The 115343-nt window shown below is 55.6% G+C and carries 108 protein-coding genes and 1 tRNA gene (2 of these 109 running past the window's edge); 62 read left to right on the top strand and 47 right to left on the bottom strand.

Going from position 1 to position 115343, the window contains the following annotated elements; genetic code table 11:
- The 5 genes from LC093_RS01600 to ppsA form a co-directional block, all read right to left on the bottom strand.
- Positions 1-1676: the 5' portion of an acetyl-CoA hydrolase/transferase C-terminal domain-containing protein gene (locus LC093_RS01600; protein ID WP_226661315.1), read on the bottom strand. 544 nt of this gene lie to the left of the window's left edge; the window shows 1676 of its 2220 coding nt (coding positions 1-1676); the start codon lies at positions 1674-1676; the stop codon falls past the left edge of the window.
- A 76-nt stretch (positions 1677-1752) separates the two neighbouring features.
- Entirely contained in the window at positions 1753-3966 is a 2214-nt protein-coding gene (locus LC093_RS01595; protein ID WP_226661313.1) for an acyl-CoA dehydrogenase, read from the bottom strand.
- Positions 3967-4128: 162 nt separating this feature from the next.
- Positions 4129-4614, bottom strand: a complete 486-nt coding sequence (gene rraA, locus LC093_RS01590) for a ribonuclease E activity regulator RraA (protein WP_226661311.1) — start codon at positions 4612-4614, stop codon at positions 4129-4131.
- Between the two features lie 189 nt (positions 4615-4803).
- Positions 4804-5460 carry a L,D-transpeptidase family protein gene (locus LC093_RS01585; RefSeq protein ID WP_226661309.1) on the bottom strand — a complete coding sequence of 219 codons (657 nt, stop codon included), beginning with the start codon at positions 5458-5460 and terminating at the stop codon, positions 4804-4806.
- A gap of 420 nt (positions 5461-5880) precedes the next feature.
- Positions 5881-8244 (bottom strand): phosphoenolpyruvate synthase, encoded by a 2364-nt coding sequence (ppsA, locus tag LC093_RS01580; protein WP_226661307.1) that lies wholly within the window; start codon positions 8242-8244, stop codon positions 5881-5883.
- A 212-nt stretch (positions 8245-8456) separates the two neighbouring features.
- Here ppsA and LC093_RS01575 point away from each other — a divergent pair, with 212 nt between their 5' ends.
- The 3 genes from LC093_RS01575 (at position 8457) to LC093_RS01565 (ending at position 11322) form a co-directional block, all read left to right on the top strand.
- Complete coding sequence (locus LC093_RS01575; protein WP_226661306.1) at positions 8457-9296, top strand: pyruvate, water dikinase regulatory protein; 840 nt, start codon at positions 8457-8459, stop codon at positions 9294-9296.
- Positions 9297-9512: 216 nt separating this feature from the next.
- On the top strand, positions 9513-10850 hold the full coding sequence (gene pabB / locus LC093_RS01570) for an aminodeoxychorismate synthase component I (protein ID WP_226661303.1): 1338 nt from the start codon (positions 9513-9515) through the stop codon (positions 10848-10850).
- Between the two features lie 172 nt (positions 10851-11022).
- Complete coding sequence (locus tag LC093_RS01565) at positions 11023-11322, top strand: hypothetical protein (protein ID WP_226661302.1); 300 nt, start codon at positions 11023-11025, stop codon at positions 11320-11322.
- A gap of 62 nt (positions 11323-11384) precedes the next feature.
- On the opposite strand, the gene cysB is transcribed toward LC093_RS01565, so the two are convergent.
- The 5 genes from cysB to LC093_RS01540 form a co-directional block, all read right to left on the bottom strand.
- A complete protein-coding gene (gene cysB, locus LC093_RS01560; RefSeq protein ID WP_226661298.1) occupies positions 11385-12359 on the bottom strand; it encodes an HTH-type transcriptional regulator CysB in 975 nt (324 codons plus the stop codon).
- A gap of 172 nt (positions 12360-12531) precedes the next feature.
- Positions 12532-13440, bottom strand: a complete 909-nt coding sequence (locus tag LC093_RS01555; protein WP_226661289.1) for a 5'-nucleotidase — start codon at positions 13438-13440, stop codon at positions 12532-12534.
- Positions 13437-14117: a TetR/AcrR family transcriptional regulator gene (locus LC093_RS01550; protein ID WP_226661287.1), complete on the bottom strand. Its 681-nt coding sequence runs from the start codon at positions 14115-14117 to the stop codon at positions 13437-13439. The genes LC093_RS01555 and LC093_RS01550 overlap by 4 nt, the downstream gene beginning before the upstream one ends.
- A 105-nt stretch (positions 14118-14222) precedes the next feature.
- Positions 14223-16586: a TonB-dependent receptor gene (locus LC093_RS01545; protein WP_226661285.1), complete on the bottom strand. Its 2364-nt coding sequence runs from the start codon at positions 16584-16586 to the stop codon at positions 14223-14225.
- Between the two features lie 125 nt (positions 16587-16711).
- Positions 16712-18019 (bottom strand): NAD(P)/FAD-dependent oxidoreductase, encoded by a 1308-nt coding sequence (locus LC093_RS01540; protein WP_226661284.1) that lies wholly within the window; start codon positions 18017-18019, stop codon positions 16712-16714.
- A gap of 218 nt (positions 18020-18237) precedes the next feature.
- On the opposite strand from LC093_RS01540, the gene LC093_RS01535 reads away from it, so the two are divergent.
- Positions 18238-19572 (top strand): glutamine synthetase family protein, encoded by a 1335-nt coding sequence (locus LC093_RS01535; RefSeq protein WP_226661282.1) that lies wholly within the window; start codon positions 18238-18240, stop codon positions 19570-19572.
- A 95-nt stretch (positions 19573-19667) separates the two neighbouring features.
- Here the strand turns inward: LC093_RS01535 and LC093_RS01530 are convergent, their stop codons facing one another.
- The 6 genes from LC093_RS01530 to LC093_RS01505 form a co-directional block, all read right to left on the bottom strand.
- Positions 19668-21326, bottom strand: coding sequence for an alanine/glycine:cation symporter family protein (locus tag LC093_RS01530; RefSeq protein WP_226661280.1), 1659 nt, complete (start codon positions 21324-21326; stop codon positions 19668-19670).
- Positions 21327-21551: 225 nt separating this feature from the next.
- The gene (locus LC093_RS01525) at positions 21552-22571 is read right to left on the bottom strand and encodes a D-cysteine desulfhydrase family protein (RefSeq protein ID WP_226661278.1); all 1020 of its coding nucleotides are present in this window, start codon (positions 22569-22571) and stop codon (positions 21552-21554) included.
- Between the two features lie 111 nt (positions 22572-22682).
- Positions 22683-23015 (bottom strand): preprotein translocase subunit YajC, encoded by a 333-nt coding sequence (gene yajC, locus LC093_RS01520; RefSeq protein ID WP_226661276.1) that lies wholly within the window; start codon positions 23013-23015, stop codon positions 22683-22685.
- A 133-nt stretch (positions 23016-23148) separates the two neighbouring features.
- Entirely contained in the window at positions 23149-23595 is a 447-nt protein-coding gene (locus LC093_RS01515; RefSeq protein ID WP_043316188.1) for a helix-turn-helix domain-containing protein, read from the bottom strand.
- Positions 23596-23968: 373 nt separating this feature from the next.
- A complete protein-coding gene (gene bcp / locus LC093_RS01510) occupies positions 23969-24445 on the bottom strand; it encodes a thioredoxin-dependent thiol peroxidase (RefSeq protein ID WP_226662411.1) in 477 nt (158 codons plus the stop codon).
- A gap of 127 nt (positions 24446-24572) precedes the next feature.
- A complete protein-coding gene (locus LC093_RS01505; RefSeq protein WP_226661275.1) occupies positions 24573-25226 on the bottom strand; it encodes a DUF2244 domain-containing protein in 654 nt (217 codons plus the stop codon).
- A gap of 348 nt (positions 25227-25574) precedes the next feature.
- Between LC093_RS01505 and asnS the strand changes: the two genes are divergently transcribed.
- On the top strand, positions 25575-26975 hold the full coding sequence (asnS, locus tag LC093_RS01500) for an asparagine--tRNA ligase (RefSeq protein ID WP_226661274.1): 1401 nt from the start codon (positions 25575-25577) through the stop codon (positions 26973-26975).
- 107 nt (positions 26976-27082) lie between these two features.
- Here the strand turns inward: asnS and LC093_RS01495 are convergent, their stop codons facing one another.
- The 15 genes from LC093_RS01495 to LC093_RS01425 all read right to left on the bottom strand — a co-directional run bounded on the left by LC093_RS01495 (position 27083) and on the right by LC093_RS01425 (position 39287).
- Positions 27083-28063 (bottom strand): malate dehydrogenase, encoded by a 981-nt coding sequence (locus LC093_RS01495; protein WP_226661272.1) that lies wholly within the window; start codon positions 28061-28063, stop codon positions 27083-27085.
- Between the two features lie 88 nt (positions 28064-28151).
- Positions 28152-28781, bottom strand: a complete 630-nt coding sequence (locus LC093_RS01490) for a dUTP diphosphatase (RefSeq protein ID WP_226661270.1) — start codon at positions 28779-28781, stop codon at positions 28152-28154.
- A 37-nt stretch (positions 28782-28818) separates the two neighbouring features.
- Complete coding sequence (locus tag LC093_RS01485; protein WP_226661268.1) at positions 28819-29595, bottom strand: TatD family hydrolase; 777 nt, start codon at positions 29593-29595, stop codon at positions 28819-28821.
- A gap of 122 nt (positions 29596-29717) precedes the next feature.
- Entirely contained in the window at positions 29718-30071 is a 354-nt protein-coding gene (locus LC093_RS01480; RefSeq protein WP_226661266.1) for a PilZ domain-containing protein, read from the bottom strand.
- A gap of 73 nt (positions 30072-30144) precedes the next feature.
- Positions 30145-31176, bottom strand: coding sequence for a DNA polymerase III subunit delta' (locus LC093_RS01475; RefSeq protein ID WP_226661264.1), 1032 nt, complete (start codon positions 31174-31176; stop codon positions 30145-30147).
- The gene (tmk, locus tag LC093_RS01470) at positions 31173-31802 is read right to left on the bottom strand and encodes a dTMP kinase (RefSeq protein ID WP_226661262.1); all 630 of its coding nucleotides are present in this window, start codon (positions 31800-31802) and stop codon (positions 31173-31175) included. Before tmk ends, LC093_RS01475 begins: the two co-directional genes overlap by 4 nt.
- Positions 31803-31811: 9 nt before the next feature.
- Positions 31812-32837: an endolytic transglycosylase MltG gene (mltG, locus tag LC093_RS01465; RefSeq protein ID WP_226661260.1), complete on the bottom strand. Its 1026-nt coding sequence runs from the start codon at positions 32835-32837 to the stop codon at positions 31812-31814.
- Positions 32838-32903: 66 nt separating this feature from the next.
- Positions 32904-33698, bottom strand: coding sequence for an aminotransferase class IV (locus LC093_RS01460; RefSeq protein ID WP_226661259.1), 795 nt, complete (start codon positions 33696-33698; stop codon positions 32904-32906).
- Positions 33699-33758: 60 nt separating this feature from the next.
- Positions 33759-35000 carry a beta-ketoacyl-ACP synthase II gene (gene fabF / locus LC093_RS01455; RefSeq protein WP_226661257.1) on the bottom strand — a complete coding sequence of 414 codons (1242 nt, stop codon included), beginning with the start codon at positions 34998-35000 and terminating at the stop codon, positions 33759-33761.
- Between the two features lie 169 nt (positions 35001-35169).
- A complete protein-coding gene (acpP, locus tag LC093_RS01450; RefSeq protein ID WP_010130751.1) occupies positions 35170-35406 on the bottom strand; it encodes an acyl carrier protein in 237 nt (78 codons plus the stop codon).
- A 226-nt stretch (positions 35407-35632) separates the two neighbouring features.
- A complete protein-coding gene (fabG, locus tag LC093_RS01445) occupies positions 35633-36388 on the bottom strand; it encodes a 3-oxoacyl-ACP reductase FabG (protein WP_226661255.1) in 756 nt (251 codons plus the stop codon).
- A 66-nt stretch (positions 36389-36454) separates the two neighbouring features.
- A complete protein-coding gene (fabD, locus tag LC093_RS01440; RefSeq protein WP_226661254.1) occupies positions 36455-37396 on the bottom strand; it encodes an ACP S-malonyltransferase in 942 nt (313 codons plus the stop codon).
- 52 nt (positions 37397-37448) lie between these two features.
- A complete protein-coding gene (gene plsX, locus LC093_RS01435) occupies positions 37449-38459 on the bottom strand; it encodes a phosphate acyltransferase PlsX (protein WP_226662409.1) in 1011 nt (336 codons plus the stop codon).
- Between the two features lie 27 nt (positions 38460-38486).
- The gene (gene rpmF, locus LC093_RS01430; protein WP_226661251.1) at positions 38487-38681 is read right to left on the bottom strand and encodes a 50S ribosomal protein L32; all 195 of its coding nucleotides are present in this window, start codon (positions 38679-38681) and stop codon (positions 38487-38489) included.
- A gap of 78 nt (positions 38682-38759) precedes the next feature.
- A complete protein-coding gene (locus LC093_RS01425; protein WP_226661249.1) occupies positions 38760-39287 on the bottom strand; it encodes a YceD family protein in 528 nt (175 codons plus the stop codon).
- Between the two features lie 109 nt (positions 39288-39396).
- Here LC093_RS01425 and LC093_RS01420 point away from each other — a divergent pair, with 109 nt between their 5' ends.
- Positions 39397-40002, top strand: coding sequence for a Maf family protein (locus LC093_RS01420; RefSeq protein ID WP_319004896.1), 606 nt, complete (start codon positions 39397-39399; stop codon positions 40000-40002).
- A 27-nt stretch (positions 40003-40029) separates the two neighbouring features.
- On the opposite strand, the gene LC093_RS01415 is transcribed toward LC093_RS01420, so the two are convergent.
- Both LC093_RS01415 and rluC read right to left on the bottom strand, forming a co-directional pair.
- Positions 40030-40674: an HAD-IA family hydrolase gene (locus tag LC093_RS01415; RefSeq protein WP_226661247.1), complete on the bottom strand. Its 645-nt coding sequence runs from the start codon at positions 40672-40674 to the stop codon at positions 40030-40032.
- Positions 40675-40717: 43 nt separating this feature from the next.
- Positions 40718-41749, bottom strand: coding sequence for a 23S rRNA pseudouridine(955/2504/2580) synthase RluC (gene rluC / locus LC093_RS01410; RefSeq protein WP_413231485.1), 1032 nt, complete (start codon positions 41747-41749; stop codon positions 40718-40720).
- A 756-nt stretch (positions 41750-42505) separates the two neighbouring features.
- On the opposite strand from rluC, the gene rne reads away from it, so the two are divergent.
- From rne to LC093_RS01345, 13 genes are all read left to right on the top strand, one after another.
- Positions 42506-45553, top strand: a complete 3048-nt coding sequence (gene rne, locus LC093_RS01405; protein ID WP_226661242.1) for a ribonuclease E — start codon at positions 42506-42508, stop codon at positions 45551-45553.
- A 112-nt stretch (positions 45554-45665) separates the two neighbouring features.
- Positions 45666-45753: transfer RNA gene (locus tag LC093_RS01400), tRNA-Ser, on the top strand.
- A 522-nt stretch (positions 45754-46275) separates the two neighbouring features.
- Positions 46276-46857 (top strand): hypothetical protein, encoded by a 582-nt coding sequence (locus LC093_RS01395; protein ID WP_226661240.1) that lies wholly within the window; start codon positions 46276-46278, stop codon positions 46855-46857.
- A gap of 425 nt (positions 46858-47282) precedes the next feature.
- On the top strand, positions 47283-47906 hold the full coding sequence (gene ycaC / locus LC093_RS01390; RefSeq protein ID WP_226661238.1) for an isochorismate family cysteine hydrolase YcaC: 624 nt from the start codon (positions 47283-47285) through the stop codon (positions 47904-47906).
- A gap of 14 nt (positions 47907-47920) precedes the next feature.
- Entirely contained in the window at positions 47921-49936 is a 2016-nt protein-coding gene (locus LC093_RS01385; protein ID WP_226661237.1) for an amidohydrolase, read from the top strand.
- Positions 49861-51558, top strand: coding sequence for an MFS transporter (locus tag LC093_RS01380; protein ID WP_226661235.1), 1698 nt, complete (start codon positions 49861-49863; stop codon positions 51556-51558). The genes LC093_RS01385 and LC093_RS01380 overlap by 76 nt, the downstream gene beginning before the upstream one ends.
- Before the next feature lie 117 nt (positions 51559-51675).
- Positions 51676-52800 (top strand): alginate export family protein, encoded by a 1125-nt coding sequence (locus tag LC093_RS01375; protein WP_226661233.1) that lies wholly within the window; start codon positions 51676-51678, stop codon positions 52798-52800.
- A 26-nt stretch (positions 52801-52826) separates the two neighbouring features.
- Positions 52827-53060, top strand: coding sequence for a hypothetical protein (locus LC093_RS01370; protein ID WP_226661231.1), 234 nt, complete (start codon positions 52827-52829; stop codon positions 53058-53060).
- Positions 53061-53292: 232 nt separating this feature from the next.
- Complete coding sequence (locus tag LC093_RS01365; protein WP_226661230.1) at positions 53293-54582, top strand: MgtC/SapB family protein; 1290 nt, start codon at positions 53293-53295, stop codon at positions 54580-54582.
- Between the two features lie 199 nt (positions 54583-54781).
- On the top strand, positions 54782-55486 hold the full coding sequence (locus LC093_RS01360) for a TVP38/TMEM64 family protein (RefSeq protein ID WP_226661228.1): 705 nt from the start codon (positions 54782-54784) through the stop codon (positions 55484-55486).
- Positions 55486-57738 (top strand): hypothetical protein, encoded by a 2253-nt coding sequence (locus LC093_RS01355; RefSeq protein WP_226661226.1) that lies wholly within the window; start codon positions 55486-55488, stop codon positions 57736-57738. The genes LC093_RS01360 and LC093_RS01355 overlap by 1 nt, the downstream gene beginning before the upstream one ends.
- Positions 57735-59027, top strand: a complete 1293-nt coding sequence (locus LC093_RS01350) for a glycosyltransferase (protein WP_226661224.1) — start codon at positions 57735-57737, stop codon at positions 59025-59027. Before LC093_RS01355 ends, LC093_RS01350 begins: the two co-directional genes overlap by 4 nt.
- Before the next feature lie 47 nt (positions 59028-59074).
- A complete protein-coding gene (locus tag LC093_RS01345) occupies positions 59075-61585 on the top strand; it encodes an endonuclease/exonuclease/phosphatase family protein (RefSeq protein WP_226661221.1) in 2511 nt (836 codons plus the stop codon).
- A gap of 34 nt (positions 61586-61619) precedes the next feature.
- Here the strand turns inward: LC093_RS01345 and LC093_RS01340 are convergent, their stop codons facing one another.
- A complete protein-coding gene (locus LC093_RS01340; protein ID WP_226661218.1) occupies positions 61620-62174 on the bottom strand; it encodes a beta-lactamase hydrolase domain-containing protein in 555 nt (184 codons plus the stop codon).
- A 133-nt stretch (positions 62175-62307) separates the two neighbouring features.
- On the opposite strand from LC093_RS01340, the gene LC093_RS01335 reads away from it, so the two are divergent.
- The 6 genes from LC093_RS01335 to rimK all read left to right on the top strand — a co-directional run bounded on the left by LC093_RS01335 (position 62308) and on the right by rimK (position 65561).
- Positions 62308-62988 (top strand): Bax inhibitor-1/YccA family protein, encoded by a 681-nt coding sequence (locus LC093_RS01335; protein WP_226661216.1) that lies wholly within the window; start codon positions 62308-62310, stop codon positions 62986-62988.
- A 68-nt stretch (positions 62989-63056) separates the two neighbouring features.
- Complete coding sequence (tusD, locus tag LC093_RS01330; protein WP_226661214.1) at positions 63057-63449, top strand: sulfurtransferase complex subunit TusD; 393 nt, start codon at positions 63057-63059, stop codon at positions 63447-63449.
- Positions 63450-63454: 5 nt separating this feature from the next.
- A complete protein-coding gene (gene tusC / locus LC093_RS01325) occupies positions 63455-63814 on the top strand; it encodes a sulfurtransferase complex subunit TusC (protein WP_226661212.1) in 360 nt (119 codons plus the stop codon).
- Positions 63815-63835: 21 nt separating this feature from the next.
- The gene (gene tusB / locus LC093_RS01320) at positions 63836-64117 is read left to right on the top strand and encodes a sulfurtransferase complex subunit TusB (protein ID WP_226661211.1); all 282 of its coding nucleotides are present in this window, start codon (positions 63836-63838) and stop codon (positions 64115-64117) included.
- A 14-nt stretch (positions 64118-64131) separates the two neighbouring features.
- Positions 64132-64476: a TusE/DsrC/DsvC family sulfur relay protein gene (locus LC093_RS01315; protein ID WP_226661209.1), complete on the top strand. Its 345-nt coding sequence runs from the start codon at positions 64132-64134 to the stop codon at positions 64474-64476.
- Positions 64477-64643: 167 nt separating this feature from the next.
- Positions 64644-65561 carry a 30S ribosomal protein S6--L-glutamate ligase gene (gene rimK / locus LC093_RS01310; protein WP_226661207.1) on the top strand — a complete coding sequence of 306 codons (918 nt, stop codon included), beginning with the start codon at positions 64644-64646 and terminating at the stop codon, positions 65559-65561.
- A gap of 54 nt (positions 65562-65615) precedes the next feature.
- On the opposite strand, the gene LC093_RS01305 is transcribed toward rimK, so the two are convergent.
- Entirely contained in the window at positions 65616-66029 is a 414-nt protein-coding gene (locus LC093_RS01305) for a secondary thiamine-phosphate synthase enzyme YjbQ (RefSeq protein WP_226661206.1), read from the bottom strand.
- 106 nt (positions 66030-66135) lie between these two features.
- Here LC093_RS01305 and trmA point away from each other — a divergent pair, with 106 nt between their 5' ends.
- Positions 66136-67224 (top strand): tRNA (uridine(54)-C5)-methyltransferase TrmA, encoded by a 1089-nt coding sequence (trmA, locus tag LC093_RS01300; RefSeq protein ID WP_226661204.1) that lies wholly within the window; start codon positions 66136-66138, stop codon positions 67222-67224.
- A gap of 165 nt (positions 67225-67389) precedes the next feature.
- Here trmA and LC093_RS01295 read toward each other — a convergent pair whose 3' ends face one another.
- Genes LC093_RS01295 through rmuC form a run of 3 tightly spaced genes read right to left on the bottom strand, consistent with a single transcriptional unit; the run spans position 67390 to position 70190 of the window.
- Positions 67390-67854: a DUF2489 domain-containing protein gene (locus tag LC093_RS01295; protein WP_226661202.1), complete on the bottom strand. Its 465-nt coding sequence runs from the start codon at positions 67852-67854 to the stop codon at positions 67390-67392.
- The gene (locus LC093_RS01290; protein ID WP_226661200.1) at positions 67851-68783 is read right to left on the bottom strand and encodes an AEC family transporter; all 933 of its coding nucleotides are present in this window, start codon (positions 68781-68783) and stop codon (positions 67851-67853) included. Before LC093_RS01290 ends, LC093_RS01295 begins: the two co-directional genes overlap by 4 nt.
- Positions 68784-68786: 3 nt before the next feature.
- Positions 68787-70190 (bottom strand): DNA recombination protein RmuC, encoded by a 1404-nt coding sequence (rmuC, locus tag LC093_RS01285; protein WP_226661198.1) that lies wholly within the window; start codon positions 70188-70190, stop codon positions 68787-68789.
- A 159-nt stretch (positions 70191-70349) separates the two neighbouring features.
- Between rmuC and murI the strand changes: the two genes are divergently transcribed.
- From murI to LC093_RS01245, 8 genes are all read left to right on the top strand, one after another.
- Entirely contained in the window at positions 70350-71174 is an 825-nt protein-coding gene (gene murI / locus LC093_RS01280; RefSeq protein ID WP_226661197.1) for a glutamate racemase, read from the top strand.
- 128 nt (positions 71175-71302) lie between these two features.
- On the top strand, positions 71303-74008 hold the full coding sequence (locus LC093_RS01275; RefSeq protein ID WP_226661195.1) for a PD-(D/E)XK nuclease family protein: 2706 nt from the start codon (positions 71303-71305) through the stop codon (positions 74006-74008).
- 2 nt (positions 74009-74010) lie between these two features.
- The gene (locus LC093_RS01270; RefSeq protein WP_226661193.1) at positions 74011-77490 is read left to right on the top strand and encodes a UvrD-helicase domain-containing protein; all 3480 of its coding nucleotides are present in this window, start codon (positions 74011-74013) and stop codon (positions 77488-77490) included.
- 341 nt (positions 77491-77831) lie between these two features.
- Positions 77832-78899: a 3-deoxy-7-phosphoheptulonate synthase gene (locus LC093_RS01265; protein ID WP_226662403.1), complete on the top strand. Its 1068-nt coding sequence runs from the start codon at positions 77832-77834 to the stop codon at positions 78897-78899.
- Between the two features lie 120 nt (positions 78900-79019).
- Positions 79020-79499, top strand: coding sequence for a hypothetical protein (locus LC093_RS01260; RefSeq protein WP_226661192.1), 480 nt, complete (start codon positions 79020-79022; stop codon positions 79497-79499).
- Between the two features lie 53 nt (positions 79500-79552).
- Positions 79553-79951 carry a GFA family protein gene (locus LC093_RS01255; RefSeq protein ID WP_226661190.1) on the top strand — a complete coding sequence of 133 codons (399 nt, stop codon included), beginning with the start codon at positions 79553-79555 and terminating at the stop codon, positions 79949-79951.
- A 63-nt stretch (positions 79952-80014) separates the two neighbouring features.
- The gene (locus tag LC093_RS01250) at positions 80015-81184 is read left to right on the top strand and encodes a hypothetical protein (RefSeq protein WP_226661188.1); all 1170 of its coding nucleotides are present in this window, start codon (positions 80015-80017) and stop codon (positions 81182-81184) included.
- Between the two features lie 57 nt (positions 81185-81241).
- Positions 81242-81769: a GNAT family N-acetyltransferase gene (locus LC093_RS01245; RefSeq protein WP_226662399.1), complete on the top strand. Its 528-nt coding sequence runs from the start codon at positions 81242-81244 to the stop codon at positions 81767-81769.
- A 34-nt stretch (positions 81770-81803) separates the two neighbouring features.
- Here the strand turns inward: LC093_RS01245 and LC093_RS01240 are convergent, their stop codons facing one another.
- A complete protein-coding gene (locus tag LC093_RS01240; protein WP_226661186.1) occupies positions 81804-82508 on the bottom strand; it encodes a hypothetical protein in 705 nt (234 codons plus the stop codon).
- Between the two features lie 159 nt (positions 82509-82667).
- On the opposite strand from LC093_RS01240, the gene LC093_RS01235 reads away from it, so the two are divergent.
- From LC093_RS01235 to LC093_RS01215, 5 genes are all read left to right on the top strand, one after another.
- Entirely contained in the window at positions 82668-82820 is a 153-nt protein-coding gene (locus tag LC093_RS01235) for a DUF2986 domain-containing protein (protein WP_226661184.1), read from the top strand.
- 137 nt (positions 82821-82957) lie between these two features.
- On the top strand, positions 82958-83878 hold the full coding sequence (locus LC093_RS01230) for a hypothetical protein (protein ID WP_226661182.1): 921 nt from the start codon (positions 82958-82960) through the stop codon (positions 83876-83878).
- Positions 83879-84355: 477 nt separating this feature from the next.
- Positions 84356-84601: a hypothetical protein gene (locus tag LC093_RS01225; RefSeq protein ID WP_226661180.1), complete on the top strand. Its 246-nt coding sequence runs from the start codon at positions 84356-84358 to the stop codon at positions 84599-84601.
- 75 nt (positions 84602-84676) lie between these two features.
- Positions 84677-85102, top strand: a complete 426-nt coding sequence (locus LC093_RS01220) for a hypothetical protein (protein WP_226661178.1) — start codon at positions 84677-84679, stop codon at positions 85100-85102.
- Positions 85103-85177: 75 nt separating this feature from the next.
- Positions 85178-85765 carry a hypothetical protein gene (locus tag LC093_RS01215; RefSeq protein WP_226661176.1) on the top strand — a complete coding sequence of 196 codons (588 nt, stop codon included), beginning with the start codon at positions 85178-85180 and terminating at the stop codon, positions 85763-85765.
- Between the two features lie 19 nt (positions 85766-85784).
- Here the strand turns inward: LC093_RS01215 and LC093_RS01210 are convergent, their stop codons facing one another.
- Positions 85785-86228 (bottom strand): hypothetical protein, encoded by a 444-nt coding sequence (locus LC093_RS01210; RefSeq protein ID WP_226661174.1) that lies wholly within the window; start codon positions 86226-86228, stop codon positions 85785-85787.
- A gap of 129 nt (positions 86229-86357) precedes the next feature.
- Positions 86358-87041, bottom strand: coding sequence for a winged helix-turn-helix transcriptional regulator (locus LC093_RS01205; RefSeq protein ID WP_226661172.1), 684 nt, complete (start codon positions 87039-87041; stop codon positions 86358-86360).
- Positions 87042-87223: 182 nt separating this feature from the next.
- On the opposite strand from LC093_RS01205, the gene LC093_RS01200 reads away from it, so the two are divergent.
- The 13 genes from LC093_RS01200 (at position 87224) to LC093_RS01140 (ending at position 97158) form a co-directional block, all read left to right on the top strand.
- Complete coding sequence (locus LC093_RS01200; protein ID WP_226661170.1) at positions 87224-87448, top strand: tautomerase family protein; 225 nt, start codon at positions 87224-87226, stop codon at positions 87446-87448.
- 202 nt (positions 87449-87650) lie between these two features.
- Positions 87651-88202, top strand: coding sequence for a YdeI/OmpD-associated family protein (locus LC093_RS01195; protein ID WP_226661168.1), 552 nt, complete (start codon positions 87651-87653; stop codon positions 88200-88202).
- 239 nt (positions 88203-88441) lie between these two features.
- The gene (locus tag LC093_RS01190; protein WP_226661166.1) at positions 88442-90604 is read left to right on the top strand and encodes a PHB depolymerase family esterase; all 2163 of its coding nucleotides are present in this window, start codon (positions 88442-88444) and stop codon (positions 90602-90604) included.
- A 159-nt stretch (positions 90605-90763) separates the two neighbouring features.
- Positions 90764-90964 (top strand): hypothetical protein, encoded by a 201-nt coding sequence (locus LC093_RS01185; RefSeq protein ID WP_226661164.1) that lies wholly within the window; start codon positions 90764-90766, stop codon positions 90962-90964.
- Positions 90965-91044: 80 nt separating this feature from the next.
- A complete protein-coding gene (locus LC093_RS01180) occupies positions 91045-91629 on the top strand; it encodes a DJ-1/PfpI family protein (protein ID WP_226661163.1) in 585 nt (194 codons plus the stop codon).
- 21 nt (positions 91630-91650) lie between these two features.
- Complete coding sequence (locus LC093_RS01175; RefSeq protein ID WP_226661161.1) at positions 91651-92079, top strand: alpha/beta hydrolase; 429 nt, start codon at positions 91651-91653, stop codon at positions 92077-92079.
- Between the two features lie 159 nt (positions 92080-92238).
- Positions 92239-92574, top strand: coding sequence for a hypothetical protein (locus LC093_RS01170; protein WP_226661159.1), 336 nt, complete (start codon positions 92239-92241; stop codon positions 92572-92574).
- Positions 92575-93071: 497 nt separating this feature from the next.
- Positions 93072-93815, top strand: a complete 744-nt coding sequence (locus LC093_RS01165; RefSeq protein WP_226661157.1) for a carbonic anhydrase — start codon at positions 93072-93074, stop codon at positions 93813-93815.
- A gap of 177 nt (positions 93816-93992) precedes the next feature.
- A complete protein-coding gene (locus LC093_RS01160; protein WP_226661155.1) occupies positions 93993-94472 on the top strand; it encodes a DUF2269 family protein in 480 nt (159 codons plus the stop codon).
- A gap of 46 nt (positions 94473-94518) precedes the next feature.
- Complete coding sequence (locus tag LC093_RS01155) at positions 94519-94866, top strand: GFA family protein (protein WP_226661154.1); 348 nt, start codon at positions 94519-94521, stop codon at positions 94864-94866.
- Positions 94867-94909: 43 nt separating this feature from the next.
- The gene (trxC, locus tag LC093_RS01150) at positions 94910-95365 is read left to right on the top strand and encodes a thioredoxin TrxC (RefSeq protein ID WP_226661151.1); all 456 of its coding nucleotides are present in this window, start codon (positions 94910-94912) and stop codon (positions 95363-95365) included.
- A gap of 163 nt (positions 95366-95528) precedes the next feature.
- Positions 95529-96755, top strand: a complete 1227-nt coding sequence (locus LC093_RS01145; RefSeq protein WP_226661149.1) for an MFS transporter — start codon at positions 95529-95531, stop codon at positions 96753-96755.
- A gap of 82 nt (positions 96756-96837) precedes the next feature.
- On the top strand, positions 96838-97158 hold the full coding sequence (locus LC093_RS01140) for a DUF3175 domain-containing protein (RefSeq protein ID WP_226661147.1): 321 nt from the start codon (positions 96838-96840) through the stop codon (positions 97156-97158).
- A 32-nt stretch (positions 97159-97190) separates the two neighbouring features.
- Here the strand turns inward: LC093_RS01140 and LC093_RS01135 are convergent, their stop codons facing one another.
- The 3 genes from LC093_RS01135 to LC093_RS01125 are packed head-to-tail and all read right to left on the bottom strand — an operon-like array spanning position 97191 to position 99387.
- Positions 97191-97706: a nuclear transport factor 2 family protein gene (locus LC093_RS01135; protein ID WP_226661145.1), complete on the bottom strand. Its 516-nt coding sequence runs from the start codon at positions 97704-97706 to the stop codon at positions 97191-97193.
- Between the two features lie 50 nt (positions 97707-97756).
- Complete coding sequence (gene tmpT / locus LC093_RS01130) at positions 97757-98413, bottom strand: thiopurine S-methyltransferase (protein ID WP_226661143.1); 657 nt, start codon at positions 98411-98413, stop codon at positions 97757-97759.
- Positions 98414-98439: 26 nt separating this feature from the next.
- The gene (locus LC093_RS01125; protein WP_226661141.1) at positions 98440-99387 is read right to left on the bottom strand and encodes a hypothetical protein; all 948 of its coding nucleotides are present in this window, start codon (positions 99385-99387) and stop codon (positions 98440-98442) included.
- A 170-nt stretch (positions 99388-99557) separates the two neighbouring features.
- Here LC093_RS01125 and LC093_RS01120 point away from each other — a divergent pair, with 170 nt between their 5' ends.
- The 6 genes from LC093_RS01120 (at position 99558) to LC093_RS01095 (ending at position 106356) form a co-directional block, all read left to right on the top strand.
- Complete coding sequence (locus LC093_RS01120; RefSeq protein ID WP_413231479.1) at positions 99558-100475, top strand: DEAD/DEAH box helicase; 918 nt, start codon at positions 99558-99560, stop codon at positions 100473-100475.
- Between the two features lie 486 nt (positions 100476-100961).
- Positions 100962-101894, top strand: a complete 933-nt coding sequence (locus tag LC093_RS01115; RefSeq protein ID WP_226661138.1) for a hypothetical protein — start codon at positions 100962-100964, stop codon at positions 101892-101894.
- Between the two features lie 207 nt (positions 101895-102101).
- Entirely contained in the window at positions 102102-103646 is a 1545-nt protein-coding gene (locus LC093_RS01110) for a hypothetical protein (RefSeq protein ID WP_226661136.1), read from the top strand.
- Positions 103647-103864: 218 nt separating this feature from the next.
- Positions 103865-104173: a transposase gene (locus LC093_RS01105; RefSeq protein ID WP_226661134.1), complete on the top strand. Its 309-nt coding sequence runs from the start codon at positions 103865-103867 to the stop codon at positions 104171-104173.
- Positions 104170-105027 (top strand): IS3 family transposase, encoded by an 858-nt coding sequence (locus tag LC093_RS01100; protein WP_226661133.1) that lies wholly within the window; start codon positions 104170-104172, stop codon positions 105025-105027. The genes LC093_RS01105 and LC093_RS01100 overlap by 4 nt, the downstream gene beginning before the upstream one ends.
- Positions 105028-105201: 174 nt before the next feature.
- Positions 105202-106356 (top strand): IS256 family transposase, encoded by a 1155-nt coding sequence (locus LC093_RS01095; protein WP_226661131.1) that lies wholly within the window; start codon positions 105202-105204, stop codon positions 106354-106356.
- 45 nt (positions 106357-106401) lie between these two features.
- On the opposite strand, the gene LC093_RS01090 is transcribed toward LC093_RS01095, so the two are convergent.
- Positions 106402-106845 carry a recombinase family protein gene (locus LC093_RS01090; RefSeq protein ID WP_226661129.1) on the bottom strand — a complete coding sequence of 148 codons (444 nt, stop codon included), beginning with the start codon at positions 106843-106845 and terminating at the stop codon, positions 106402-106404.
- Positions 106846-106991: 146 nt separating this feature from the next.
- Here LC093_RS01090 and hrpB point away from each other — a divergent pair, with 146 nt between their 5' ends.
- Together hrpB and LC093_RS01080 are read left to right on the top strand one after the other, a co-directional pair.
- Positions 106992-108860, top strand: coding sequence for an ATP-dependent helicase HrpB (hrpB, locus tag LC093_RS01085; RefSeq protein ID WP_226661127.1), 1869 nt, complete (start codon positions 106992-106994; stop codon positions 108858-108860).
- Positions 108861-109171: 311 nt separating this feature from the next.
- A complete protein-coding gene (locus tag LC093_RS01080) occupies positions 109172-110692 on the top strand; it encodes a family 16 glycosylhydrolase (RefSeq protein WP_226661125.1) in 1521 nt (506 codons plus the stop codon).
- An 18-nt stretch (positions 110693-110710) separates the two neighbouring features.
- Here the strand turns inward: LC093_RS01080 and LC093_RS01075 are convergent, their stop codons facing one another.
- Entirely contained in the window at positions 110711-111637 is a 927-nt protein-coding gene (locus LC093_RS01075) for a LysR family transcriptional regulator (RefSeq protein ID WP_226661123.1), read from the bottom strand.
- Positions 111638-111761: 124 nt separating this feature from the next.
- Here LC093_RS01075 and LC093_RS01070 point away from each other — a divergent pair, with 124 nt between their 5' ends.
- Positions 111762-112508: an SDR family NAD(P)-dependent oxidoreductase gene (locus tag LC093_RS01070; protein ID WP_226661121.1), complete on the top strand. Its 747-nt coding sequence runs from the start codon at positions 111762-111764 to the stop codon at positions 112506-112508.
- A gap of 117 nt (positions 112509-112625) precedes the next feature.
- Here LC093_RS01070 and nfuA read toward each other — a convergent pair whose 3' ends face one another.
- Entirely contained in the window at positions 112626-113228 is a 603-nt protein-coding gene (nfuA, locus tag LC093_RS01065) for a Fe-S biogenesis protein NfuA (RefSeq protein ID WP_226661119.1), read from the bottom strand.
- Between the two features lie 302 nt (positions 113229-113530).
- On the opposite strand from nfuA, the gene metH reads away from it, so the two are divergent.
- Positions 113531-115343: the 5' portion of a methionine synthase gene (gene metH / locus LC093_RS01060; RefSeq protein WP_226661116.1), read on the top strand. Its footprint extends 1895 nt past the window's final position; 1813 of the gene's 3708 nt are visible here — the first part of the coding sequence; the start codon lies at positions 113531-113533; its stop codon lies off the right edge, out of view.

Genomic DNA, 115343 nt, shown 5'->3' with positions numbered 1-115343 from the left:
CGGGGAATGGTGCAGTACGGATATTCCCAGACGAGATTACTGCGGGTTTTCCCCTCGCTGACACGGGTGCTGGGCACAGCAATTATGGAGCGGGCATCCGGCAATTCGTGTGCCTGGGCAACAAAGTTGTACTGCCCTCCGACCCCGCTCACGACCTGGGCATCTGCGATGCCGTCGGAAACCACAGCGCCGGTGAGAGTGACCATCATCGCGGAGTTTACAAACCGGGCATGCTGGCGCTGGGCGACTTTCAGCGTGCGGTCTTTTTGCAACTCATTGATAAAGTCGATCGCCGTCATATTGAGGCCAGCCATTTCTTCGGCGGGCATTTCACGCAATGCCTGGTACATAGCCGTGGATCCCAGATAGAAACCGCCGTGCAACCAGATTGCGCCCGGCAATTTGCGGCCAAGACAGGCGCCGAGCAGCTTTTTACGGCCGACACTGCTATGCAGGTCGCACTCTTCCATCTCCCCATGGCTGTCCAGAAACCTGTGACCACGCCAACTGTAACTGGGATCCACGACACCGAGTTTCTGCAGGTAGTCCGTATCTGTTTTGGTCAGAGGACACTGGATCTGCCCGGTGTCATGCAGCGCAAGGAGCAGCTCTTCATCGACAAGCCCGGTGATCCGGCCTTCATTCATCAGTTGCTGTATCACCGCATCAGAAAATACCGTACGCCGGATCACCCCGGCCTTGCGCAGGTGCAGGAAGCCTTCTGGAACCATTTCACTGGCTCCGTAGAGCCCACGATGAAAGATCTCGAGCTCCGGCGACTGACGCCGCAGCTGATTATCCCGGTCGACATCCAGTGAGCCTAAAATTCCCCGATAGTCCTCATTGTTGCGGTGCCGCAGTATCAGGGCGTGTGTTATGGCATCACTCAGCGCACCGATGCCGATTTGCAGGGTGCCACCATCGCGCACCAGACCGGCAATATGAAATGCCAGCGCATAATCGGTAAAGCGTATCGGTGGGTTCGGCGCGGGAAACAGGGATTGCTGAACACCCTCCCCGCTGATCACGAAATCCAGAATATCGGCATCAATCTCGGCATCGCCCCCGATATACGGCAACTCCGGATTCACCTCGCCGACAAACAAAATCGAACGGTCTTCGCGCTCTCCAGCCAACTCAAGCAGGGGGAGTGTCAGATCAGGATTGCTGCTGAGACTGTAGGTCTCGCTGCCATCTGCCGCCGCGGAAACCATCTGCGCGATAACGTTGACGCCGCGATCCATTAAATCCCGTGGCACGTGGGTGTAATTCGCGCTGACATATTGCTGCTGTGCCGCGGGGTTGTGCAGAAAACTACCCGGCTGCAAATAGAATTCGCATACTTCGACATTGCTGGGCAACAGGTTCTTTCGGCGGGCTCGTGTATACGCAAGCTCCTGGTAGTCTGCGTACAGACGATCCAGCAGCGGCTGCACAAACCGCCGCTGGAGGTCATTTCCCGCTGGCGGCCGCTCAAGGGTGAGCGCGGTAAAAATGGTCAGCGAAATTTCCGGATCCTGCTGTGCGCGGGCAAACATCGCGTTGGCAAAGTGGTTCGCCTTACCCAACGCCAGTGGCAACCCGAGAACAATGCGTTTACCAACCTTCCGCAATACGGCGTCCACGCAGTCTTCCGCGGAACTGAATGCAACGGGCATTCTCTTGAGCTCTGCCATGACGTTCCCTGCTATCCCAGCTTGCCGTGCGACGAGCCCCGGCGCCCCTGGATCATTTCCACACCTTATTACTGGGCTACTTCAGCTTATCGAAGTGATCCACCTGTATCGCCCGATCCACCGCTGCCGCGGTACGCCGGATTTTTTCCGCCTCGTCTTCACTGATCAGATTCTGGGCAAGGGCTGTGGCAATTGTTTCTTCATCCAGGGCGCGCAAGCCGCCTTTTTTCATTTTTGCCCGAATAACAGCCGTGTCTTGGCTGAGTAAAAACGCCTGCTCAACGAGGTCTATCCCGTCACCTTCGTTGCCACTGAAAACACCCGCGGTAAGGCGATCCCGGGTTTTAGAGGGCTCCATGATAAGCTCCGCACAGACCCGCGCCTGACGGTCCGATGCCGTACGGATACTGTGCCCCCACGGCATGGTCAGGAATTGCATGAGCTGGCCTACAAACCGCATGGGGAAGTTGTGGAACACTTCCAGCAGGCTCACTTCGATATTGTGCATACCGGCGCGCATGGCAAATTCCAGCAGTGGCCGGTCGTCGTCAGGACTGCCATCATCGTAATAGCGCTTCAGCATGGCGCTCATAAGATAGAGCTCGCTAAGTACATCCCCCAGGCGCGATGAAATCAATTCCTTGCGTTTGAGTTCTCCCCCCAGCGCCATAAGCGAAATTTCGGTCACCAGGGTGAGAACCGCTGAGTAGCGATTCATTTGTCGATAGTACTTCGCCGCGTTGCCTACGCCTTTCGGACTGCTCGCAAACAGTCCACCAGTCCAGCCGTGGAAGACTGCACGGCAAAAGGTTTTCATTTGAAATAGGATGTGTTTTGGCACCAATGCATCCAGCTGCTGCAAGCCCTCTTCCCGGTCGGGATTGGTCGCCGCCTCCATTTCCTGAAGCAAATAGGGATGGCAGCGGATGGCGCCCTGTCCGAAGATCATCAGACTCCGCGTAAGGATATTGGCACCCTCGACCGTAATCGCGACAGGGACCGCTCGATACACATTACCGAGATAATTCAGGGGACCATCCATGATCGCCTTCCCCGCATGAATATCCATGGCGTCGTTTACTGCCTGACGTAAGCCATTGGTGGCGTGCGCCTTCATAATCGCGGACACCACGGCTGGTTTTCGCCCCTGGTCGAGGGCTCGGGTGGTTGTTTTGTGTGCGGAGTCCAGCACATAGGCAATGGACGCAATTTCAGCCAGGCGGCGCTGAACACCTTCGAACTTACCGATAGGTATCCCGAATTGCTCACGAATCGCAGCGTAGGCGCCTGTGGTCCGCGCCGCCATTTTGGCGCCGCCGGTGGACAGCGACGGCAGGGATATGCCCCGCCCCGCGGCCAGTGCGCTCATCAGCATATGCCAGCCATGACCGATATTCTCTTGCCCGCCAATGATCCACTCCATCGGGATAAAGACATCCTTGCCCCAGTTAGGCCCGTTCTGGAATGCCTGCATCGCCGGCAGGTGACGTTGGCCGATGGTGACCCCTGGCGTATCTGTAGGTACCAGTGCAACCGTAATCCCCAGCTCCTCTTCTTTACCCAGGATATGGTCCGGATCGTAAAGCTTGAACGCGAGTCCGAGAATCGTGGATACCGGCCCCAGGGTGATGTAGCGCTTGTGCCAGTTGACCCGCATGCCCAGTGTGCGCTCGCCGTTGTACTCCTCGTAGCAAACTACGCCCCGGTCCACCATGGATGCAGCATCGGAACCAGCTTCGGGACTTGTCAGACCGAAACAGGGAATTTCCCGGCCATCCGCCAGGCGCGGTAAATAGTAATTTTTCTGCTCTTCTGTGCCGTGGGCCATCAGCAACTCCCCCGGTCCGAGGGAGTTGGGCACCATTACCGTGACACCCACCGTGGTACTACGTGTCGAAATTTTGGTGACGATCTGCGCGTGCGCGGTGGGAGAAAAGCCGAGTCCGCCATAAGCGGTAGGAATGATAATGCCGAAAAAGCGATTCTTTTTGAGGAAGTCCCAGACTTCAGGGGGAATATCGTAATCTTCGTGGGTAATTTTCCAGTCGTCCACCATGCGACAGAGCTCTTCCACTGGCCCATCGATAAATGCCTGCTCTGCTTCGGTAAGTTCAGGCGGCCCCATCTCGAGTAACTGGCGCCAGTCCGGCTTGCCGGAAAGCAACTGGGCGTCCCACCAGACCTCCCCAGCCTCCATGGCCTCGCGTTCGGTATCCGAAATTGGCGGTAATACCTTGTTGATCCAGTTGAGTAGGGGCGCAGTAATCCATTTCTGGCGCAGGTGGCTCATTGCTTATCCTTTGATTTTTACACCGTGAGTGATTCAGCAGTGAATGCCCCCTCCCGAAACATCCGTGCAAGACGAGGCAAAGGCGTTCTATAGCCCATGGTTGCAACTATAGGCAATAACCACCCTAGCAATACCGACTTCCCCGTTTCAACCGGTGCCAACTCAAATCAGACGGTGCAGCGATACGATTACGCCATTGTTATCGGCATATACAAAGTGGCCAGGCTGGAACGTGACACCAGCGAACGTCACGCTAACGTCGCGCTCGCCTATCCCCTTTTTTTCCGTCTTCATGGGGTGACTGCCAAGGGCCTGCACGCCGAGATCCAGTTCGCCGATTTCATCTACGTCACGGATACAGCCATACATCAGGATTCCTTCCCAGCCGTTTTGGCAGGCGGTTTCCGCCAGCATGTCACCCAGGCAGGCGCGGCGCATTGACCCTCCCGCATCCACCACCAGTACTTTCCCGCGGCCATCTTCTGCAACCAGTGTGCGCACCAGCGAATTATCTTCGAAGCACTTTATCGTCACGATTTCCCCGCCAAATCGTTCACGGCCACCGTAATTGACAAACATCGGCTCCACAACGCTGATGCTATCGGCAAATTCATCACACAAATCTGGAGTGGATATGGTCTTATTCATGGGACCCCCTCGCTAATTATCCGTTTGAAGCAAATTTCATGTTCGTCCGGATATTAGCTCTGCAACCACTGGGATTCATCTGGCGGACAAAAATACCGGGTATTACCACGATGGATAATACCCGGCAGACAGGCACGCTAACTAAATCGATCAGAATTGAATTACTCGAAATTGCTGCGGTTCTTGACGCTAGTAGCTAACGGATACCGGCATACCAACGCGAGCGTACTGGAAGAACTTGCGTGCCATATGCGGTGGCATGCGCACGCAACCGTGTGAAGCGGGATAGCGCGGCACATGACCCGACGCATGCAAGCCTACTCCACCGTTAAACCGGATGTAGTAATTCATCTTTGCGCCACGGTAGTAGGTACCCGCGGGGCGACGATGGCGGCGTGTGTCTACATCGGCTTTCACCACTCTGCCAGTACTACGGTCCACATAACTACCATAGATACTTGAACGGTGATTCGGCCGCTTTGCCAACACCCGGAATTTCCCAGGGCTGGTGCTGAACCCTCTCTTCCCGGACGAAATAAAGGAGACACCTACAAGCCGGCTACCCTTGTAAAAGTAGGCCTTCTGCTCTGAAAGGTTGATGCGGATGGAAGGTGAACCTGAAGAGCTGGCCGCTGCCGCATCGTCGAACCAGTTCGCTCCCGAATTGGCAGCCGCGGGCAATGCCAACAGGAGACAGAGCAGCAGCAACAAACCTTTGATACATGACAGCCAGTAAGCTTCCGCCCCGACATCCACACGCTGCCCTGCTCCGCCCCCATAATCCGCGGTCGTTATCGATGGGTTACGGGCCGCCTCACGGCAGCGAAGCTCTACTCTGTTTTGCATGATGGCACCTCAATCAAGACTCCTGACAAACGTCCCCATACAGCTCGCGCGCAACGCTTATGTCTTGTGCCATCCACTGCATCAAGCGGCGGAAAGAAGGCACAGCGCGTGAACCTTTAATGGAGCTATTTCGATTCTATTGAGATGACCGTGCGCTTTTAGATTGAATCTCTATGGCGCGAGCGGATTTTATGGTGATAGGAAATCTACTTAGGCTGGGAGCTGTGTGGCGACAACAACAAAATGGCTTTGCGCAAACAACGCCATGACCTAACTGTGCCACAACATTGAAACTTTATTCCCTCCTCCGGCGATCAAAGTGCTTGATTCTGCAAATGCATAAGCGCGCTCAGGAAAAGAAATATAAAAAAGGCGGCTTTGATAGCCGCCTTTCTCATCAACAAACAGAGATTGCCGGGATCAGGCCGGCTGGTTCGCCAGGAACAGCCAGGTATCCACCGCGGTATCCGGGTTGAGGGAAACACTGTCGATGCCCTCTTCCATCAGCCACTGGGCGAAATCTTTGTGATCCGACGGTCCCTGGCCACAAATACCGACGTATTTCCCGGCCTTTTTACAGGCCTGGATCGCGCGCGACAGCAACATCTTCACGGCCGGGTCACGCTCGTCAAACAGCTCGGCCACAAGCCCGGAATCACGGTCCAGGCCCAGGGTGAGCTGAGTCAGGTCGTTGGAACCGATAGAGAAACCATCGAAATACTGCAGGAACTCCTCGGCCAACAGCGCATTGGATGGAAGCTCGCACATCATGATGACCTTCAGGCCGTTCTCGCCCCGCTTGAGGCCATTTTCCTCGAGCAGTTCAACAACCTGACGGGCTTCATCCGGGGTGCGTACGAACGGCACCATGATTTCCACATTGGTGAGCCCCATCTCGTCACGTACTTTTTTCAGCGCGCGACATTCAAGAGCGAAACACTGACGGAAATCCTTGGAGCGGTAGCGCGCAGCGCCACGGAAGCCCAGCATCGGGTTTTCTTCGCTCGGCTCGTACATCTGACCGCCGATCAAATGTGCATACTCATTGGACTTGAAGTCCGACAAACGCACGATGGTGCGATTGGGTGCGAAGGCTGCGGCCAGCGTTGAAATACCCTCAACCAGCTTTTCGACGATAAAGTCTTCAGGAGAAGCATACCCGCCAATGCGATTGCGGATCGTCTTCTGCAGATCCAGCGGCAGGCGGTCCATCTCCAGCAGTGCCTTGGGGTGAATCCCGATCATCCGATTCAGGATAAACTCGAGACGCGCCAGGCCAACACCCTGGTTGGGCAAATTGCTGAATGCAAACGCGCGGTCCGGATTGCCCACGTTGAGCATGATTTTGAAAGACAGGTCCGGCATATCACTGACTTCGGTCAATGAACGCTCGAAGTCCAGCTCCCCGGCCATCACAAAACCGGCGTCTCCTTCGGCACAGGTAACGGTAACCGGGGTGCCTGTAGTGAGCTTCTCGGTGGCATCACCACAGCCAACCACCGCAGGAATGCCCAGTTCACGCGCGATGATTGCCGCGTGACAGGTACGGCCGCCGCGGTTGGTCACAATCGCGCTGGCTTTTTTCAGTACCGGCTCCCAATCGGGATCGGTCATGTCGGTCACCAGGACTTCACCATCCTGCATCTTGGCCATGTCTTCCACGGACTCAAGGACGCGCACCTTGCCGGCGCCGATACGCTGGCCAATAGCGCGGCCTTCGCACAGCACATCGCTGCGCTCGTGCAGCTTGTAGCGTTCAATGCTGGTTCCGGTATCGCGGGAGCGGACGGTTTCCGGTCGCGCCTGGACGATAAACAGTTTGCCCGTATCACCGTCTTTGGCCCACTCGATATCCATGGGACGCTGATAGTGCTGTTCGATCTTCCGCGCCTGATTGGCCAGTTCTGTCAGTTCTTCGTCAGTGAGAGCAAAGCGCAGGCGGTCTGCTTCCGCAACCTGCACAGTCTTGACTGATCGGCCGCATTCACCGCTCTCGTCGTAAACCATCTTGATGGCCTTGCTACCACGGTTGCGGCGCAGAATGGCCGGTCGGCCAGCTTCCAGAGCGGGCTTATACAGATAAAATTCATCCGGGTTTACTGCGCCCTGAACAACAGTCTCACCGAGACCGTAAGCCGCAGTCACAAAGATCACATCGCGGAAGCCGCTTTCGGTATCCAGGGTGAACATCACACCCGACGCACCGGTCTCACTGCGCACCATATGCTGAATACCGGCAGACAGGGCAACACCCACATCCGCATAGCCGGTGTGTACACGGTAAGCAATGGCGCGATCGTTATACAGCGATGCGAATACTTCTTTCACCGCCTGCAAAACCGCCTCGATACCGCGGATATTGAGGAATGTTTCCTGCTGACCGGCGAATGACGCATCCGGCAGGTCTTCTGCGGTTGCGGAAGAGCGCACCGCTACGGCAGTTTCACCGCCGCCAAGCGATTCGTAGCCCGCGCGGATTTCTTGTTCCAGCTGTGCAGGAAACGGCGTATCAAGCAGCCACTGGCGAATTTCTTCACCGGCCGCTGCCAGCGCGGTAACGTCTTCTACGTCCAGGCTGGACAGGCGCTCTGCAATTCTCGTATCGAGCTGCGCTGCAGACAGGAACTCACGAAAAGCCTCTGCCGTGGTGGCGAAGCCCCCGGGAACGCTGACTCCGGCCCCGGAGAGTGAAGAAATCATCTCGCCGAGAGATGCGTTTTTGCCGCCAACCTGGTCGACATCCGCCATGCCGAGTTTGGCGAATTCGAGAGTGTAAGTGGTCAATGGAGTGCCCTCTGCAACTGCTATCTTGGCGGCAGATTATAAGGAAGGGTTTTGTAAATAATACCCCGCAAAGTTCCGTAAAAACGCCGTTTTTTGTTGTAATTTTTCTACAAAAACTCGGAAGTGCAGTACAAGCTGAACGTTAATTCACAATATCGACGCTGGTGATATACCATTGCGGTCGCTATGACGACCGCAGGAGAAGTGTGGCAATGAATGAAGTCAATCCGCAGCGCAAACGCACGGCATTTTTCATCTCCGATGGCACGGGACTTACCGTTGAGGGTATAGGCCACAGCTTGCTCGCGCAGTTCAAGGATCAGCAGGTAGAGCAAGTCACCCTGCCCTATGTCGACTCCGATGCGCGGGTCAACCAGGTGCTGCAACGCATCGAACAGGCAGCGACCGAATCCGGTCTGCAGCCAATCATCATTACCAGCATCGTTTCCGACCAGATCCGCAACCAGTTGCACCAGAGTTCCGCCTTGATGCTGGACGTATTCGAAAGCTACCTGGCGCCACTGGCCAATCTTTTCGGCACGGACCCGGCCCGTACTGTGGGCGTTTCCCATGGCATCGCAGACGACCGCCGCTACAGCGAACGGATCGACGCAGTGCATTTTGCAATGGATAACGACGATGGCCGCCGCACCCGGGAGTTCGAAAGTGCCGACGTGATTCTGGTTGGAGTTTCCCGCTGCGGTAAGACACCCACCTGCCTGTACCTCGCTTTGCAGTTCGGGTTGCGCGCGGCCAATTACCCGATCACCGAAGAGGATATGGATAGTACTGCGCTCCCCAAAATCCTGCGTCCCTACCGTCACAAGCTGTTCGGCCTGACGATCGACCCCAAGCGCCTGATGAGCATCCGCCAGGAACGTCGTGCCAACAGCCGCTACGCTTCACCGGAGCAGTGCGAGTTCGAAGTGCGCCAGGTGGAGCAAATGCTACGCCGCTCGCAGCTCCCCTTCCTGGATGCGACGAAGCTTTCCGTAGAGGAGCTGGCTACGCGCCTGATGTCACAGGCAGGGATCGAACGCAGAATCAGCTAGATTTAATAAGGGCAAATGAAAAGCCCAATCTAAGTCGCAAGTACAGGCACGGAATATTTCCCGCGCGATTGGCGAACTCCCAATGGGTTCCGCCCCATGACGGGAGGCGGGAATTCCATTGGAATATGGGGTAAAGTACCGCCGCCCGATGTGCGCCCTGTAGCACAGGTGGTGAAGAAGTCAGTAACCCGGCCAGGTATATCCTCAGGTATCGTTTTGCAAATCGTCTCCTTGCCATACTCCGCGAATACTTCGCAGGCTTTGTCTGCAATTTCCGATTTGCCGCAGCCGGTTTGGCTGGACTCCGGCCACCCCCGGGCACGGGGCGGACGCTACGATATCTTCAGTGCCGATCCGATTGCGCGTATTGCCCTCGATGCCGCCTGCCTCGACCCTTTTGTACAGCTAGGCGACCTGCTGTGTGAACTGGAACCGCAGGAGATGGATACCCAGCTGCCCTTTTGTGGCGGTGCTATTGGCTATGCCGGCTATGAAATCGGCAATCGCGGCAATTTTATCGCCCCTGACACAAGGGAAACCTTGCTGCCTGCAGCTTCGTTTGGCCTCTATACCTGGGCACTGATCATCGATCACCAATTGCGTGCCTCGCACCTTGTATTCCACCCCGCTTGCACGGCAATACAGCGCAATGAGCTCATCGCGCGCTTTCGTGAGCTTGACTGGTCCCAACCGCTGCGCCGCGAAGGCTTTAACCTCAAAGCACCGTTCAGACATGAATACAGTGAAACGCAGTACGCGGAGCGTGTGGAGCGCATTCTGGACTATATCCGTGCCGGTGATATCTACCAGGCTAATTTTACCCAGCGCTTTTTCAGCGAGTATGACGGTGACCCGCTCACGGCCTACCTGGCCCTACGCGAAGCCGCTGCCGGTCCGTTCTCCGCGTATATGTCGCTGCCTGAGGGGCAGATCCTGAGTCTATCGCCCGAGCGCTTCATACACGGTGATGGCGATCAACTACAGACAGAGCCCATCAAGGGAACCGCGCCTCGCCACCGCGACCCAGAGCAAGATTCCCTGGCCGCACAAATGCTGGCGGACAGCACCAAGGATCGTGCGGAAAACCTGATGATTGTGGATTTATTGCGCAATGATTTTGGTAAGGTCTGCCGGCGCGGAAGCGTTCGCGTACCCGAATTATTCGCCGTGCAAAGCTTCGCGAACGTGCACCACCTCGTCAGTACGATCACCGGCCAACTACCGCAAGGGGTGGAGTTTTCTGAAGTACTGGCCGCCTGCTTTCCCGGGGGTTCAATTACCGGCGCGCCAAAGCGCCGGGCAATGCAAGTGATCCGGGAACTGGAGCTAAGCCCGAGAGGGGTCTATTGCGGCTCCATCGGTTACATCAGTGTTTGCGGGCGTGCCGACACGAACATCGCAATTCGTACGCTGACGGCTAGCGGCGGCAAGCTCGAGTGTGCCGCCGGCGGAGGCATCGTGGCCGACTCCATCCCGGCCGCTGAACACCGGGAGTGCCTCGATAAAATCCGTATTCTGTTGAAAACCCTGGAGTCCGCCTTTAGTACTCACTGATCGGTCAACATAATTGTTCGCCGCGTCTCGATCGCAAAAGTTATAGGGATATCGCCGTTCGATATTTCCCCGAACCCCCACGCTCTGCTAGATTTCGCGCCAGACTGCACACACCTCGCAGTCCCCATACCTATTTGAAATGATTTCATCGGCCCCGATCAGCGGCGCCGCTGTGAAAGACAAGGCAGTACTGATGCGGATTACCCTGGTTAAAAAAGTGCTTGCAGACGGCTCACTCTGTGCGAAGTGCAAAGACGTAGAGCAGAAGCTGAAGGAAAACGATCAGGAGAAGTTTCTTGATCAGGTCCTGATCGCCGATGAGCGGGATCCTGAAAGCCCCGGCATGCAACTTGCGCAATCACTGCAGGTTCAGCGAGCGCCGTTTTTTGTTGTAGAAAAAGAAGGCGAAGCACCTCAGGTTTACACCGTGTACTTCAAATTTGCCAAGGAAGTGCTGAAAGGCCTGCAGTAGGCACCGATCCATGCCCGAGCGCTTGTCCGCTCTACTACCTGCCCTGCCGCGACCCGAGTGGATCAATACACCGGCAGTTCCAGATGGGAAAACAATTCATCGACTTCCGCGCGCGACGAGGCCTGAGCCGCCTGGTCTATCAGCTCGCGAGTCAGGTGCGGGGCAAATTGCTGGATAAATTCGTACATAAAGCCCCGCAGGAAAATACCCTTGCGGAAACCAATCTTGGTCACACTGGATTCAAACAGCTCACTGGCATCCAGTGCTACCAGGTCATCATCTTCATCCTCCACCGCTGCCATATCAGCAACGATGCCAATGCCCAGGCCCAGCCGAACATAGGTTTTGATGACGTCGGCATCTGCGGCAGTGAACACCACCTTGGGTGAAAGCCCCTTCTCCAAAAAGGCCTCGTCCAGCTTTGAGCGGCCGGTAAACCCGAATACGTAAGTAACAATCGGATGCTTGGCCACTTCCTCCAATGTGAGTTTGGAAAGCTGACATAACTCGTGATTTTTTGGCACCAGAATACAGCGGTTCCAGCGGTACACCGGCATCATCACCAGGTCACTGAACAGCTCCAGCGCCTCGGTGGCAATAGCGAAATCCGCCGTGCCATCAGCGGCCATTTCTGAGATCTGCATTGGCGTGCCCTGATGCATATGCAGGGCAACTTCCGGGTACCGAGCGATAAAGCTTTTAATGACTGTAGGCAGCGCATAGCGTGCCTGGGTGTGGGTAGTGGCAATGGCGAGGCTGCCGCGCTTGTCGTTACTGAACTCCTGCGCAACCTGTTTGATGTTTTCCACCTTGCGCATGATTTCGCCGGCGGTTTTCAAAATGGCTTCACCCGCCGGCGTTACCCGAGTCAGATGCTTACCGCTGCGAGCGAAGATTTCTACGCCCAACTCATCTTCCAGCAGACGGATCTGCTTGCTGATGCCGGGCTGGGAGGTATACAGGCTTTGCGCGGTAGCAGAAACATTGAGGTCGTGATGCGCGACTTCCCATATATAACGCAACTGCTGAAGCTTCATGGTCTCTCCCTGTCATTCGCCTGAATTTACGCCAGCCATTGGTTATAAAAAACCCCTGACTTTATGCGGGAAAAGCATAGCAGCGAATGGATAATTGAGCCAATAGCCAATCCGAACTACAGGAATGAAATGGGATCTGATGCCAAAAGCCGGAATAAAAACTGATGGTGTATCAGCTCTCGAGGTTGGCAATACCGTGCGGCACATGACCTGTCGCCACATGTTCCGCCGCGGAAGCGCAGTGCGCCGGCTGGTCATCGAAGAAAACATCCGCGCCAAAGGCACGCAAAAATTCGCCCTTGGGCAAGCCGCCCAAAAATACGGACTCGTCGATTCGTACATTCCATGCGCGCAATGTACGTATGACGCGCTCGTGCGCGGGTGCGGAACGCGCCGTAACCAGTGCGGTGCGAATCGGACAGTTTTCCGGGTGAAATTCGGCCTGCAACTTCTGGAGCGCCTCAAGAAATCCCTTGAACGGCCCTCCTCCCAACGGCTGTTTGGCAGAGGCGCGCTCCGCAGTGGTAAATGCCGCCAGCCCGTCGCGCTTGAAGATTTGTTCGGCTTCATCGGAAAAAATTACCGCATCGCCGTCAAAGGCAAACCGCAGGACGTCGTCACCCCGCTCCCGCGCACCTCCGGCAATAAGCGTCGCCGCAGCCACCCCCTGCTCCAGAGCTCGGCGAACATCACCGCCATCGGTAGACAGGAACAGATTGCAGCCAAAGGGACCGATATAGCGATACGGACTCTCGCCATTACAGAAAGCTGCCCGGGTAATATCCAGACCGTAGTGCTCAATGGAATTAAACACGCGTAAGCCCGTATCGGCACTGTTGCGTGAAAGAAGCACCACCTCTACACGAGCATCACCTTCCAGACGTTTGTTAATCTGGAGAAACTTCTCAACCAGTGCGAAGGCGTCTCCTTTTGGCAGGACGTCGTTCTCGCGCTCTATCTGGTAATCAGCAAAGGCCTCAACGCCCCGCTCTTCAAATACGCGATGACTCTCCCTGAGGTCGAACAGCGCTCGAGAGGAAATCGCGATAATAAGCTTGTTTGCCTGCGAGGTTTTGCTCAAGGAGCCTCCACATCATCCAGACCCGACGGGCGGGACTCATTCCGGTGCGGTTCCAGCAGCACCATCAACATATTCTGCAGGTCACTGCGGGTTCTCTGGGCGCGCACGCCCTGCTGATTGACGATTACCAGCAATATCGCGTGGCAGGTTTCCAGTGTCGCCCTCGCCAGGCGGTTGGCTTCATTGGGCGGACAAACAAAACCGAGACGCTCAAACATTGCCACCAGGTGGTTGATGACCAGTTCGTCATGCCGTTCGTCCAGCTCATGGAGTTCCGGGATACCCCACATGGCCTGGACCAGAGGCAGCAGGCCTCGCTGATCCTGGTAGACCGATAGCCAGAGATCGAGCAGTTCATTCAGGAAGGATTCCAGGCTCAGCTGCTCCAGCTCACTGGCTGCCAGCTCATCCAGACGCTCAGTGAGACTCGCCAGCCACTGTTCGCCCATGGCATAGAGGATCGCGTGTTTGTTGGGAAAATAGTGGTAAACGGAACCTACCGAAACCCCCAATTCCTTGGCGATCAGGATGGTCGTGAGATCATTGAGCCCCACCTGCTCCAATAACCGCCCCGTGGTATCCAGAATCTGCCGCGCGCGCTCCCGTGCGCGTGCCTGAACGGGCTCTCGCCGGGGGGCGAGCTGATTTTTACGACGTTTTTGCTCTGCTGTCGACACTTCGATTTCCTTTCACTTCAGGCCCCTTTTTTAACAAAAAAACCGGCGCAATGCGCCGGTTTTTTTGTCCATCCTGTGAGAATGAAAAAGATACAGCTATGTAGATCAGAACCGGTAGTCGAGATTTACCCCTACTACCCGACCGCGCGACGGATCGGTCTTGGTTGCCGGAAGGTTGTACAGCGCTTCCGCATAGCCCCAGTGGTAGTACTCCTCACCGGTCAGGTTCTCTGCATATACGCCGGCAGTCCAGCTTTCATCCTGAGAAGTCAGCGCAACCCGCAGATCAACGACATTGCGCGCCTGCAGTTTCACCGCCTCGGTGTTCTCCAGATCAGCCCACTGCTCACCGGTGTAGGTGTATTCCGCAGAGTAAGACAGCTCACCCAGACCGGTCGCCTGGGTATAGGTCAACACGGTAGCTGAAGAGAACTTCGGCGAAAATGCCATCTCGTTTCCGTTACAGGCATCGCAAAGCTCTTCCGGAGCGCCACTAAACTCGGTATCCAGCAATGCCGCACCGAAATAGAGATCCAGGTTATCGGTAATCAGCCAGCGCGCGTCCAGCTCCAGACCGCGACCTTCAGACTCACCAACATTGCGGGTAATGGCTGCAGCGCCTACCCAGAATGCCTGCTGCATATCCTCGTACGAGTACTGGAACGCCGCCGCATTCAGAGCCAGGCGATTGTCCAGCAGACGGGCTTTCACGCCCAACTCGTAGGACAGAACAGTTTCTTCATCAAAACGGCTGGGTTCTGCGTTGCTCGCACTGACCTCGTAGCCCTGCTCATCCAGCCACTCGTACTGACTGTCCTCATCGCTGCCGTACGCTGGATCAGTGATGTGGTACGAAAGGTAGTCGAAACCGCCGGACTTGTAGCCGGTGGCCACACTGGCGTATGTGGTCAACGTATCGCTGATGTCATGCGTCAGGGTCACGCGACCGGATACATTGTTCCAGGTGTGGTTGCCGCCGATGCCATCTTCGTCGGTATACATCGCCTGATAGTTCCAGCCACCGGTCCAGGTATCCGGCCAGGGGGAAACCACATCGTAGGTTTTTTCATCTTCGGTATAACGTACCCCGAACCCGAGCGTCGTTGCATCGGTCAGGTCAAAGGTGGTGTTCGCAAACACACCCCAGCCGGAATATTTGCCCACAGTATCCGCGGCCTCGATGGACAGAGCACCCGGCGCATACTCCCAGGACTCACCCTCGAAGCCGAAAGCTTCATCCAGAACATCTTGCGGCAGCGCGTCACAGGTTACGAAGCTATCCAGCCCCTCTTCCCATTCGTCCGCGTAGATCCCATCACAAATGAAATCTTCGGTGTCGATACCCGCGAAGAAGGCATTGAGTTCTTCTTTGTAATAAGAAGCCCCCAGCACATAGTTGAACGGACCGCTGCTATTGGAGGTAAAGCGGAACTCCTGACTGAAGAAATCGCCAGTCTGGTCGCGAACATAGGTGTCGATCGGCTGCGCGGTACCGTCAAAATCTTCCAGGTAGGTGTAGTTGTGTGTCTTGTAGCCGGTAATGGAGCTCAGGGTACTGCCACCCGCCAACTCATGCTCAACGGTAAGGATGACATCGGCGATTTCCGACTGGTCTGTACCCTCGACGTCGTTGTACACCTCATCGTAAGCACCTTCCGGGATTGCATAGTTATACCCGGCGCCGCTGTCGAAAGCCCGGTAGATGGTGCCGTCACTGATACGATCTTCATACTGGGCAAGCAGCGTTACGGTAGTGGAGTCGAACCCGTCGTAAACGGCGGTGATACGTCCTGCATTCACTTCACTGGCGCCCAGGTCCCGGCCACCAGCCAGGTTTTTCACGTGTCCATCTTGTTTGAAGTGCTTGCCGGCAATACGCACCGCGAGATCTTCGCTAACCGGCATATCGACAGCACTTTCAAACTGAGTACGACCATACTGGCCAGCACCAACCGAGATATCGCCAGCAAAGGTTTCACCTGGCTTTCGGGAGGTCATGGAAATGGCGCCGGACGCGGTGTTACGACCGAACAGGGTACCCTGCGGCCCCTTGACGACCTCCACACGCTCCACATCGTACATGCTCGGTGTAGCACCGGTACGGCTCTGGTAGACACCATCCAGGAATACACCCAGGGCCGGATCACTGCCAGAGCCAAAGCTGTTGTTGTTCACACCACGGACTGAAACGGCATCAAAAAACGAGTCTGACGTTTCCCCGGAGATCCCCGGGGTCATGGCGAACAGGTCCTTGAAGTCTGTGAGATTGGATTGCTTGATGGAGTCGCCGGTAAACGCACTTACGGACATCGGGACATCCTTGAGTGACTCCGCACGCATCTGCGCGGTAACCGTGACCTCTTCGATTTCCGCTGCGCTCGCGCCGGTGCTTACGGTCAACACAACCGCACCAATGGCGGAAGCCAGCAGGTTTTTATTGATACCAAATCGCTGGTCTGAAAATGTCATCGTTACTCCCCGTAGGTTATTTTTTTTCGGGTTTCTGCCCATTTACTACCACTCAGGACGTTACCCAGCGTTTTAATAGGTCGGTTCGTTATCCCACAAACCGAATTTTTGTTCAACTTTTTGATTCACCCGCCCAGCTTGTCCTTCAAGCTGTAATAGAGCATTCCCGCTACGAGGCCGGGCCAACGCAACAGCGTCCCGCCAGGGAAGCTGGGAGTCGGAATTTGCGCCAATATATCAAATCTTTCCTCGGTTCCGGCAACAACTTCTGCGAGTAATTTACCGGCGAATGTGGCCGTTGGAACACCGTGGCCAGAATAGCCCTGACTGTAGAAAACATTGGGCTCCAGGCGACCGACACAGGGCATCCGATTGAGGGTGATGGCAAGGGTCCCACCCCATCCGTAATCGATTCTTGTATCGGCGAGTTGTGGATAGACCCTCAGCATGTACTTGCGCACGAAGGCGCGAATATCCTGAGGGAAGCGCGAGGTATAGTTCTCCCCACCACCAAACACCAGACGGTTATCTCCGGAGAGCTTCCAATAGTTGATCACAAACAGCGTGTCTTGCAGCGCGTAGTCGTTCGCTATCAATTCTTGTGCCAAAGTATCTGGCAGCGGCTCGGTCGCCAGCACAAAGTTGTTGATGGGCATGATCTTGCCTGCCAGCCGCGGCTCCAGACCACCGAGATAGCCGTTACAGGCAAGGATCACCTTTTTCGCTCGCACTCTTCCCTTGGCAGTGTTGACGATACACGGGGAACCGCCGGAATAGCTGGTTACCCGACTGTGCTCAAAGAACTGAACCCCTGCTTTGGCGGCGGCTTCAGCAATACCGAGTGCAAAATTGAGCGGGTGCAGGTGCAGCGAGCCGCTATCCACCTGCCCACCATAGAAACAGTCTGAGCCCACGAGGGAGCGGATTTCGTCTTGTTCGGCATAGCGCATTTGGTCATAGCCGTAACGCTCCTGAAGCAGCTCAGCCTCTTCTTTCAACCAGGCGCTGTGGCTACGTTTAGCCGCCAGATGCATAATGCCCCTTTTCAGGTCACACTGAATTTGGTGCCGCTCCACCAGGTCTTCGACCAGTTGCACCGCCTCAAGGCCCAGATCCCAAAGTGCTTTTGCTGTTTCCAGGCCCAGCATCTTTTCCAGATCCTCCTGACCCTTGCGCTGTCCCACGCCGACGTGACCACCATTCCTGCCGGAAGCACCCCAGGCCACCCGCTCAGCCTCCAGCACAACGACCCTGTAGCCCCGCTCGGCCAGGTGCAGGGCCGAAGAAAGGCCTGTATATCCTGCACCAATAATGCACACATCCGCCTCAATCTCTTGATCGAGCGCCCGATATTGGGGCGCCGAATTTGCGCTCGCAGCGTAATAGGAATCAATGTGGCCCAGCAATTTGGTAACGGTTCCACTAGATGACATGAAAGCAACTCCGGAAAAGGTCGGCTAAAACCGAATTATCATTCAATATTTATTGAATAATAATTCGGGTTTTTGTCATAATCAAAGCCTGCAGTGTCCAATATTGAAATTTTCCGACAAACTGCAGCGCCCAACACGTCGCATTCTGGTCGCGGCGCGACGGGCTCTATACTAATAAACCCCATTCCGGGGACGACCATACACAATCAAGGTGTAACATGGACAAGATTACCCAGTGGCTCGCAGAACACTCTATTTCTGAGGTCGAGTGCCTGGTTCCGGATATGTCTGGCAATGCTCGGGGCAAATTCACCCCGACCGACAAATTCCTCACCGAAGACAGCCGTCTGCCCGAGAGTATTCTGGTGCAGACGGTAACCGGTGATTACGTTGACGAGCACAATGAGCTGGTGGACCCGGCAGATACCGACATGCTGCTGGTACCCGACCCCGACTCCATCCGCCTCAACCCCTGGGCCAATGAGCCCACTGCCCAGATTATCCACGATTGCTATACCCGCGATGGCAAGCCCCATCCGATCAGCACCCGGAATATTCTGAAGTTCGTTCTGGACAAATACGCCGAACAGGGCTGGAAACCAGTGGTTGCGCCCGAGGTCGAGTTTTATCTGGTAAAACGCAATCTCGATCCCGATGAAAAATTGCAGGCGCCCGTAGGGCGTTCCGGTCGCACGGAAAAAACCCGCCAGTCATATAGTATCGATGCCGCGAACGAGTACGAGCCGATCATCGAAGACATGTATGATTTTTGCGAGGCGCAAGGTCTGGATGTGGACACACTGATTCACGAATCCGGCACCGCACAAATGGAAATCAACTTCCTGCACGGGGACCCGCTGAAACTCGCCGACCAGGTTTTTACCTTCAAGCGCACAGTACGTGAAACAGCGTTGCGTCACGGTATTTACGCAACCTTCATGGCCAAGCCGATGGAGCACGAACCCGGCAGCGCCCTGCACCTGCACCAGAGCATTGTTGATATCGAGACCGGCAAAAACATTTTCATCGACGATGACGGCAATGAAAATGAACGCTTTTTGCACTTTATCGGCGGCATGCAGAAATATACCCCCGGTTTCATCACTTTCTTTGCGCCGAATGTAAACTCGTTCCGACGCTTTACCCCTGAAATGGCAGCGCCCACCAGCCTCCACTGGGGTTATGACAACCGCACCACCGGCCTCAGGGTCCCAGACAGCTCACCACAAGGCAAGCGCCTCGAGAACCGCTTCCCCGGTGCAGACTGTAATCCCTACCTGGCCATTGCGGCGTCTCTCGCCTGTGGTTACCTGGGCATGATGAACAAAGTAAAACCTAGCGAACCCTACAAGGGCGACTGCTCAAGTGAGCCGATTACCCTGCCCCGCACACAGGAACATGCTCTGAGCCTGCTGGCTGAATGTCCTGAAGCGGCGGATATGTTCGGGGAAAAATTTGTTAAGGCATGGGCCTGCATCAAGCGCGATGAGTACGAAGAGTTCAACCGCGTGATCAGCTCCTGGGAGCGCGAGTATCTACTACTGAACGTGTAATCACGTGCAGACCTCTCATCAAAGCAAATAAAAAACCCGGCTCATTAGCCGGGTTTTTTATTTCTGCCCGGAGCGCTCCCCGGGCGAAAGTCCTACTACTTGTGACTCGGATCTTTCCAGTAATCCTTTACGGTATCTTTCATTTCCTTCGCAAGAATGGAAATACCGAACAGGTTTGGCAGTGTCATCAACACGATGGCCACTGCGGAAAGGTTCCAGATAATGGTCGTATCCTCTACCGCAGCCCAGAAAAATGCCACTACATAGACAAGGCGGTACGGCATAACGGCTTTGGGACCAAACAGGTAGATCATTGAGCGGTCACCGTAATAGGACCACGCAATCGCCGTTGAGAATGCAAACAGCAGGATACCCAAAGTGACAATGTAACTACCGAACTCACCGAAGAATCCGCGCTGGAAGGCCCGATTCGTCAGTGCCACAGAGTGCAGCAGGGAGTTGCCCCACACATCCACGTTCTGATTGACAAAGCGCCCTTCAATTACGTTCAACTCGCCACTGTAGTTGTCATCGGCCACACGGAATTCAACGTCTTCCGCCACAGATCGCGCATTGATAATGGTGAACTCTTCCTGATTCAGCGGACGACCATCGGCAACAACAACATTACCGGTATATGGCTTCACTTCCGAATCCTTGCTGTTCAGATAGCCGAACAGCTGCCGCACGTCCGCCTCGTCCTTATCGGAGTAGCTACCGGCCAACACAATCATGTCCGCACGCTCGAAGCGGTTCATATGCTTCTCGGTCCAGACACCGGAAGAAAGAATCACCAGACCTGTCAGCGTACAGATAATCAGAGTGTCAATAAAAGGTTCAAGCAGCGACACCATTCCCTCGGAGACCGGTTCATCAGCGCGTGCCGCGGCGTGAGCAATCGGGGCCGAGCCCTGCCCTGCTTCGTTGGAGAACAGGCCACGGTTAACACCACGGTTGAAAGCGTAGGCAAAGGTCGCACCCAGGAAACCGCCAACCGCAGAGCTGCCATTAAATGCATCAGTGAACACCGCAGCGAAAGACGGGATGATGTTCTGATAGTTGTATAGGATCACCGCCAGTGCGCCAATCACATACAACACGGCCATTACCGGTACGATTGTGGAGGTCACCTTGGCGATACGGGTGATACCACCAATGATCACCAGGCCCAGCAAAATCGCCAGTACGCCGCCAGTGAGCATCTTGTCGATACCAAAGGTATCGTGCATGGCCTGAGCGATGTTATTGACCTGCGGCAGGCTGCCCGTACCAAAAGAGCTGATAACCGTGGCAATCGCAAAAATCACCGCCAGCCATTTCATATTCAGGCGGCGCTCCATATAGAACATGGGGCCACCAGCATAGAAGCCGTCAGCTGCCTTGATACGATACTTGTGAGAAAGGGTTACTTCGACAAATTTAGTGGTCATACCAAGAAAGGCGGTAACCCACATCCAGAACAGCGCCGCGGGCCCACCAAGAAAAATGGCCAGCCCCACACCACCGATATTACCCGTACCAACCGTTCCTGACAGCGCGGTGGACAGCGCCTGGAAGTGGGAGGTATCACCGGGATCACCGGGCTTATCGTATTTGCCCTGAACAATCTTGATCGCGTGCCCGAAGTAGCGAATTTGTGGGAACCCAAGATACAAGGTAAAGAAAAAACCTACCCCCAGGAGCACCCACGGAAACCAGGGCGCGGAGCCTAACAGGCCATCCAGGGATAACAACAGTTGATTGAAGGATTCCAAACTAACCCCCACTACATATTTATTGTGATTAATCTTTCGCCGCCAGAAAAGGCGCAATAACAAGCTGTTCGGCAGATTAGCAGCTAAAGGTGCGCGAGAACAGTAATCCGCCAAATATCAGCAAGATAGACTCTATTTCTGCCAAGATTTGATCAATCTGGCAATTAATTTATCAACTCTGCCGGGTCTGTCGCAAAATGTATTTACCAGGGCCCAAGCGCTTCTTCATGGCTGCGGGAAATGCGCGCGATGGGGGAATACCCCAAACTGGCCGCCGGTATGGACAAAAACCACGTCCTTGCAGCCCGCATAAGTACCGGCCTTAATTTCCTGCAGCAGACCATGGAAGGCCTTGCCGGTATAGACCGGGTCCAGCAATATTCCTTCCGTTTGCGCGAGCGTGGCGATCGTTTCGTATACCTCCTTGCCAGCAACGCCATAACCAGGACCGATATAGCGATCATTCACGGAAATATTCAGGCATCCCGGCGACAGCTTTTTATCGTATCGACGACACCAGTCTTCCACATCACCGGTTACTTTCTGAACGAAGTATTCGGTGTCATCACAAACCGCGTAACCGGTTACCTGGTAACCAGCCCCTATTAGATGGCCGCCAAGTGTCAATCCGGCCTGGGTGCCACCACTGCCCGTGGCGCATACGATATGTTCAGGTTCAATTTTGTGTCGATGGCAATCCTCCGCCAGTTCTTCGGCAGCCCGAATGTAGCCCCAGATCCCCAAACCATCACTGCCGCCCGTGGGGATACAGAGTGCCCGTCTGCCCAAGGCTTCATAGTGCTGTGCCCAATGTGCGAAAAGCTCTGGAAGCCCCTCCACGTACTGGCGCAACGGGTAGATCGAAACATTGGCGCCCGCAACATAATCCACCAGCAAATTACCGTCGGCCCCCTGCCCGTCAGACGGCTTGTTGCCCCCCCGAAGAATCAAGTGGGATTGCAACCCCATTTTTGCAGCCGCGAGAGCCGTGGCGCGGCAGTGGTTGGATTGCTCCCCACCACAAGTGATTAATGTGTCACAACCGGTGGACTGCGCTTCGGCGATGATAAACTCCAACTTGCGCAACTTGTTCCCCGACATTGCACTTTCGGTAAGGTCGTCCCGCTTTATCCATATACGCGGGCCGGCATAGGGTTGCGAATACAACTCGGTAATCCGGCCCAGTAACTGTAAAGGCGTTGGCAGATTCGCCAGGCTCACTCTGTTCGGGTAATCAATCGCCATTATTCACTCCTTCTCCCACACGCAATTTCAAGCACAAATAAAAAGCCCGGCGAAGCCGGGCTTTTTATCGTCAACGAATCTAAGGGGCGTTTACCTCTGAGCGAACGGGCATCAGATATTCTTGATGGTGCCTTTCGGCAAAATCGCGTGAACGGCGACTTTCTGGAACTTGAGCTTCATGTTATCAGCAACTTCGAGCACCAGATAATCATCGTCTACCTTTTCTACGCGGCCGAGCATGCCACTTGTCGTTACAACTTCATCACCCTTTTTCAGGGCGCCAACCAGTTCCTGATGCTCTTTTTGGCGCTTACGCTGCGGGCGAATAATAAACAGCCACATAAAAATGAACAGGCCGGCGAACATCAACAGGGTTACCAGCGGGTTACCCTGAGGAGCCGGTGCGGCTGCTTGAGCCATCGCTGCGGGAATAAAGAAATCCATGGTTCAAACCTCAGTAGAATTGGCAGAAAACAGCCGCCAACTCTAACGGCTTTATCAGACATAGGCAATCCAGAGAAGCTGCTTACACAGCTGCTCTGGATTACGTGATGCGAGGTTGGTCAATTTTTGATGATCAGAACCGCTGGCGGACCTGACGGCGATAACCTGTCGGAGACATGCCGGTCCAACGCTTGAACGCGCTGGTAAAACTGGTCCGATCAGAAAAGTCCAGAATACGGGAAATGCCATCGACACTGAGCGCAGTATCCTTGAGGAAATGCACCGCATGGCGAAAACGCACATGATCGCGAAGCGATGCAAAGCTCAGGTTATGCTCCTGCAAACGACGTTGAAGGGTTCGGGTAGACATACTGAGGTCAGATGCGACCGGACGAATTGCCAGTGATGCTTTACCAATCCGTTGTTCCAATACATCGATCACCCGTGCAGCGATGCCAAAACTGGTGGCTTCCGGCGGAGCCAACAGTTGATCCAGGATGTTGGGATCACCCGACAACCTGGCCTGCTGCAAAGGCTTGTCTTCTGAGAGCGAAGCTTGATCTGGCTGAATATGGTTCATTGAGCTGCTCCTTTAAGGGTTCCTTGAGCCGCGGTTATTGTTCTACGCCCGCTTCCTGCGAGTCCCTGAATACCACTGCCAGCGATGCTGACTACTACCTGGGTGCGGGGGCGCACCTGAAAACAGGCATTGAAGCCTTCCCGGAGTAGTGACTTCTTATACAACTTCCTCGCACCACACTCAATCGCTCCGGGTTAGACGGTTGGGCGGCGCTCCTTTACACAAGCCAGTATAGACCAAACTGAGACAAAGCAAGGGACGACAGCGAATTTTTTTCGACCTGTTCACGCTTGTTGTAACGCCTGCCAGGCCATTTGTGATCAAGTCGCCGCCTTCCCTTCTGATTTTTCCTGCCTTTTATGACTAACGCCGGTCACGCAATATTTTCGTCGATCCAGGCCAGCACATCGTCGTGATGGGTTTTGGTTTTCACTTTATCGATAATGTGACGGAGCTTGCCGTTCTTGTCGATGATAAAGGTCGTACGCAAGAGCCCCATGTACTCACGTCCCATAAATTTCTTGAGCCCCCAACAGCCATACTTGTCAGCGATCTTATGATCCTCATCGGCAAGCAGATCAAAATTCAGCTCGTGTTTATCGATAAACTTTTGCAGCTTTGCTTCCGGGTCCGGGCTGAGCCCCAAAACCACGGTATCGCGCTTTGCAAATTCTTTTGCGCTATCCCGGATGCCACAGGCCTGGGTAGTACAGCCCGGGGTAAGGGCCTTGGGGTAGAAATAGAGCACGACGTTCTTTTTATCGCGAAAGTCCTTCAGCGCGACTTTTTCACCCGCCTGATTTTTTAACGTGAACGCTGGTGCCAGATTACCGATTTTTGGAAATGCCATATTCCCCTCCCCTAAAATTGATTGCGCCATATTGCGGCGCCGGGCCGTCAAATTGGCGCGATTATAACCAATGCGGCCTGTATACACAGGCCGCATTCCACATCTATGAGATGCCAACAAAAAGGGGTCAGAATTCCCGCAGCTGGAACCCCTTCTCTTTACGTGCACAAATACCGCAGCAGCCCAGCTTGTCGACAAGCGCGGCTTTTTCCTCATCGGTTAAAAAATCTCCGACTTCGAGACACCCTTCCGGGCCGGTGAATGTCAGACTTGCCGGCTCCGATGGAATCTCACCCATCCGCACCAAAACTGACAGGCTGTCCCGGGAAAACTCGGCGTGGTACAGAGGTTTCCCCAGGTTGCCACGGCTCGAATCGAGCATTACGCGATCGTCACTGATTCGGATCACCTCCCGGCGCGTACCTTCCAGGTAAACATAACCAAACAGTACCGCCAGCAGGACGACTTCGAGCAGCGCAAAGGGTATGACCATCCAGGCGCCGATAAGCGCGAAGGCGATACTGATCCCGAGCGACACCGCTACCAGAGATATGAAGACCCAGAGGTTTCCGGAAAATGAGAGGGATTGATTAGGGGCAAGCAGAATACAGGCCCGGCGCCCACGGGCGTCACCGACTTCTTTTACCATGGCTATAACTTCCACCACTGTGACCATTCCAGTGTAGGACAGCCGCTTTTTGAACCAAGAGTCACCATCAAAGCGCAGACTCGCTTTCGTCAGGCCTTCACTGCATGACCTCTCATCTATAATCCCCTGCAAACCGGCCCCCAGGGACCGAAGTGCTGCTCTCATGACCTATAAGGTGGCGGTATCGCTACCGGGGGCGGTCTTGCGAGACACGTCGTGAACCCATCCATGGGGACTCTTCCGCGAGGTCCCTCTCGCGGAAGGTCTCGCAAGACCGCCCCCGGCACCGATACCTTCGCCCTCAACTCGCAGCTAAATTCCTTGAATTGCAATGCCCTCAGGGCTGGATTTTCCCCCGATGAGGCGGCAAGATGCCGGCGTCAACCAATTCGGGAACCCGTGGCCAAAAGCCACGGCAAGCTGCTCGGGCCGCCACTACCCTCGGCCGCGAGCAGGCCTAAACACAACAAGAGTCATCCTATGCAAGTTGAATCTATCGATACGCTACTGAAGTCCAGCCAGCGCGAAGGCGAATCCGTGCGCATTCAGGGCTGGATCCGCACCCGCCGGGACTCTAAAGCCGGCCTCTCCTTTCTCGCCGTACACGATGGAAGCTGCTTTGATCCGATCCAGGTGGTCGTAGAATCCAGCATCAATAACTACCAGTCCGAAGTGCTGCGACTGACCACGGGTTGCGCCGTCGATATTGAAGGCACCGTCAAAGCGTCCGAGGGCAAAGGCCAGGCTATCGAACTGCTGGCGAGCAGCGTAACCGTTGTCGGCTGGGTAGAAGACCCCGACACCTACCCTATGTCGCCCAAGCGCCACACCATGGAACACTTGCGTGAATACGCCCACCTTCGTCCGCGCACTAACGTAAGCGGCGCAGTGGCACGCGTGCGCAACTGTATTGCCCAGGCGATTCACCGCTTCTACCACGAGCGCGGTTTCAACTACATTCACACGCCGATCATCACCGCCTCCGACTGTGAAGGAGCCGGCGAAATGTTCCGCGTCAGCACACTGGACCAGACCAACCTGCCACTGACCGACAAAGGAGAGGTGGACTACAGCAAGGACTTCTTCGGCGAAGAAACCTTCCTCACGGTTTCTGGCCAGCTCAACGTGGAAAGCTACTGCCTGGCACTCTCAAAGGTATACACCTTCGGCCCGACGTTCCGTGCAGAAAACTCCAATACCACCCGCCACCTGGCAGAGTTCTGGATGGTGGAACCGGAAATCGCCTTTGCCGACCTCGCTGACTGCGCGAATCTCGCCGAAGAAATGCTGAAGTACGTGTTCCGCGCCGTGCTGGAAGAGCGTCAGGACGACATGGCGTTTTTTGCCCAGCGTATCGACAAGGATGCCATTTCACGCCTTGAGAACATCATTGATAACGACTTCGCGCGTATCAATTACTGTGAAGCCATTGAAATCCTTGAGAAATGCAACGAGAAGTTTGAGTTCCCCGTTACCTGGGGTATCGATCTGGCCTCCGAACACGAACGCTACCTGGCCGAGAAGCACTTCAAGAAGCCGGTCATCGTGCTGAACTACCCGAAGGACATCAAAGCCTTTTACATGCGTATGAACGACGACGGCAAAACCGTTGCCGCGATGGATGTTCTGGCACCAGGTATTGGCGAAATTATCGGCGGTGCGCAGCGTGAAGAACGCCTCGACAAGCTGGATGCACGCATGGACGAAATGGATGTACCCAAAGAGCACCTGGACTGGTACCGGGACCTGCGCCGTTACGGCACTGTACCCCACGCCGGCTTCGGACTCGGCTTCGACCGTATCGTTTCCTACGTGACGGGTATGGGCAACATTCGCGATGTAATTCCTTTCCCGCGTACGCCGCGTAACGCCAAGTTCTGATCTGCATCGGAAACCGGCCATAAAAAAACCCGCATCGAGATGCGGGTTTTTTTCGTCCTGATTACGGACAAGGTACTGACTTTACTCAGCTCCCTGTCCGTAGAGGATCAAGGCAGCAAGTGCGCTACGGCATCACGCTCTTCCGCCAGTTCCTGCTCGGTGGCAGTCATCTTTTCGCGGGAGAATTCGTTGATGTCGACACCCTGAACGATTTCCCAATCGCCATTCTTGCAGGTCACCGGGAAGGAGTAGATCAGGCCTTCCTGGATACCGTAAGAACCATCGCTGTATACGCCCATGCTGGTCCAGTCACCTTCAACGGTGCCCAGTGCCCAGTCGCGCATGTGGTCGATGGCCGCGTTTGCTGCAGACGCTGCAGAAGAAGCGCCACGGGCTTTGATGATCGCTGCGCCGCGCTGCTGAACAGTCGGGATGAAGTCGTTCTCGTACCACTCCTGTTCGATCTTATCCATCGCCGCACCACCGTTGACTTTCGCCTGGTGCAGATCCGGGTACTGGGTAGCCGAGTGGTTGCCCCAGATGGTCATGTGAGTGATGTCGTTTACGGTGGAATCAGTCTTGTTTGCCAGCTGAGTCAGCGCGCGGTTGTGGTCCAGACGGGTCATCGCAGTAAAGTTGCGCGGATCCAGGTCCGGAGCATTGCGCTGGGCAATCAGGGCGTTGGTGTTGGCCGGGTTGCCAACAACCAGTACTTTTACATTGCGCGCAGCAACGTCGTTCAGGGCTTTACCCTGGGCTGAGAAGATCGCAGCGTTGGCTTCCAGCAGGTCCTTACGTTCCATACCCGGACCACGCGGACGTGCGCCAACCAGCAGTGCGTATTCAGCGTCTTTAAAGGCAACGGTGGCGTCATCGCTCTGAACGATACCTGCCAGCAGCGGGAATGCACAATCTTCCAGCTCCATCGCCACGCCCTTCAGGGCTTCCAGTGCCGGGGTAATTTCCAGCAACTGGAGAATTACCGGCTGATCTTTGCCCAACATTTCGCCAGAGGCGATGCGAAACAGCAGCGAGTAGCTGATCTGGCCGGCAGCGCCGGTAACTGCAACACGAACAGGTGCTTTCACGATTAATCTCCGTTGTTTTCAGGCGCCCGCATTATAGGGCTTAGCAAATAAATTTCATCAGACATTAGTCGGTATCAGACCAAATTTGTCAGGCCAATGATGCCGCTGTTTCCTGATAGCGCGCTTCCAGAGCACGGTAAAGCTGTGCACTGTAGTCCGCCGCAGTGGTATCCAGGAGCTGTACGATGTCTGCAAGATGCTCATTATCTTCCCGACCCGCCCAGTTTTTACGGTAGCTACCGTCTTTGTAGCCATTATCCTGACGGAAACGGTTAAGGACATTCTTGCCGACATAACGACGATAGAGATCATCGAAAGACATATCGACATCGGTCAAAAGTTGAGCAAACCCGTTCAGGTCAAATAATTTTGAGGAAAGGGTGTTCAGCGTAAAAGCTTCCAGATCTTCCCGGAAATCTTTCGCAACGCGGTCGCTCTTGGCGAGCATTACCTGCATTTTTTCCGCAACTTGCGCAGGAGTACCCTGCTGCAACTCGAGGCTCAGCCCGAAGTGCCAGATGTCCACCAGCTCGAGCTTGACCTGCTCCATCTCGGGCTCTTGTTTTTTCCACCACTTCCAGCCGTAATGATCCAGCAGCTCGGCACTTTCCACCCAGATTGCCCGATACCAGGCAAAATCCTGCCCGCGCCAATCGCTGTTGACGAGGGTGTTGATCTCGTCCTGAAGCGACAACATTGTCTCTAGTTGCTGTTGCATCTGTGTAATTCCTGTATGTCTCGGGCCGTTTACTTTTTCAGACTGCCCGAGGGAAAAGTCGATAGAAATTTTCTGTGGTGCGCTCCGCCAGCTCTTCGTAGGTAACACCACGCAAGTCGGCGATAAATTCCGCTACTTCGCGTACATAGGCCGGGATATTGGGCTTGCCGCGGTAAGGTACCGGCGCCAGATAAGGGGAGTCGGTTTCGACCAGCAGACGGTCGAGAGGCACTTGCCTGGCAACTTCGCGCAACGCTTCGGCATTTTTGAAGGTGACAATACCGGAAAGAGAAATGCAGTAATTCAGGTCCAGCGCCGCCTTTGCCATTTCCCAGCTTTCGGTAAAGCAATGCAGCACGCCTGCATGCTCTCGGCTGCCGTGGTCCCGGATCAGATCGATAGTGTCTTCACGCGCGTCCCGCGTGTGCACGATTACCGGCAAACCCACCTGCTCCGCTGCCTGCAAATGGGCAATGAAGCTCTGTTGCTGTACTTCCCTTGTTTCAGTGCTGTAGTAATAATCCAGGCCGGTTTCACCCAGCGCGACGACGTTAGGCTTTGCCGCCAGCATCTTAAGCTTGTCGACATCGGCGAGCCCGGAATCGACATCCAGCGGGTGTACACCGACCGAGCAGACTACATCGTCGTACTCTGCTGCGAGAGCGACAACGCTGTCCACGTTGTCGAGACTAATCCCCACGCAGAGGAATTTTCCAACACCGCGCTCGCGCGCCAACTCCAGTACACGACTGAGATCACCATCAAATTGATCCAGTTTGAGTCGATCCAGATGGCAATGAGAGTCAACCAGCATGCAATTCAGCCTTGTCGATTGTATGAGTGAGCGGGGGATTATACAGATTCACACCGCCCAGGGGCGGTGTGTTAACAGCGTTGGTCAGACTGACCAGCCATCATGCTGGCAGCATGTAAACCTTACAGGGTATGAGTGGGCCTGCTCGATTCGAGAGAGCCGGCCAGCAGGGTTTCGATTTTGCCCTGAGCGGCATTTTCCTTGTCATTGAACTGGATACCGATACCGGGGGTGCGGTTGCCCTGGGCCCCGGAAGGGGTAATCCAGACTACCTTACCTGCCACAGGCAGCTTTTCCGGTTCGTCCATAAGGCTCAACAGGAGGAAAACCTCATCGCCGAGGTTGTACGACTTGTCAGTGTTGATGAACAGGCCACCATTCTTAACAAACGGCATATAGGCCGCATACAGCACCGACTTATCCTGAATCTTCAACGACAGGATGCCGTTTCGGGCGCCGCCACCCATTCCTTTCATATTGAACCCCTAAATTTTTCGTTATCCCGCTAAGGTACCCCGCCCGCTGCCAATATGTCTACTTTCCCGCCTCTCAACGGAAGACTTTGGCCCAGCGAATCAGCAGCTCTTCCATCAACAACCGTCGATTGGGGTTGCTGTTCCCAGTCAATAGCTGGCGGGCTTTAAGCAGATGGTCGTAGAAGTCAAACAGCGGTCTCAAACTCACCGGCCCACTGCCGGGCAAACGCTGCAACAGTGTCGCCACCTGCTGATCCCTGATTTCATCGGTACTGCGCGCTTTGAGCATCTGCGTAACCAGGTTCTGCCAAAACTGCAGTAGCAGGTTCAGGTCAACAGCGTCTCCCGGTACTTCCCAGCGTCCCGCCAGGGCTACGGCGCTATTTCCGGCCTGCGCCAGTGACGTGAGGTCGACAAAAAACTGATCTCGCACCTCCTGAACTTCCGGTTCCATCAGCGCTACAGCCAGCAAAGGCGCGCCACCCGCCAGGGAAAGCACACTCAGCGCAGCGGCGCCCTCCACGCCGCTCTCACCGAGCCACCGCAGCGCCGCCTGCTGCGGCGGCACGGGAAACGCCACTGCCTGGCAACGGCTGCGAATGGTCGGTAACAGCCCTGATGGGCTATCGGTGATCAGCAGAAATACTACTGAGCTGGAGGGCTCCTCCAGATTTTTCAACAGCGCATTGGCAGCGTTGACATTCATCGACTCGGCAGGCGAGAGCCACACAACCCGTGCACCTTCCCGGCCACTGGTGCGGCCGACGAAATCGCCCAGTTGGCGAATCTGCTCGACCTTCAAAGGCCCCTGCTCTTTTTCCGGCACAACCCGGACGAAATCCGGGTGGGAACCGGCAATCCGTAGCTGACAGCCGCGGCACTCTCCGCAAGCCAGGCCATCTCGCGGCTGGTCGCACAGCAAAAGTGCCGCGAATGCCTCCGCGAAACGCCGCTTGCCCAGCCCCGGCTGACCACTCATCAACAGGGCGTGCGGGCAACGCCCCGCTTTCCATTGCGCACCGAGGCGCTGCCACTGACTTAACTGCCAGGGCATTGGAGAAGGGATCGCTACACCGGTATCCGCTGGCAAGGTATCACTACTCACGGAAGCAGAGCCTCCATTTCCTCACGCAGATGCTGTTGAACCTGCGCCAGAGGGCGGGATGCATCAATAATCGCGTACCGCGCAGGCGCTTGCTCGGCCCGCTCACGGTAGGCATTGCGAACCTTGTGGAAGAAATCGAGCTGTTCGCTCTCGAAGCGGTCCGCCTCTCCGGTAGCCGCCGCACGTGTCAGGCCTACCGCCGGATCAAGGTCGAGCAACAACACCTTGTCGGGGCGCAATTCACCCTGCACGGTCTGCTCCAGCTGGGCGATCAGCTCTCGATCCAACCCACGGCCACCGCCCTGATACGCATAGGTAGCATCGGTAAAGCGGTCGCAAATAACCCACTTCCCGCTGTTTAGTGCAGGCAGAATGACCTGGCTGAGATGCTGCGCACGGGCCGCGAACACCATCATCAGCTCTGCGGTTGGATCTACGGGTTCATCGCGCTTTTGCAGTAAAAGTTCGCGCAATTGTTCCGCCAGCGGCGTGCCGCCCGGCTCCCGAGTTTGCACAAACTCGATCCCACGGTCAGTGAGCCAATCAATCAGGAACTTCAGGTTGGTCGACTTGCCGACCCCCTCCCCTCCTTCAAGGGTGATAAACATACCTCTGGGCGATTGCATTGTTGTCTCTTACTGTTGGTCCGCAGATTCCGACTGAACCGGGCTTGAACGGTAATTCGAACGCCGCTGCAACTGGTATTCGCGAACAGCTCGATTGTGCTCATTTAACGTGGAAGAAAAATGATGAGTACCGTCACCCTTGGCAACGAAGTAAAGCGTTTTGCCCGCTTTCGGGTGCAGCGCAGCGTGGATCGCCTCGCGACCGGGTAACGCGATCGGTGTAGGCGGCATACCGCTGATCATATAGGTGTTATAGGGCGTGGACTTGCGCAAGTCTGCGCGACGCAGGTTTCCGTCGTAATCGTCGCCCAGACCATAGATCACAGTGGGATCCGTTTGCAGGCGCATACCCTTTTCAAGGCGGCGAACAAAGACACCGGCAATTTCATCACGCTCCCAGGGAGCACCGGTTTCCTTTTCCACCATGGAGGCCATGATCAATGCGCTGTAGGCATCGCTATAGGGCAATCCGTCCGCTCTGTTCTGCCACTCAGCCTCCAGCACGCTCTGCATACGCTCAAATGCCTGCTGCAAAATGCCAATATCCGTCGTGCCGGAACGATACACATATGTATCAGGAAAGATCAGCCCCTCAGGGCTACCTTCAATGTTAAGGGCCTTGGTAGCGGCGGCCACCGTTGCGCCAGCTGGCGTAGATTCGATTCGCTGCGCCGCGCGTATTTGTTCCAGCGCCTGCCGAAAGGTCCACCCCTCCACGATGGTAACCCGATACCGGGTAACATCTCCGCGATGCAGACGCCCCACCAGGTCCATTGCGTTACTGCCGGCGGGAATAATGTATTCACCAGGATGGATACTGGTCTGCTCCTTGATACGCGCATACAGGCGAATCATGCGCGGAGAGTTCAGCACATTTTCAGACGCGAGACGATTGAGCACTCGGGACAGATTACTTCCCTTCTCAACCTCAATCCGCAACCCATCAGCGCCCACATCCAATGGTTCAATGAGCGCGACCTGGGCCTTCCATAACAAAAAACCACCAAGTGCCACAGCCAAAACAAGGCACAGCAAAACAGTCCCCAGAATGGGGCTACGCCGTCCAGTTTTTTTATTCTTGTTACTTTTTGCCAAATCAATTCACCACAATTCTTTTGCTATCAGCTGCTGCAAACGCGCTGTCGCCGGAGGAACTTCCGAACCATACTGCCATATCCGCTGCCCCTGCAATGAGATTACCGGAATCACGCCTCGCAGACTGTTACAGAGCACGACTTCTTCAGCCCTTTTTAGAACCTCGACATTCATGTGAGTTTCTTTAATTTCCAATTTTCCTTTCAGCCAGTCACGCATCACGCCGCGTACACCGTAGTAAGTGAGGTCGGGGGTAACCCACTCCCCACCACAGTACGCCAGAAGATTGCAGCGCAGCGTTTCTATCGGCTTGCCGGCGGGATCCAGAATCAGCCCTTCCGAGATACCGAGATTGGCACCCAGCTCTGCTGCCGCCCGCTCATAGACAGCCCTGTCCAGGCTTTTGCAGCCTGTAGCACGGTTTCTTGCGACGGGAAACGTGGCGACGCAGGGAACCAGCTCGACTCCTGCGGACCATTCAGTTAGCGGCAATAGCGGATGAGCAGATATATCCCAGCGAACGCCCCCACCAACAACACCATAACGTAACCGCAAACGTGTGGACACGCCCCAGCTGCTGCAGTGCTCGATAAGGGTGTAAAGCGCGGATTCAATTGTCGCGAGGGCATCACCGGCTGGCCTGGCACACCGCGCCAGACGCGCACGGTGCAGCGGCCATAGAGGAATAGCCTTCCGCTCAGCGCGCATGGTCTCGAGAACACCTGCCGAGAAAACAGAATCGTCTGGCAGCGACGCTACCCATCCGCAGTCAGAAAAAAACAGGGCTTTTGGTTGCGTCATATCTGAATGGTTACAGCACTGCCAAGACAGTTATTTACTGTCTCGACAGTGCCGTACAAGTTAGGCGCGACGGAAAACCAGTGAGCCGTTAGTGCCACCAAAACCGAAGGAATTGGAGAGCACCGCGTCAATTACCCGCTCCTGTGCGGTGTGAGGGACCAGGTTCACTCCGCCACAGTTTTCATCCACGTTATCCAGGTTAATGGTGGGTGGCGCCACCTGATCCTTCAGGGACATTACGGAGAAAATCGCTTCGATTGCCCCAGCCGCACCGAGAAGATGACCGGTCATGGATTTTGTAGAACTCACGGCCAACTGATCGAGAGCGCCGCCGAATACGGAACGTACCGCGGAAATTTCAGCCTTGTCCCCCAGCGGTGTGGAGGTTCCGTGCGCATTGATGTACTGAATAGCATCCGGTGCCATTTCTGCGTCATTCAACGCATTACGCATGGACAGTGCGGCGCCGGCGCCATCTTCGGGGGGCGACGTCATATGGTGCGCATCACCACTCATGCCGAAACCACACAGTTCCGCGTAAATCTTCGCTCCGCGGGCCTTCGCATGCTCATACTCTTCCAGTACCAGCACACCGGCACCTTCGCCCAATACAAAACCGTCACGATCACGATCCCACGGGCGGCTTGCCGCTTGCGGGTCGTCATTGCGAGTGGAGAGTGCGCGTGCGGCACAGAAACCGCCGAGCCCCACGGGCGTGGTCACCATCTCCGAACCGCCACATACCATGACGTCGGCATCACCGTACTGGATGGTGCGCAGGCCCAGGCCAACAGCGTGAGTACCAGTGGTACAGGCGGTTGTTGTAGAAAGGTTTGGCCCCTTCATGCCATATTTGATCGAAAGGTTACCGGCAACCATGTTGATAATGGCACCGGGAACGAAGAAAGGAGAAACCCGGCGAGGGCCTTTCTCTGCGATCAGCATCGCGTTGTTCTCGATAGCCGCAATACCACCCATTCCGGATCCGATACACGCACCGATACGAGAGGCATTGCTTTCGGTAATTTCCAGACCACTGTCTTCCATGGCCTGAATACCTGCACTGAGCCCGAACTGCAGGAAAATATCCATCTTGCGCGCTTCTTTCTGCGGCAAGTGCGGCTCGGGGTCAAAATTCTTTACGGTTGCAGCAAAGCGGGTTGAAAAAGCTGAAACATCAAATTTGTCGATATTCGCTGCGCCGCTCTGGCCTTTAAGCAAAGCACCCCAGGTATCTTCAAGGGTATTGCCCAGCGGGCTAACTGCGCCCATACCGGTAATGACTACTCTTCTCCGCGACACTCGTGCCTCCCCCGCAATACTAATTCACCGATGACAGCAATCGCGCCAGCGGTCACATTTCATGAACTCAAAAACACGGAGAGCCGCGCTATGCAACATAGAACGGCTCTCACAAATCGTGCGTAACGGGTAACAAATTTATCCGTTACTTAAACTACCCAGCTGGGAATCAACCAAGATTCTGGTTGATGTAATCGATTGCCAGCTGAACAGTTGTAATTTTTTCTGCTTCTTCATCAGGAATTTCAGTTTCGAATTCCTCTTCCAAAGCCATTACCAGCTCAACTGTGTCGAGGGAGTCAGCGCCGAGATCTTCAACAAAGGATGCTTCAGGCTTTACATCTTCTTCCTTAACACCCAGTTGTTCAGCAACGATCTTTTTTACGCGCTCTTCAATGCTGCTCATGATTCAATTTAACTCCTAGTGGATAAAAATCTGTTTTGGTCACTGGTCATAAAAACTCCGTTTTTTTAACGGTGGATCAGCAACCGATTAACACAGCTTATGGTTAATGCGAGGCGGCATTGTACCCTGATTTTTTCAGGATGTAATGCACCGCTCTCAACCATCCGCAGAATATGGAAAAAATATTTAAAAATCATGTACTTGGGTCAATTTTCTATAAAGAAAATCAGCCCATATACATGCCCCCATTCACTTGAATGGTCTCTCCGGTCACATAACCACCCGCGTCACTGGCCAAAAATGCAACAACACTGGCAATTTCTTCCGGTGCACCGAGACGACCCAAAGGAATCTTGCCCAGAAGCGCTTCACGCTGCGCATCCGGCAGCACCTTGGTCATATCGGTATCGATAAAACCCGGCGCCACAGTATTGACGGTGATGCCGCGGGAGCCCACTTCTGCAGCCAGCGCGCGCGCGAAACCCGCAACGCCTGCTTTGGTTGCAGCGTAGTTGCTCTGCCCCGCATTGCCCATACTGCCGACAACGGAACTGATATTGATAATGCGACCCCAGCGCGCCTTGGTCATGTCGCGCAGGCAGCTCTTGGTCACACGATATACCGCAGTCAAGTTGGTATTGATGACGGAATCCCACTCGTCGTCTTTCATGCGCATCAGCAGGTTGTCCTGCGTGATACCAGCATTGTTCACAAGAATGGTTGGCGCACCGTGCTCTGCTTTTACCGCCACCAGCAAAGCGGTAAGGCTTTCCGGGCTCGTAACATCAAGCTCCATACCCGCACCTTTAACACCCTTCTCAGCAAAGCGCGCCGAAATCTTTTCGGCGCCGGAAGCACTGGTTGCAGTACCGATAACCGTCGCGCCCTGCGCACCAAGAAGATCAGCAATCGCCGCGCCAATTCCGCGGCTGGCACCCGTTACCAGGGCGATCTTCCCTTCCAGTGAAGTGTTAAGTGACATAAATGCTCCCGATAGGCGGCCCCCAGGCTAGAAGCGAAGAGCCGCCGGTAAATGTAGTTAAAATTATTAAGCGGTAGCCGCAACGGCCTCAGTCAACTGTGCAGGCGTTTCAATATTGTGGCCGGTCAGACTGCGATCAATGCGCTTGGCCAGACCAGACAGCACTTTGCCAGGGCCGCACTCGACGAGAACACTCGCTCCTGCATTCGCCATTTCCTGAACACAGGCGGTCCAGCGAACCGGGCTATAGATCTGCTCAACCATCAGCGCCTTGATGGCAGCCGGGTCAGTTTCAGTTTTTGCATGCACGTTATGAATGACCGGGATTTCCGGTGCAAAAAATTCGGTTGCCTCAATCTGAGGTGCGAGCTTGTCTGCAGCCGGACGCATCAACTCTGTGTGGAAAGGCGCGCTGACAGGAAGTGGTAGCGCACGCTTGGCACCGGCAGCCTTGCACGCGTCAATCGCACGCTCGACGGCTGCACTGCTGCCCGCAATCACAACCTGACCCGGGGAGTTATAGTTAACCGCGGCAACCACGTCACCCTGTGATGCCTCGCGGCAAGCAGCCTCAACGTCGGCATCAGCGAGACCAATAACGGCCGCCATAGCGCCCTGCCCGGCCGGCACAGCCTCCTGCATCAGACGACCGCGCTCGCGCACCAGGCGAACCGCATCCTCAAATGCCAGTACACCGGCGCAAACCAGGGCAGACCATTCACCGAGACTGTGCCCACCCATCAGTGCGGGCTTTGCACCACCATTCGCCAGCCAGGCGCGATACAGTGCAACGCTGGCGGTGAGCAGGAGTGGCTGGGTTCGCTCAGTGAGATTGATATCTTCCTGCTGACCGTTCTGACTAAGATCCCAGAGATCGTAGCCGAGGACAGCGGAAGCTTGCTTGAAAGTTTCAGAAACTTCTGGGAATTCGGTCGCAGCCTCAGCCAGCATACCAATCTGCTGTGAGCCCTGACCGGGAAAAACGAACGCCAATGCTGAGTTGGTCATGGAACATCCTTTAACCAATTGAACTGAACTGGGGCCGTCTCCTTTGGGCGACTCAATCGCAGCCGGTCTGTTGCTGCGCCTGTAGAGCCATGGATTTGCCGAGGCGCTGGGCCAGATCGGCTATTGCGCATTCCCGCGCAGTTAGCAGCGCACGATAAAATGCCTCACTACTGGCACCACCGTGGCTCTTAATTACATTGCCTTCGAGCCCCAAAAAGCTGGCGCCATTATAGCGACCGGGCTCTAGCTGTGCGCGCCATTTTCGCAACAGTTTTATGGCTAATTGGCCAAAAAAACGCTTTATCGGCGCTTTTTTATCGATTGTGAAGGTCTTTTGACCAATAAGTCTTATAACACCTTCAGCAGACTTCATTGCCACGTTACCCATCAGGCCATTGCAGACAACAACATCGACAACACCGGCAAAGATATCGTGCCCCTCAACAAAGCCCACATAATTCATGGACGGGTCGCTACCGAGGAGCCTGCCCGCGCGACGAATTTCTTCCGTCCCTTTGTGCTCTTCAGCGCCGATATTCAATAACGCGACAGTAAGGCTCTCCCTTCCGGAAAACACTCGCTGCGCCTCAACACCCATGCGCGCGAACTGCACCAGATCTTCCGCGCTGCAATCGATATTCGCACCGAGATCCAGCAGGAAGCAGGAGCCATCCGCCGTCGGCAGTGACTTGCCCAGTGCCGGCCTACGCACCCCCTCCACTGTACCCAGAATACTGCGCCCTAATGCCAGTAGCGCGCCGGTATTCCCGGATGTAACCATCGCCGCGCAGGTGCCGTCACCGACAGACTGCAAAGCACGCGCCATTGATGACTCGCGCATATGGCGCAAGGCATGAACCGGATTGCAACTCTGGGAAATAACCTGCTCGCAATCAACAACTTCCATGCGCTCACGGAATGCCGGCGGCTGATTAATCAGTAGGGATTGAAGCTGCGAGCGCGGGCCAAAAAGCTGGAGCTCGGCTTGAGGAAAGCGGGTAAGGAATCTTACACAGGCCGGAACGACAGAGCGGGGACCTAAGTCCCCGCCCATCGCATCCACGGCCAATCGTAATTGGCTGGACAAGGCTTACTCTTCTTCGGAAGAAGCGCCGCCTACATTAACCACTTTGCGACCGCGATAGAAACCATCTTTGGTCACGTGGTGACGGTGATGCTTCTCACCGGTAGTCGGGTCTACAGACAGAGTCGGGCCACTCAGAGAGTCGTGGGAACGACGCATGCCGCGACGTGAACGGGTTTTCTTGTTCTGTTGAACAGCCATTTGGTGCTCCTAAACATAACTAACAGTTAACACCGGAACCGGGGCGCCTACCGGCGAGCCCAAACCCTTCAAACAACTTCAAGACTTGTTTGACGAACCCTTCAACTGTTCCAGTACTTTAAAGGGGTTTTCCTGCTGCCCTACCGCCTCCGTTGACTCATCTCCGCTTTGGAATTCGGCCCTGGGGACGCACTCCTCTTCGTGAAAAGCCACCATTGGCAGGTTGAGCAAAATCTCATCCTCCAACACCTGATACAGATCCAGCTCATCACCGTCCTGTATCACCGGGTCCAACGACTTGGGCAAAGATTTACCCTGTTCCTCAGACCACACAAAGCCCCAATTGAACTCTGCCTGAATCTCCTCTGAAACCGGCTGCAAGCAGCGCTGACAGAGCAGTTGAACCTCCAGCTGCAACCGGCCTTCGACCATCTGGTTACGCTGTAAATCCCTTCCAAACTCCAACTCGGCGACAACGTCACCGATAACCGACTCGACCGACGACATTAACCGAGGCAAAGATTCCTGCGGCACAATGCCTTTCAGTTGCTGCTCTCGCTGAACCAGCTTGCGAGCATCTATACGGCGCGGGAGCGCAGTTTTCATAGGGGGTGTCGACATAAGCGCGCAATTCTATGGACTCACCAGAGCCTTGTCAAAACAATTCCACCAGCGCAGTATCAGCGCTGAAACCACAAAAAATGACTAGCAATCCATGCAACCACAGGCCGCCCACAAAATGCGCACCCTGATCCTGGCTTCCAGCTCCAGCTACAGAAAAGCACTGCTCGAGCGCCTTCGAATTCCGTTCGATTGCCGGGCACCCCATATAAATGAAGAGGCACACCCTGGCGAAGGGGCAATCGAGCTAGCCTGTCGCCTTGCCACCGAAAAAGCCGCCGCACTCAGGAGCACCTGCCCCGATGCACTCATCATCGGCTCCGACCAGGTTGCCGAGTGCTCGGGCCGCCTGCTCGGCAAGCCCGGCAATATTGAGGCGGCCGAAGAGCAGCTGAGCTATTGCTCTGGCAAGCGCGTCAACTTCCACACCGGCATCAGCCTTCTCGATACCGGCAGCGGCAAGCAGCTGACCCACTGCGAAACCTACTCCGTCCACTTCCGCCATCTGACCGCCAATCAGATTTCCCGCTACGTCAGTATCGAAAAACCCCTGGATTGCGCGGGCTCATTTAAAGCGGAGGGATTTGGGATAGCTCTATTCGAAAAAATGGAAGGTTCGGACCCAAACAGCCTTATCGGCCTCCCACTAATTCGACTGGTTACCATGCTTGCCGAATTTGGGATATCCCCGCTCGACTAACCAACCTACCCGCGAAGCGGCCGCAACTTACGCCACAACAGGCGGGCCGTCCAGCAATTCGGAAAAATGATCAATCACTCTCAGCGGGCCACAGGCGTGCAGGCGGTCACGACTGTGCACACCGTAACTCACACCAATACCGGCCATATTAGCCGCGGCCGCCATCTTCAGGTCATATTCGGTATCGCCGACCATGACCGCCTGCTCTACCGGGCAGCCGGTCTCCTGCAAGAGCTCATGCAGCATCAGCGGGTGCGGCTTGGATGCCGTCTCGTCGGCGCAGCGGCTCGCCACAAACAGATTCCCAATACCGTGCTCCTCGAACTCCCGAGCCAGACCTCGACGACTTTTTCCGGTGGCCACAGCCAACTGATGCCCCTGCCCCAGCAACGTATCCAGGGTTGGCAGCACGCCGTCAAATAGCGCCAGTGGCTCCCCTCTGGCTGCGAGCCACTCTTCAGCGTAATAATCGCGAAGATCCTGCCGCTGCTCGCTATGCGCCTCCGGGAACAGGCTCGCTATTGCTTCCGGTAATCCGAGCCCAATAATGTTGCCAATCGCCTCGGGATGCAGCACCGGCAGCCCGGCCCGCTCTGACGCTCGCCGCATACAGGCCACAATGCGCGCTTCGGAATTACAAACCGTGCCATCCCAATCGAGAATCACAAGCATCCGACCACCTCACAATTAACCGGCACAACGGCAGCAAGCCGAGCTAGCCTTCGCTCCGCAAGCGCTGCAGCACCGACTCAAGCTCTTCCGGCAATGGCGCTGCGACGGACACCGAGCGCCCATCAGGCAATGTGCAGCGCACTTCTGCCGAGTGTAAGAAGAGACGTTTTAATCCCTTTTCCTTAAATGCACCATTTATATCGTCAGGCGTGTACTTCGGATCTCCAGCCAGGGGGCACCCCACAAACTGGGCATGCACGCGAATCTGGTGCGTCCGCCCGGTAATCGGCTCCGCGGCCACCAATGTCGCCCCCGTGAACCGCTCCATCACCTGGAAGCGGGTGCGCGATGGCTTGCCCTCGCCATCCACAACGACAATCCGCTCACCACTTTTCAGGGTGTTTTTGCGCAAAGGCGCCTCCACCAGCTTTTGACTCCGCGGCCATTTGCCACTTGCCAGCGCCAGATAAGACTTACCCATACGCCCCGCCCGCAGTTCCGCCTGTACATGCAGCAGAACCGAACGCTTGCGCGCCACCAGAATCGCGCCACTGGTATCCCGGTCCAGCCGGTGAACCAGCTCCATAAACGGGCTCTGGGGATACATCTGGCGCAAAGCCTCGATCAACCCAAGGCGAACACCGCTGCCACCATGCACCGCCAGCCCCGCCGGCTTGTTGACCACGAGCAGCCCACCCTCATCAAAGAGTATTGCAGATTCGAGAACGCGCCTGAGCTGCTCGCCCGCAACCGGCTTTTCCGGCGTCTCGGCCACCCGGATCGGCGGCACACGCACCACATCACCGCCTTTCAGGCGATATTCGGCCTTTACTCGCCCCTTATTTACCCGAACCTCACCCTTGCGCAGGATCCGGTAAATACGCGAGCGCGGCACACCCTTGAGGCGCGCCTGCAGGAAATTATCGATGCGCTGACCTGCCAGCTCATCGGGAACGGTAAGAAACTGTACGCCAGCACCACCAGAACCACCGGACTGGGCTTGCGCCGAATCAACGGTATGACTGGGAGTGGCGGATTTTTTGTTTGGGGGGGTACTTCGCATGAGGCGCATGATAGCGCCATGTGCGGGACAAATGAAACCATTGCATTGAAGCCGCAAAGAAACCCGTGATATATTCGGCAGGCCTGTATTGGGACTGGTTTTCGGCGGTGCACGGTTTTTCTGCTATACAAAAACCTCAGGTGCCGTTCTCGAGAAAATACCGTCGATCGGCAGGTGCGCGGAATGGCCGCGTCATCAACAAAACTTTGTCAGCGAGATCAATCCAGAGGCAACGCCCTGCCCTCAGCAGCGGCGCCCGACCAGAAAGTCTCTCGCCGACACTACCCCGCCAATGCGGGATTTTTGCGAAGGTAAGACGGGCTGACGCCCGCAGCGCTTGAAATAGACTCGAATAGTTACATCCCACTCTGCGAATGAGTTGCCAGCGACCGCACTGGCCCCCGGGGAGCATTTGCCAAGGCAAGCCCGGTAAATTACTAGACAGATGACAGGCCCAGCCACGAGCCGGCCCCAGAGTGATGAGAGGATGTAATCCATACCGCCCCAACATATTGGCGGTAGTCAGATTTGCGCCCAGGCCAATTTATTACGGCCACGCCGAACTGACAGGAAAAGGTGCCGCACTGATATATCGGCATCTTGAGTTACGGCAGAGTGACCAGCCGGTGACACCGACCCAGAATGGGCGGATGCACCCGGGTGGCACCCTGCGTCACCGAGGACCCAATGTGTCTCGGTCGCGACGACAACAAGCCTGCGAGCTTCAGCGTGTCCCACCTTTGCGCAACGCAAGGAATAGACATACGCATGAAGAGAATGCTCATCAATGCAACCCAGCCGGAAGAGCTGCGTGTTGCACTGGTCGATGGCCAATGGCTGTACGACCTCGATATTGAAAATCGCACCCGCGAACAGAAAAAAGCCAACATCTACAAGGGTAAAATCACCCGGGTAGAACCCTCCCTGGAAGCCGCTTTTGTCGACTATGGCGCAGAGCGTCATGGCTTCCTGCCGCTGAAAGAAATTTCCCGCGAATACTTCCTGAAACAGCCCAAAGAAATCGAAGGCCGCATCAAGATCAAGGATGTGGTCAAAGAAGGCATGGAAGTGATTGTCCAGGTGGACAAAGAAGAGCGTGGTAACAAAGGTGCGGCGCTCACCACCTTTATCAGTCTTGCTGGCCGCTATCTGGTACTGATGCCGAACAACCCGCGTGCTGGCGGCATCTCCCGTCGCATTGAAGGTGACGAGCGCAGTGAATTGCGCGACGCCCTCTCCAGCGTGGAAGTACCCTCCGGCATGGGCATCATCGTGCGCACCGCTGGCGTTGGCCGCAGCGGTGAAGAACTTCAGTGGGACCTGAACTACCTGCTGCAACTGTGGACCGCGATCAAGACAGAAGCCGACGATTCCAAAGCACCGCATTTCCTGTTCCAGGAAAGCAACGTCATCATCCGCGCAATCCGCGATTACATGCGCGACGACATCGGCGAAGTGATCGTAGACGACCAGGGCGCGTACCAGCTGGCAGCGGAATTTGCTCGCCAGGTAATGCCGAACTACGCCAACAAGGTTAAGTACTACGAAGACGCGATCCCCCTGTTCAATCGCTACCAGATTGAAAGCCAGATCGAGACCGCGTTTGAACGCGAAGTGAAGCTGCCCTCCGGTGGCTCCATCGTCATCGACGTAACCGAAGCCCTGATTTCGATTGACATCAACTCTTCGCGCGCAACCAAAGGTGGCGATATCGAGGAAACCGCGCGCACCATCAATCTGGAAGCAGCGGACGAAATTGCCCGCCAGCTGCGCCTGCGTGATATGGGCGGCCTGGTAGTCATCGACTTCATCGATATGCAGAGCAAATCCAACCAGCGCGAAGTTGAAAAGCGCATGGAAAAAGCGCTCGGCATGGATCGCGCACGCGTACAGGTCGGCCGTATTTCCCGCTTCGGTCTGCTCGAAATGTCCCGTCAGCGCCTGCGTCCCTCTCTGGGTGAGACCACTTTCCGCGTATGTCCCCGCTGTAGCGGTCAGGGCACCATTCGCGGCACCAAGTCTCTGGCCCTCTCCATTCTGCGACTGGTAGAAGAAGAGGCGAAGAAAGAACGCAGCGCCGAGATTCGTGCAATTACTCCGGTCAATGTGGCGACCTACCTGCTGAATGAAAAGCGCGGCGCAATCTCCAACATTGAATCCCGCAACAAGACCCGCGTGGTCATTGTTCCGAATGCCGACCTGGAAACGCCGCACTTCGAAGTGCAGCGACTGCGCGACGACGATTCCACAACCCTGGAAACCTCCTACAAGATTTCCGGCAGCATCGTTGAAGAATCCACAGCGAACAAAGAGGACGAACCTCTGCGCGCACCGGCACAACCGGCCGTACAGCAAATCAGCCATACTGCGCCTGCGCCAACGCCGGCCGCCAAACCCAAGAAAGCCGCTGAAAAGCGTGAGCCAGGCCTGTTCAGCCGCCTGATCAGCGCTATTGCAGCCCTGTTCACCAGCGAAGACGACAAATCAGCCAAGACGCACAAAAAGTCCAAAGGACGCGGTAAAAACTACCAGCAGCGCAATCGCAACCAGCGCGGCGGCCGTGGCCGCGGTCGCAACAACCGCAATCGTCGCGACGACCAGCGTCAGGAGCGTGGTGGCGAAGACAAGCGTGAAAAACGCGAGAAGCGCCAGGAAGAGACTCCGGAAGTCACTGCAGACCGCCGTAGCGAAGGCCAGCGGGACTCCCAACGAGAAGGTCAGCGCCGTAGCCGCCGCCGTCGCGGGGGGGAGCGTCGCGATCAGCAGGCTCAGACCAGCAATCAGGAACTTGAGTCTAAAAACACAGCAGTAGCTGCAGAAGTCCAGGACGAAACCGGTAGTGACGAGCAGCGCCCTGCCCGTCGCCCGAGCAATGTGCGCGCCCGTCCTCAACCGCGCCGTCGTGGTCGTCGCGGAGATGGCAATGCACCGGCTGCTGATGAAGATCAGAACCTGAACCAGGAAGTGGGCGAAGCTATCGAGGAAGCCGAGCGCGAAACCAAAAGTCGCCGCTCAAGAAACCGCTCTGAAAGCGCTCCGAAAAAGCAGCAGGCGGATGCGGACCGTGACGAAGCACCAGTAACTGAAGCTAAAGGCGAAAAAGCCGAGAAGCCAGCCAAAAAAGCAGAGCCAAAAGCAGAAGCGCCAGTTGAAGGTACTGCAGAAAGCAAACCCAAGGCCGAAGCAAAGCCAGCCTCCACCGAAGGTGAAGTGCGCAAGGAATCCATCCCTGCCCCTAAAGCTCCGGAAGTGAAAACTGAACAGGCGGTAAAAGCTGAAGTAGCTCCAGAAGCTGTGGTGGAAACCCAGAAGCCAACGGCCGAAACCGCACCAGCCACCGAAAGCAAGCCGGTAGCGCCCGTAGCCAAAGCCAAAGCGGAAGCTCAGGCACCGGTTACCGAGACTGCCGAAACTACAGAGCAGCCGGTAAAGGCGGAAGCTCAGGTAGAAGAAACCGTCGAAGCCCCTGCGGTAGCCGCGGACGCAACTGAAGTACCCGCTACTGAAGAAGCGAAAGCCGAGCCGGCTGCAGAGCCTGCACAACCAGTGGCAGAAGTTACCTCCAGCGACGACACAACTCGTCAGCCTGCACGTGCGAGCAACGATCCCCGGATCAACCCTCGCCCGCTGGAAAACCTGGAAGTAATTACCCAGCGCCGCGAACTCGGTGAACTGCGCCCGCTGGACACTGCCCAGCCTGCAGCCATCGAGCACAAACCGCGTCCGCTTCAGCGCCCGGCCAACGACCCGCGCGTTAACCGCGAACGCCAGCCGGCAACTGCGGAAAACGACACCGACTCCGCCGCTGCCAGCTGATGGAATTCAGTGGGTTAGCTGCTCAAAAATGCAGCTAACCCATTGAAGTTGTTAAAAAAATTCCAAATCCCCTTGTAAGGGAAAAAACTGCCGGTATAATGCCGGTCAAGTTGGTGGGGTGGCTGAGTGGTCGAAAGCGGCGGTCTTGAAAACCGTTGACTGTAACAGGTCCCAGGGTTCGAATCCCTGCCCCACCGCCATACAAAAGAGCCCGGCTTTATGCCGGGCTTTTTTGTATGGTGCTGGGACAGATTTGGATGGGAACCCCCATTCGAGCCGGAGCGCGCAAGCGCGGAGACCAGCGAGCGAAGCGAAGCTAATCCCTGCCCCCTCATCCCGTGAGAGCAAAGCCAAGTTAATTCCCACCTCCCACATCCACGCCAACACTCACGTGAAATACATCACGTTTTCGACGTACCTTTTTTCAAACCACTTGCCCTAAAAATAATTTCGCGCCAAAAATCTATTTCTTGGAACTTTGATCCAAAGTAGCCACGGGCACACACTGCCCCCCTGTCCCGTAAGAGATAGCAACCAGGGGTCTTCAAGCAGTGTGGTTTCGAGCGGGATACATTGGACACCTACGAACAAGCGTTTGGCGAGTTCCCCGGTGGAACCGTCTGACTGCCTCACGTGCAGAAACGCATACAGGCACTGACGGCCGACAGGGGCTGATCGCCCACTTTTCGCTTACCACCAATAACAACCACGGGGGAAAACTCTTGAAAAAAATAATTCTGGCAGTGGCCACGGCCGCGATGCTTACTGGCTGCAGCGCGCTGAACAAGGGCTACAACAAAATGATGGGGGTCGACTATGAAGATCCTAACCGCAGTCTGGCACTAATCCATATTCAGGTGGCCAACGGCCACCACACAGATGCCACGACCTTTACCGGTCACAGCAACGGGAAAGACGTATTCATGTTCAGCAGCAAGTCTGCACCGACGCGCCCCGGCTGCACCCTGTTGCTTTCGGTATTCGAGCCGGACCGTTATAGCATCAGTCACATCAATGACATCACGGCATCGGAAAAGACCGTATTCCAGTTCACGCCCGGAGACCCAGAGAACCTGACCTTTGATGCGGAAGCCGGCCAGGTACAGTATCTCGGGGGTTATTTTGTCGGCTTCAGCGGTGGTGGAGAATTCGATTTCCAGGCCACCGATGCTTGCGGTGGCGAAGCAACGGCACTAGGGGAATTCAAGGCATTGGTGGAGACCAACAACCTCACTTTTGGACCGCTGCTTCGAGATACCATCTGGCCGGGCCGGGTACAGGCTCGCCTGGGGGAAATCCGCTAGCGCATCATCTGCGCCCTGTGCTCGATGAACCAGGGCGCTAAACATCACCCGCTCCCCCTCTCCTGCCCTCTCCTCTAGGTGAGGCCATTTCGATCGTGCGATTCACAGTTTAAATGTATGGCCAACAGTACTGCTTCTCGGGTTTTCGCGCACCAACCACAACCCGTACACATAGAGCGAAACCGCCACTGATACCGTAATCGTCGCCAGACGAGAGATTCCATGGCCGGCACCCAACAGGGTGATGCCCCCATACGACACAACTGTCGCCAGCTCTAACCTTGGCCAAGTCATCCTGAAAATACCTGCTAGGCTCAGAATTCGGGCCGAACACCTGGCGCCCAACACTTCCATACTTTAACTGCAAATCTATTTGCCCCGGGCGCTTAAGTGTTGCGCACCAGGCCCAATATCAGGATGCGACGATGAGTAAGCCCTACGTAAAACTCGACAAGGAAAATGCTGCCGTACTTATGGTCGACCACCAGGCCGGCCTGATGTCACTGGTTCGCGACATAGGCCCGGACAAGTTCAAAAACAACATACTGGCACTGGCCGACCTGGCGAAATATTTCAAGCTACCCACCATTCTGACGACCAGTTTCGAAGACGGGCCGAATGGCCCCCTGATACCGGAGCTCAAGGAGATATTTCCCGACGCGCCATACATTGCTCGGCCTGGTCAGATTAACGCCTGGGACAACGAAGACTTCGTCAAAGCCGTCAAAGACACTGGTAAAAAGCAACTGTTGATTGCCGGAATCGTAACGGAAGTCTGCGTTGCATTTCCTGCGCTTTCTGCGCTTGAAGAAGGGTTTGACGTATTTGTGGTGGCGGATGCTTCCGGCACCTTTGACGCACTCACCAGAGATGCGGCATGGAACCGCATGACAGCGGCCGGCGCGCAGATGATGACTTGGTTCGGCGTGGCGTGCGAGCTGCATCGTGACTGGCGCAATGATGTAGAGGGACTGGGAAGCCTGCTGAATAACCACATCTCTGATTACCGCAACCTGATGACCAGCTACTCACAACTTACTTCCAGTTAATCACCAAATGTGCAATGAACAAACCTGAAAAGAAAACGGGCGATTTACCCCATAACGCGATAACCCGCCGTAAGGTCGTGAAAAACACCGCAGCACTCGGCATGTTCGCACTGCTTGGACCTTTTGCTGCAGGCAGCTCCCAGGGAGGGGAAAACCGCGTGGCAGATCTTGTATTGCATAACGCCAAAATCACTACCCAGGATCCGCAGAAGCCGGAAGTCACCGCGATCGCCATCCGCCAGGGCGTAGTACTGGCAACGGGCGGCGACAAAGATGTCATGCCGCTTGCGAACAGTACAACCCGCGTAATCAATCTGGACGGAAAACGGGTTATCCCCGGCCTGAACGACAGTCATACACACCTGATTCGTGGTGGCCTCAATTACAACATGGAATTGCGCTGGGAGAATGTCCCCTCCCTTGCCGATGCCTTGAAAATGTTGAAGCAGCAGGCAGCACGCACCCCGGCACCCCAGTGGGTTCGGGTAGTGGGAGGTTGGTCTGAATTCCAGTTTGCCGAGCGCCGCATGCCCACGCTGGAAGAAATCAATAAAGCCGCACCGGATACGCCGGTATTTATCCTGCATCTGTATTCCCATGCACTCCTTAATCGCGCGGCACTGAAAGCCGCCGGCATTGATCGCAATACCCCCAACCCTCCCGGCGGCGTCATCGAGAAGGACAAGCAAGGTAATCCAACCGGAATGCTGATCGCCAAACCCTCAGCGCTAATTCTCTATTCCACGCTGTCACAAGGCCCCAAGCTGCCCCTGCAGGATCAGATCAATTCCACCCGGCATTACATGCGCGAGATGAACCGCCTCGGTATCACTTCCGTGATCGATGCCGGCGGTGGCGGCCAGAACTATCCGGATGATTATGAGGTGGTACAAAAGCTGGACAATGACAAACAGCTAACCGTGCGTATTGCCTACAACCTGTTTGCGCAAAAAGCGGGATCGGAATTAAACGACTACGAGCGCTGGGTGGCGATGACCGAACCGGGCGCAGGCTCTGACATGTTGCGCATGAATGGCGGTGGCGAAAATCTCACCTGGTCTGCCGCCGACTTCGAAAATTTCCTCGAGCCGCGCCCGGATCTCGCGCCAACCATGGAGAAGGAGCTGGAGCCGATCGTCACACTGCTGGCAGAAAATGGCTGGCCGTTTCGCATTCACGCCACCTACGACGAATCGATCGACCGCTTTCTCACCCTGTTCGAGCGGGTTAATGGCAAAACACCCTTTAAGACGCGTTTCATCATCGATCATGCGGAAACCATCAGTGAGCGCAATATCGAACGGATCAAGGCACTCGGTGGCGGCATCGCCACACAACACCGAATGGCATTCCAGGGGGAGTATTTTGTCGATCGCTACGGTGCAGACGCGGCGAAGGCCACACCACCAATCGCAAAAATGTTGGCTATGGATCTTCCGGTAGGCGCTGGTACCGACGCCACTCGCGTAGCTTCATACGATCCCTGGACAGCGCTTTACTGGCTTGCCACCGGCAAGACCCTCGGCGGACTTTCGCTGTATGACCGTGACAATATTCTCGACCGGGCTACCGCCCTGCGCCTGTGGACACAGGGCTCGGCGTGGTTTTCTGGCGAGGAGACCGTCAAAGGCGCGCTCGCACCTGGCCAGTACGCGGATCTTGCCGTGTTGTCCGCAGACTATTTCAACGTTCCCGACGCAGCGATCCGGCAAATCGTTTCCGAGCTGACTATCGTTGGCGGCAAGATCGTTTACGCGGCAGGTCCATTCGCCAAGTTCGATCCTCCCCTGCCCCCGGCAAGCCCGGACTGGAGCCCGGTCAACAGCACACCCTCACCGGCCATGCGACAATCAGCGGCAACCGCGACCTCGTCGAGCCGCCGGCAACCAATGCGCGCCTGTACAGACGGGTGCGCCTCTGCGTGTGGCCTTCATGGCCACAATCATCAGATTGCGTGGAACTCCCCGATACCGGTGCGAAATCCTCGCCACTTCTGGGGCGTGCTTGGCTGTTCCTGTTTTGCGTTCTGAACCAGGGGATCGACCCGGTGACGACCGACGACAGCACTGACAGCCGCTCCCCCTGGGAACCGTTTCGCCACAGCGCTTTCGCGATCCTGTGGACGGCGACAGTGATATCCAATATTGGCACATGGATGCACGAAGTGGCCTCCGGCTGGCTAATGACCTCGCTCTCGCCATCACCCTTGATGGTTGCCTTGGTGCAGGCCGCAACCAGTGCACCCGTATTTCTGTTCGCCCTCGCGGCGGGTGCACTTGCGGATCTCATCAGCCGTCGCAAACTCCTGATCACCGTAACCGCACTGCTGTTTCTCAACACGCTGGTGCTTGCGGGGCTCGTTCTCTCCGAGCGGGCTACGCCTGCGATCCTATTGCTCTTTACCTTTCTCAATGGTGCTGGTGCAGCATTTGTAGCGCCAGCCTGGCAGGCAATCGTGCCTCAGCTGGTTCCTCGTCCTGAACTGCAATCCGCGATCGCGCTGAATGGTGTCGGCGTCAATATCAGCCGCGCTATAGGTCCAGCAGTGGCCGGTGCCATCATTGCGACCATCGGCATCGCCTGGCCCTACCTTGTCAACGCCGTCAGCTTTCTCGTTGTGCTAGCGGCTCTGTTTTGGTGGAACCCCCCAGCACCTCCACCAAGCGACCTGCCAGCAGAACGCTTTCTCAACGCCATGCGCGCCGGCCTGCGCTATGTTCATGCCAGCGCAGCAATGCGCGCAACCCTCGTGCGCGCGGTGGCCTTTTTTCTATTCGTAAGCGCCTTTTGGGCCCTGTTACCACTGGTTGCTCGTCAGGAACTGCAAGGTGGCCCACAACTGTACGGGCTCATTCTCGCTGCCGTAGGTGTTGGCGCGGTCATCGGCGCTCTCTTCCTGCCAAAATTGACCAAAAAATTTTCCGCCGATCAGCTGGCGGCACTGGGCACCCTCGGAACCGTACTTGTACTCGTTGTTCTGGCCCTCCTAAAACGCACCGATGCCGCCATTGCTGCAAGTCTGCTCGCCGGAATGTGCTGGATTACCGTGCTGTCCCGCCTGAACATCTCGGCCCAACTGGCACTCCCCGACTGGGTGCGGGCCAGAGGCCTGTCGATATATATCACCATATTCTTTGGCGCAATGATGCTGGGCAGCATCCTCTGGGGGCAGGTGGCATCCAAAATTGGCATACCCGGCGCACAACTAATCGCTGCGGCCGGTGCCACCCTCGCCACACTATTGACGTGGCGATTCAAATTGTTGCAAAGCGATCAGTTGAATCACGCCCCCAGTGGCTACTGGCCACAGCCGGTTGTGGCCAGTGAAGTTGCGCTGGACCGGGGGCCTGTGATGGTCACAGTGCAATACGATATCGCACCCTCAGACACCGATGCTTTTATCGAGGCCATGCTGCACCTGAAAGCGTCACGGGAACGACATGGCGCCTTCGCATGGGGATTGTTCGAGGATGTCGCGATTCCGGGCAGGATGCTTGAGTATTTTATCGAGGAATCATGGGTCGCCCATATGCGCCACCATCAGAGGACGTCGATCCTCGATGGGCAGATCCAGCAACAGGCACTCAAATACCAGCGCCCGGGCACAACGCCCGTTGTGACACACTTGCTCGCGCCGGATCGATCAAGGTAATCAACTGACAACATATCGGGCGCCTCTCCCGCAGACGATGGCACACTGCAATGAATACCCAGCTGTGGCAAGCCGAACGGGTTGCGATTCACATGCGATCGGCAAGCGGACGGCAATGTGAAATCGCTCAATAAAGTACCACTCTACGTTGGCGCGGTGTTAATCGCCGGCACAACACATGCGGATAATCTCCCAGCGTTAGAGAAATTGCGGTTTGAAGAAGACTATTCAGCCCTAGTTGAATCACCGTCATATTGCTGGCCTTACTGCTGGAAAGCGATTCCGCTGGCGAATCTAGATCGCGGGTATGTCTCTGTAGGTGGCGAAGTCCGGCAGCGCTACGAGTACACCAACAACCCGACCTTCGGGCAGGCGCCCCAGGACAAGCATGGCGCATGGTTTCAACGCTACGCCCTGCTCGCGGATCTGCGTTGGAACAAGCGATTCAGGCTATTCGGGCAGTTGACCAGCGCGCTGGAAACCGGGCGACGAGAGGGCCCGAGCCCCGTCGACGAAGATCAGCTCAGCTGGCAAAATCTGTTTACGGATATTTCCTTTGCAACCGGAGAAAATAAATTTCATACCCTTCGCGTGGGCCGTCAGGAAATTGTTCTCGGGTCTGGACGCCTGGTAGACGTCCGCGAAGGACCCAACGTTCGACGTACGTTTGATGGCGTTCGGATACTCGCGCCCACCGAGGCATGGCGACTGGATGTCCTGGCGACCCGTCCGCGACAAGATAATCCTGGCGTATTCGACGACGGAACCAGCGATCGCTTTGCGCTCTGGGGCGCCTACGCCACGGTGCCAGCGTTTGATTTTCCCGGCAAACTGGACGTTTACTACCTGGGCTATCAAGATGACGATGCACTGTTCGTACAGGGGGCTGGAAGTGAAAATCGGCACTCGTTCGGCGCTCGCGCCTGGGGCCGTCAGGGCAACTGGCACTGGAACTGGGAGACCCTGTACCAGACAGGAACCTTCAATGGTGGCGATATCCACGCCTGGACCCTCGCCACAGAAACCGCGTACCGCTGGAAGGATCATGCGTGGAATCCGGAACTGCGCCTGAGCATCAATATTGCAAGCGGTGACGACGATCCCGATGATTCGGACCTCGGCACCTTCAACCCCCTCTTTCCCCGGGGCAATTACTTCTCCGAAGCGGCGGTGTTCGGGCGCGAAACTTCTACAACCTTCACACCTTTATCAACCTGCAGCCTGCCGCGGCCTGGTCCCTGACCGCAGACCTGAACTTCTTCTGGCGATTGGAAACGGCCGATGGCCTCTACAGTCCCGCCGGACAAATCCTGCGCGCACCGAACGGCAGTACCCAGCACTTTGCCGCCACGACCTTATCTCTTACAGCCGAATACTCCTTCGGCCGCGGCCTGGTTTTTACCGCCATTCACACCATTGGTAAACCAGAGGCGTTTATGAATGAAACCGGCCCTGATGACGACCTGCACTTTACCGAGCTCACCGTTCAATACCGGTTCTAAACACGCAGCCGGCGAATGACAAAAAAACCAGGACAAAGGCGAAATCAACAATGATAAAAAACATGTCTTGAAGAGTTGCCTGGAGGCGCACTGCTGCGAATTTTGCTGCGGCGACACCGTTTTTTTGGCACACGCTTCGGTGGACCATGTCGCATAAGTTTCGGACACCTTACGCCAGATATGAGTGCACCATGTGGCAATGGCTGAATTTCCGGTAATACTGATTCAGGCAATGAATAACATTTCACCTTCCCCGGTAACTTTGCCGCCTCTGGTCGACACCGAGAGTATTGCGTCCTTTGCCATTGCACTGGGCCTTGGCTTACTCATCGGACTGCAGCGTGAGCGCACGACCGACCGAATTGGCGGCATCCGCACCTTCCCACTTATTGCATTATTGGGAGCGCTCACTGCGCACATCAGCCTGAATCAGGGGATGGGCTGGGTGCTACTCATCGGACTGTTGGCCGTAACGGTGCTGATCCTTCTCGGCAATGTCGAGCGATTACGAGGCAACGGAGAGCACATAGGGATTACGACTGAAGTGACCGCCCTGCTGGTGTTTATGCTGGGCGCCTACATTGTCCTTGGCGACAAGACCGTAGGCGTTGCGGTGGGTGGCACCATTGCCGTACTGCTGCACTTCAAACCAGGCATGCACGAGTTCGCACACAAGATCTCCGAGCAGGAATTGCGCTCGGTCATGCTATTTGCGGTTATTTCACTCATTATCCTTCCCGTCCTGCCGAATCGAAACTTTGGTCCCTATGGCGTACTCAACCCGTTCTCCATCTGGCTTCTGGTGGTGCTTATTGTCGGCATTGGCCTCGGGGGCTACGTCGCCTACAAGATGGTGGGCGCGCGTGCAGGCACCGTCCTCAGCGGTCTCATCGGCGGCCTTATTTCCTCTACCGCCACCACGGCTACCTATGCCCGGCAGGCGCGCAATGCGGAGAAAGCCACTGGTCTTGCCGCACTGGTGATACTGATCGCCTCCACCAGCATGTTTATTCGCATCTTCGTCGAGATCGCAGTGGTGGCACCGCGGATGCTTCCGAAGCTGGTACCGCCGCTACTGGTGCTGCTGGTGGTAAGCCTTTCGGTATGCCTGCTGGGTTACCGGTGGGTAAAAGATAAAGAGCACGCAATGCCGCCACCGGAAAACCCCGCGGCGCTCGGTCCTGCAATGTTGTTTGGTGCCATTTATGCGGTGGTTCTGGTGGCTATCGCAGCGGCCAAGGATTACTACGGCAATCAGGGGATCTACGGTGTCGCACTCATTTCCGGCACAACCGATGTGGATGCCATCACTCTATCTGCGGCCAACCTGGCGGAATCCGGTGCACTAGAGGCCGGAACGGCGTGGCGCGCGATCGTCGTTGCCTGCCTTTCCAACCTGGTTTTCAAAGCTGGAATCGCTGGTGTTCTCGGTGGCCGCAGGCTTTTCGGAAAGGTACTCGTATTTTTTGCGTTGCCGGTGATCGCAAGCCTTGCCGTCCTGTGGCTATGGCCACACAGCTGATGCACAACTCATGCGCAAATTTCATTACATACCGCGGAAACATTTCTATTGGAAATAACGAAGAATAAATACCGGTCACGATTATTCGGGATTGGCTAGTCTTCTGAAAGAACGCTGTAAAAATCAGGTGCTCACGTAACTGTCATGAACACCCCGATTCAACAGCACTGATACCGCAACCGGCGCAGATAGCAAAAGCGTGAAGTTTTCTCCCATCTGGCTCCTCGTAATCAGTACCGCTACGGTGGCAGCCGTACTCGCCACCCTGCACTATTTCGATCTGGATGATCGAATTCTCGATCTCATCCAGTGGCTGAATAGCCGCGGCTGGGAAGCGAGCCTGTGGTTTATTGCACTCATTGCGGTGGCGATCGTATTCATGATGCCCGGGGTGATATTCACCATGGGCGCAGGATTCGTGTTTGGGGTCATCAAAGGCACCATCTACGTTGTGCTGGGAACAGTGATTGGAGCGACCATCGCATTCCTCATTTCCCGCTACCTGTTTGGCAAACGGGCCTCAAACTGGATACTCTCCAGGATAAAGCCCGCGAACCTCGGCGAGGTGGTGCGCGATGAAGGCTGGCGAATGGTGATGCTCACACGGCTCGTTCCCCTGTTCCCATTCAAGCTGTCGAACTATTTCTTTGGCCTCACCCCGCTGCGCCTACGAGATTTTGTACTCGGTAATTTCCTTGGGGTTATTCCGATCACGGTGCACAACGTCTACGTGGGCTCCATCGCCGGGGACCTGGCCAGCATTGGGACGGCACGCGATTCCCGTACGCCCGTTGAGTGGGCGCTGTATGGGCTCGGCTTTTTACTGGCCGTCGTAGCTTTGGTTGGGCTGACCCGTATGGCGCGGCGTGCACTGAACCAGAAAATTGACGAAGGAGAACTCTGATGCCCTGGATGAAATGGCTTCCCTGGCGGTTCTTCGTACGCAAATTCGCCACTGCCCACGGTTTCCTCGACCCACTCGCAGTCATGGCGCGGATGCAGCGGTTTGCGGAACCGTCGGAGGTCAGTGAACCCATAGAATTGTTACGCGCAGGCGTGATTTTCCACGCCCGTGCCCTGATGAACAGTAAAGTCATCCAGCACAATCTCGACTGGGTCTGGCCGTACTGGATTGAGCGCCAGTTCGACCCGGCGGATGTTTCCTTTATTCCCCGCGCATTCTCGATCACCCACTGCAACCTGAGCCACCGGAACTGGACCGCCGTGGGTGTTCCGGGCAGCGAGGAAATGCCCATCGTCGACCCACGGGGACTGCTCACGCCCCACTATGATGGCTGGTCGATCGACAGCTGGATTATTGGCGACGATGGCGTCAACATTTATCCCTCGCAAATGCAGGACGTGGAACAACGACTGGAGATGGATCGCGGCGAAAAAGGCGTGGCGGTTGTGACCGAAGCTGCGACTGACAGTGCGAGCCTCACAAGTCGCGTTTGGGCGGAGCTCTCCGAGCAGCACAATAATTGCCTGCTACAACTTCGCGGCCAGCACGCCAAAGGTGGCTGGCTAGTGGTCTCACTGCGGCCATGTAACCCCGAAGGCGTGGCCCTGATCAACAAGGTGGTATTGGGCAACAGCCGCGACCAGTGGCTCGTGGATGGCACCGATAAAATTCACTTTGACCGCCCGGTAGATCGCCATCATGCGTCCGATTATCGTCGCGGTGATATCGCGCTCTACCTGCATGATGAGGCCAACGAAACCCACGCCGAGTGCGATGTAGGCATGGCAACGGCTGCCGCGCTCTTCCGCCTCGAACCGGGGCAGACGGTGGACACACTGGTAACCATCCCACAGCACTGCAAGCTGAACAGCCGCAATGCACCCTCCGGCTGGGCACACAACCTCAGCCAGCACTGTGCCATGTCGGTACCGGATCCGCAGATGCAGTTCCTTTACGACGCAGCAGTACGCTCACTCATTCTGCACTCCCCGCATGACGTTTACCCCGGGCCCTATACGTACAAGCGCTTCTGGTTCCGCGATGCCGCCTTTATGATCCAGTCCCTGCTGCACGCCGGATTGATCGAGCGGGCGGAACGTGCGCTCGAGCGGTTCCCGTCGCGGCAAAAGCGCAACGGCTATTTCCATTCCCAGGATGGAGAGTGGGACTCCAACGGCGAGGCACTCTGGATCATTGACCAGTACTGCCGCATTACCAACCGCAAGCTCAAGCAGGATTGGCTCGACCCGGTCTTACGCGGAGCGCAATGGATCGATGACAAGCGCCAGCCAAAAGACGGCAGCCTGACCGGTGGCCTGCTTCCTGCCGGCTTCAGTGCCGAGCACCTCGGCCCCAACGATTGCTACTACTGGGACGATTTCTGGGGTATTGCGGGCCAGCTTTCCGCAGTCGCCCTGTGCCGCCGTGAAGGCCTCGACAATGAAGCCGACCGCTTTCAGTCCCATGCCGATGATTTCATGCTCACCGTCGATGAGTCACTCAGCCAGGCGGCCACACGCCTGGGCAGGCCGGCCATGCCCGCGTCCCCCAAGCGCCGCCTCGACGCCGGCGCCATCGGTTCGATCGCGGCCGGCTACCCACTGCGCCTTTACCCGGAAGAAGATCCCCGCCTGCTAGACCTGGTGGAGTTTCTTCAGCAAGAGTGCTTTGTGGCCGGTGGTTTCTTCCAGGACATGATTCATTCCGGCATCAACGCCTACCTGACCATTCACGTAGCTCAGGTGCTTTTACGCGCCGGTGATCCGCGCTGTATCGACCTCATGCGCAATGTTGCGAAACTTGCGTCCCCCACCGGGCAGTGGCCCGAAGCCATACACCCGCATTCTTTTGGCGGCTGCATGGGTGACGGCCAGCACGCCTGGGCAGCAGCCGAATGGGTTACCATGCAGCGAAACTGTTTTGTTCGCGAAGAAGGCAACCGCCTGATCCTGATTTCAGGGTTGCCGCCGGAGTGGCTGAAAGATCAAACTGCGCAGAAGCCCATCCGGTTCGGGCCAGCACCCACCTACTTCGGGCGTATATCGCTCGAGATAACACCCGGGGTGCATCCACGGGTAACCTGGAGCGGTGATTGGCACACCGAGGCTCCAACGATTGAAATCCGTGCGTTTGGCTTCAAACCGGTAACCGTAACTGAAGGTGTAGAAATGGTGGAGCTGGATCCTCTGTGAATATCGTTATGCTGACCAACACCTACCTGCCCCACGTAGGAGGTGTCGCGCGCTCGGTGGATACTTTTGCCCGGGAGTATCGCCGAAGAGGCCACAACGTAATGATCGTGGCCCCGGAGTTCGCAGAGAAAATTCCGGAGGAAAAGGACGTGTTTCGGGTACCTGCCATCCAGAACTTTAACGGCAGCGATTTCTCCGTAGCCCTTCCGCTGTCAGGAGAACTCAGCCACCACCTGGATGTTTTCGAACCCGACATCGTCCACTCTCACCACCCCTTTCTCCTGGGCATGACTGCATTGCGCATAGCCCGCAGCCGCGAACTCCCACTGATTTTCACCCATCACACACTGTACGAGCGCTACACCCACTATGTACCAGCGGATTCCGAAGCGCTGAAACGCTTTGTGATTGAGCTCGCAACACGCTACGCAAACCTCGCCAGCATGGTGTTTGCGCCCAGCGAAAGTATCGCCGACCTGCTGCGCTCACGGGGCGTCACCACACCGCTTTCAGTGGTTCCCACTGGCGTACAGCTCAGCAACTACCGCGATGGCGACGGCCTCGCTGCGCGCCGGCAATACGGCATACCGGAATCCGCCTTCGTGGTGGGGCATCTCGGGCGCCTGGCCGCGGAAAAAAACCTCGATTTTCTCTCTGCCTCCACGCTCGAATTCATGCAGCGCAATGAAAATACCCACTTTATGGTGGTTGGCGCTGGCCCGATGCAGCAGCAAATCAAAAACCTGTTTGATTCCCGGGGGATGGGCAATCGCCTGCACCTGACCGGAACCTTGCAGGGAGAGGCCCAACGAGACGCCTACAGCGCAATGGATGTGTTCGCCTTCGCGTCCACCAGCGAAACCCAGGGTATGGTTTTAACTGAGGCCATGGCCGCCGGCGTACCGGTTGTCGCGCTGGATGCCAGCGGATGCCGCGAAGTCGTCGAAGACCAGATCAACGGGCGACTGGTTTTGAAGCACAGTGAGCGCGACATGATCGCCGCACTGCAATGGATACTCGACCAGCCCAGCGAGGTCCGCGCAAACCTCCGCATCGAAGCGTTGAAAACCGCAAACCGGTATTCACTGGAAAACTGCGCAAGTACCGCGCTCGAACACTACCAGTCACTGGTCCACCAGCACTGGCCACTGGATGATTCCCTCTACGCCCAATGGATGCGATTGCGCAATATGATCGGCGCGCAATGGGAAATCATCGAGGGCGTCACCAGTGCCGCCAGCGCGGCGCTCGATCAGGGTAATCACCTTTCCGATCACGGCAATCGCTGAAGCTACCGGTATTCACTCACGCTAACTGAAAAGGAAATCGCCAGTACATGATCACGCGTATAGAAAGCACACTCCGGCGTTGGCGGCGACGTATCAGCCGCAGCGAGTGGCTTGCGCGTATGCTGAAACTGCAGATCAATGAACGGGAACCCGACGCGCCAGCACTGGTATTGATCCAGATCGACGGCCTCGCCCGTCCCCAATTCGATAAGGCACTGGCAGAAGGCAAATTGCCCTTCCTGAAAAAACTGATCGAGAAAGAACACTACCACCTCGATCACATGTACTCCGGCGTTCCCGCCACCACCCCGGCAGTCCAGGCAGAAATTTTTTACGGTGTAAAAGCGGCCGTGCCCGCTTTTGGCTTTATGTCGCAGCAGTCGCAAAAAATGCGGCGTATGTACGAGTCCGAAGCCGCCAGTGAGGTGGAAAAGAGACTTACCGAAGAAGGCAACGAACCGCTGCTGAACCATGGCAGTTGCTATGTGAGCGTATTCCGGGCCGGAGCCGATAACGACGAGGCACATTTCTGCCCCGCATCAGAGGGCTGGGGCCGATCACTCAAGGAAGCCGGCCCCCTCGCGTTAATCGCACTGGTCCTCGCCAACCTTTGGAGCCTCGTGCGCACTGGCAGCCTGCTGATTCTGGAGCTTCTGCTTTCAGTGGTGGACTTTTTTCGCGGACTGACCAGTGGTCAGGATCTTATGCGCGAACTGATGTTCATTCCCACGCGCATCGCTATCACCATCATGCTTCGTGAGCTGTCCACGGTCGGCGTGAAAATTGATATCGCCCGCGGCCTGCCGGTGATCTACATCAACCTGCTGGGCTACGACGAACAGGCACACCGCCGCGGTCCCAGCTCCGCATTTGCCCACTGGACACTGAAAGGCATCGATGATGCCATCGCGCGAATCTGGCGTGCCGCCCACCGCTCCTCACGGCGCCACTACGATGTATGGATCTATTCCGACCACGGGCAGGAAGACAGCATTCCTTACGAGGCGCGCTATGGCCGGCCACTCGCAGATGCGATTGCCGAAGCGCTCAACGAGTTACCCCAAAGCCCCCAGGGTTATCGCGCCAGTGGCAACCAGGGTGTCCAACTGCAGCGTGTACGCCTGTTTGGCGGCCAGTGGATACAAAAACTATTTCCAATCGAAGATCCCGAGCGTCAGCGGCAGGGCGATGCCCCAATGGCGCTTTCCGCAATGGGGCCACTCGCCCTGCTCTATAACGTGGACTGCAATGGTATTTCCCGAAAGGAGATTGCCCGGCTTATCGTAGAGAAAACCCATGTACCCATGGTGCTCTACCAGGATACGGACGCACCCACGGAAGGCGATGGACCAACTAAAGTCTGCGGCTGGTGGCGCAATGGACCGATTGAGCTGCCGCGGGATCACCTTGCCGTATTCGGGAGCGAGCACCCTTTCCCGCAAGAAGCGGCGGAAGACCTGGCCAACCTGTGTCGCCATCCAGACGCGGGGGATTTCGTCATCAGCGGCTGGTGCGCCGGCAGTGACAGTATCAGCTTCGCGATAGAAAACGGCAGCCATGGCGGCGCCGGCCCAAATGAGACCCATGCGTTTGCACTCATGCCCGGGGACATCCATTTTCCAGACAACGGCCTCGAGCACTGGCGGCCAAAGGATATTCGCGACGCCGCTCTCAAATTTTTACGCGCGCAACCAGCAGAAAAACTGAAATCGCCTCCGCCCATCATCGCGCTGGGCCCGGAAGTGCCCTCCCCCCAAAAAACGCCCAAATCAAAATCTGCCGCAGCCCCATCCCGAGCTGCGACCACTAAAAGCCTGCGCGTGATGACCTACAACGTGCATATTTGCGACGGCATGGACGGCAAGATATCCCCCGAGCGCATCGCCCGAGTCATAGCCCGTTATGCGCCGGATGTGGTTGCACTGCAGGAAGTCGATGTCCGACGCGAACGCACCGGCGGGGTCGACCAGGCGCACCAGATCGCTCAGCTCCTCGCTATGGACTGCCACTTCCAGCCGGCAATGCACCTGGAAGACGAACTCTACGGCGACTGTATTCTTACCGAGCTGCCACTGCGTCTGGTGAAGAAGGACATTCTTCCCGGCCCGGCGGAAGACTCACGACATTTTGGCAACGCCGAGCCCCGCGGCGCCCTTTGGGTGGAAGTGGACTTCGAGGGTGTTCCCGTGCAGATTTTCAACACCCACCTGGGCTTGTCCAAGGGTGAACGGCTGCGGCAGATCGACGCCCTGCTAGGCAAAGAATGGATGGGCAGCGATCAGTGCGGTCGCCCGCGCATACTGCTCGGCGACTTCAACGCACTGCCCAGCTCAAAGGAAATCCGCAAGATTACCGCGGAACTGGACGACGCCCAGGTACAGCTTGCCGGCCACAAGCCCCAGGGCACCTTTTTCAGCCGGTTACCCAAAGCCCGTATTGACTACGTATTCGTGGACCGAAATATCGACGTGCGCGCGGTGCTTGTGCCCCGGAGTGAACTGACCCAGCTCGCATCCGATCACCTGCCCCTGATCGTGGACATTAGACTGCCACTTTAAGATCGCAAGGAAAGTCCCCGACAAGCACGGCGGCTTATTCCGAGAGTAACGCCCTCACCTGCTCTTCTCTTGAGTCGCGCATCCCGATTGTGCGGCCTTCTTCTATCGCAATATCCAGCGGCACGCCCGTCTTTGCTCGATAGATTGCCCAGGCGGTACCGACACGGTTGCCGGATCCACAATGAATCAGCACCAGGCCCGCATCAGGATCCTGTAGCACGGCTTCAATGCCTTTGATCACCTCTTCAGAAGGCGCCCCCTTTGAGACCGGCAGGTTCACGTAGCGCATTCCCGCCCCCTCCACAGCTGCTTTTTCCTCCGCAGTGCCCTCTTCCGGTGTACGCAGGTCGAGAACGGTACGGAACCCGTGACCGGCGATTTCCTTAATCTGGGCAAGATCTATACTGCCTCCAGTGGCAATATTTGGGCGCAGACGGTTGTAATTCTGTATTTCCGCCCCCACTTTATCCCCAAAGGGAACCTGGATTTCAGGTTTCTCGCTGTCTTCAGCACCGCTGGCACTACTGAATGGCGCCGCCAGCGCGAAGACGCAAACAGAAAGAAAGACCAATACTTTGGGCAATTTCATTTCGTGAACTCCATTAGGCGCGCGAATTTGCACCAAGATTGTAATTTCTGTAGAACCCTACGCCTACTTGATGGTCAAAGGCGCTGGCGATATGATTTCGACCAATTGAAACATCACTTAGCAGGAGACGCTAATGCAGCCGCAAGTTTACACTCAGTCCCGAGCACTGGATCGCTCGGAAGCCGCGAAAGTTCTGCGTAATACCTACGCGCTTCTGGCTATGACTGTCCTTTTCAGCGCAGTCACTGCTGGAATTTCCATGGCCATCGGCATGGGCCGCGGTATGAGCCTGCTGTGCTCCATTGCTGCCATTGTGCTGGTCTGGTTCGTTCTGCCGCGCACCGCCAACTCCGCTGCTGGCGTGGGTGTGGTATTCGCGTTTACCGGCCTGCTGGGCGCCTCCCTGGGCCCGATGCTGAACCATTACGTAGGTCTCGCCGGTGGCGGCCAGATCGTCATGCAGGCACTGGGCACCACCGCTCTGATCTTCTTCGCGCTGTCCGCCTACGTGCTGACGACCCGCAAAGATTTCAGCTTCATGGGCGGTTTCCTGTTCGTCGGCCTGATCGCGGTACTGGTATGTGCCCTGGCCCTGATGGTCGCCAGCTTCTTCGGCGTTTACATGCCGCTGGCCAGCGTTGCCCTGAGCGGTGTGATTGCCCTGCTGTTCTCCGGTTTCATCCTGTATGACACCAGCCGTATCGTGAACGGCGGTGAAACCAACTACATCATGGCCACCACCTCCCTGTACCTGAACATCCTGAACCTGTTCACCAGCCTGCTGCACATCTTCGGTTTCGCTTCCGACGACTGATACAGGCCGACAGCCGTTCACACAGCGCCCCGCATCGCGGGGCATTTTTATTTCCGGGCAACCTAAAAATGAAGTTCACTCTCGTTATCTACGGCGCACCCCATGCCTCCGAAGGTGCAGCCACCGCCCTGCGATTTGCACGCGCACTGCTTGAAGCCGGACATACCCTGTACCGGGTCTTCTTCTATGCCGACGGCATTCACAACGGCAGCGCGCTCGCCGCGCCACCCCAGGACGAGCAGGACCTTCTCGGCCAGTGGCAACAACTGCAGCAGGCTCACCAGCTGGACCTCGTGGTATGTATAGCCGCGGCCCAACGGCGCGGGCTCTTGAGCGAGAGCGAAGCAACCCGCCTGGAGAAGCCTGCCGCCAACCTGGCGGAAGGGTTTGAGCTGGCCGGGCTGGGGCAACTGGCCGAAGCCACGGCGGCAAGTGATCGTATCGTGACATTCGGAGGCTGATCACAATGAGCAAGAACACTCTCGCCCTGTGCCGCCAGGCCCCGTACGGCAACGCACTGGCCCGCGAAGGTCTTGAGGCTATACTGGCCGCCGCAGCCATGGATCAGGCCCCTGCCGTACTGTTTTTGGGTGACGGGGTTTTCCAGCTAGCAGGACAGAAGCCCGAAGCGATTGCCGAAAAGAATTTGCGCCGCAATATCCAGGCACTGCCGATGTTTGATGTGGAGACGCTCCACGTATGCAAATCTAGCCTGCTGCAGCGGGGTATCATGCCGGAAGCACTCCAGGTTCCCGGAGCTGACATTGAGCTTGTAGAAGACTGCGGCAGCTTTATCCGCAAGTTCGACCACGTTCTCAGTTTTTAACCAGCGAGCCCGACTAAAAGCATGACCCTACATATCGTAAGCAAATCGCCCTACTCTTCATCTGCGCTGACAGACTGCGCAAGCAGCTGTGCCGAAGGCGACGCTATCGTGCTGATTGAAGACGCCGTTTACGGCGCCGTGGAAACATATCCTGAGATTACCGAGCGCGCGCCGGTCTACTGCCTTCAATCAGACGCTGAAGCCCGTGGTATCGTTATTGGGAAAAATGTGGAAGGTATCGATGAGACGCGCTGGGTCACACTATGTACCGAACACAACCCTATCGTCAGCTGGTTCAAGTAACGGCGATCAGAAGTATGAACACCGAAAAAAACTTACACATCGCAGGCCGTGAAATCCCGATCGACAAAGAAGGGTTTTTGCGCGAGCTTTCCGACTGGACACCGGAAGTGGCCAGCGCGTTGGCACAGAGTGAAGGAATTGAACTGACCGACGCCCATTGGGAAGTATTGCAACTGCTGCAAGCGTTTTACCGCGAGTTCGAGCTATCGCCAGCCATGCGCCCATTGGTCAAATACATCACCCTGCACCTCGGGCCCGACAAAGGCCGCAGTATCTATTTGATGCAGCTGTTCCCACCGAGCCCAGCCAAGGTTGCCAGCAAAATTGCCGGCCTGCCAAAGCCCACCAACTGCCTTTAGCTACCCCAAATTGCCCGCGTGACTACATGCGCGCCCCATAGGGAATAAGTTTACGACTGTCGTTTCACGAAGGCCCGGAGCGAACTTGCGATGCGCTACTACGTAAGGTTTACTGGTACGCACACAACGAATGTATTCATGCCACAGCCGATGCAAAGAGATCACTTATGAAGATTTGCATTCTTTCAAGAAATCGAAAACTGTATTCAACACGTCGACTGATTGAGGCGGCAGAAGAACGGGGACACGAAGTCCGGGTCGTCGACGCACTCAAGTGCTACATGAACATTACGGCCAATGATCCAAACGTCTACTACCAGAAAAATGAAGGCGACGTAGAAGAGCTGCGTTTCGATGCGGTAATACCGCGCATTGGTGCCAGCATTACTTCATATGGGTGTGCTGTTCTCAGGCAATTTGAAGTGGCTAACGTTTACTCGATCAATGAATCCATAGCTATTACCCGCTCAAGGGACAAGCTACGAGCCCATCAGCTACTGGCTCGCAAAGGCATAGGTCAACCCGTTACAAGCTACGCGCATTCCGCCAAAGCAACCAACAGCATTATTGAGTCTGTGGGCGGTGCGCCGCTCATCGTGAAGTTAACCCAGAGCACACAGGGCAACGGGGTGTTGCTGGCAGAAACCAAAAAAGCCGCAGAAGCGCTGATCAATGCCTTCCACGGTATTGGCTCAGATTTTCTGGTACAGGAATTCATCAAAGAAGCCGGCGGCTCCGATATCCGCTGCTTTGTGGTGGGAGGCAAGGTGATCGCCGCAATGCAGCGTAAAGCGGCAAAAGGCGAGTACCGCTCCAATTTGCACCGCGGCGGCACCGCGGAAGTCATTAAGCTGACACCGGCCGAACGCAGGCTCGCACTCAATGCGGCCAAGGTTATGGGCCTTGATCTTGCCGGTGTCGACATTCTGCGGTCATCTCACGGCCCATTGGTTATCGAGGTGAACTCCTCGCCTGGCCTGGAGGGCATTGAAAATGCCACCGGAATTGATGTCGCCGGGAAAATTATTGAGTACATCGAAAAAGACTCAAAATTAGGCCCGAACAAACCGGTAGGCAAAGGCTGAGCCACCCTCTTGCGCTCAATTGGGTAGTGAGCGTGGCCGATTGAAACTGAAAGCTTAATTACAGGCCTGCACAATGACCCGCCGCTTCCCCTGGTGATGGCGGTGTTCCCAGAGGTAGATACCCTGCCAGGTACCCAGTAACAGGCGGCCGTTTTCCATCGGGATACTCAGTGAAGAAGCGGTGAGCGCGGCCTTGATATGCGCTGGCATATCGTCCGGCCCTTCCAGGGTGTGCGTGTACAGCGGGTCGTTTTCCGGCACCAGCCGGTTCAGCCAGTTCTCCAGGTCCACGCGCGCACTTGGATCCGCATTCTCCTGTATCAGCAGGCTCGCCGAGGTGTGTTGAATAAACAGGGTACAAAGCCCACTGCCAAACAGGTTCTGACTATCCAGCCAGCTGTTCACCTGTTCGGTAAATTCGTGCAGCCCCTGGCCCTGTACTACTATTTCCAGCTGGCCCAATGCCATGCGTGTATCTCCCCGGATTCCATCAAGTTCGTTCAACGCGCGGCCATATCCGCTATAATCCGCGCCCGTTTTACCACCAGTTTCCAAATTCCCGGCATTAGCATCTATGGCACTTCACCGCGTAAACACCGACGACTACCAGCAGCAACTTGACGAGAAAGTCGCCAGGCTGCAACAGGCCTATACGCCTTACACCCAGCTGGAGCCGGAAGTATTCCCCTCGCCCCCCAGCCATTACCGCCTGCGTGCGGAGTTCAAGATGTGGCAGGAAGGCGGCCGTGTAGACTACGCCATGTATCGCCAGGGCGAGTACAAGAAACCGTTCGTCATTACAGAGTTTACCGTCGGCTCCGAGCGGATCAACGAACTGATGCCACCACTGCTGGATGCCATCAACCAGAGCGAGCTGCTGCGCAAGCGCCTGTTCAGCGCCGAGTTCCTGACTACCCTGAGCGGCGATGCGCTGATCACCCTGATCTACCACAAGCCCCTCGATGAAGCCTGGGAGCAGGAAGCCCGCAAACTGCAGTCCGCCCTCGGCGTGCCGATCCTGGGCCGCTCACGCAAGCAGAAGCTGGTGCTTGAGCGCGATTACGTGATTGAAAAGCTCGATATCAAAGGCAAGGTTTACCAGTACAAACAGGTAGAGGGCAGCTTTACCCAGCCCAACGGCCATATCTGCCAGTCGATGATTCAGTGGGCGAAGGATTGCAGCAATGACGCCAGCGGGGATCTGCTCGAACTCTATTGCGGCAACGGCAATTTCACCATTCCGCTGGCGGAGCATTTCGACAAGGTGCTGGCGACGGAGATTTCCAAGGTTTCGGTGAATGCGGCGCAGGAAAATATTGCGGCCAACGGCGTGGAAAACCTGAACATTCTGCGGCTCTCCAGTGAAGAATTCACCCAGGCCATCGACAAGGTGCGCCCGTTCCGGCGCCTGAAAGATTTCGATCTCGACAGCTACGATTTCTCAACCGTACTCGTGGACCCACCGCGTGCCGGGCTGGATGTCGACACCTGCGCAATGATCGCGCGCTTCCCGCGCATCCTGTATATCTCCTGCAACCCGCAGACCCAGCTGGAGAATCTGGCGGAGCTCACCAAGACCCACAATGTCGAGCGCTTTGCGATTTTCGACCAGTTCCCTTATACGGATCACACCGAGTCCGCGGTGATGCTGGTCAGGAAGTAACTCCGTAGTGCTGGATCCCGGATCGAGTCCGGGATGACGGATTGGGGCTTCGTAGTAATGGATCCCGGATCAAGTCCGGGATGACGACACACCCAAGCACTCGTCATACCGGCGAAAGCCGGTATCCAGCCCCTCAGGACTTCCAGAGCACACTGTAAAGCCTATTTAGAAATTCCGTCCCAAAATCCGCTTCGCCGCATCCAGCGCGAAATCTCTGTATTCACCCTCCACCCGCGCCATTTCTTTTTCAAACGCGAATTTTTCCTTACGGGAAAGCTTTTTCCAGTCTTCAAGAATCGGGATATGACTGGTCTTGTCCGCAACGGTATAGAAAGCAACAAACTCCTCTTTCACTGCCTCATCTACTTGCAGAGAGTCCATCAATACGCGAATTCGCAGAGAAGCTTCGGTCAGGCCCACGCCCTCATCCAACAGGGTTTTCGCAATGATCTGGATACTGGTGTTTACCCTGTCCCGTTGCGCTTCTGCGGCCGCTTCCAGCTCAACCAGTTGCTGTTTCTGCCGCTTTTGCGCCTTGCGCAATTCAAGGCAGTAATAGGTCGCAATGGCAGACAGGGTGACAATAACAAGCCCAGCGATAACCAGAATCCAGGCAGGAACAACAGTCATGGAACATACACCTTCAACAACGCCAGCCCGATGCTGGCGGTAATAATAGAAAACAAAGTACTCAGGGCAATGATATTGGCCGCCAGCTGGCTGTTGCCGCCGAGGGCACGGGCCATGATAAACGAGGCGGAGGCCGTGGGTGCCGCGGCCAGCAAGAACAGTATTGCCATTGATTGCGTGTCGAGCCCGAACGCCCACCCCACGGCCACCAGCACTACCGGCACCACCAGCAATTTGAATCCGCTCGCGGCGAATGCCCCAAACGAACTGCGGCGCAGCATGCTCAGGTCAAGGCTGGCACCGATACACAGCAGCGCCAGGGGCAAGGTAACCGAAGCCAGGTAATCCCCGGTCTGCACGATCATCTGCGGCAGCACCAGCCCTACCCCTTTCGCCACCAGCGCCAGCACAATCGCTAGAATCAGCGGATTGGTCACCACATCCCTTGCCAGCTTCACCCAGCTGAACTTCGCCTTCTGGCTATACACCGCGAACAGCGCCACCGCTGCCACGTTGTAAAAGATCGTGATCACCGCCATCAACAGTGCCGCTTGCGCCAGGCCCGCAGGGCCGTAGGCGTTGGCCGCCCAGGCCAGCCCGATAATACCGAGGTTGCCGCGAAACGCCCCCTGGATAAACGCACTGCGGTCGCCATATTCCAGCGGTCGCGCCACCACCCAGGCCAGCGGTACCGTCAGTACGGTGCCAATCAGGCCGGCGGCCAACAGCGGCAACTCTTCACCGAGCTGCGCATCTGAACCGAAAATATTGAAGAACAACAGCGCCGGCAAGGTAACCAGAAACACCAGGCGCGAAGCGTCATCCACAAAGGATTCACTCAGCAACCCGACCCGCGCAAGACCGTAACCCACCAGCAATGTCAAAAAGATCGGCGCTGTTACAGAGAGCGCGAAAGAAAATGTTTCCAAGAGTTATTCCACCGTTTCCTCAGCCAGAAGATCCGATTCCTCTGCCTCATCGAGCTGCTCTGCCGCCGGCAACTGGTGACTGGTCTCCGCCTTGTCACGCAGATCAGAAGCAATCTGTTTGCGGGTTTTGGCCCCGAGCTTGCGCAGGCTGTCGATGCGTTTGACCGCATTACCACGGCCTGTGGAAAGACGCTTGCAGGTTTCCTGATAGGCTTCATCTGCCTGGCGCAGGCGACTGCCCAGCGCATCCAGAGATTCCAGCACCAGCACAAACTGGTCGTGTAGCTTGCCCGCTTCCGCGGCAATTTTTTCCGCGTTCTTGTTCTGCTTTTCGTAGCGCCAGATATTTTCCACGGTTCGCAGCGTGGCCATCAGGCTGGTGGGGCTGACCAGGACAATCTGGCGCTCGTAGGCAAAGCGGAACAGCTCCGGGTCAGCCTGCATCGCCAGCATGTAGGCGGCTTCAATGGGTACGAAGATAAAGACGAAGTCGAGAGTGCGCACACCTTCCAGGTCTTCGTAGGCTTTTTTGTTCAGGCCGGTAATGTGCGCGCGCAATGAGTTCACGTGCTGCTTGAGCGCCTGCGTGCGTTCTTCTTCGGTTTCCGCGGAGTTGTAGCGCTCGTAGTCCACCAGCGACACCTTGGAATCGATGATGAGGTCCTTGCCTTCCGGCAGGCGCACGATCACGTCCGGCTGGCGGCGGCGGCCGTCGCTGGTGATGGTCACCTGGGTTTCATACTCCCGCCCCTTTTGCAGGCCGGACTCCTCGAGCAGACGCTCGAGTACCACTTCACCCCAGTTGCCCTGGATTTTGCGGTCACCCTTCAGGGCCGAGGTCAGGTTCAGCGCTTCATCGCTGATACGCTGGGTCTGTTCACGCAGCGCCTTGATCTGCCCGAGCAGGCTGTTGCGTTCCGCATTTTCGCGGTCGTACACATGCTCCACGCGTTTGCGGAAATCCCCCAGCTGGCGCTCGAGAGGGTCGAGGCTTTTGCGCAGACTGTCTTCGCTGCGGCGTACAAACGCCTGCTGCTTTTCCTCGAAAATGCGGTTGGCCAGGTTTTCAAACTGCTGGGCCATGGCCGCGCGGGTCTGCTCCAGCTGCTGGCGCTGCTCAGCCAGCGCGGCCTCGCCCTTTTCTACCAGCACCTGGTAGCGGGCCAGCTGGGTGGACTTACCTTCCAGCTCGGTACGCAAATGCTGGATATCCAGGCCATTCTGGGTTTCGCGCTCGCGGCTGCTGGCCAGCTGTGCCGCCACCACCTGGTGCTCGGCCTGCAACGCCTGCAGCTGCCGCACAACCCGGGAACGCCCGAGCCATACCGCCAGCACAACCAGCAATAGAGCCAGAACCGCAGCCAATACGGATTGCTCTAGTGTGACCTGGAGAGGAAACGCGATCATAGAAAACTCTTAAACTTATTGGGATCGGCTCGAAAACAGCCGGCGATTCAGTCGAGGGCAAAATGACCTGCCAGTCCCACCGCCGATTGCGGTATTCTTGGCCCCGTTCATAGGCCCCACGACTTATTCAGCGGGATTGAGGGAAGCAGGTTTTTGGTTATGCCCAATGCAAGCGGCCATTCTAACAAGGCCCCCAGCGCATTGATATTCGATTCCGGTGTCGGCGCCATCAGTATTGCGCGGGAGATTCGCCAGCAGATTCCCGCACTCACGCTGCACTTTGGGGTGGACAACGGTTTTTACCCCTACGGCACCAAGAGCGAAGACGTGCTGCGCCCGCGAATTGTCGAACAGGCCAGTGCCATGATGGCCGCCTCCGGCGCTGACATTTTGGTGGTGGGCTGCAATACCGCCAGCACCCTGGCCCTGCCGCAGCTGCGCGATGCGTTGCAGAAGCCCGTGGTGGGCGTAGTACCCGCCGTGAAGCCCGCGGCCGAAGAAACCCGCACCGGTACCATTGCTCTGATCGCTACCGAAGGCACCGTCAACCGGCGCTACACCCGCGAGCTGATCGAGGAATTTGCCAATGGCCGCCAGGTGATCAACGTGCCCGCCCCCGAACTGGTGCGACTTGCAGAAGCCAAACTGCGCGGTGAAACGATCTCAGCCAAAGATCTGGAACCCGTCCTGCAGCGGATATTCCATAGTACAGGCGGCGACAAAGTGGATATCGCGGTACTCGCCTGCACCCACTTCCCCCTGCTGCGTGACGAGCTTGCACACTACGCACCGCGCAGCATCCGCTGGCTGGACTCCGGCGCCGCCATCGCCCGCCGCGTGCAGTGGTGGCTGGATGAACTGAATCTCACGTTACCGCCCAAGCCCGAAACCAGCCGGCTGTTTACCAGTGCCGCAGATCCCGAACAGCTGATCGCACAGGCATTTACGGAATTCACACCGGAAGCCAGCGCCCTGGCCGAATAGCACTATCGAGTAATCTGTCGCCGCCCGGCGACAGCGCCATGAAAGGCAGTTGACACCATCGCGACAAAACGCGACGGTAACCCATTAAAATTATTCCTGTTTTTTATCTGATCTGGGCTCACCAACGTATGCTGCAACCGGCATTTCCTGCACTAGAAATACTCGCGCAACTGCCCTCCGGTGGTCTGTTGCTGACCCCCAATAACCGATTGCGCAACCGCTGCCAGCAGGTGTACGCCGGCACCCAGAAATCCGGCACCAACTGGCAGCCACCCGCAGTGGAATCCCTGCAAGGCTGGCTGGACAAACTCTGGTTTGACCTGCAGCAGCGCGGCTGGCAACCCGCCATGTACCGGGTGCTCAACCGCGAGCAACGCCAGCTCCTGTGGCAGCGTGCGCTGGACGAAGCGCTGGATCGGCAGCTGTTAAACAGCCAGCAATTGTGCCGCGATGCTGACAGCGCCCTGGCGCAGCTCCTGCAATGGCAACTGGTTACGGATCTAGAGCAACTGGACGAACAGGTCGCGCCGCTGCTGGAACAGTTTGCCCTGTCCCTAGATGGCGATGCCTACCCACTATTCGAAATGATCCGCGCTTTCCACCGTGAGCTGATCGCGCACAATGCCATCACCCCGGACCAGCGGGACCAACGGCTGTTGCAGGCCTTTCAAGAAGGCGCGCTGCCACAACTGGCGCAGATCGATAAAGCCGGCTTTGCGCAGATATCCCCCCTGTACGACGCGCTGATTCAAAGTGCAGCAGCCCGTGTTGTGGACCATCCCTCCACATCGCAACAGGCCAAGATCGCATTCGCCCCCTGCCAGAACCTGGAAGAAGAGCTCTACCAGGCCGCGCGCTGGGCGGCACAGAAACTGGAACAGGACACACAGGCCAGCGTCGGTATTGTGGTCAACAACCTCGGCCAGTGCCGCGCGCAGGTAGAAGCAGTTTTTGCGCGGGTACTGGAACCGCAATTCCTCGACACCGCACAGCCCCGCTATACCCTGCCATTCAACTTTTCTGCCGGTATCCCGCTGGCGCAAACGCCGGTGGGCAACACAGCCCTGCAGCTGCTCGACCTGTTGAATGAAGAGTGGGACTACTCCCAGCTGCGCAACCTGCTGTTCAGTCCCTTCTGGGGTACCAGCGATGAACTCTGGCTGCGCACTGCGCTATTCCGCCGCGTGCAAAAACTGGAACTGCGGCGCGTAACCGGCGACCAGTTGCGCATGTGGGCCGAGCGCATTACCGCAGACCTGAAACTGGAAGCCCCCCAGCTGCCGCGCCAACTGGAAAAAGTCGGCGACCTGCAACGCCGCTGGCAAAAAGCTCCGGCGGAAGTCTGGGCCGCACGCTTTTCCGAAGTGCTGGCCGCACTGGGCTGGCCCGGCGACCGCAACCCGGACAGCCAGGAATACCAGCAGTTGATGCAATGGGAAGGCGCGCTGGAAGCGCTCGCGAGCCTGTCCGGCTTCGGCCCCAGCCTGACCAAAACCCAGGCATTGCAGCAACTGCGTCAGATCGCCAGCCGCACACCGTTCCAGGCGGAAACCCGCGATGGCCCGGTGCAGATTCTCGGCGTGCTCGAAGCCGGCGGCCTCGCGTTCGACCACCTGCGACTGGTCGGCTTCGGCCAACAGCAATGGCCGACCGCCCCCGCACCGAATCCGCTCTTGCCGATCCTGTGGCAAAAGCACTGGAAAATGCCCCGCGCCAGCGCCGAGCGCGAACTGGAACTGGCACGGGAGCTAACCGAAGACCTGCTCAATGCCAGCAGCGATATCGTGGTCAGTTTCGCCAGCGAAGAAGACGGCGTGCACCAGGGCGTAAGTAGCCTGTTTGGCGAGCGGGAAACCGCAGCACCCATCGAAAGCGATGCCCTGATCAATCACAACCGGCACCTGGCCGACGCCACCGCACTGGAAAAAGTCGCCGACACACACGTGCCACCCATGCAGCCCGCCGACTGCGAACAGGTACGCGGCGGTGCGGCAGTACTGAAAGCCCAGGCCCTGTGCCCGTTCAATGCGCAGTTACGCTACCGTCTCGGCGCCAGTGGTTTTATGGCTCCGGATATCGGCCTCAGCCCCGCCGAGCGCGGAAACCTGGTGCACCAGGTGCTGGCAGAATTCTGGGAGGCGTGTACAGATGCAGACCGCCTGCGCAATCTCGACGAAGCCGAACGCGAGCAAATGATCGAAAGTTCGATTACCAGCTCGCTGCGCAACATGCGTAAAAAGCACGCGCACTTGCCGGTGGGTTTCTGGAGCATGGAACAACAGCGCCTGCAGCGCCTAATGGAACAGTGGCTGGATCTGGAAAGCCAGCGCCCCGGGTTCAAGGTCGAAAAAATCGAATGGGAGCAGCGGGTGGAAATTAACGGGCTCAAATTCAGCCTGCGCCTCGACCGTCTCGACCAGCTCGCAAATGGCGAACACCTGGTGATCGACTACAAAACCGGCCAGCCCAGTATCAACGACTGGCTGCAAACACGGATCCGCGAACCGCAGCTGCCACTCTATGCGCTGTTCCAGCCGGATGCCCGCGCCATCGCCTTTGGCCAGGTTCGTGTGAGCGACTGCAAGTGGCGCGGCTGCGGCGAACTGGAGCAGGCCATCGACGGTATCAAGGCGGTGGCTGACAGCCAGAAAGATTCCCCGTTTACCACCTGGCAGGATCTCACCGATCACTGGCAGCAGGGGCTGGAATTACTCGCCGGCGAATATCGCAACGGCGTGGCCACCTTGCAGTTTGACCGCAAGCAGGACAACGACATTCAAAACGAACTCTGGCCCCTGAACCGCTGGCCGGAACGCGAGCAGGCAGCACAATGACAATGGCAGTATCTCCCGTCACACCCGGCCAACCCATCGATGCCGATGCCCGCGCCCGCGCGCTGGATATCACCCGGAGCTTTGCAGTGTCCGCCCCCGCCGGTTCCGGTAAAACCGGCCTGCTCACCCAGCGCGTGCTGAAACTGCTGGCCAGTTGCCAGCAGCCGGAAGAAGTCCTGGCGATCACCTTTACCCGCAAGGCCGCAGGCGAAATGCGCGAGCGTTTACTCGACGCACTGCAAACCGCACGCGATACCGAGCGCCCGGACAACCCCCACGACGCGATCACCTGGGACCTCGCCCGGCAACTGCTCGCGCGCGACAACGAACTCAACTGGCAGCTGCTGCAAATGCCGCAGCGCCTGCGTATCCAGACCATCGACGGCCTGTGCCGCAGCCTCGCCAGCCAGCTGCCGATCGAGAGTGGTCTCGGCGCACCGGGTGAGCCACTGGAGCAAACCCGGGTTGCGTTTGAAATGGCGGTGGTCAACCTGCTGAAAAACCTCGAAGGCGAAAACCCGGACACCGCGCTACAGCTGTTACTGCTGCATCTGGACAACGACCTGGGCCAGCTCAATAAACTCCTGCAGATACTGCTGGAAAAACGCGACCAGTGGCTGGGCCCGCTGTTGAGCGTGGGTCACGAAGGCGCGCAGGACTATTTCCACTTCGCCATCGACGAACTGGTATCAGAAAACCTGTCCGCACTCGCAATTCAACTGAAAGGCTACGCCGGCGAACTGGTTGAGCTGGCGAGCTACGCCGGCAAAAACCTCCGCCGCGACAAACCCGAGCACCCACTCTGCACCTGCGCCGAACTGGATGCACTGCCAGCCGCCGACAACAGCGCCCTGCCCCTGTGGCTCGCGCTGACCGATCTGCTGGTAACCGGCACCGGGGGATTGCGCAAGGCGGTCGACAAGCGCGTGGGCTTCCCACCGGTCGACAAAAAAGATCCGGAAACCGCACTCGCGGACGAATACAAAGCGCGTATCAAAGCGCTGCTTGGCGAACTCAACGGCAACGACACCCTGCTGACCGCCATCAACGAAGTGCGCAAGCTGCCGTCCGGATTGCAGGAAAGCCAGTGGGAGTTGTTGCAGGCCCTGGCACAGGTACTGCCGCGCCTGGTCGCCCAGCTAAAGGTGGTATTCCAGCAGCTGAATTCAACTGACTACACCGAGGTCGCCCAGGCCGCACTGATTGCCCTGGGCACCAGCGACGCACCGACCGATCTGGCATTAAAACTCGATCTGCAAACACGCCATATCCTGGTCGACGAATTCCAGGACACGTCGCAAATGCAATTACAGTTGCTGGAAAAACTCACCGCCGGCTGGGAACCCAACGACGGCCGCACCCTGTTTATCGTCGGCGACGGTATGCAGTCCTGTTACGGCTTCCGCAACGCCAACGTGGGCATTTTCCTCGACGCGCGTGCGCGCGGTATCGGCCACGACGACAGCCGCGTGCCGCTGGAAGCCCTCGACCTGCAAGTGAATTTCCGCTCCGAAGGCGCGGTGGTGGACTGGGTGAACGACACCTTCCAGAAAGCGTTCCCGGCCACCGACAACATCAGCCGCGGTGCCGTGCGCTACCTGCAATCCCATGCCTTCAAGGGGAGCAAGTGGCCAGCACCGGCGGTGAACTTTTACGGCTGCGTCAACGACGACACCCGCGATCTCGAAGCGGAACAGGCCGTGGCACTGGTGAAAGAGCTGCGCGCAAAAGACCCGGAAGGCCGTGTCGCCATCCTGGTGCGCAAGAAAAAACACCTGGGCCGCGTTCTGCCCGCTCTCAGCGCCGCCGGCATTACCTTCCAGGCACCGGATCTCTCGCCATTGGCAAGCAAAATGGTGGTACTGGACCTTCTCAGCCTCACCCGCGCGCTGCTCGACCCCAGCGACCGAATCAGCTGGCTGTCGCTGTTGCGTGCCCCCTGGTGCGGACTGGAATTGCCGGATCTATACACCATTGCCAACTGGGGCAATGGCGATGGAGGGGAACAGCGCGCACCCACCGATACCAGCGCGCGTCCGTTACTACTCGCTTTACAAGAAGCCGAGCAGATCCCGCTCAGCGAAGACGGCCGTGCGCGCCTGCTGCGCACTGCGGGGCCAGTATTGCAGGCGTGGGAACAGCGCGGCCGCAAACCCCTGCGCGCCTGGATCGAAGGCCTGTGGCTGAGCCTGGGCGGCCCTGCCAGCGTGGCCCACAAGGGCGACCTCGACAACGTGCAGGACTTTTTCCAACTGCTGGAAAAGTACGATACCGGCAGCACCATCAGCGACTGGGCCCAGTTCTATCACGCGCTGGAACAACTGTTCGCGCGCCCAGGCAACGACGCCAGCGTACAGGTGATGACCATCCACAAATCCAAAGGCCTGGAATTCGAGCACGTGCTGATTCCCGGGCTGGATCAGGGCGGCAAGCCCGGCGGCGACCAGCTGCTGCGCTGGACCGAATGGCTCAACAGCGAAGGCGAAAGCCGCTTTATGCTCGCGCCGAAAAGCGCACGCGGCGACAGCGATCCACTGTTTGACTACCTGAAACACGACAACAGCGAGCGCGAACGCCTCGAAGGTACGCGCCTGCTGTACGTTGGCTGCACCCGCGCGATCCGCTCGCTGCACCTGCTGGCCTGCGTATCCCGGGATGAAAAGAAAGGCACCCTGAAAGCACCGGGCTCCGCCGCACTGCTAGCCAGTATCTGGCCGACGGTCAGCAGAAATGAAGAAAGTGACTGGTGCCAATGGCCGGAAGCTGAAGAAGCCGGTGAAGAATCCGAACGCGCACGTGCCGACTACGACTACCTGCTGCGCCTGCCGCTGGACTGGCAGGCCCCCGCGCTGCCCAGGCAGGAGTGGCTCAGCCGATACCGCATGGAAGACTACAAGCGCGCGGAAACCGACGAGCCCAACCTGCCGGAGATGGGCCAGGTCGCGCAGCGCTGGCTGCGCCACGCCGGTACCGTAGCCCACGAATCCCTGGCAACGCTGTCCGAGTCATCCGACTGGCAGGATAAGTCTCCGGCACACCTGGCCGAGTCCCTGCGTCCGCTGTGGCTACTGCGTCTCAGCCAGCTGGGCCTGTTCGGCCCGCGCCTGCAGGACGGCGTGGCCAAGGTGGAGCAGGTACTGCTGCATACCCTGAACTGCAAACACGGCCGCTGGATACTCGACGCCGGCCACAAAGAAGCCGCCTCGGAACTCGAACTGCACAGTGACGGGCGCCAGCTGAAGCGCTCCATCATCGACCGCACGTTTATTGATGCCAACGGCACCCGCTGGATCATCGACTACAAAACCGCCGAACCCGGTACAGACGAAGACCCACAGCAGTTTGTCGAGGCCCAGCTGGAGCAGTACCGCAAACAGCTCGAACGCTACCGCAAACTCTTCTATCAGCGCGGCGAAAAAGAAGTGCGCTGTGCGCTGTATTTCCCCTTGATGCAGCAGCTGGCGGAACTCCCGCTGCTCTGAGATCAGCCCCGTTACAGGCGGGCCGGCAACCACCGGCCCGCCCAAAAAACTTACACCTCTCGCCAGCCCCGAGCGGATAATTTTGCCCCCGCACCGCGCTTCGCCCGTGCCTTGGCGAACTAAAAATCCTATATATCACCAATATAAAGGACCAGAATTTCCCAATTAGGAAAATCCCAAACCCGCTATTGGTTACAAATGAAACACTAGCCCTGCCCCGCGCCACTGGTTAGGATAAGTCACCCACTCGGGTACACCCCGGGGGCAAAGATGACGAAACCAAACTAAATACAATACAAAAGCAAAATACGATTTAACCAATTAGTGACGTAAAAATGACTATGCAGCAGTTCGACGACCTGAACGTCGTCTCCCAGGATATTCTGATCACGCCGGATGCGCTGAAAACGGAACTGCCCGTCAGCGAGGCAGCAGAAGCTTCTGTAGCCGCCGGTCGCGCCGCCGTGCGCGATATTCTCGACCGCAAAGATCACCGCCTGATGGTAGTGATCGGCCCCTGTTCGGTACACGACGTAGACGCAGCCATCGACTATGCCAACCGCCTCAAGGCCATTGCGGACCAGGTTTCCGACACCCTGCTGATCGTCATGCGCGTCTATTTTGAAAAGCCCCGTACCACCGTGGGCTGGAAAGGCCTGATCAACGATCCGCACCTGGACGACTCGTTCAAGATCGAAGACGGCCTGCACATCGGCCGCAAGCTGCTGCTGGACATCGCCGAACTAGGCCTGCCCACCGCAACCGAAGCTCTGGACCCGATCTCCCCGCAGTACCTGCAAGACCTGATCTCCTGGTCCGCCATCGGCGCCCGTACCACTGAATCCCAGACCCACCGGGAAATGGCCAGCGGCCTCTCCTCCGCGGTCGGCTTCAAGAACGGCACCGATGGCAGCCTGGAAGTGGCGATCAACGCACTGCAATCCACCGCCAACCCGCACCGCTTCCTGGGTATCAACAAGGAAGGCCAGGTTGCCATCATCCACACCGCCGGCAACAAATACGGCCACGTGGTACTGCGCGGTGGCAATGAAAAGCCCAACTACGATTCCGTCAGCGTTGCCGTGTGCGAACAGGAATTGACCCAGGCCGGCCTGATACCGAACATCATGGTCGACTGCAGCCACGCCAACTCCAACAAAAACCACGAACTGCAACCGCTGGTGGTCGACAACGTCACCCACCAGATCCTGGACGGCAACAAATCCATCATCGGCATCATGGTGGAAAGCAACCTGAAAGCCGGCAACCAGAAAATTTCCAGCGACCGCAGCGAAATGGAATACGGCGTTTCCGTAACCGATAAATGCATCGACTGGGAAACCACCGAGCGTCTGCTGCTGGGCATGGCAGAACAACTGCGCGCGCCGCTGAAGGCCCGCATGGGCTGATAGAGCCTCTTCCGCAGTACAAAAAAGGCCAGCTTAGCTGGCCTTTTTTTCGTCACGTGAATAGACAACAATAGTGCCCACCTGCAAGCTGCAGAATCTTTAAATGGAGTTAACGGTCAATTGAATGTAATGCTAGTTCGCCGCAACGGCGCCTATAAAGTTCTGTCGATATTGTTTCTGCTTTGCGTCGGCATGCCCATAATACTGAAAACGTATAAAATTCACCCGGCGCTATTTACCGTCTCGACAATCTTGATTTCATTGATCGTCTTCCACTTCTCATTTAATAACAAAGTACTGACACGAGACTTTCACGGAAACCTGTACATCACCTTCTCCCCGCTGCCGTATTACAAAATCAAACAGGGAAAGATCAAGGATGTAATTGGTATTACCGTGGAATCTGGCCAGATGTCCCGAATGGCTGCGATGAATGAATACGGTGGCAGGAAACTCTCGATGGAAACCAATGACGTTGTTATAAAGTTTCGGGGAAGAGTGAAAAAAACGCTCACAACCTATGCGGATACGCCTTCAAAATATATGGCATCCAATACGGCAAAAGCGGTGGAACGTTTTATAGAGCAACAATTAGGCTAATCCCTTTTGCCAAACTCAGTTATAGCAATTTAGTAAAAAGGAATACAACTCTCATGAAAGGAAGCTGTTTGTGCGGTCAGATCCAGTACCGAGTAGAAAAACTGGATAGTGCCATTCAACATTGCGCCTGCAAAACCTGCAGAAAGGCACATTCTGCTGCTTTTAATACCGCCGCAGCGGTTTTGAAAGAAGATTTCAGCTGGGAATGTGGCGAAGATAAGCTGTCCGGATTTGAATCTTCCCCCGGAAAAGTACGGTACTTTTGCTCTAATTGCGGGTCACAGTTGATCGCGGAGAAAGAAGGCAGCCCCTGCTACGTGCTTCGAGTGGCAACGCTGGATGATGATCCGGGTGTGAAACCCGAGTTTGGGATTTGGGCTTCTCACGAAGCTCCCTGGTTAGAGAACAGCGAGGACATTCCCAAATATCAAGAGTGGCAGCCTGGCCGTTAACTCATCCCGCCACATTGTGAAAATCGATACTCTACATATAGATATATGGCTTTAAGAAAAAGTATGAGCTTATCAAATCAAATAGAAAGAACCCTTAAGAAGAACAAAATTAGTTTCACCGGTTCTTTCAGAGACATCTCAACTGAAAGCGGTCTTCTAGAAATACTCAAAAATGTCATACCAGAACGGACATTAGAAATTGATGGTGAATGCATCGATTCGCCAGAGTGCTACATTGATGTACTTGAATCTCATGCCGCAATAACACGCGGGGAATTTAACCCGAACAACATCACCGCCGAAGGGGAAATAGGTTCAACCATAGTTTTGTCATTCGATGATGCAGACAAGAAACACAAGTTAAAGATAGAACAGAATGGTTCTCCCTGGATATCGGAAGGCTTTTACGAGGCAATCAACCGGTATTTAGACAAAAGCAGGAAGTCTTCCTACCTTGACCTACCAACAACGGATCAGGGAATTGCTGTAGTCTACCTACCGAAAAAAGTTGCCAAAAGTATTACAAAGCAGTACATGGGCCCAAGAGCCACAGACGAAGTGATCAACTTCATTCAACAAGGGGGGTGCCCATCGAAAATCAACTGGCGCTATACAAGCACAAAAGTCATTGATGGATATAGCTCTTCTGGTGAAACCATAGCCACCGCACTACTGAAAAGTGACCTGCCTGATTATCCTGGTGTCTACAGCAGCGGCTATTCTTATGTGGAAGGGGTTTTTGAGACGTTCACCGAGAGCACTCCAGTCAACATGTTGTTACAGAACAGTTCCGGCGAAACCCCGTATAAATTAAGCAGGAATCACAAATCAAACGGCCTAAAAAAGCATCTCGAATTCATCTGCCATGCCAAAACCATCTCACTGGAAGACGCCCTGACCCCAGGAATGGGCTGTTTTGATTTCGACGTTGCACTTCAGGCCGTCATTGAAAAAACAAAGCCCCAGTTAGAATCAATGCATTTTGACGAAGATGCATACGGCGCTTACCTTGCCTTCTCGCCACAAGAAGACTTCATCCGCGGCGAAAACCAAGCCATCCTGTCATTAAACCGGGACAATGAAGGCAATATACATAGCTATAAGCTGTTCATTCAGGAAGCCGGAAGCCCGGGAAAGACCATCTTTGAGGAATTCCCACTAGACGAAACAGATTCAATAGCGGAGTTGCTGTCAAAGTTCTGCAAAGGCGAGCTTTGGGAGGATAGAGCATAGCCATCAAGCCCAATAACTCCCGACTAAGTTCAGCGATATTACGATAGCCCTTTGAATATGGAAGTAAAAATAGTTTCTGCGCATGACGCCGCTCAACTGTCACAGTTCTACGGAGACAACCAGGAGCACTTACGCCTCTGGGAGCCCCGCAGAGACGAGGGCTATCACACTGTTGAAGCCTGGGAACAACGTCTGGAGGAATGGCGTACAGCCAGAGAGAATGGCACTTCCGTCCATTTCATTGCCAGCGAGACCGGCCAAACTGACATCATTGCAATTTGCTCTCTTACCAACATCGTGCGAGGCCCATTTCTCGCATGCCATATGGGATATGCCGTATCACACAAATATGAAGGGAAAGGCTATATGAAAGCGCTTTGCACGCACGCTATCGATTACGCGTTTAACGAGCTGCGCCTGAATCGCGTTATGGCCAACTATATGCCGGGCAATCATCGATCCGCCGCGCTGCTTGAACGCCTGGGTTTCCAAAAAGAAGGAGAAGCCAAGCGCTACCTGAAAATTAATGGCGCCTGGGAAGATCATATTTTGACTTCACTCCTCAACCCAGAAACCACACGATAGCGCGTACCACAAAGGTACAGCCGCGAATCCACTATTAACTCTTCTTGCCAGCAGGCCGCCTGCCCGCCTTCTTCGCCAGAAAGATCGTGTGGCGAGCCCCCTTCCCCGGGCGCTCACGCACCATCTTCACCTCAACCCGAAAGCCCGCCTTCTTCAAACGGTGAACATAGGTTGTATCCGGGCTCGCCGACCACACCGCCAACACACCACCCGGGGTCAGGCTACTGTAGATAGCGCTGGTGCCATCCACCGAATACAGCCAGTTGTTGTCACTGTGGGTCAGCCCCTCCGGACCGTTATCGACATCCAGCAGCACAGCATCGTAGACACTGTTGTGATCGGCCAGCAGCTCACCCACGTCGCCGATATGCACCACCACACGGCTGTCATCCAGCGGACGACCGGCACACTCGCCCAGCGGGCCGCGATTCCACTCCACTACGTCGGGAATCAGGTCGGCGACGATCACCTCGGCGGAGGACGGCACGGCGTCCAGCGCCGCCGCCAGCGTATAACCCATACCCATACCACCCACTACAACACGCGCATTCTTGTGATTCTTCAGGTGGGTACAGCCCAGTACTGACAGCTGCTGCTCGCTGTTGAATGCACGGCTGTTCATCAATTCACCACGCACGCCAGACAGACTGATGGAGAACTCCTGGTCGCGCCGGCGCAGCTTGAGCGTGCCGCCATCGTTGGGAATCTGGGCAGTTCCGAGTTCAATCCAGGGTTTCATGGGGGCAGCTCGCTTTGGGGCAGGTTTGAGGGATGGCGAAAGGCCGCGCACTGTACCATACGTTGGTCAGCGCCGCTGGTGACGTTAAAATGCCTACATTCCGCTAACTATAGCGGCTGCAATCCCCCTCCCCTACAACCGTACCCCTTCGAGAGAGCCATGAACCGCAGGAAGAAAGTCAAACAGATACTGAAGAAGAAGGCCAAGAAGGCGAACGACAAGCTCAACCCCAAGAACAAGCCACGCTACGTTTCCAAGGCCGAGCGGGCCAAACTTGAGCAGGAGCAGGCACAAGAAACTGAACAGCTGTAACCCACCATCACCATGAGTGGACAGCAACTGTATCGGGCCGGCATTGCCCGCCTTTTTTATATACAATTTGCGGCTGAACCAAAGAATCAATAGACGTACAAGCAGCAACAGTAATCCAAAGAAGTATGGCAATGGGTATGAACAACAATAACGCACCATTCACAAGAGCCGAAGAAAACGGCAACGTATGGCTGTCTCAAGCTACAGCACAAAACCTGGACCTGACCGATCACGGCATTACCCCAACCGTGCTCGAAACCGAGGCGGACGTTGGCCAGGCCATGCTCAATGAGCTGTACGAGACCGCCGCCGTAAAAGAAGGCGATATCAATATCGCCCTCCTCGGCGGCCGCGGCGCCCAGGCACTGCATCGCCTGCTGGGCGAGCTCGCCAAGACCTCCGAACAGGACGAATTGCTCGGCCGCCTGAACGTATTCACCCAGGATGCCTTGGCCCCCATGAGCATGGGTAACTGTTTCAGCTTTGTGCGGGACTTCGAGCGAATTCTGGGCCCGGACTTTTTCCGCAAGATCAAAAGCTTCACCCCGATGCAGACGGATACCGACAACCTGGAAGCTGGGCTGATCGCGTATCTGAACAAACTGGAGTCACTGGGCGGCCTGGATATCTTCTTCATCGGCCACGGCCCGGAAGAGAATGAGGCCTCACACCTCGCCTACATCAAGCCCTTCTCCGGCGCCCAGAGCAGCCATGTGGCCGGGGTAATCCCGATTTCCAGCAGTATCCTGGAACACCATATCAGCAAGTTCAAAGCTGGCGGCAGCGTGGTGAATGAACAGGATGAAGCCGAATGCCGTGCGGCCCAATACATTCTCACCCTGGGCCCGGCGGCCATATTGCAGGCCAAGAAAGTTGTGCAATCAGTAGTCGATGCGGATACCGCACCGGCAAAAGTGCAGACCTATGCGAATGTGCTCAATACCCGTTTAAGTACCGACCGCGGCGAGCTACTGGGCCAACTGAATGCTAACCCTGGGTTGTGGATCAGGCTGCATGCCAACAGCAAGTCATTTGTTCTGCCTAATCTAGGGCTGTAGTTAGAAAATTACCTATTAAAAATGGCCGGCATTGCCGGCCATTTTCATATTGGAATTCCATAAAGGTTTACATTTATAAAGCCACAAAACTAACGCCACCCTCAACAAATCGATCGCCTCGCCTTATATTGCGGCGTATAGTTCATTTTAAAGACCTACCCTTATATATGAGCTGGCGAAATCGGCTATTTTGCGAACAAGCGGTACCCTGTTCAGAAGCCTGCGGCTTGTGTGCATGGAGCCGGATACGCTAACTTACCGATTTTCTAAGGGTTAGGAAAAGCAAAAAAGCCAATTTAGGAAGAAAAACAACAGCCAAAGGCTTCTTTTGTTTCGAGTGTAAAATAAAGATACGTACCTGTATATCTGACATATAACGATATTTGTGCTTATGTGAATTCTGGTACCAGTGAACACTAGCCACATGAATAAGAGCCTAGTGCATATGAATAAAACTGTTAATCACTAAGGATCCAGATGATAGATGACGCCATCGGAGGGATATTTAAAGTTGTCGGACGCTTCATAGTTCAAATTTTTTATGAGCTCTTATTTGAGCTAATGGTCAAGGGGCCCGGATATTTCATCAGCAAGAAACTTATAAATCGTGATCCAGATCCCGATGGGCTTGTTGTCGTAATTACCGGTTTCACCTTCTGGTTAATCATTGGCGCTGGCGCCTACGAGGTTTATAAATTAGCTAGTGGTAGCCCCCGTGCTTAACAAGTGCAAGCAGGTTGCTTCGGCCCTCCGCGGGACGCCCAACGCCATGCAAATTTTGTGGGCGATAGTTATCATATGAGCAAGCTTATCTACCAAGACATCCATACTAATGAGTTCTCAGACTCCGAAATATGGGAAGCTATAAGATCTAATGATGTCGAATCATTGACACTGATACCATTAAAGCTTGCTTTTTGCCATGACAACTGGCGATTTGTCCAAGATATTGGTGTGCAATTGTCCGACCATGACAATGAAAATGTCAGAGGAAATGCCGTTAGGAGTTTTGCCTATACAGCCATGAATCATGGACGGGTTGAAAAGCGTGTTGTTAAACCAGTTTTGTTACGCGCGTTGAAAGACAACAGTGACTGGGTTAAAGCTTGCGCTCAAGAAACTATTGACGACGTTAATCGTTTTATGGGCTGGAGAATCGGCACAGCTAAAGAAACCAAGGCAAAAGAAAAGCGGTACGCTGCTAGGCGGGGGCAAGGAAATTAACAAACGCAGGCAGCCAGTATGCTACGGCCGTTCGGGCCTCCGCGAGGTTTATAGCAACCAAACGAGGAGAGTAACTTGAGATATTTTTATGCGTCTCTAGGAGTCATCTTTATTACGGGGTGTGCGAGCACTTCTGTCGTTATGAATGACTCCGGTACGAACAGTGAATCAATAATAATAACAAGCAAATGTGATAGCGACTGCCAAAAACTAGTAAATTCAAGCTTCCAAATTAAACCCATGGAAACGCTGTTATTCGGTTCCGATACGCCAGTAAAACAATATGTGGTTTTAACCAGAGTTAATGGTCAACTAGGTCAAGGTACTCACTTTGACCCATATGGTGCATACAATAACTCGTGGGACGGTAGCTTTTCTGTCAAGACGAACTCTGGGAACGTGGAAATCACCATTCTTCCCAGCTCAAGATCAAATGCCGGGAGCGAAGAGTTAGCGCTTAGCTTTAACGGAGTATCAGGCCATAAATATTTGGTTGGCTCGATGGGGTGGCGAGAAATCGTAGGTAATGTGCAGGTCAACAACTGGCACCCTTTAATAGTCGACCTTTCTACTAGCGATATTGTTTATCCTAAATCCCAGCCCGCTTGGAGAAAGTATTGCACTTTAAATCAAGAGTGGGCTGGCGGTACTTCATGCCCATGAAACGTTCTGAAAAGTAGAATTAATCATACTCCCCAGCGGGCAGAGTTTTTAATATCTCCGCTCCGCTGGGAATATAGTGAAACACATCCCGATATGCGATTTCGTCACCGCCACTAGTGGCGCATACTTTTACATCCCGGATATGGTCCGGAACTACTAGCTCATCGCCAAGTACAAACCACTGAGACTGCAGCGAGCAGTCTGGCATGGAAGCATCAGGCTTTCCCATAACAATGAATACGGTGGCTCGAACGTTATGGTAGAAGTGGGAACGGATATTTCCGCTCTTGTCCTTTACAAAAATGCACGGTGGTTCCAGATTCGTCGAAACCCTTTCATCCGCATACTGTACGACGCAGGCGGTTCCCGAATTATCGATACTTAAAGCTTCATTTACCACCGTTCCATACACGGTAAACGGCAGGCTTGAGACTACTAAAATAAACCTTAAGACTGTTCTCATTATGCTATCCCTGTTTTCCCCTACATGGTGTTTGCCTCGGCTGCCGCAAGGGCGGCCGATAAGCGGCCAGCAATAGACTCCAAAGTGGTGATGTTTTTGCGTCGGTATGATTACCAGTAACTCGTCGTTCTAAATCTGCCTCGCAGAAGGAATCCCCGCAAAAATACTGTCCGATATCCAACTCTGGATATTGCGCGTAAGCGCTGATGGCCCCACCAGCTTCATGCGGTTGTCCGCGATGGCATCGCGGTAGCTTTCATCCCCCATCCAGCAGTTCACCATGGTGCGCAGGTCTGTGGTGATGTACACGTCGACATCCTGCCCGGGGTCTTCGAGGCAGATATCCACGTTGCAGCCTTTGACCATCAGCCACCAGCTGTGCAGCTTGTCCAGGTCGGTGAAGCGGAACTGGATGACGGACTGATCCCCCGGCAGCATGTCGGTTTTGAGGCTGCGTTGCAGGTAGAGCATCAGCAGTTCTACATCGAGGTCGCTGTCGCGGATGTCGCCGCGGGCCCAGCGCATACCCCACTCCCCCACCAGTTGCAGCATCGGCAGTGTCTCCTTGCCGGCCTGGGTGAGGAAATATTCATTGCCCCGCTGCCCGGGAATCTTCTTTCGGAGGATGAGTTCGGCGTCGTACAGCTCTTTGAGGCGTTTGGTGAGGATGGTGGGAGAGATTAATGGCAGGCCGCGCTGCAATTCGCTGAATCGCGTGCCGCCCATATGCAGCTCGCGCAGGATCAGCATTGTCCAGCGCTCGCCGAGCAGATCCATTGCTTTGGCTATGGGGCAGAATTGACCGTATTCCATGGTGTGCTCCGCAATTTGGGGCCTTCCTGGCTGTAGTTTGTGTTTTGTAGTTGGTTACTACAGAAAACGTAGTGAATTGCTACATCCCGCGAAGCATCGCAATCAAGCCGGCCTCAGTAATCTACTCCCATCAGAGCACGGTGTTCTGGTTACTTATCAAACACGGACTTAGGAGAATTATCATGCCATTGATTACTGTAAACCTGATCGAAAACGTATTCAGCCAGGAAGAGAAAGCCGAGATCATCACCCGCCTCACCGATACCATGGTCGCGATTGAAGGCGAGCACATGCGCTCAGTCACCTGGGTAAAAATCGAGGAAGTGCCGGAAGGCCAGTGGGGTATTGGGGGCACCGCCCTGACCGCCCCCATGGTGCACAAACTGCAACGGGAAGGCGCGCTGTAATCCAGTCCCGTCAAAGGAAGACCGGCGCCCGCCGGTTTTCCTGATAAAGCCATTCCCCTCTTCCCCAATAACAATACTGGAAGTTGAAAGTGGTGCCTTTCCTTAAAGTTTGAGGTTCACAGCAAAATACCGGGGTTCCCCAATGGGAATGCGGTAGCTATCCTGCGTTGCAAGAATTTCCTCTAGTTCCCGGAAGGATAAAATGGCGCACGCAAGCACAACATCACAGTTCAAAAGCCAGATCCTCCGCCCCAAAGACCCCGGCAACGGTGAATCATGGGCCTTCGTTGTTCTCCCCAAAGCAGTCAGTGCTACCCTTCCCCGCCGCGGTCGCACCACCGTTGATGGCACCATCAATGGCGAGCCGTTCACTGTTCTAGTTGAGCCAGATGGCCAGAAAAGCCACTGGCTGAAGATTGATGAAAACCTGCTCAAGAAGTCGGGGGCAAGTTACGGTGATGTCGCGGAGTTTCAGGTGATGGGCGCGGTAGACGAGCTTGACCCGGAAGTGCCTGCGGATCTGCTCGACGCGCTATCCACGTCGCCCGCGGCCAAAGAGACCTGGGATACAACCACCACTATTTCCCGCATTGACTGGATTCACTGGGTTACCTCAGCCAAACAAGAAAAGACTCGTACCAAGCGCATCCATGACGCCTGCAACATGCTCGCCTCTGGCAAAAAGAAAGTGTGTTGCTTTGACACTTCCGGTTTTTACAGCAAAGCATTCCGCGCCCCCGAACCAGCGGAGTAAGGGCCGATCCCCATCGCCCCACAGGCTTATCCGGATTTGCGGCCTTCCGCGTAAAGCGATGCGCCAAACTGCGAACCACCCGACACTTTAGACGTCACTCTACAACCTTGGTCTAGTGGCCGCCGCCCTACCCTCAAATAAGCTGGGAACGCAAACGTCGTCTGCGCGATTTGCTTGCTGCCTTGCGCTTAGATCGTTTGTGCAGTCAAAACATAATTCAAATAATGAAGGTACTAGCGATGAACGATACCAGAACGCCCACCAAGGGCGTCGTCACCCTGTGTCTGTTATTTCTATCCGGGCTCTTTGCGACAGTTGCCAGCGCAGGCAGTTGGCAGCAGAGCCAGTCCATTGGCGATTTCAGTGCGGTGCATGTGTATACCCCCGACTCGGTGTCGCCGATCGGCGACGGCAAGGCGCTGTTGATCGTACTGCACGGTTGCTCGCAGCCGATCAGCAATTACCTCACCGCAAACCTGGAAGATGCCGCCGAGCAGTACGGCATGGTGGTGGCAGTGCCGGATGCCGCGAACAAGGCAGGGTTTAGCTGCTGGTCATACTGGCAGGGCACCAAATCGCGCACGGCAGGCGACTACAAAAACCTGATTACGCTGGCCAACACCATGAGCGGCGACGCCAGCCGCAATATCGACCCGGACCAGGTGTATATCGCCGGCCTGTCTTCCGGTGCGGCCTTTGCCAACACCACCGCCTGCCTGGCCCCGGACGTATTTGCGGGTATGGGCGTGGCCGCAGGCCCCAGTATCGGCACCAGCTCCAACGGTGCACTCGGCCCCTGTGAAACCGCCGACGTAACCACGCGCTGCAATACCTATGCGGGCAGCTACTCAAGCAGCTTCACCACCCAGATTGCCTCCATCGCCCAGGGCGATGCCGATACCACGGTAAACCAGTGCTACAACGAGCAGAACTCCGATGGTATGGCCGGGGTATACGGTGTCGCCAAGCTGAGCGGCACCAATACCATCAGCGAGGGCAGCAGCCGCACGGCTGAAGAAACCCTGTGGGAAGACGGCCGGGTTTCCATGCTGTGGCTGAACAATGTGGACCATGCCTGGTCCGGTGGTGAAGGCGCCTCCGGCGGTTACATCTCCGACGACAGCATCAACTACGCCTCTTACCTCGGCCAGTACTTTGCGGCCAACAACAAACGCGTTGACCGCAATACTGGGCCGGAGGTCACCAACCTTGCCGCGAGCGAAAGCAGCAGCCTGCTGACGATCACTGGCAATGCAGTGGATGCCGAAGGCAGCGTGGCGAGTGTGGCCATCACCATCAACAATATCGATGGTGGCACACCGGTATTGGCAGAAGCCCTGAGCGTGCAGTCGGTAGATTCCGCCGGATTCTTCAGCGCGACCAGTGCAACCTTGGCCGATGGCCTGTACGAAGTTATCGCTGTGGCCACCGATGACGAAGGTGCGGAAGGCAATGCCGCCAGTATTACCACCCGCGTGGGCCCGGAGCCGCCGGCGACCGCTCCGGTGCTGAGTGATACCGCGGCCAGCGTCAGTGGCCAGTGCGCCACCGTGACAGGCACCGTGGTGGATGCCAACCAGAACCTGGATTCTGTGGTGGTGGCGTTTGCCAGCGGCAACGTGACCGCGAGCGTTAACGGCAGCAGCTATTCCGCGCAGGGCTGCAACCTGCCGGGTGGCGAAAACACGGCAACCGTAACCGCCACCGACACCACCCCGCTCTCCAGCCAGGCCAGTGTCACCTTCACCATCGATGCGGGCCAAACCGGCGACTACAACTTCCACATCAGCGCCGGCCATATCACCTGGGGCGTGGGTTATTCAGCCTGTTATCTGGCATTCGGTACCAGCCAGTTCACCATGCGCGAGTACCCCTCCGGCAGTGACTGCCAGTGGATTGCTGACGGCGACAGCAGCTGCGCGGGCCCGGTACAGGCTTGCTCCTCAAACACTGGCGAGGAGACCGCCGATACGGATGGCGACGGCATTGAAGACACGCTGGATAACTGCCCGAACACAGCCAACGCCGGTCAGGAAGACAACGACGGTGACGGCATAGGCAATGCCTGCGACAGCACGCCAGATGGCGAGCCGCTGGACTCCGATGGCGACGGTGTGAATGACAGCGTGGACAACTGCCCAGCGGTGGCTAACGCCGGTCAGGAAGACAACGATGGCGATGGCATCGGTAACGCCTGTGACAGTACGCCAGACGGTGATGTGGCCTGTACCGAGTACACCGCCAATAACTACAACCACGTGCAGGCCGGGCGTGCCACCACCAACGGCAGCTACGCCTATGCCGTCGGCTCCGGCGATTACCTCGGTTTATACAACGTGTTCGTGACCAGCACATTGGCCGAGACCGCCGCTGGTTACTATGAGCTGGGCAGCTGCCCCTGATCCGCCTCCAACTGTCCTTTCCAGGAGTGCAGTAAATCCGAATCGGTCGTAGACTGTTGGCCACCCTGCCCTCGCTCACCGCGAGGGTACGGGGGGCAAACACCGGATGCGAAAGAACAATAGAGTTCGCACCATCACTGTTTCCGACAAGGACACCCGATGCTCAAATTCCTGCTTTGGCTGATACTGTTCGTTCTGTGCTGGCCGCTCGCGCTACTCGCACTCCTGCTGTGGCCATTTATCTGGCTCCTGTCATTGCCGTTTCGCCTGATCGGCATCACGTTTGAAGCCCTGTTTGCCTTCCTCCGTGCAGTATTCATGCTGCCAGCGCGTATGCTGGGCCATAAGCCAACCACCTGAGTCCGTTAAGTTGGAATGCCTGAACAAACCGGGAGCCCCTAGCGTAAGCCGGATCGTTCAGTGTTTAAGGGAATAGCAGAATGAATGTAGGCATTTATATTTATGAAAATGCCGAGGTGCTGGATTTTTCCGGACCTTTTGAGGTGTTTTCAACAGCAAACCGGCTTGCCAGTGACGGAGAGCCGTTCAATGTGTTTCTTGTGGCCGAGAACAGTACACCGGTGGCGGCCAGAGGGGGCTTTAGTGTTAACCCGCATTACGATTTCAGCCGTCACCCCGATATCGATGTATTGATTGTTGTGGGCGGTGTGCATACCGGCGAGCTGGATAAACCCGAGGTAATCCAGTGGGTAGCCGCCACTTCAGAAAAGGCCGACACAGTTGCGTCTGTGTGCACCGGAGCCTTCATTCTAGCCGAAGCGGGATTGCTATCGGGGCTCAAGGTCACGACCCACTGGGAAGACATCCCTGACCTCAGGCGTTCTCACCCCGACCTGACGGTAGTGGAATCTGTGCGGTGGGTCGATGAAGGGAAGTTCATCACCTCCGGCGGTATCTCGGCCGGCATTGATATGAGCCTGCATTTGGTTTCAAGGCTGCTTGGGTCTGAACTGGCCAATAGCACAGCCCGGCAAATGGAATTTGCGTGGCGGAAAAACACCTGACAGATCCAACAGGACGGAGAGATGATTAAAAGGCAATTGCTCACCCTAATTTTGTCCATCTTTGTTCCGTTTTCGGCGATCGCCAGCGCTGAGCAGGTTACCCGGCAGGAGCCGTCAAAGCCCAATGCTGATAGCCGCCCGGACTTTGCCATCCTGTTCTTCCCCGGACACCTCTGTCGTCGCGGCGGCAAGCTCGACCCCAGTATCCAGACCACCAAAAACACCCCGCCGACTTTTCTGCTGCAGGCATGGGACGACCCGGTTAACAAGATCTGCAACAGTACGCTGTATGCTCGAGCACTCAATACCGCCGGGGTTCCGGCAGAGGTTCACCTTTTTGCCCGCGGCGGGCATGCGTTCGGCCTAAGGCGAGATCACTCTCCCGATACCGCCTGGCCTGCGCTCGCGCTCAACTGGCTCAAGGATATCAATATCTTAAGGCAAGACTAATTACTCAAGTTCGCCACCCATTCCCTATTCCCTATTCGAATGGATCATCCCGGCCGGTAGATTTCGGCGTGATTTCCAACGTAAAATATTCCGCTTGATAATGAGCTGGACATGCGATGAATCGGCGAATACCGAGGCTCGCATTATTTAGGGAATAATATGAAACTAAAACTCGGACTGATCCTGCTGCTATCCGCACTGCTATTTGCCTGTAGCGAGCCACTACCACCGGAAAAGCTGCTCTATTCGGGGTATTGGCGTGGCGGGCCGATGGAACTGTACATTTCGCTCGACGGAGGCGTGAATTACAGTTTGAGCAAAGGCAATACCTCCCGATCGATTAACGGTCCGATTAAAGAGTTTCAGGGCGACGACTTTATTGTCGGCATCGGCCCAATCAGCTCTACCTTTGAGGTGAGCGAACCGCCGCATCAGGTTGACGGCGAGTGGCAGATGGTCGTGGATGGTGTACGACTAACCAGGATTTCCGAGTAACTGGGTCCCGGGTGGGAGTGATGAAACGGCTCCCGCCCTTTACAGCCGGATAACGCATATTATTTCCGACGTATTCAAATTCCCCTCCCGTTAATTTTTAAAATAACCATAATGTTTCGAAATTGAATTTCAAACCGGTGTACCAATTACAAGCTTTCCTCCTCACTTAACACCTCTATATAAAAAACATAATTTAAACCTTCTCTGCAGAATTCAACCTACCTATACAGCCTAAACTGGTACGCATTTACTCAACACGCATTCAATATCCTTGTCACTACTAATTCGCGCATAGGTATTAATTCCAGAAATTCTGCGCGTTATTTACCGCTACTTCCTTGCTCCAGTATTTCACGTACCTGTGATTAACCACCCGCTTCGATAAAAAACCATGAATTTTGTGTGGTTTTACACTCGACAAATAATCCCGGTCGCTAATATGCGCGCGTCTTAGGAGACACCTAATAACGACAAAACAAAAATCGAAAGGAAACACCATGCAAAAACGCACCATCGCTTTTGGGCTCGCAGCCCTCGCACTATGCAGCCAGACCCTGGCCGAAAGCTGGAGCTATGAAGGCCACACCGGCCCCGACCACTGGGGCAACCTTGCCCCGGAGTACGCCATGTGCGCCCTGGGTTCTGAGCAATCACCCGTTGACATCCTTCATACCATTGAGGATGAAGGCCTGAACAACTTACGGCTGCGCTACAACCCCACCCGCCTTAAAGTGGTAAACAATGGCCACGCGCTGAAAGTGCCGGTAGAAGCTGGCAGCTCTTTCGATACCCGCCTGTATGGCGAGTATCAATTACTGCAATTCCATTTCCATGCAGGGAGTGAACATACGGTAATGGGGATGCAATACCCGCTGGAAGTGCACTTTGTTCACGGCAACGACGAAGGCCAGCTGGCCGTTGTCGGCGTGTTATTTGAAGCCGGTGACTACAACCCTACTCTGCAAGCCATCCTGAATAATGCCCCGGCACAAAAGGGAGAGATTCTGGTCGATGGCGCCACCATCAATCCCCGCAGGCTGCTGCCGGAAGACCGCGAGTACTTCCATTACTCCGGCTCACTCACCACACCCCCCTGCTCTGAAGGGGTTGAGTGGTTCGTAATGGATGAGCCTTTGGAAGCCAGCCCGAAGCAACTGGCACAGTTCGAGAGCTTCTACAGCGGCAACTTCCGCCCGGTGCAACCATTGAATCACCGGATGATTCTTGAGCAGGATGATTGAGCTACGGTTCGGAGCTGCCAGGAAGTGGACGTGAAAGCATTCGCTTCCTGGTAATCTGCCATGTGTCCTCTTGCCCCGATATCGGCCACCGCTTCTCACAGGTGGATGAAACATTTACTGCACCAGCGACGCTGTGCCTTTCATATGTTTAAATTTGAATAAGGTCGAACTGGGTAGATGACGTTGGAAAGCTACTTCCTATTGAGAATGATACATATCCTCGGGGCCGTGGTAGTCGCGGGTACAGGAACGGGTATCGCCTTTTTCATGTATATGGCAAGTCGTTCCTCGAACATTGCCGCTATAGCCGTAACTGCACGCCACGTCGTGCTCGCCGACTGGCTTTTTACTGCACCGGCTGTGGCAACCCAGTTTGTGACAGGTGTGCTCCTGATGTACAAACTTGGATATTCTTTCTCTTCGACCTGGTTTTATTTGGTGATTGCACTTTTCCTGTTTATCGGGATCTGCTGGCTTCCGGTGCTCATGATTCAATACCGCCTGAAGTCACTGGCTGAGGCCTCGCTGGTATCAGGCCAACTAACCCCCGATTTCAAGAAGCTGATGCGATACTGGGTTGCACTGGGCATACCAGCATTCGCCTCGGTTTTGATTATTTTCTGGCTAATGGTTTTCAAACCATTCCCGGTCATTTAGGTGCTTGTGTGTATTACCGGAGCGATGCCACCGAGAGATTCAGCCAATGAAAGTGTTCGGCAGCTGCCACTGCGGCAACATCAGTATTGAAGTCGCCACACTACCTGCAGAGGTCACGAGCTGTAACTGCTCTTTGTGCCGAAGATACGCGGGCCTTTGGGCTTACTATGAACCCGGTGATGTCGCCATTCATTACCAGAGCCCGGTGAAGAGCGTTTATATCTGGGGAGACCGGGATATCGAGCACCACCGCTGCCATAACTGCGGCTGTGTGACACACTACATCACCACGGAAAAATGCCCGGTGAAACGGATTGCCGTGAATGCGCGCATGGCCGATCCGGAGTTGCTGAAAACGTTGAAAATCCGGCAGGTGGATGGCGCTTCCTTCTAGGCTGGTTCACAATTCCACCCAGCCTGATTGAGGAGATATTTCGATGTCCGACGCACAGCTCACCCAGATCGTCTGCCCGTCCTGCACCACCCCGAACCGGGTACCTAGGCAAAGACTGGGCGATCGCCCCCTGTGTGGCAAGTGCCGCGCGCCGCTGGTTGGCCGTCATCCGATCAGTGCCACCGACGCCAATTTTCGCCGCTTCATCGACAAGAGCGACCTGCCGGTAGTGGTGGACTTCTGGGCGACTTGGTGCGGTCCCTGCCAACAGTTCGCTCCGGTGTTCAGCCAGGTTGCCGCGGAGATGGCCACACAGACGGTATTCGTAAAGCTGGATACAGAAGCCAACCAGCAAACCGCGGCCGCATTCCAGATCCGCTCCATCCCCACGCTGATGGTATTCCACCGCGGCCGCGAAATCGCACGCTTGTCTGGCGCCCTGCCCAAAGCGCAGTTTGTGCAGTGGGTAAATCAACAGTTGGCCTCCATTCCAGACTAATACAGGCCGGACAGGCTCTTTAGAGCGCTCCATCCCGCATATCGCGAGGCCATCTGGACTGATGTATAGCGCCAGAGTCCTCGCCAGTCAGACGACATTCCGTTACATTGCCGCGCTCCGCCTGCCAGGCAGCAGGCGAACTCTCAAGCTGTAAGGATTCCCCATGCATTCACCCTCCTCCACCACCGCGGCTGCCGCGGCCGGAGCGCCGACACATTCCCGCCTCGCCGAATTTGCCCTGGCCCTGGGTGGCTTTGGTATTGGTACCGGCGAGTTTGTGATTATGGGACTGATGAACCGGGTGGCGACTGACCTCGGGGTCAGTGCACCGGAAGTGGGATACGCAATCAGCAGTTATGCCCTCGGCGTGGTGGTGGGTGCCCCGATCATTGCCCTGCTGGCGGCACGGGCGCCGCGGCGGGCGCTGCTGATTACACTGATGCTGGTGTTCGCGGTGGGCAATATCGCCAGCGCGTTCGCACCGGGCTTCTGGTCCTTTATCGGTCTGCGCTTTATGGCCGGTCTGCCCCACGGGGCCTATTTTGGCGTGGCATCGCTGGTGGCCGCGACCGCAGTGCCGCCCAATCAACGGGCGCGCGCGGTGGCACGGGTAATGACGGGCCTTACCGTGGCGATCCTGCTCGGCGCACCACTCGCCACCTGGGCGGGCAATATGCTCGGCTGGCAGGTCGCCTTTGTGGGCGTGGGGATCGTGGCATTGCTCACGGCACTGATGGTGTGGCGCTTCGTCCCGCTGCAGCCGCAAGACCCGGATGCCAGCCCGGCACGGGAGCTGTCAGCCCTGGCGAAACACCGGGTACTGTTTACCCTCGGGATCGCCAGTATCGGCTTCGGCGGTATGTTCTCTGTATTCAGCTATGTAATGCCGACGCTGACCCAGCAGGCGGGCATGGCGGAATCGCTCGGGCCACTGGTACTGGTCGTATTCGGTCTCGGTGCTATTGCCGGTAACCTGCTCGGCGCGCGGATCGTGGACTGGAACGTGTTGCGGGCGTTTCCGCTGATTTTGACCTGGTGTGTCGTGGTTCAGGCGGGATTCTATTTTGCCGCGGATTACGTATGGCCGGGCATCCTGTTTGTCGGACTGGTGGGCACCGCCATGGCACTGGGCCCTGCGGTGCAGACGCGCCTGATGGACGTGGCGGAAGGCGGCCAGACAATGGCGGCCTCGCTCAACCACGCCGCCTTCAACCTCGCCAATGCCCTCGGTGCCTGGCTGGCGGGGGTTGCGATCAACGCAGGATTTGCCTGGTCGATCACTGGCCCGGTCGGTGCACTGCTGGCCATTGGCGGTCTACTGGTATTTTTTGCCGGCCGTGTCGTGGAACAGCGCGACACGCCAGCGAGCGCCATACCGAAACCCTTATAAATGGGGCGAATTGCTGACCCTAACAGGCGTTACTACGCTTTGCGGTAGAACTTACTGAATTAGAACCCCCGGGGTCTGGGACGTGAAAACGCCGGAGAAGATAGACAGCAACAAAAAGTGGTCGCAACGGGTCACCGAAACCAGCGACGCTCTGGACCTGGAAACTGGCGTATTCACGCTTGAGGATCCCAAAGAGATTGCGCTATCCCTGAAGAGATCGGCAGAACAGAGCCACAGGCGCAAGTCAGCGCCGTTCAGGTCCGCCATGTCGATGCTCACGTTCTATATCAACCGAGCCGGGGAAAACCTGCCCGAGGAACGAAAAAAGATTCTCGAAGAGGCGAAGGATGAACTGCGGGATTTATTCGGCCACCCAAGACAATCCAGGCCAGACCAAGAATAACCCTCCACAACCTTCGCCGTTACCGCCCCGTATTACCCGTCTTTTGAGGCATGGGCCTTGATCATCTGGGTAATCTGTTTGGCCAGGTCATTCGGGATCGGGAAATGCAGGTTGTACTGGGCGATTTTCCACTGCCCGTTTTCTTTGACCAGTACGCCACTACCACGGCACTCGCCGTAGGATTCGCTATCGAGCAACTCATCGAACCAGGCCACATCGCCGTGAACCACGATGGTCCGGTCCCGCGGTACGTAGGTCCAGCCTTTGCCCTGGCTGAAATAGGGCTCGGCAAATTTCTTGAAGGCGTCCAGGGTCCAGCGCTCGCTGGCATCGGTGCCGATAAAGACACCGTCTTTGCTGAACAGGTTGAAGTAGGTCTCGCCGTCCGCGTTGGCCGCGGTCTGGTGGAACTGGTCCAGCTGTTCAGCAATGGCGGATTGCTGCTTCTCGTGTTGAGCACTGGGTGCGGCGAAGATCGGGCCGGCTACCAGAAGGCTCACCACAGAAAAGATCAATCCCATTGCCCGGGATTTAAATTTGGAGTTCATCGTTTGTCCCTTGTGTTCATCCGGTCAATCCGGGAATAACTCTATTTTTTTCAGCCGGCATTACGGTGGGCGCTGGGCTGCAACTGCCACACTTTCTCCAGCGCAGCGACTTTGCCTTTCAGCCCCCCGGGGACTGCGACGGCCTCGACCAGTTCCAACTCATAAGCGCGGCTGTACAACTGCCCTACCTCGTCGTCATCCACACAGAACGGCGGGCCCGGCAGCAGGCTCTGGTCGTAGTCAAAGGAGATCAGCAGTTGCGGTGCGCACCCGGTAAGGTTCGCCACGTGCACGGCATACTCTTTGCGCATGGCTGGCGGCAGAGCCACCAGCGCGGCGCGGTCGTAGATGGCATCGACGGGGCCGAGTGTTTCACGATCCAGCTGAAAGATATCGCCAACGAAAATATCCAGCCCGGCAGCCCTATAGCACTTGAGTTCCCCTTCCTCGGTGACTTCAGGCGTGAGCGCGGCTTCTTCAAACAGCTGCTGCACCGCCATTTCACTCAGTTCCGCGCCTGTCACACGGTAGCCCTTTGCCAGAAACCAGTGAATATCCAGGGTTTTGCCACAAAGCGGCAAAAACAGTCGTGCACCCGGTTGCAAATCGAGCAACGGGAAATGCTTCACCAACAGCGGATGTGCTTCCGGGTTGTGGAAGCCGATTTCATTTTTCTGCCATTTTTGTAGCCAGAAGGATTTTTCCATGGTGATTTGTTCCAACTCTTTTATAGCTATTCGTGCGCTGTAGCCAGTTGCGATGGCGAACCCTCTGCGCTATTGGATCCCGCCATATCTTCCGGAAGCATTATGGACCAGAGGCGAGGCGGCAAGCTGCGGTGGGGAGAACGTGGCCTGCTGGGGTCCGCTGTCACCAGCAGAGTCCCATCCTGCCATTCCACATCCACAATCGTGCCCGCTTTCAATGACAGTCGCACCAGATCAACGCCGTCGGGATTTCCGGGGGTATAGGCTCGCAGAATCGAATACCTTGGCGCACTGGAATAGCCGCCAAAACCGTAGCTCGCGCAAGACGCGTATATAGCGACCAGCACACCGTCAAATCCCGCGGGCGAAAAGGTTTTAGGCGGCCTGTCGTGGGTGAAGTACACGTTTGAATTCAGCAGTGTGTAGCGATAGTCCCTGTGGGAGACCTGCCATAGTGCCGTATTGCCATATGGCTGTTCTATTGGGTCGCCGGCCACCAGAAACCACTCCCGGTTTATCCCTCCAACATGACGAAAACCGGAAAACGGGCCGCCGGAGAAGTCGGCCAACTCCCGTCCGGGCGAATCGCCATCGCGCTCGAATATACGCCCATCGTACAGAACCTTGCTCTTCTCGCCGCCAATCCCGACCAGCACGTCTACCGGCCGACGGGGGTCTTCATCAAATACCCGCTCACCCCGCTCCAGTTGTCCCTCGGGTGTCAGCAACCATTCCTCCGCCGCGGGGACGCTCCCTGCCCCGGGAAAGTATTCCCGCTCCAGCGGAGGCCTCTGGTGCGGCACCTCAGTCACCGACACGCCGGGAACCAAAGGAACTACAGCCCTATCGCAAAGCACCTTCAATTCTGTGATCTGCGAATCGAAAATCATCCGCAGGAAAACGAGCACAAAAAACAGAAACGACCCCGCACAGCAGATGGCAAAGCCGATTCCGATCCATTTCAAAACTTCCATAAACATCCTTTTAACTCGAATCCTCGTTACTACCATTCCCTGCTACCGCGCCGCGTTAGCGCGATGCAGCAAGGAAACCGGTCTCCCAATGTCCAGACCGGGAATCCGGCCCCCAAAAGACCGTGCACGCCATCCTACCTCAGGAAGCGGTTATCGCTATAATCGCCGCCATGTCAGAGTTACCCATTTTTGAAGTGCTGCCAGCCCTGCTGGACACCCTGAACAGCCACAATAACGCCGTTCTGCAGGCCCCTCCTGGCGCCGGCAAGACCACAGCCGTGCCTATCGCCCTGCTCGACTCGCCCTGGCTGCAGGGGCGCAGGATCATCATGCTGGAGCCCCGCCGCCTCGCGGCCCGCTCGGCCGCTGCACGTATGGCTGAACTACTCGGCGAGCCCGTCGGTAAAACCGTGGGCTACCAGATCCGCGCGGAACGCAAATTCAGCAAGGACACCCGCATCCTGGTCGTTACCGAAGGCATCCTGACCCGGCTGTTGCAGTCGGACCCGGAGCTCGCGGATACCGCCCTCGTCATCTTCGACGAATTCCACGAGCGCAATTTACAGGGAGACCTTGCCCTGGCGCTGTGTCTGCAGTCACAGGAAATCTTACGGGATGACCTGAAGTTGCTGGTCATGTCGGCAACGCTTGATGCGGATGCCGTTGCCAGCCTGATTGACGACGCCCCGGTAATCACCAGCGAGGGCCGCGCCTATCCGGTAGAAGTGGAATATTTACCCCACCAACAGGTACCCGACGATACGCGTCAGCTGCCGGCACTGATGGGACGCAAGATTCGCGAACTGATCGAACAACACGACGGCAGCCTGCTGGCCTTTCTCCCTGGCGTGGGCGAAATTCGCCAGCTGGAAAGTGACCTGCGCGAAACCCTCGGCGGCCGCGCCGACCTGATAATCGCTCCGCTTTACGGCGACCTGAAAAAAGAGCAACAGGATGCCGCCATTGCCCCCTGCCCTCAGGGCCGGCGCAAAATCGTACTCGCCACCAAACTTGATAAGGTAAATAATAGTTTTAAGGGTAAGCGGTTGATTCTGAGGAGAAAGCGGAAGATTGAACCTTGGGAATAGCTATACCCTATTGCATTACCAATAACGATAGGAAAACCAATCAATTAACGCGTCGATTGTCCACGAGAGCACACCCACACGCTGTCTCTCGGGTCCGCGAGTCTGTAGAACCCGCCAGATAATGAAGCCTCCTAAAAGACTAATCCCACATGGAGGGATTTCATTATGCTCAGGTACATTCGAAACCGTTTCGCCGTTGCACTGGTAATCATTCGAGTACACCCCAGTAACGCATTCTGTGTGATTCATGCCGGGAAACATATTCTAGCCCCCATCACGATCATTCAGCTTGTCCTGATTGTGATTGATATAGTGAGTCGATTCTTTTTGTAGTTATACGGGCACAAGGACGTGCCACCCTTTAAATGGAACCGACACAAACCACTGTATGTTTACTCACCCGATACTCCGTCGCTACAATCGTGACCCTGCTCACATTTGGGCAATATGAACTCTACATGGTCAATTGAAGTTACGGATATAACGATGCAAGAAGGAAAATCGGAACGATCACCATACCGGTCAAAAATCCGGTGGTTATATAGTTGGATTCACCCGACCCCAGAGGGATGGGTTACCACAGACTGGTATAAGAAATGGTTGGATTTTTCTTTTATTTCAATGCTCTTATCCATTCTCGCGTGTGGAACCACCGGCTGGCTCGACTTTGGATTCTCTTGGAGCCTGAAAGGAGTTAATAAATCCATTTTTGAGGTTCTAAAATTACCTCTTGGAATCGCTACAGCAGAACTTGCTGTCTTAGCCTTAATGGTTTCCAATCATCGCGCGGCGCAACAACAGCGGCAAATCGTTGCATCAGAGTCCCATAATAATTTCACAAACTATTTTAAACATCGTGATTACTTAGAGAAAAAGCTAAATGGACTAAAGAAGGATCAAATCTCCAATCCTCACAGCGTATTAAATGGATTTGACATAGATAAGATTCACCTACGTGCGTTTCCAAGCGCAAAGTCTGGTGATCTTTCATGCCTCCAGCTTTACATTGACGCGTACATGCTTAACCAAAAAGTACGTGAGCAGTTAGAGGAAATTAATAAAAAGCAAGAGCTCATTGCAAAGACAAAAGACCCAGCACATGAACTTAATATGCTTGCAATTGAGACTAACAAAAAAATCATGTGGCATATAAACCAGTTTGGATTTACATATGGCCTAACATTTAACCCACCTATCGGTATTCCGACTAACAACCAACAACCCACTGAATCGGCCGAAATTTTGAAAATCCAAGTTTATTGGCAGCGCATTTCCAAAGTCATATCCAAAGTTATTTCATGTGGATTCACGGAGGAAAGCATGGCGCAGCAAAAACAAATTGAGGATAAAGCTATGGAGTGGGTATGGAACATGGACAGATACATTGAACTGGCTTACCCAAAGAAACAGTCAAAATAACGATTGGTAGAAACATCCTAGTTAAAATATCCCACCGCTGTTTTCTATATGCACCTGGGAATATCTGTTTGTTTGTAGTAAGGGATTCACCAATTAATAACATATAAAATAATTTCCGGCCATAAAAAACTGGCGGGCAGGTCTGGCCTGAAGATCTACTTCAAGATACCATCAGCATAATTTAAATAAATTAACATATAAGTAAAAATGACAACTTGCAAAAATAGTGATTGCGATTTAGAAGCAATTGAAAACAACGAACGATGCCCCCTCCACCTTCCCAAGATCCAGCTCAACCTAAATGCTGAGACAGCAAATATTTTCGAAAACTTTCATTATGAGTTTTGCAAGTATATCTATAACGAGTTAACGTTCGAAATTGAGTCAAGCTCCACCTCCAGAATCCCGCCAAGTCAATTTCTGCGTTTTTTGATGGAGCAGAAGGGTGATACAGAAGAAAAAATCAAGCACTTCCTTAGCGGATTAGAAATCACTATTTCAGATATCGAATTCCCAGACAGAAAAAAAACTAGTAGTTTCGATTACTTTAAAACTCTAGAACTTTTCAAGGGAATATGGTTCAGGCAATGCGGGTTCTCCGTCAACACAATAGAATTCTCCACTACAAAGGTCTATTTCGAGCGCTGCACATTCCACTCAGAATTTTATATCAAGAACAACTTACTCTTAAATAATGATAAAGATGTAATGTTTAATTTGTGCAGATTCAAAAACAAATCCTCCACCTATTATTCGGCAGGCGAAACAATAAACCCAAGGCTATTTTCAAACTGCCAGTTTGATGGAAAGCTTTGCCTTGACTCTACAACCTTTACATCGGAAGTATTTTGTGATGAAGAGTCCTCTCGAAAAATACTGAAAGAGCTATCTATTGAAGACTGCAAATTTTCCAATAGATTTATTCTTAATGGATATGACATACGTAGTGTCAACATATCTAATTCTAAGTTCTCCTCAAAATTTGAATTTAAATACAATACTGTCGATAAAGTGCATATCGACAACACAAACTTCCTTGATCTTGTGGACACCTACAATTCAAAATTTAGCTTCTTTTACGTAAAGAAAAGTATATTTGAGAAAATAGCCACGTTCGAAGAGTCAGAGTTTGGCAAGGAAAAGCCTGCCTCAACTGACGAACTGGTAACTGCCAAATTCAATCACGTTACCTTCTTAGACTTCACCAATTTCAGGGACACAAAATTTCATTATGGCCTTGACATTAGGAATACAAATCTAAAAGAGCCTCCCAACTTTATTGGAGCAAAAATTGAACCTAAACATACCAACAGAGAAACATTACAAATAGTCAAGCACTCTTTTGATAGGCTAGGCAATCAGATTGAAGCCAATAAATTTTTTGTGCTGGAAATGAAAAAATATAAAGAAGAAATTCAGAGAGGAAAAAATTGGCAAGATAGATTTATCCTTTGGGCAAATGAGATAACCTCAGATTTCGGACAGGACTATATACTACCAATATTGTGGATGATCACTATCTCATTACTCTACTATGATGTCGGAATGGCAATGAAGTTAGGGTTAATTAGTAATACCTTTCCATTCGGAAGCAGTGTCTACACCTATTTAAATGAACTCGCAAAAAGCGCGCTGCCATTCGCAAAATTTTTGATTCCGGGGCGTGAATTTTCAAGTTTATTTTTGTACATAACTTATGCGGCATTAATCTGGCAAACAGTTTCTGCCATTAAGAGACACACAAAAAAATAATCCTTCTCAAATTAAAATCGTTCAGATATATAGTGTAAAAACTCCTAATAGAAAAATTGTGCTGTGAATAGCAAAATATCCTACTCCAATCTATTGCGTGCATCTGAAAATATCGGTGGAATATCATAGTACCTCGCAAGCGGCGTTAACCCACCGAATTACCCACAAAAAGTAGACACCCTGTATAGTTAGGTTTCGGCCTAACACGGAGGTGTATCATGGGTAAGAAGAAGGTTGCGGCATATACGGAGGAGTTCCGCCGGGAGGCAGTTCGTCGTAGCGATCAGGAGGGCGTAACTGCCGCTGAGGTCGCGCGTGAGCTTGGGATTCATCCGGGCCAGATCTACAACTGGCGGAGGCAGTTCCACCGCCTCTCTGATAAACAATTCAATTCTCTGAATGGGGTAGATTATTCCAAGAAAGAGAGCGAGACGGAGCGTAAGCTGAGACGCGAGAATGAAACGCTCCGGAAAGAGGTCGAGTTTCTAAAAAAGGCGACGGCGTACTTCGCGAAAAACCGAGAGTGAAGTACGCTCTGATAGAGCAGTACCGGGACGATTTCCCGCTGACGATGATGTGTCGACTGTTGAAGGTATCTGCTTCTGGATACTACAAATGGGAAAGGCGTCCGCAATGCGCTTCCGCGTGCCGCCGAGAGCGGCTGGAAACCAAGGTCGCCGAAACTTATTCAGAGTTCAAGGCACGCTATGGAGCACCCAGGATCACCGATGAGCTCAATGCGGCGGGGATCAAGTGTAGCGTCAATTTTGTTGCGAAAATCATGCATTCAAGAGGAATGCGGGCCCGCAATGGTAAGGGATTCAAGTACAGTCCGCCGGCTGAAGCGATGAGCAATGTAGCGGAGAACCTGCTGAGTCGCCAGTTTGTAGCCGAGAAGCCGAATGAGAAATGGACCACCGACATCACGTATATCTGGGTGCGTGATCGCTGGCTATACCTGGCAACGGTAATGGATCTCTATTCGAGGGCAATCGTGGGCTGGGCCCTGGACACGAGCATGACAGAGCAATTGGTAACGGACGCTCTGAAGATGGCCTTTCAGCGCCGAGATATTCGCCCTGGCCTGATTATCCACTCAGACCGAGGTGTGCAGTATCGCGCTCGAGATTATCGTTATTTTATCGAGAAGAACGATTGTAAGCCCAGTATGAGCCGGAAAGGAAATTGCTGGGACAATGCTGCGATGGAATCCTTTTTTAGTCGGCTCAAGGTCGAACTAATATACGCGGAACAGTACGAGAGTATCGAGGACGCGAAGAGCGGAATCTTTGAGTACATCGAAGTGTTCTATAACCGAGTACGTAGGCACTCCGCTATTGGGCATCTCAGCCCAGCGGAATTTGAGCGCAAATGCGCGTAGTTAGGGTGTCTACTTATCGTGGGTAAGACCACCCAAAGCCCCCGGCGCCACCTCTATAACCTGACGAATAGTAGTGCACCATCCCTTCTGTAAATTCGCCTGCACATGATTTAGGAGCAGGCCACGGTTAGACTGATTGTCGCCAAACAAAGTCAGTTCCAAAAGGAAATAACCGTGACCTGCGACAATGAGAATACCGCAAGTACCGCTATGGCTGAAATCCTGTCTGAGCAGGGATTTGATGGCTTGGCGTCAGCGCTCGAAGTGCTGCTTAACGAGCTGATGCTGATAGAGCGAGAGCAGTACTTGGGTGCCGCTGCCTACGAGCGCTCAGAGGGGCGTAGAGGCCACGCTAACGGCTTCAAGCCCAAGCGCATGCGTACCCGTGTGGGAGAGTTGGAGCTGCAGGTGCCGCAGACCCGTGATAGCCAGTTCTACCCCTCTGTCTTGGAGAAGGGGATGCGCTGTGAGCGGGCGTTGCGACTCGCATTGGCTGAGGCCTACGTGCAGGGTGTATCGACACGTAAGATGGCAAAGGTAACTGAGGAGCTGTGCGGCTTAAGCCTGTCATCGACACAGGTAAGTCGGGCAGCCAAACTGCTCGATAAAGAGCTCGAGAACTGGCGCTCACGAGAGCTAGGAAGCTATCCGTATCTGTACCTCGATGCACGCTACGAAAAGGTTCGTCATGGTGGCGGCGTTGTGGATTGCGCAGTGCTGGTAGCAATGGGAGTCGATGACTCTGGGCAACGAGACATCCTGGGTTGTTCGGTATCGCTATCTGAGGCGGAGGTTCACTGGAGAGCATTTCTTCAGTCTCTGGTGCAGCGAGGTTTACGAGGTGTCACGCTGATTGTAAGCGATGCGCATGAAGGGCTGCGTTCAGCGCGTAAAGCGGTGTTTGGCGGTACGCCCTGGCAGCGTTGCCAGTTCCACCTGCAACAAAACGCCCAGGCTCATGTGCCGAGGCAGGATATGAAGCAAAGCACTGCGACGGAGTTAAAGGCAGTCTTCAACGCACCAAACGAGCACGAGGCCAAACGCCTGCTGAATGCGTTTGTTGAGCGCCACGAAAAAGCTGCACCCAAGCTCGCGAAGTGGGCGGAAGACAACATTCCGGAAGGTTTGATGGTGTTCCAGTTGCCGGAAGCGCACCAGCGTAGATTGCGCACGAGCAACCCACTGGAGCGGGTAAATCGCGAACTTAAACGTCGGACACGCGTAGCAACGCTGTTTCCCAATGAAGAATCGTGCCTGCGATTGGTATCTGCTGTAGCAATGGAAATTGCGGAAGAGTGGCAGACCAGTAAGAAGTATTTAACGATGTGAAAACCGGCGATCAGCTGACCGGAAATTTACAGAAGAAAAGTTGCTTTATCCAGGGATAGGTATAAATTCTTTTCTATCTTCTGAGAGCTTCAACCAAGCTGGAGCCACTTGTGTTCTCTTCTCCCCACCACTGACAGCTGTGTCACGGCTTTTCTCAATTGATTTTCTAATACGCTCGCTTTTCTGGTCTGACTCCAATACACCGAGATAGAAACCGATTGTAGCGATAAGGTCAGACAGGTTGTTTCCATCATCTGCGTAAAGCACCAAGCCAAATCGGACAAGGCCAATATCTACACCGTGGGAAAATATCTCATTAACAAGCTTTTGCCCTTCGCGGATACCGAGGCGAGATAGCCTGTCTGGTGCTTCCACCACTAGTAGCGACCCGGGTGCCACTCTTCCAACCCTGCAAGCTTGCAGAAACTGTTCAAGACCGGCGTTCTCAAGCCTATTAGCCCCAGAAATACGCAGATACGCCCCTATCACTGAAACTGAGGTCTGAGAGGGTATAATCTGGCCTTAACTTCAAGAACTCTTTAGCGGCTCTCTCCTGTCTCTCCAATCCCTGACCGGATAGTTGGGCACCCGAGGAAACACGGCTGTAGAGATAGGCAAATTTCTGTTGTGTGGTCATGACTATTCAATATTTAGGCAAAGCTAATGATGGTTGGGAATATGAACTCTGCGAGGAAGGCACCCCAGAGGATGAGGGCTACCAGTACGAGTACGACATTCCAGACGATGTATTGCGCCGAGAGGTAGAGCTTACCTTTCCCAGACGTAAAATTACATTAGCAACCAATGTTGCGGAAACCTCGCTCACCATCGAGGGAATTCGCCTGGTGGTGGATTCCGGACTGATGCGGGAATCCCGCTTTGATCCAAACACGGGTATGAACCGGCTGATAACCACACAGATTTCCCAGGCTTCCGCCACCCAGCGTGCGGGCCGCGCCGGCCGCCTGAGTGCCGGTCATTGCCTGCGCATGTGGAGCGAGTCCACCCAGCGCGGTATGCCAAAGAAAAATACTGCGGAGATTCTACTGAGCGACCTGGCACCGGTGATGCTGGAGCTGGCCCAGTGGGGCGTCAGTGATGTGCGCGAATTGCGCTGGCTCGACCTGCCGCCACCGGGGCCAACCGCACAAGCCCAAGAGCTGCTGAATGAACTGGGTGCGCTGGACCAGGAACTCCGGATTACCGAACACGGCGCGCGAATGCTCAACCTCGGCACACATCCGCGCCTCGCCCACATGATGCTGAAAAGTGTTGAATTCGGCTTACAGGAATCCGCAACCCTGCTTGCCGCACTGCTGTCTGAACGGGATATATTCCGCGGTGAACAGCGCTGGGACAGGGACATCCACAAACGCATGGAAGTACTGGCAGGCAACGCTAAAAACAGCCGCGCCGATCACGGCGCGATTCAGCGGATTCGCCAGCAGGCGAAAACCTGGCGTGCCCAGTTGAGTGGTAACCGGGACAGCAGCGTTGAGGCACCAGACCATTTTGACAGCACCGGGGTTTTGCTCGGGCTCGCCTATCCCGACAGAATTGCCAAAAGCCGCCGCGACCGGGAACGGCGCTTCCTGTTGTCGAACGGGCGCGGCGCCCATTTTTCTCACGACGATGAACTGGCGCTGCAGGATTACATCGTCGTTGCCGACCTCGACGGACAGGGCCGCGATGCCCGAATCCAGCTTGGAGCCCGCATCACCCGCGATGCGGTTTACCGCTACTTTGAGGATCTCATTGAGACAGCAGAGAGCGTACGCTGGGACAGCGATGCCGGGCGCGCAGTCGCCAGCATACAAACAACCCTTGGTAAGTTGGTGCTGGAAGAAAAACCAGCCCAGGATATTTCCCCCGAGCTGTTAAGCCGCGCCCTGCTGGATGCCATCCGCCAGGCAGGCCTGCGGATTCTGCCCTGGCCACGGGAGGCCGAAAGCCTGTTGGAGCGGGTGAAGTTTTTACACCAGCAACGCGAGGCGTTCCCCGACCTGCTTGAAACCCTGGCACTGCCGGACTGGAGCGAGAGCGCGCTGTTGTCGTCACTGGACAAATGGCTGCTGCCGCACCTCGGCGGTCTCAGTAAACTGGACCAGCTCAAACAACTGGATTTGAAAACTATCCTGCTGTCGCATCTCGAGTGGTCCACACAGCAGGGGGTGGAAGCGCTGGCACCCAGCCATATTCAGGTACCCAGCGGTTCCCGTATTGCCATTCAATACACGGAAACACCGCCGGTGCTGCCAGTGCGTCTGCAGGAAATGTTTGGCCTGGGAGAAACCCCGACCATTCTCAGCGGCCGTTACCCATTGATGATCCACCTCCTATCCCCCGCCCAGCGCCCGGTACAGGTCACCCGCGACCTGGCGAGCTTCTGGGAGAATACCTATCAGGAAGTGAAGAAAGAATTGCGCATCAAGTACCAGAAACATTTCTGGCCGGACGATCCAACCACAGCGCAAGCGACGAATAAAACCAAAAAGCGGATGTAACCGAGCCTCCAAAAGTGGTACGAAGACACCAGATTGCCTTGATAACAACCTAACTGGTTTCTTCGTACCAAATGCCGAGGTTTCGCCGAACACGCCCTGTATTACCTCCGCTTTCACGGCGCGCACGACAGCGATGTCAACGATCAAACTAATCGCGCGCCAATCTTTCAATTTCGCCCGTGCCACTTTGATTTCCCGCCAGTTCTGGGACGCCGTCTCTCTATTTTCTCTGGATATTTCACCAACCCGGTTGCACGTAACACGCAGCAACACGGGGCTCGCCCTGACAATAAATAAAAAGAGAATTCAGCATGAAACATAGAAATTGGCTACGACAACACCAATGGATCTGCTCGCTTGTTTCCGGTCTTTGTGCAATTGCCCTGTATGGCTCCGCCCAGGCCACCGTATTTCAGGCAGAGGATTACGACGCTTTTTACGATACGACCCCCGGGAATACCGGCGGTGCTTATCGTGCGGATGACGTCGATATTGAAGCGACGAGTGACAGCGGAGGTGGCCACAACGTGGGCTGGGTAGTCGCCGGCGAATGGCTTGCGTACAACAACCTGGTCATACCTGCCAGTGGGCAATACATGGTGCGGTTCCGCGTTGCGAGTAGCACCGGCGGCACACTCTCGAACGACCTGAACGGAGGCGCAATTATACTTGGCAGCCTGAGCGTGCCGAACACCGGTGGCTGGCAAAACTGGCAGACCATCTCCCATCAAGTTCATATCGATGCGGGGACGTACAGCCTGGGCGTTTACGCCACTACCGGCGACTGGAACCTGAACTGGATCGAAGTCATACCCGTCAATTCAAGCGGGGGCGTTGCCACTGTGTATCAGCATTGCAACTTTGGCGGTTGGTCAACGGGCCTCGAAGTCGGCAGCTATAACCTGGCCAGCCTGCAGGCACGTGGATTTATCAATGATGATGCCTCTTCCATCCAGGTAGCGTCCGGCTATCAGGCCACGCTCTACCAAAACGATAACTTTACCGGCAATTCGGTAACAGTCACCGCGAACGACAGCTGCCTCAACAACGAAGGCTTCAATGACAATATCAGCTCAATACGTGTAAGCGCGGCGACCAACGATAATCCGGTGTGGGACGACGAGTTCGATACCATCAATACCGCCAACTGGACTTTCGAAACCGGCGGTGGCGGCTGGGGCAATAGCGAGTTGCAGTACTACACGGCCGGCAACAATGCCTATATCCAATACGATGGCCAGGCGGGCAGTAATGTGTTGGTTATAGAAGCGCGCAAAGAAGGCGGCTACGACTGCTGGTACGGCGCCTGCCAGTACACCTCCACGCGCATGATCAGTGCCGGCAAAAAAGAGTTTCAGTATGGAAGAATTGAAGCGCGACTGAAGTTACCACAGACCCAGGGCATATGGCCTGCATTCTGGATGCTGGGGGGCAACATTCGCACGGGCACACCCTGGCCCAACTCCGGTGAAATCGACATCATGGAACACGTCGGATTTGAACCGACACTCACCCATGGCGCCTTGCATGGACCCGGCTACTCAGGCAACACACCGATCATGGGGACCTATAACGCGGGGCAGAGCGTCGATGCCGGCTACCACGTATACGCCGTAGAATGGAACAGTGCCGGGATCAGCTGGTATGTAGATGGTAATAATTTCTATAACGCATCGCGCGCACAAGTAGAACAGTACGGTTCGTGGGCGTTTGATCACCCGTTCTTCATTCTGCTGAATGTGGCCGTGGGCGGTAGCTGGCCGGGCAGCCCGGATAGCAGCAGTACTTTCCCCCAGCGCATGTACGTGGATTATGTGCGGGTTTACCAGTAAAACTTTTTTGGCGGCACCTTAACGCAGTGTCGCCGACAAACGCGCTCCCAAAAACTGCCAGACCGTATCTACGGCACGGCTACGGGCTTTCCGCCCAAGGCACACCAGGTGGATGGGGGCGCTATCCGGATGTGGCCAGGATTCAAGCACTGGTACTAATTCACCGCGCGCGAGTTCAGGCCCGATCAACAATGGGTCGACGCGGATTATCCCGAGCCCCAGTTTTGCCAATTCCACCAGTGTACCGCCATTATCCGTTGTCATTGCAGGATCTATCTGCACCGAATCAATCGCTTCGACCTGTGCAGTGGGAACGGCAAATTGCCAATGGTTTGCATTCATCTGAGGGTTGCGAAACACAATGCAGCGGTGGCCCCGCAAATGCGAAGGTTCGGAGGGCTCACCATGCACTCGCAGATACTCTGGACTGGCAAAATAACCCCAGGTTTTTATGCCAATCTGACGCGCTACCAAAGAAGAATCCGGTAGGTGCCCTACCCGCACGGCAATATCAACACCGGTATCGATGAGATCCACCTGGCGATCATCGACATTGAGCTCCACCATAACTCGCGGATACTCCGCCTGCAGATCCGGCAGCACTGGCAGTAAAAACTGTTGCGCGATCAATGTGGAAGAGCTGATTTTTACTGACCCGAGCGGTTGCTGCTGTGAATCCTGCCGCAATTGCTCTGCATCAAGCATCAACTGTTCCAGGGTCGAAGTGGCCTGTAGCAGAGATTCTCCGGACTCGGTCAATCGAAGTTTACGCGTAGATCGCTGCAATAGGCGCTGGCTGAGATGCTCTTCCAGTTGCGCCACTTTCTTACTGACTGCCGAACGGGACAGTTTCAGGTGATCCGCGGCTGCCTGAAAACTACCGCGCTTGGCCACCTGCTGGAAAACATAGAGGTTGGGCAGTTGCAGGTGCAGTGATTCATCCATTCTTTGGCACTCCGTAATTCCGTTTGCTCCAGATTGGAAACACTCCGTTTCCCTGAACGAGGCTAATCCGCGCGGATTGTCTTGCGTAGAGTGATTACCGTCAATCACAAGCGAAGAGCTAACTATGAATCAGAAACATTATTTAATCACTGGCGCAACCGCCGGCATCGGGCTGGCAACGGCAAAAAAACTCGCCGCGTCTGGCCACCGGCTGACAATCACGGGTCGCGATACCCAGCGTCTGCATAGTGCGGCCACCGAGATTGCGCTACTGGGCGATGGCGATGTCATTCCCCAGATGTGTGACTTTGGTGATCTTTCCCAGATAACCACAATGGCGAAGGCACTGCACTCAGATGGCATTACCTTTGATGGACTGGTGCTGAATGCCGGGATCTTCCTGCCACAGCCCTTTTCCGACCTTACCGAGGCCAATGTTGACCAGACTATGGCGGTAAATTTCAAAGGGCCGCTGTTTACCCTGAATACGCTGCTGCCCTGTCTCAAACATCCCGCGAGCGTGGTGTTTGTATCATCGCTTGTGGTCCGCAAGGCGTTCGAAGGCGCGGCGGTGTATAGCGCAAGTAAAGCCGCCTTTGAAGCCGCGGCGCGGGTACTAAACCTGGAACTGGCGACAAAGGGAATCCGGATCAACTCGATACGGCCGGGCGTGACCGCCACCGAGATTCAGCGCAAGGCCGGCATGAACGAGGAACAGATCGCGGGACTGATGGATGCAATGAAGGGCACTCCCCTCGGACGGGTACTGGCGCCTGAAGAAATGGGCGAGGCTATCGCTTACCTGCTTAGCGACGCCAGTGCGGGTATGCGCGATGCCTATCTGGATATCGATGGCGGCCATGCCCTGTGACAACTGCGCGACTGGCACAGTCTGAGCCTAACCATTCGGACTGAAATTTCCGAAACCATAAAAAAACCGCGGCAATACCGCGGTTTTTTTATGATTACCAAGCCCGATTTTCGGAACTCAATAATACGCCTGAGACTTGTCGGTGTGGTCGGTGATGTCTTTCACCCCAGCCAGTTCAGGCACTTTTTCTTTCAGGGTTTTCTCGACGCCCTCTTTCAGGGTCATGTCCACCATGCCGCAGCCCTGGCAGCCACCGCCGAACTTGAGCACCGCATACATGTCTTCGGTGACTTCCACCAGGCTGACCTGGCCACCGTGGGCGGCGAGGCCGGGGTTTACATCGCTGTAAAGCACATAGTTGATGCGGTCTTCGATGGGGCTGTCGTCGGTGACCTTGGGCATACGGGAGTTCGGCGCGCGGATGGTGAGCTGGCCGCCCATCTTGTCCGAAGAGTAGTCCACGCGTGCTTCGTCAAGATACGGCACGCTGCGGCCTTCGAAGTAGGCTTTGAGGCCATCCAGCTGCATTTCCAGGTCGCCCTCTTTTTCTTCACCGGGGCGGCAGTAGGCAATACAGGTTTCCGCGTTGGGGGTACCCGGGTTGGATACAAACATGCGGATAGCGATGCCTTCACAGTCCTGCTTGGACAGCAGGTCGCGCAGGTACTCCTGGGCAGACTCTGTGATCGTGACATTCAATTCTGACGGTTGGTCTGACATAGATCTTCTCAAATAACCGAGTTACTTAGTCGGGTATTTTACGCTGAGTTGCCGGTAAATTAAACCGGCGGTCCCTACGCAAGCCGCAATTCCCTGCCAATACCAGACGAATCCTCCCGCCTGCATCCCCTTTCCGAAGGCTGTGTGACTATTCATCCCGCGTTTCTAGAACCATTGGTTTAGACCATATACGCAGATCGTCTGTCTCGTGTGACTCGGGGGTATGGCTTTAGCCGGTCCCAGACCTGATTTGTGCTAAGATTGCCGCCCTTTTGATCCCTCCGGTTTAAGGAAATATGACCATGTCGGAATCCCGGTCCCAGCAGTCCCGTGACCAGCGCCTGAAACAGCTGTATGCCGCCCTTGGCGAGCGCATCCTGATTCTCGATGGCGGCATGGGAACGATGATCCAGCAAGAAAAACTGCAAGAAGCGGATTATCGGGGCGAGCGTTTCGCAGACTACCCTTCCGACATCAAGGGCAATAACGACCTGCTGGTTCTCACCCAGCCAGACCTGATCGAGCGCCTGCACCGCGAGTATCTCGAAGCCGGCGCAGACATCATCGAGACCAACACCTTCAACGCCACCCGCCTGTCCCAGTCCGACTACGACATGGAAGACCTGGTGCCGGAGCTGAACCTGGTGGCGGCACAGGTAGCCCGCCGTGCGGCGGATGCGATATCTACACCGGACAAACCGCGCTACGTGGCTGGCGTACTGGGCCCGACATCTCGCACCGCGAGTATTTCACCGGACGTAAACGACCCCGGTGCCCGCAATGTGACCTTCGAGCAGCTGGTGGAAAACTACATCGAATCCACCCATGCGCTGATCGACGGTGGCTCCGACATCATCCTGATCGAAACCATCTTCGACACCCTGAATGCCAAGGCGGCCATTTACGCCGTGCAGGAAGTGTTCGAACAGCGCGGCTTCGAGCTGCCGATCATGATCTCCGGCACCATCACTGATGCCTCTGGCCGCACCCTCTCCGGTCAGACCACCGAAGCCTTCTACTACTCCGTTGCCCACGCCAGGCCACTGTCCGTTGGCCTCAACTGCGCCCTTGGCGCCACCGAGCTGCGCCCGTACGTTGAGGCCCTCTCCGGTGTCTGCGCGGAATTCGTGTCCGCACACCCCAATGCAGGCCTGCCGAATGAGTTCGGCGAATACGACGAGACGCCGGAAGAAACTGCAGCGATCGTGGCTGAATTCGCCCAGAGCGGTTTCCTCAATATTCTCGGCGGCTGCTGTGGTACCACCCCGGATCATATCCGCGCGATTGCCAACGCCGTGGCCAATATTGCCCCGCGCAAACTGCCGAAAATCAAACCCGCACTGCGCCTCTCCGGCCTCGAACCTTATGTCGCCGACGAAAACTCCCTGTTCGTTAACGTGGGCGAGCGCTGTAACGTGACCGGTTCTGCGCGCTTCAAGCGCCTGATCCTGGACGAAGACTACGATACCGCCCTGCAGATCGCTGCCGCCCAGGTTGAAGACGGGGCCCAGGTCATCGACTTCAACATGGACGAGGCCATGCTAGATTCCGTCGCTGCCATGCGTCGCTTCCTCAACCTCTGCGCCACTGAGCCGGACATCGCCAAGGTGCCGTTTATGGTGGACTCCTCCAAGTGGGAGGTGATCGAAGCGGGCCTGCAGTGCATCCAGGGCAAAGCCATCGTCAACTCCATCAGCCTCAAGGAAGGCGAGGAAGAGTTTGTCGAGAAGGCACGCCTCTGCTTGCGCTACGGCGCGGCGGTGGTAGTGATGGCGTTTGACGAAACCGGTCAGGCGGACACCTACGAACGCAAGATCGACATCTGCAAACGCAGCTACGACATCCTCGTGGACAAGGTAGGCTTCAACCCCACCGATATCGTGTTCGACCCGAATATTTTCGCGGTCGCCACCGGGATCGAGGAGCACAACAATTACGCGGTGGACTTTATCGAAGCCACCCGCTGGATCCGCCAGAATCTGCCGGGCGCGAATGTGTCCGGTGGTGTATCCAACGTATCCTTCTCCTTCCGCGGCAACAACCCGGTGCGCGAGGCAATCCACTCCGTATTCCTGTACCACGCCATCAAGGCGGGAATGAATATGGGTATCGTCA

This window comes from Microbulbifer aggregans (genome assembly GCF_020524005.1).
GTDB lineage: Bacteria > Pseudomonadota > Gammaproteobacteria > Pseudomonadales > Cellvibrionaceae > Microbulbifer > Microbulbifer aggregans_A.
Note: the sequence above shows the minus strand (reverse complement) of the source record. Positions and strands in the feature narration are given on the sequence as shown.

Excerpts from the sequence above, each read along its gene's own strand:
- tmk (WP_226661262.1), bottom strand. The coding sequence starts at position 31,802 with ATGCAATCGCCCAGAGGTATGTTTATCACCCTTGAAGGAGGGGAGGGG.
- LC093_RS01415 (WP_226661247.1), bottom strand. The coding sequence starts at position 40,674 with ATGCTTGTGATTCTCGATTGGGATGGCACGGTTTGTAATTCCGAAGCG.
- LC093_RS01075 (WP_226661123.1), bottom strand. The coding sequence starts at position 111,637 with ATGGATGAATCACTGCACCTGCAACTGCCCAACCTCTATGTTTTCCAG.
- LC093_RS01595 (WP_226661313.1), bottom strand. The coding sequence starts at position 3,966 with ATGAGCCACCTGCGCCAGAAATGGATTACTGCGCCCCTACTCAACTGG.
- rimK (WP_226661207.1), top strand. The coding sequence starts at position 64,644 with ATGAAGATTTGCATTCTTTCAAGAAATCGAAAACTGTATTCAACACGT.
- fabD (WP_226661254.1), bottom strand. The coding sequence starts at position 37,396 with ATGACCAACTCAGCATTGGCGTTCGTTTTTCCCGGTCAGGGCTCACAG.
- fabG (WP_226661255.1), bottom strand. The coding sequence starts at position 36,388 with ATGTCACTTAACACTTCACTGGAAGGGAAGATCGCCCTGGTAACGGGT.
- LC093_RS01210 (WP_226661174.1), bottom strand. The coding sequence starts at position 86,228 with ATGAGAACAGTCTTAAGGTTTATTTTAGTAGTCTCAAGCCTGCCGTTT.
- nfuA (WP_226661119.1), bottom strand. The coding sequence starts at position 113,228 with ATGTCAGACCAACCGTCAGAATTGAATGTCACGATCACAGAGTCTGCC.
- ycaC (WP_226661238.1), top strand. The coding sequence starts at position 47,283 with ATGAGTAAGCCCTACGTAAAACTCGACAAGGAAAATGCTGCCGTACTT.
- LC093_RS01305 (WP_226661206.1), bottom strand. The coding sequence starts at position 66,029 with ATGGCATTGGGCCAGCTGGAAATAGTAGTACAGGGCCAGGGGCTGCAC.
- LC093_RS01535 (WP_226661282.1), top strand. The coding sequence starts at position 18,238 with ATGGACAAGATTACCCAGTGGCTCGCAGAACACTCTATTTCTGAGGTC.
- LC093_RS01515 (WP_043316188.1), bottom strand. The coding sequence starts at position 23,595 with ATGAACCATATTCAGCCAGATCAAGCTTCGCTCTCAGAAGACAAGCCT.
- LC093_RS01125 (WP_226661141.1), bottom strand. The coding sequence starts at position 99,387 with ATGGAAGTTTTGAAATGGATCGGAATCGGCTTTGCCATCTGCTGTGCG.
- rne (WP_226661242.1), top strand. The coding sequence starts at position 42,506 with ATGAAGAGAATGCTCATCAATGCAACCCAGCCGGAAGAGCTGCGTGTT.
- LC093_RS01365 (WP_226661230.1), top strand. The coding sequence starts at position 53,293 with ATGAATAACATTTCACCTTCCCCGGTAACTTTGCCGCCTCTGGTCGAC.
- LC093_RS01230 (WP_226661182.1), top strand. The coding sequence starts at position 82,958 with ATGAACAACAATAACGCACCATTCACAAGAGCCGAAGAAAACGGCAAC.
- murI (WP_226661197.1), top strand. The coding sequence starts at position 70,350 with ATGCCCAATGCAAGCGGCCATTCTAACAAGGCCCCCAGCGCATTGATA.
- LC093_RS01080 (WP_226661125.1), top strand. The coding sequence starts at position 109,172 with ATGAAACATAGAAATTGGCTACGACAACACCAATGGATCTGCTCGCTT.
- tusC (WP_226661212.1), top strand. The coding sequence starts at position 63,455 with ATGAGCAAGAACACTCTCGCCCTGTGCCGCCAGGCCCCGTACGGCAAC.
- LC093_RS01275 (WP_226661195.1), top strand. The coding sequence starts at position 71,303 with ATGCTGCAACCGGCATTTCCTGCACTAGAAATACTCGCGCAACTGCCC.
- LC093_RS01385 (WP_226661237.1), top strand. The coding sequence starts at position 47,921 with ATGAACAAACCTGAAAAGAAAACGGGCGATTTACCCCATAACGCGATA.
- rraA (WP_226661311.1), bottom strand. The coding sequence starts at position 4,614 with ATGAATAAGACCATATCCACTCCAGATTTGTGTGATGAATTTGCCGAT.
- LC093_RS01525 (WP_226661278.1), bottom strand. The coding sequence starts at position 22,571 with ATGGCGATTGATTACCCGAACAGAGTGAGCCTGGCGAATCTGCCAACG.
- LC093_RS01545 (WP_226661285.1), bottom strand. The coding sequence starts at position 16,586 with ATGACATTTTCAGACCAGCGATTTGGTATCAATAAAAACCTGCTGGCT.
- LC093_RS01575 (WP_226661306.1), top strand. The coding sequence starts at position 8,457 with ATGAATGAAGTCAATCCGCAGCGCAAACGCACGGCATTTTTCATCTCC.
- LC093_RS01245 (WP_226662399.1), top strand. The coding sequence starts at position 81,242 with ATGGAAGTAAAAATAGTTTCTGCGCATGACGCCGCTCAACTGTCACAG.
- LC093_RS01155 (WP_226661154.1), top strand. The coding sequence starts at position 94,519 with ATGAAAGTGTTCGGCAGCTGCCACTGCGGCAACATCAGTATTGAAGTC.
- LC093_RS01240 (WP_226661186.1), bottom strand. The coding sequence starts at position 82,508 with ATGAAACCCTGGATTGAACTCGGAACTGCCCAGATTCCCAACGATGGC.
- LC093_RS01340 (WP_226661218.1), bottom strand. The coding sequence starts at position 62,174 with ATGAAATTGCCCAAAGTATTGGTCTTTCTTTCTGTTTGCGTCTTCGCG.
- LC093_RS01165 (WP_226661157.1), top strand. The coding sequence starts at position 93,072 with ATGCAAAAACGCACCATCGCTTTTGGGCTCGCAGCCCTCGCACTATGC.
- tmpT (WP_226661143.1), bottom strand. The coding sequence starts at position 98,413 with ATGGAAAAATCCTTCTGGCTACAAAAATGGCAGAAAAATGAAATCGGC.
- yajC (WP_226661276.1), bottom strand. The coding sequence starts at position 23,015 with ATGGATTTCTTTATTCCCGCAGCGATGGCTCAAGCAGCCGCACCGGCT.
- LC093_RS01480 (WP_226661266.1), bottom strand. The coding sequence starts at position 30,071 with ATGAAAGGAATGGGTGGCGGCGCCCGAAACGGCATCCTGTCGTTGAAG.
- rpmF (WP_226661251.1), bottom strand. The coding sequence starts at position 38,681 with ATGGCTGTTCAACAGAACAAGAAAACCCGTTCACGTCGCGGCATGCGT.
- LC093_RS01135 (WP_226661145.1), bottom strand. The coding sequence starts at position 97,706 with ATGAACTCCAAATTTAAATCCCGGGCAATGGGATTGATCTTTTCTGTG.
- LC093_RS01540 (WP_226661284.1), bottom strand. The coding sequence starts at position 18,019 with ATGTCATCTAGTGGAACCGTTACCAAATTGCTGGGCCACATTGATTCC.
- LC093_RS01315 (WP_226661209.1), top strand. The coding sequence starts at position 64,132 with ATGAACACCGAAAAAAACTTACACATCGCAGGCCGTGAAATCCCGATC.
- LC093_RS01110 (WP_226661136.1), top strand. The coding sequence starts at position 102,102 with ATGACAACTTGCAAAAATAGTGATTGCGATTTAGAAGCAATTGAAAAC.
- LC093_RS01115 (WP_226661138.1), top strand. The coding sequence starts at position 100,962 with ATGCAAGAAGGAAAATCGGAACGATCACCATACCGGTCAAAAATCCGG.
- tusB (WP_226661211.1), top strand. The coding sequence starts at position 63,836 with ATGACCCTACATATCGTAAGCAAATCGCCCTACTCTTCATCTGCGCTG.
- LC093_RS01175 (WP_226661161.1), top strand. The coding sequence starts at position 91,651 with ATGATTAAAAGGCAATTGCTCACCCTAATTTTGTCCATCTTTGTTCCG.
- LC093_RS01190 (WP_226661166.1), top strand. The coding sequence starts at position 88,442 with ATGAACGATACCAGAACGCCCACCAAGGGCGTCGTCACCCTGTGTCTG.
- LC093_RS01345 (WP_226661221.1), top strand. The coding sequence starts at position 59,075 with ATGATCACGCGTATAGAAAGCACACTCCGGCGTTGGCGGCGACGTATC.
- LC093_RS01425 (WP_226661249.1), bottom strand. The coding sequence starts at position 39,287 with ATGAAAACTGCGCTCCCGCGCCGTATAGATGCTCGCAAGCTGGTTCAG.
- LC093_RS01585 (WP_226661309.1), bottom strand. The coding sequence starts at position 5,460 with ATGCAAAACAGAGTAGAGCTTCGCTGCCGTGAGGCGGCCCGTAACCCA.
- LC093_RS01070 (WP_226661121.1), top strand. The coding sequence starts at position 111,762 with ATGAATCAGAAACATTATTTAATCACTGGCGCAACCGCCGGCATCGGG.
- LC093_RS01220 (WP_226661178.1), top strand. The coding sequence starts at position 84,677 with ATGAGCAAGCTTATCTACCAAGACATCCATACTAATGAGTTCTCAGAC.
- LC093_RS01265 (WP_226662403.1), top strand. The coding sequence starts at position 77,832 with ATGCAGCAGTTCGACGACCTGAACGTCGTCTCCCAGGATATTCTGATC.
- LC093_RS01180 (WP_226661163.1), top strand. The coding sequence starts at position 91,045 with ATGAATGTAGGCATTTATATTTATGAAAATGCCGAGGTGCTGGATTTT.
- LC093_RS01105 (WP_226661134.1), top strand. The coding sequence starts at position 103,865 with ATGGGTAAGAAGAAGGTTGCGGCATATACGGAGGAGTTCCGCCGGGAG.
- LC093_RS01485 (WP_226661268.1), bottom strand. The coding sequence starts at position 29,595 with ATGCTGGTTGACTCTCATTGCCATCTGGATCGACTCAAACTGGATCAA.
- cysB (WP_226661298.1), bottom strand. The coding sequence starts at position 12,359 with ATGAAGCTTCAGCAGTTGCGTTATATATGGGAAGTCGCGCATCACGAC.
- LC093_RS01295 (WP_226661202.1), bottom strand. The coding sequence starts at position 67,854 with ATGACTGTTGTTCCTGCCTGGATTCTGGTTATCGCTGGGCTTGTTATT.
- trxC (WP_226661151.1), top strand. The coding sequence starts at position 94,910 with ATGTCCGACGCACAGCTCACCCAGATCGTCTGCCCGTCCTGCACCACC.
- LC093_RS01270 (WP_226661193.1), top strand. The coding sequence starts at position 74,011 with ATGGCAGTATCTCCCGTCACACCCGGCCAACCCATCGATGCCGATGCC.
- trmA (WP_226661204.1), top strand. The coding sequence starts at position 66,136 with ATGGCACTTCACCGCGTAAACACCGACGACTACCAGCAGCAACTTGAC.
- bcp (WP_226662411.1), bottom strand. The coding sequence starts at position 24,445 with ATGGCATTTCCAAAAATCGGTAATCTGGCACCAGCGTTCACGTTAAAA.
- acpP (WP_010130751.1), bottom strand. The coding sequence starts at position 35,406 with ATGAGCAGCATTGAAGAGCGCGTAAAAAAGATCGTTGCTGAACAACTG.
- LC093_RS01460 (WP_226661259.1), bottom strand. The coding sequence starts at position 33,698 with ATGACGCAACCAAAAGCCCTGTTTTTTTCTGACTGCGGATGGGTAGCG.
- LC093_RS01170 (WP_226661159.1), top strand. The coding sequence starts at position 92,239 with ATGAAACTAAAACTCGGACTGATCCTGCTGCTATCCGCACTGCTATTT.
- LC093_RS01420 (WP_319004896.1), top strand. The coding sequence starts at position 39,397 with ATGCAACCACAGGCCGCCCACAAAATGCGCACCCTGATCCTGGCTTCC.
- tusD (WP_226661214.1), top strand. The coding sequence starts at position 63,057 with ATGAAGTTCACTCTCGTTATCTACGGCGCACCCCATGCCTCCGAAGGT.
- LC093_RS01160 (WP_226661155.1), top strand. The coding sequence starts at position 93,993 with ATGACGTTGGAAAGCTACTTCCTATTGAGAATGATACATATCCTCGGG.
- LC093_RS01185 (WP_226661164.1), top strand. The coding sequence starts at position 90,764 with ATGCTCAAATTCCTGCTTTGGCTGATACTGTTCGTTCTGTGCTGGCCG.
- LC093_RS01120 (WP_413231479.1), top strand. The coding sequence starts at position 99,558 with ATGTCAGAGTTACCCATTTTTGAAGTGCTGCCAGCCCTGCTGGACACC.
- LC093_RS01490 (WP_226661270.1), bottom strand. The coding sequence starts at position 28,781 with ATGCAACAGCAACTAGAGACAATGTTGTCGCTTCAGGACGAGATCAAC.
- LC093_RS01195 (WP_226661168.1), top strand. The coding sequence starts at position 87,651 with ATGGCGCACGCAAGCACAACATCACAGTTCAAAAGCCAGATCCTCCGC.
- LC093_RS01335 (WP_226661216.1), top strand. The coding sequence starts at position 62,308 with ATGCAGCCGCAAGTTTACACTCAGTCCCGAGCACTGGATCGCTCGGAA.
- rmuC (WP_226661198.1), bottom strand. The coding sequence starts at position 70,190 with ATGATCGCGTTTCCTCTCCAGGTCACACTAGAGCAATCCGTATTGGCT.
- LC093_RS01200 (WP_226661170.1), top strand. The coding sequence starts at position 87,224 with ATGCCATTGATTACTGTAAACCTGATCGAAAACGTATTCAGCCAGGAA.
- asnS (WP_226661274.1), top strand. The coding sequence starts at position 25,575 with ATGCAAGTTGAATCTATCGATACGCTACTGAAGTCCAGCCAGCGCGAA.
- hrpB (WP_226661127.1), top strand. The coding sequence starts at position 106,992 with ATGACTATTCAATATTTAGGCAAAGCTAATGATGGTTGGGAATATGAA.
- LC093_RS01235 (WP_226661184.1), top strand. The coding sequence starts at position 82,668 with ATGAACCGCAGGAAGAAAGTCAAACAGATACTGAAGAAGAAGGCCAAG.
- LC093_RS01250 (WP_226661188.1), top strand. The coding sequence starts at position 80,015 with ATGAGCTTATCAAATCAAATAGAAAGAACCCTTAAGAAGAACAAAATT.
- LC093_RS01355 (WP_226661226.1), top strand. The coding sequence starts at position 55,486 with ATGCCCTGGATGAAATGGCTTCCCTGGCGGTTCTTCGTACGCAAATTC.
- LC093_RS01145 (WP_226661149.1), top strand. The coding sequence starts at position 95,529 with ATGCATTCACCCTCCTCCACCACCGCGGCTGCCGCGGCCGGAGCGCCG.
- LC093_RS01205 (WP_226661172.1), bottom strand. The coding sequence starts at position 87,041 with ATGGAATACGGTCAATTCTGCCCCATAGCCAAAGCAATGGATCTGCTC.
- LC093_RS01255 (WP_226661190.1), top strand. The coding sequence starts at position 79,553 with ATGAAAGGAAGCTGTTTGTGCGGTCAGATCCAGTACCGAGTAGAAAAA.
- LC093_RS01225 (WP_226661180.1), top strand. The coding sequence starts at position 84,356 with ATGATAGATGACGCCATCGGAGGGATATTTAAAGTTGTCGGACGCTTC.